The sequence below is a fragment of the Flavobacterium sp. YO12 genome, assembly GCF_004119495.1.
In the GTDB taxonomy this organism is placed as follows: domain Bacteria; phylum Bacteroidota; class Bacteroidia; order Flavobacteriales; family Flavobacteriaceae; genus Flavobacterium.
Genome location: NZ_NRQU01000012.1, coordinates 1 through 89185 on the forward strand (window position 1 = coordinate 1; position 89185 = coordinate 89185).

The window sequence follows — 89185 nt, forward strand, 5'->3', positions numbered from 1 at the left end:
TTTTTTATTTTATCTGATCACTAAAAACTGACCACTGAATACTTAATCCAAAGACTCCGTTAATTTCTTAAATACAGATTTTGCATCTTTTCCTTCGTATAAAACAGCATAAACAGCGTCTATAATAGGTGTTTTTGCTCCGTAACCTTGATTTAGTTTGTAAGCGCTTTTTGTAGCGTAATAACCTTCGGCAACCATGCTCATTTCCATCATGGCGCTTTTTACGGTATATCCTTTTCCAATCATATTTCCGAACATCCTATTTCTTGAAAAAATAGAATATCCTGTAACTAATAAATCGCCCAAATAAGCAGAATCATTAATGTTACGTTTCATTTTATGCACTTTACGAATGAATTTTTTCATTTCGCGAATTCCGTTACTCATCATAACCGATTGGAAATTGTCGCCATAACCTAAACCATGTGCAATTCCGGCAGCAATTGCGTAAATGTTTTTAAGCATTGCTGCGTATTCAGTTCCGATAATGTCGTCTGAAATTTTAGCTTTAATATAATTTCCTGAAAGAGATTTTGCTACAGTAGAAGCTTTTTCGGGATCACCGCAAGCAATTGTCAGATAAGAAAGCCTTTCTAATGCCACTTCTTCAGCATGACAAGGACCTGTAATAACTCCTATGTTGTAATATGGAATATCGTATTGAATATGAAAATGCTCGCCAACAATTAAACTTGTTTCAGGAACGATACCTTTAATTGCTGAAAAAATAATTTTATCAGATAAAGAAACCGTCATGTTTTTTAATTCGGCATCTAAAAAAGCAGATGGGATAGCAAAAATGATGTAATCTGCATATTCGATCGCTTCATTTATATTGCTGGTTAGTTTAAGCTTGTTAGTGTCAAACTCAACAGAGCTTAGGTAATTTGGATTGTGTTTGTATTTCTGAATATGTTCGATCGCAGATTCATTACGCATATACCACGCAATTTCTGAAAGATTAACGCACAACATTTTTGCAATTGCCGTTGCCCAGCTTCCTCCTCCAATTACTGCAAATTTTAACTTTTCACTCATTATTTTAATAATTTAAAACAAAAGTACTTAATAAAGTAGTAATAATACAAAATCTGATTTAAGAAATTTATTTGCTTGTATATAATAGCAATGGTTTTCAGCAGTTTTCAATTAAAGTAAAAAATATTTTTTGAGAAACACAATAAAAATAAAATCCTTACGTTGTAACTGTTTATAAATTAGAATTTAATGAGTTTAGCAAGAATTGAGTTAGTTAGTTTTGTTTTAGTATTTTAAAAAGGCGCTCTTAAACTAGTTAAGAACGCCTTTTTTTATTAGTTGTCAGTACTCATTTTTTAGCACTTACAGTTGATTTTTACTGATTAGTTAATAACTAAGTTCAACAATAGATTTTACTTTGTCTAAAGTTATTAATTGATTTTCTCCTAGACCTTTCCAACCTCTTTCGTCAAAACGATTTACTATGAAATCGGCAGTATTACTATAATTTTCTGTGTATTGAGATAGTTTTGTGTCCATTCCCATTGTATGGAAAAATTCTACCGTTTTATTAATTGCTTCTTTTGCCACTTCATCATCAGATCCTGAAAGATTAAAAATACGTCGGCCATATTGTGCCAGTTTGCCTTTTTTAGTCTCAAACATTACGTTGTATAAACTTGGGCCAATAATAGCTAAAGTTCTTGCATGATCAATTCCGTAAAGTGCAGTTAATTCATGCCCTATCATATGAGTTGCCCAATCTTGAGGAACGCCTTTTTGAATTAATCCGTTCAACGCCATAGTACAACTCCACATAAAGTTTGAAGCTAATGCATAATCAGTTGGATTTTCAACCACTTTTGGACCTATTTCAATTAAAGTCTGTAAAATTCCCTCAGCAATTCGGTCTTGTAAAAAACCTTCATGCGGATAGGTCAGGTATTGTTCCATTACATGCGTGTAAGCATCAACAACACCGTTTTGAATTTGTCTTTTTGGTAAAGAAGCAATAACCGTTGGGTCGCAAATAGAGAATTTTGGGAACATTGCGCTTCCGCCAAAAGCAAGTTTTTCCTGAGTAGATTCGATAGTTACAACAGAACCTGAATTCATTTCGCTTCCAGTCGCTGGCAGCGTTAAAACAGTTCCAAAAGGCATCGCATTTTCTGTAATTAAGATTCTTTTTTGCAGAATGTCAATCGGATTTCCATCAAAATTTACAGCTGCCGAGATAAATTTCACACCATCAATTACTGATCCTCCGCCAACGGCAAGAATAAAATTAATTTTTTCAGTTTTAATAACGTCAACTGCCTTCATTAAAGTTTCGAATCTTGGATTTGGTTCGATTCCGCCAAATTCCACAATTTCAAAACCCTTTAAGTTTGCGATTACTTGATCGTAAACACCATTTTTAAAAATACTTCCACCTCCGTAAGCCAAAAGAATTTTAGCCTCTTTTGGAACTAGAGTTGATAGTTTTTCAATTTGTCCTTTTCCGAAAATTAAATTCGTCGGATTGTATAATTCAAAGTTTAGCATTTTTTTTAAGGTTCTAAGATGCTAAGATTTTGAGGTTCTAAGGTTTTTTCTTAGTGGATTCAAGATCTTAACATCTTGGTTAATTTTTTTATTTGTCAATTTGCTTATGAGACGTTAACTTTTTTTAGTTCCTAAGAGCAGAACCTTAGAATCTTAGCATCTCAGTCCCTCAGCATCTTATTTATTTAATTTTTTGTAATAATTTGCCAGCTACTAGCTTAGACGATGCTGGATTTTGACCTGTAATTAAAAGTCCATCTTCAACAGCATATGGCTGCCAGTTTGGTCCTTTTGAAAAAATACCTCCGTTTGATGATAAAGCATCTTCTAATAAAAACGGAACGACTTTAGTTAAGCCAACAGCTTCTTCTTCGTCATTAGTAAATCCAGTTATTTTTTTGCCTTTTACTAAATATTCGCCTTTTACTTTTACGTTTTTCAAAACAGCTGGCGCATGACATACAAAAGCAACAGGTTTGTTGTGTGTATAAAACGACTCGATTAAGGAGATAGAATTTCTATCTTCAACTAAATCCCAAAGTGGGCCATGACCTCCAGGATAAAAAACGGCATCATAATCCTTTTGATTAATAGTCGAAAGTTTTAAAGTGTTTTTTAGCTTTTCTTGTAAAACCTTATCAGCATCAAAACGTTTTGTGTCTTCTGTTGCTGATGACGGATCGGCACTTTTAGGATCAATTGGAGGTTGTCCGCCAAGAGGAGAAGCAATTGTGATTTCGACTCCCTGATCTAATAACTCATAATATGGTGCAGCAAATTCTTCTGACCAAAATCCAGTTTTTTCTCCTGTATTGCCCAGCTTATCATTACTGGTAACAACAAATAATACTTTTTTCATCTCTTTTTTATTTGATTTTTGAGCAACAGCCGAAATGCTTACAGCTGTAAATGCAATTATTGCGAGTAAAGTTATTTTCTTCATAATATTAAATTTTGAACAAATTTACAGCTTAAGTGATATTAGTAAAAATAAAATAAACTATGTTTGTTATAAATAAATTTATGTCATGGTAAATCTAGAATGGTACAGAACTTTTAAGGCGGTTTATAAAAACGGCAATTTTTCGGTGGCTGCAAAGGAATTATTTATGAGTCAGCCGGCCGTTAGTCAGCAAATTTCTATGCTCGAAGCTCATGTTGGGAATAAATTATTTAATCGAAAATCAAAAGGAGTAGAGCCAACGGAATATGCTAAGTTACTGAATAATTTGATTATAGATGCGCTGGACAGGCTCGAAAGTGTCGAGGCTGGTTTTAGAGCTAAAGCTGAAGATGCTAACCGATTAATTTCTGTTGGAATTTCAAAACACCTTTTTGAATGTATAGGGAATCTTTTAATTTCAAAATTTGATTTAATCGATTTTACCTTTGCCGAAAACGATGAACTTTTTGCATTAGTCGATTCTAAAAAACTTGATTTTGCAATAACCACAAAAAGGTTTGACACTTTTGATACCACTTATGAAATTGTTGGAAAAATTAAATTAATAGTGGTTGCGCCAACAACTTTAGATATAACAGAATTTCGTCAGAGATTAAAAGCAGATAATTTTGTTGAGATAGAACAATGGTTGAATGGTCAAAAATGGTACAGCCATGATGCCCGAATTCCGCATATAAAATTATTTTGGCTTCATGCTTTTAATAAAAAAAGACCCTCAATGGTTCCTAATTATATTATTCCTTCAGAATCTGAAATGCTGCGACTTTTGTCTAAAAATGAAGGAGTGGCGGTAACGTGGAATTGTAACGCAAGAAGTTTTATTAAAGAGAATAAACTACAGTTAGTGTGGAATAGTTTTCACGTTCCAGAAGAATATGTGTATTTACTAGCACCCAAAAACAATAATTTAAATGCGCTTTTTGAGATTATTTCAAAAGAACTAAAATTGTTTTTTGGTAACAGATTATGATTTAAATCATTTGTTTTTGTTGTTTAAAACAATAATTTTGATGCATAAACCACTAAAATTTTCAAAAATGAAAAAGTTTGTATCAGCGTTAGTTCTTATTGCAGCTGTTTTTATGAGTAATTCTTGCAGTAAGAGTGATAGCGAGGCGATAGTAGATTGCTTGGCAGAGTCAATTTTTGTTAAATTACATAATTCGACAGATGCTAATAATCCTAAGATAATGAATTATTCAGTTGGTTACAGCGGAACAGGAACTTTGGTTTCTGTAAAATGGACATTTGGCGATGGTAGTACAGCAACTGGAAAAGATGTTTCTCATATTTATGCTGCTGCTGGAACGTATGAAGCTAAGGCAGAGGTTACGGTTAAAAAAGATGGTCAAGAATGTACATCTATTCCAAAGAGAAGTGTAACGGTTAACTAGGAACTGACAAATAAAAAGAAAGCCTGAATTTTAAATTCAGGCTTTTTTTTTGTGTTCTATTTGTTATTTTGACCTAAAAATCACACACGAAATTTCATTCCTAAAGTTGCTATACTTTGTGGATTTTCGAGTGTGATTTCTCGTTCCTCGAAATGACAAGATCGTATGTAAAATGATTTTTTATTTTTTATATAAATTATTGTGATCGATATATTCCCAAACTTTTGGAGGCAGTAAAGGCTGAATGTTTTTGCCTTCTTTAATGTTGTTTCGAATAAAAGTTGATGAAATTTCTACAATAGGAGCATCAATTACATGAATTTTTGGATGTGATTTTAATTCGGTGTTTTCTGGCTCATCAGAGATGCGCGGGTAAACATAAATATCATGGTTTTCGAGAATCACCTCGTAGTTTCTCCATTTATGAAGCGTTTTTAGATTGTCTTCGCCCATAATCAAAGAGAATTCATGACTTGGGTATTTTTCTTGTAAATGCGCTAACGTAACGATTGTATAATTAGGCTGCGGCAGTTTAAACTCAATATCTGAAGGTTTGATTTTCGGATACTTTTCCGTTGCTAGAAAGACCATTTGCAAACGGTGATGATCATCGAGTAGGGTTGCTTTCTTTTTTAGCGGATTATGAGGGGTAACAACCATCCAAATCTGATCTAAATCTGCAAACTCAGCCATGTGATTGGCAATGATCAAATGACCAACATGAATGGGGTTATACGTTCCGAAGTAAAGTCCTATTTTCATAGTTGAAGTAACTAGTAATTAGTAAAAAGTGATTAGTCTTTTAATGTTTTAGAAAAAGCGTTAATCATTTTTGATTCTTCTTCAATTTGATTTAAAATTTCTTTGTAAAGAGTTTGACTAGTTATAAAACCAAGGTCATTGGCAATTAGTAATTGAGTTTCAATTTCGAACAATGAACCTCTGGAAATATTTAAAAAATGACTAAAAGATTTATCTGTATTTCTGCCGTAACCTTCTGCTATATTTGACGGAATCGATACAGAAGCTCTTTTTAATTGACTAGTTAAAGCAAACAATTCTTCTTTTGGGAATGATTTTACTAATTGATAAATCAGAGAGACAATTTTAATTCCTTTCTGCCAAATCAATAAATCTTTATAAGATCTTATTTCATTCATTTTTAGACTATTTACTAATTACTCCTTACTAATTACTTAGAAATGAATTCTTTTACCAATTGATAAGCTTCTTCTTTTGCAGTATCTAAATCGTAGTTTTTTATAATAGTGTCAAATTGAGGTGCTGTCGCTAATTCGACAGATGCTTTTGCAATTCGCATATTAATTTTATCGTCACTTTCAGTAGAACGTTGTTTTAATCGGCGTTTTAGTTCATCGACACTTGGAGGTTTTACGAAAACGGCTAAAGTTTGTTCTGGAAATTTATGTTTGATGCGTAATCCGCCCGCAACATCAATGTCAAATATTACATTTTTTCCTAAAGCCCAAATACGCTCAATTTCCGACTTTAATGTGCCGTAAAAATTATCGCGATAAACTTCTTCCCATTCCAGGAATTCTTCGGCCTTAATATGTTTTTTGAATTGTTCTAACGAAATAAAATAATAATCTTTTCCGTGTTCTTCTTCTCCGCGTGGGTCGCGAGAAGCTGCCGAGATCGAAAATTCTAAGTTTAAATCTTCTTTCCCTAGTAAATGTTTTACTATAGTTGTTTTTCCCGATCCTGAAGGTGCTGAAAAAACAATTAATTTTCCTTTGTTCATTTTTATTTATATGTAATCAATCTTCCCAAAGATTAAACTCTTTTTTTATGATTGATAGTAATTCATTATATGAAATTAATTCATCAACTGTTGGGTAATATTTTAAATAGAAAGCTGGATTGTCAAAGGAAAAATTATTTTCATTATTTCCATTTTTAACGAATACTCTGTAAGATTCACCATCTAATACATGCTTTTTATTTTGGGAGATTCCAAATTCTCCGTCTTCTGCTATTATTTTAGCAACTTTCAGTTTGTAATCAATATTTTTTAAATTTGGTAAAAACTCAACATTACAAAGAAGAATATTCAGCCAAATCAAATTTGGATTAACAGGATTTAATTTTCCAGTACTTTCTTTTGGAAATTGTATTGCATTTATTTTAGTTACAGCTTTAGATGCTTTATCAAACGAAAAGATATATACTTTCCAATTGTCCTTTCCTTCATCATACATTCTAAAAATTTCCATTCCATTTGTTACAGAATAATCCTTATAAATGCGAATTTCTTGAAATTCTAATGTATCTGGGATTTCTAAAACCTTATTTATTTCAGAAATATCTTGCCCAAAACATTTCAATATTGTAAAAAACAAAAAGATGAAATAATATTTCATAATTGATTTTTACAAAACATTCAAAACCTGTTCTTTAATCTTTTCTAATTCATCTTTCATCATCACAACCAGCTTTTGCATTTGTGCGTGATTTGATTTTGAACCCATAGTGTTGATTTCACGACCCATTTCTTGAGTAATAAAGCCTAGTTTTCGACCGTTGGCTTCATTTCCATTTAAAGTTTCTAAGAAATAGTCTAAATGGTTCGTTAAACGCACTTTCTCTTCGGTTATATCCAACTTTTCTAAGTAGTAGATTAATTCCTGCTCAAAACGATTTTCATCAACATTAACTTGTAATTCTGAAATTGCAGTTTGTAAACGATCTTTAATGGCTTGAACACGTTCTGGATCTAATGCCAAAGCGTCATTCATATATTGACGAATATTACCAATTCTTAAGTTGAATTCCTTTTCAAGAGATTCTCCTTCATCTTTTCTAAAACCAAGAATGTTTTGAAGCGCTTCGTCAATAATAACTTGAATTTGTTCCCAGTCGTTTTCGTCGATTTCTTCGCGTTCTGTTTTTAATGTATCTGGCATACGAACAGCCATTTTCATTAACTCAGTTTCATCTGCATCAGGATAAACCTCTTTTAATTGGGCAATGTAGTTTTTTACGACAGGTACATTTACTTTTGTTGAAGTTTGTTCAGAGGTGCTTTCGATATAAATTCCGAAATCAATTTTACCTCTTTCCAGTTTTGCTGCGATTTGAGTTCTTAAACCTAGTTCCATTTCGCGATAAAGCGACGGCATTCTTACGTTTAAATCTAAACCTTTGCTATTTAAGGACTTTACTTCAACGGTAATTTTTTTTGTAGGCAATTGCAAAGAAGCTTTGCCAAACCCTGTCATAGATTGTATCATATAATTGAGTATAAAGGCGCAAAGATAACTAAAAGTTTGAAGTCTTGCGCTGTAATTCAATAATCTGTGTAATTGTATAAACGAGGAAAAAATCCTAGCTCAAAACTTTTATAACTTCTGCTATATTTTTTTGGCTGTTGCCGATGTAAATTTTTCCGTCAATAATAAAAACGGGACGACTTAAGAAAGTGTAGTGCTCTAAAATGTACTTTTTGAAATCGGCTTCAGTCAACGATTTGTTTTTTAAATCCATTGACTTGTACAATTGTGCTTTTTTACTGAATAATGCTTCATAGCTTCCAGAAAGCGTATACATTTCCTCAAGTTCCGTTTCGGTAATCGGGTTTTGTCTGATGTCTTGAAAAACTAAATTATGGTTTTCTGGTAAACTTTTAATGATTTTTCGGCAAGTGTCGCAAGAAGCTAAATAATATATTTTGTTCATTTTTTTTACAAGTTTGTTAGACTGCAAAGAAAAATCATTTAAAACTTAAAAATGATTAATTTTATAAAAAAAAATATTTATGAAATCAGTTTTTAATGTACAGAAAACCATTAGGGAAGTTATTTTGAAGATTTTAGATAATTATACATTAGAACAATTAAACAAAATTCCAGAAGGATTTAGTAATAATTTAATTTGGAATGCGGGGCATTGTTTATCTGTTCAACAAGCTTTAGTTTATAAATTGTCAGGTTTACCGGGAAATATTTCTGAAGAGTTTATGGCAAAGTATAAAAAAGGAACTAAGCCAGAAGGTGATGTTTCTCAAGATGAGGTTGATGAGATTAAAAGGCTTCTTTTGTCAACTTTAAAACAAGTTGAAAGCGATTTTGAGAAAGGTATTTTTGTTAACTACATGGAATACAGTACAAGTATAGGTTACACTTTAAAGGATATTGAAGGTGCTTTGGATTTTAATAATTATCATGAAGGACTCCACACGGGAGTTATGATGAGTATTAAGAAGTTTGTATAATAAAAAATCCCGCTCACGGCGGGATTTTTTTATTCTATTATTGTTTCGATTGTAACTTTCATCGCGCCGGCACCTTTATTTTTGGTGATTTCCATAAAGGCTCGTTTTGAAAGGTCAATTTCACGAGTTTTTACGAATGGACCGCGGTCAGTGATTTTTACAATTACAAATTTTCCGTTGGCTTCATTAGTTACTTTAACTCTTGTTCCAAAAGGAAGTTTTTTATGTGCTGCGGTATATTTACTGTTGCTGAATCTACTTCCGTCAGCTGTTTTTCTACCATTAAAACGATCTGCATAGTAGGATGCGTGAGCTGTTTTTTTGTATAGTTTTAATTTCAAGCCTTTGTCTGTAAAAACAGAGTCGGTTGGCATAGCAATTATGCTCGGTCTGTTATTCTTTACAGTGTCTTGAGTTGATTTTTGTTCAATTACTGGTTTTGTTTGGCTTATAATGTAGGTAAAGCAACTTAAAAAAGTTATTGCAAATGTGGTAAGTATGATATTTTTTTTACTCATGATTTATTTTTTTTCAGACTTGGGGGAGTTTGTACAAATAATATGCCGAGATAAAAAAAGCCCTATTTTTCTAGGGCTTTAATTGGTGTTTTTAGAACCAAAGGTTCCATGGAATTCTACTTAAAATAAGTAATAATCCTAATCCGTAAAATATAGCAAATGTTTTAAATTTTGCTTCGCTGTTGATTAGCTTTTTATGTTTTGACCATCCAATAGTAATTAAAACAATGGCGATAATATTGATAAGCGGATGCTCTAAAGAAGTTAATCTAAGTTCAGCATTAGACATTTGTCCAAAAGCTGCTTTTCCTAACGGAGACACAAAATAAAGGATTAAACCAATCAACAATTGTGTATGAGTTCCGATTAAAGCAAATAAAGAAATCTTGCGATCTTTTGCTGTAAATTCTTTTTTAGAAGAGAAGCCGATAATAGCATTTATTACTGCAATTGCTAAAAGCAATAGTGCTAAATAGGCCCAACCTGAGTGAAATTTTTGTAAAAAATGGTACATAAATTAAATTTTAATTGAAACAAATATAACAAAAATGGGCAATAAAAAACGGCATTAAACTTAAAAGTCAATGCCGTTTTTTCTTATTTAGTTTGGTTCTTTATTAGAAATTGTAGCGTAAGCTAAAGTTCCAAGTTCTTCCTAAACCAAAGTATCCTGTGTTTGCAACGTTAATTCCTTTGTAGTTGTTTGAAGTTGGAGTTACAGCTGTAGCTGTAGTCAATTCAGACAAATAAACTTCATCAAATACATTGTTAACATTTACTCTGAATCCGATAGAATCGTGTTTTCCTTTTCCAATAAACAATTTGTATGAGATACCTGAGTCAACTAAATCGTAGCTTGGTAATTCTAAGTTGTTTTTGACAGCCCCAACATTTGAGTATAATTTGTCATAATATCTCCAGTCAGCATCGATAGAAAGGTTTTTAACGAATTCATATCTGAAACCTAAACCGTATGTTACTTGAGCACCATCTCCAACTTTTCCACCGTCAACATCTTGTTGAACTTTGTCTAAAGTAGATAAGCTTTCGTCTCTAGTTGTAGTTACTGTATTACCTTTGTATTGCCAGTCTCCAACTGATAAGAATCCTGTTAAGTTAAGATTGTGAGTTGGTTTTGCAACGAAATCTAACTCTACACCAGTGTGAACCTGCTCAACACCTTCGTTAGTTTTGTAAATTAAATCACCTAATTGTAAAGATGGATATTTAATAATATCAGCAGCAGTAGCAGTAGTAGATGTAGTTGTAACTCTGTCTTTCCAAGAAGTTCTGTAAGCATTAACACTTGCAGTTACTATTTTTGAAGCGAAAGTATATCCAGCTTCAAGACCAAATATTTTTTCGTTTTTAGTTAATGGGTTTACCGCATTTGTAAAGTTCAAATAGATGTTATCGTGGTAAGGTTGACGGCTGTAGTAACCAGCATTTGCATAAATTGTATGTTGTTCAGCAATTTTGTAGCTAGTTCCTCCTTTTACGTTGTAACCTACGTTGTTAACTTTTTTAGAATCTTGGTATTGTGGTAAGTAATCGAATCTATCAACTCTACTGTGAGATTGGTTTGAAAGCGATCCTTGGAAGAATGCAGAAAAGTTATCTTTTGAATATTCTAACTGGCTAAATACACCACCGTAAGAAATAGTTTCTCCGTAATCGTAATCAATTCTTTGGTCTTCTGCAATTGTGTTGAAAGTTGCAGGCCAAGGCAATGCTCTTCCAGATTCTGTAACATAGTTACTTTTCATAGTACCGCTTGGGTTACTATTACCATCTTTAAGGTTTCTTGTATCAGTCCAGCTTGACAATCCCATGAAGTCAGAAACTTGTCTGAAGTGAGTTCCTTTGTAAGTTCTTAAGTCAAGACCAACATTTAAAGCTAAATTGTCAGTAAGTTGGTTTTTTAAGTTAGATACTAAACCGTACCAAGCGTGGTTATTAACACTAGCTCTAATTACGTAAGCACCATTTGTACTTCTACCGTCAGCATTTCCTTTACCATTAATAATAGCTTGATTGCTTGCAAAGATACCGTCAAAATTTATTTGACCTCCTGCAGCAGTAGCAGGTTTAGTACCGTAGCTTCCAGTTCCTCCACCTCTTCCCCAAGATCCGTATAATACGGTAGAAAGTTGTGTTTTGTCACTAATATCATAATCCCAGTTTATGTTAGCAACTGGTTTGTGGTAGTAGTTTGTTCTTTCAGATTTGTATTCTCCGTTTTGAGTACCCCAGTTATTGTTGTACTTTCTTCCGTATTTTAAATAGCTGTCAATAGACTTTGTAAAGTTTTGATCGTGCCATTGTGGAGCACCAGTTAACAAGAAGTTGAAACTGTGTTTGTCATTAGCTTTATATCCAACAGAAATAAAGTAAGTTTGTCCTTCACCTTTTGTTCCGTCATTGTATCCATCACCTTGCCAGTGAGATAACATTACACTTGTTCCCCATCCGCTTTTGCTCATACCTGTGTTGTAAGCAGCAGTAGTTTTGAAGTAATTATCATTTGCAACTCCTAAAGAAACAAAACCACCTTCATTTTTTTCAGTAGCTTTTGTAATAAAGTTTACAGTACCTCCTACAGAAGAGATTGCTAATTTTGAAGATCCTAAACCTCTTTGGATTTGTACAGCATTTGCGATATCAGATAAACCAGACCAGTTAGACCAGTATACTTTACCGTCTTCCATACCGTTGATTGGTTGACCGTTTAATAAGAAAGCGGTGTTATCTTGAGCAAATCCACGAACACTGATTCTTGAATCTCCGTAACCTCCAGATTGACCAGCAACATAAACAGATGGAGTGTTTACCATTGTTTGTGTAATGTCTGCAGTACCTATTTTAGCTTGAATTTCAGCAGCTTTAATAGTAGAAACTGCGATAGGAGTTTTTCTATCTTTAGCTAAATCGATAATTCCTTTACCCATTACTACAATTTCTTCTAATTGATTAGAATCAGATTCTAAAACAATTTTTCCTAAGTTAGTTGTAGCTCCTTTAGAAACTGTGAATTTTACTGTTAAGTTGTTGTAACCTAAGTAAGTGATGTATAATTCTCCAGCAGCTGTAGGCGAATCAATAGTAAATTTTCCATCAAAATCAGTAGATGTTGATGTTGTAGAACCTTTGATAACTACATTAGCTCCTGGTAATGAAACTATACCATCAGTAATAGTACCAGTAATTTTTCCCTGAGAGAATACAGTTGAAACTACCATAAAAAATAGTCCTGTAAGTAACCAATTTTTCATTTTCTTCATTTGTTGTTTTTGTTATTTGTTTTTGGCAAAATTATAACAATTAAATCAGATAGTGTTATCAAAATGTTAAGAAAAGTAAGTTTTATAAAATTTGTTGCGTATTAAAATGATTTTTTCTTTTTTGTTTGCATAAAACAACGTTTTTTTGATTTTACATGCCTGTTTTTTGTTAAAATCGTAAGAATGTGTTGGGTTGTGTAGTGTTAAACTTGCAAATTTTTACGGTGAACTGCGGTTTTGCTGGTTGTTTATGCGAAAAAACGCCTTAAATTTTGTTAATTTAAGGCGTTTCAGGAGGTTATAAAACTCTATTTTTTAAGGTTTTATTTATTCTTCAAAAAGTGGTTCAATAAAAATGTAGTTGAACTGTCGTGATTTTTTACTGTTTTAGAGTTAATTTCATCTAAAATAGAGTTTGCCAGTTGTTTTCCTAATTCAACTCCCCATTGGTCAAAGCTGAAAATATTCCAGATAACACCTTGAACAAAAATCTTATGTTCATATAAAGCAATTAATGATCCTAAGCTTTTAGGAGTTAATTTTTGAATTAAGATTGTATTGGTTGGTTTGTTTCCTGTAAAAACTTTAAATGGCAATAAGTAAGCCGCTTTTTCTGCAGGAAGTTCTTGTTTGTCAAATTCAGCTTGAACTTGTGTAGGAGTTTTTCCGTTCATTAAAGCTTCTGTTTGGGCAAAAAAGTTTGACATTAATTTATCATGATGATCTTCATTTCCGTAAAGTGGCTTTACGAATCCAATAAAATCCGTTGGGATTAATTTTGTTCCTTGGTGAATTAATTGAAAGAAAGCATGCTGCGAATTTGTTCCTGGTTCTCCCCAAATAATTGTTCCAGTTTGGTAGTTAACAGGTTTTCCGTCACGACCAACACTTTTTCCGTTACTTTCCATAGTTGCCTGCTGTAAGTAAGGAGCTAGTTTTGATAAATATTGTGTATATGGAATCAAAGCTTCACTTTCGGCTCCAAAGAAGTTGTTGTACCAAACACTCAATAAACCTAAAATTACAGGAATGTTCTCGTCAAATTCTGTCGATTTGAAATGCTCGTCCATTTCGTTTGCACCAACTAATAATTGGTTGTAGTTATCAAAACCAATTGCTAAGGCAATACTCAAACCAACAGCACTCCATAAAGAAAATCTTCCTCCAACCCAATCCCACATTGGGAAAATATTGTCAGGATTAATTCCAAATTCTGTTACCTTTTGAATATTCGTTGAAACTGCCACGAAGTGTTTTGCAATATCTTCTTGTGAAGCTGATTTTAAAAACCATTCTTTGATAGTTTCAGAATTTGATAAAGTTTCTTGAGTGGTAAAAGTTTTAGAAACGATTAAGAAAAGTGTAGTTTCTGGGTTTAATTTTTTGATTATCTCGTTTACGTGATCGCCGTCAACATTTGAAACGAAATGTGTTTTTAGGTGATTTTTGTAAAATTGTAAAGCTTCAACAGCCATAACAGGTCCAAGATCTGAACCTCCAATTCCAATATTTACAATATCAGTAAAAGCTTTTCCAGTAAAACCTTTTCTTTGTCCAGAAATTACTTCCTCTGTAAAGTTTTTGATTTTGTTTTTTACTTCGTAAACTTCAGGAATTACATTTTCTCCATCAACTTTTATAACTGCCGATTCTGGAGCACGCAAAGCAGTATGTAACACAGCTCGGTTTTCAGTTTGATTAATGATTGCTCCGCCAAAATATTGTGCGATTGCATCTTTTAATCCAATAGAATTTGCTAATTCTAATAATAATGAAATAGTTTCTTGACTGATATTGTTTTTAGAATAATCAACTAAAAAGTCATTCCATTGTAAGTTAAATTTTGCAGCACGAGCATTATCTTGTTGAAATAATTCTTGTATTGTAGTTTCGTGAATTGCGTTATAGTGGTTTTGCAGATTTTTCCACGCTTCAGTCCCGGTTGGGTTTGTTGTGTTTAAAGCCATTTGTATTTTTATTGAAGTTTAGTTTTTTTTAGAAACACAAAAATACTGAAATAACTTTTAAAAGGGTAGTGGTTCGGGATTATATAACAAATAGTTACGAAAACGATTTATGAGATTAGTGCTTTTAATTTTTAATTTTTGCCGTTATTATGACTGCGCCATCATTTTCTTTTTCGTTATATATTATACGACTGCTATTCTTGTTTAAAAAATCCAAATTTATGATCTCTGATTTTTTCAACGGTAATAAAATGGTGTCTTGCTGTTTGTTGTATTTAAATGGAATTCCGTTTATTACGATTAGAGGAGATTCATCAATTTGATCATTTTTAAAAGCATTATTGATTAATTCTGATGCGTAATATTTGTTTTCATTTGTGTCCTTTAAAATGAAAATCTTTGGATTGGAACATCCGAGTATTATTGTCGACGAGAATGCAAATAGTATTCTTTTCATTAATTAATCTTGTGATTTGATAAAAAGAGATGTTTTTGAATTAAAGTTTTACCAAATCTTCCACCAAGGTTTTTTGTTAATAGTAATAGTTTTCTCGGCGGTATTAATTTCTATTCTTTTTAAAGGTTCTGTTTTAATCTTAGAATCATCAAAGAATAATTCGCCATTGTCGCTCATTCCAATTGGAGACTTTGTTCTTTCTTTCCAGTTTTCGGTTTGTAATTCAGGAATTAAAGGTGAATTGATTTTGGTGCTGAATTTTTTTCTTGCCTTTTCGATAATTTGTTCTTCAAGATTTGATGAAGAATTTTTAAAAAGTGAAATTGAAGTATCAGGAATATTTAAAAGAAAAACCTGTGTTTTGTCATCGATTTTCTGAATGTCCAAAACTTTAAAATAAGCAATCGAATCTAGTAGAAAATGTCCGATTTTTGCTGAATCAGGATTGAATTTTGATAAATCTTTAGGATGAGCGCTGGCAATTAAATATCTAAAATTTCCAAAAAGACCACCGCCAATTGAAGTCATATCAGTAAAACCTTTTTCTTGAATGATCTGTCCGATCTTGTAATTCGAAATTAAGTTCTCGGGTAAATTTGTATCTCTGTAAAACAGTTTTAAACCTGAAAAAGTTTCATTGTAAATTGCTTTAATCCGAGCGTTTTTCATATTTGCTATTTGATAGATTTACAAATTCCCAATACTGTCCAATTCTCTTTTCAAAGGTTCGATTTGTTTCATGAAACGCGTTCTGTCATTTCCAGTCAAAGATTCGCCAGTTGGCAGATTAAGTCGAAGTGCATCTACCTGAACGCCATTCTTCCAGAATCGGTAACAAACGTGAGGTCCAGTTGCAAGTCCTGTACTTCCTACTAATCCAATGGTTTGTCCTTGTGTAACACGCTGTCCGCGTCGAACTAAAATTCGCGACATGTGTAGGTATTGAGTAGAGTAGGTTCCGTTGTGTTTTACTTTTACAAAGTTTCCATTTCCTGCAGTATATCCTGTCGCTTCGACAACTCCTGATGCAGTTGTTGAAATTGGAGTTCCAGTTGGCGCTGCATAATCTGTTCCTTTATGTGCTTTCCAAGTATGTTGTACAGGATGGAATCTATTCGCAGTAAAGCGAGAAGTGATTCGGCTGAATTTGATTGGTGTTTTTAAGAAAAAGTTTTTTAACGTTTTTCCCTCGTCATCATAATATTCAATTTTTCCTGAAGTGGTATCTCTTTCAAATGGAAATGCATAAACGATTTTGCCTTTATATTCAAAAAAAGCAGCTTCTAGTTCTTCGACACCATCATAAGTTTTGCCATTGATAAAACGTTCTGTGAAAATTAGTCCGTAACGATCTCCTTTTTTTAGTTTAAAGAAGTCAATAGACCAAGAGAACACTTTTGTAATTCTGCTGGCAAGTGCAGTTTCTACACTCTCATTTCCAAGAGTTTCAGATAAAGAGCTTTTTAAAACACCACCAATAATTTTACGTTTTAAAGTAACGGGTTTTACTTTTTTATATGCTTTTGCGATACTGTCTCTTAAGTCAATTACATAATAAGACAATGCATCCGGCTGGTAGATAAATACTTGTAATTTGTTCGTTTTGTTTTTAGCTCTAAGTAAGGTAAAGGGTTTGTTGTAGCGAATTGACCTTACATTAAAAGAATCTTTTACTTGTTCGACAATATTGTGAACTTGTTTGTCGCCAATATTTTGGCCTTGAATTATTGAACCAAAAGAATCTCCTTTTTCGATAGTGTCATTAACAACATTGAAGTCAGCATAATTAAAACCAAATTCTACTTTTTTAGTTTTTGGTTTAATAGTTTTTGTTTCAACCTTTTCGGCGGTTTTATTGCATGAAAATATTGAAAATAATACTATTATAATTACGAATGCTTTTTTCAAACTTTTAATTTTTTTGGGAAACTAAAGTAGTTTATTCGTTCCCCCAGTTAGACAATTCATCTTCGGTCCACAATTTAGGAAAAAAGATGCGTCGTTGGTATTTTGGGTGCATATATTTTTGCCAGTCGCTTCCGCCTGTTGCTTCTCCCGTTCCTTTTCCGCTTTCTAAGATGTATTTTCTTGCAGTATTTAAATGCTGCATTACCCAAGTAATATTTACGGTTTTGTCGTAGTGGCGCATTGCTGCAATTAAATCACTATTTTGTTGATCTTCGACAGGTAGTTGAGAGAATTTCTGCCAAATGTTTTTCGTTTTAAACGAAGTCATTTGTCTTAAAAACTGATCTTTATATTTTTTTTCAAACTCATTTAGTAAATAAGATTTTTCGCCAGTTTGATAATCTTTTCCTGCCGCCTGCCAATACAAATGCTCAAAACTTGTTTCAAGATCAGTGTTTTCGTCAAAATTTGCTTTGTATCTGCGGTCTGTTAAATTAATAACATCTGTAGATGCAAATTCGATCATTCTATATTGTGCACTTTGAAAACCGCTGGCAGGAGTAAGCGTATTTCTAAATTTCATGTATTGATCGACTTCCATACCGTTCTCCATAATACTGAACGAATTCGTAAGCATGTCAAAATATCGTGTAATTCTTGAAAGTCTTTCGTTGAAAAAATCGGCTTGAATGTTTTCTGTATCAGCGATTTGGTCAATTTCCCACAAGATCATTTTAAAGATTAATTCGTTTACCTGATGATACATGATGAAAACCATTTCGTCAGGAAGTGTGGTGCGTTGTATTTGTAAATTTAAAAGAGCATCAGTTTGTATATAATCCCAATATGTAATTGGTTTTGACCAAAGCAAACCTTCTAACTGAACATCAGTTTTTTGATTTATGGCTTGAAATTTAAGGTCAATTTCTTTTAAAATTGATTCTGAATGATCAGTTAGGTTCATTTCTTTTTAACTTTAAGCGGATTTTTTAATCCTTTATATTCATCAAGATCTGCTTTTAGAGATCCAACGGCAAGATCTGCTTTGATTCTGATTGGCACTTTGTTGTCGTCGTCTGTTATCCAGAGTGTTAAGCTTTCCTTTTCTTTAAAGACTCTTCCAGTTTGTACGAGAGGTTTGAAAACCATTGTTGAAACGGTTCCAAATTTAGTCGTAATATCTTGACGGCCTACATATTTTAACTTAAATTTTGTGATTTCATCATCAAAAAACATATCAATTGTAATGGATTCTCCTGATTTTAGTTTATCGATATTTGGATGGTTTCTTAAATAATAAAAAGACGAAACAATATCTTGCACATTATCAGTAACTACAATTGTTTTTTCGGTTTTTCGTTTGTAATCTTTTACTAAAACTTTGTTCTCGGGCAGATTAAAAAAACCTTCTTGATTTTTAGTGTAACCGCCTTCGTCAATTTTGCGAACATAGCGATATGGGCTTCCAGTTTCTTTGTCAAAGTAGCTTTCGTATAAGTCTTCGACTTTAAAAAAGAATTTTGACATTCCGGTTGTGTAGCCTTTTCCTACGGCGTGATGCACTTTTTTATTGTTTATTGTAGCATCTTTAATCTCAAGAGTCGCGTATCCGGCATTTACAATTCCGTAATGAATTCTGAATTTGAAGTATTCTCCAGTATCAAAAGCGTCTTCTTTTTGAGTGTCAAAACTAAATGACGTTATAATCAATATAATGAGGACGAACTTTTTCATAGTACAATTTTTACATTTCATAATAAAGGTAAATAAATGCAAATTCTATTCCAAATGTACCAAAACAAAAAAACTCAGTCAAGGAATGACTGAGTTTTTATGCTATTAACTAACCAAAAAACTATAAATTATGAAATTTATATCAAATTAGAAGGAAACCACCCCTTCTTGATTTGCGAGTGCAAAGATAGATACAAAGTGTATAAAAAAAATAGCAAATAGTAAGTTTAACATAACATTTGCATAAAAATCATCATTTTGCAGAGATTTTTTTTGCATAATGTAAAAATAATGCAATTTTACAAAGTTCCTCTCAATTCTTGCTCTCTCTCAATTGACTCAAACAGAGCCTTAAAGTTACCTGCGCCAAACCCTTTTGCACCCATTCTTTGAATAATTTCGAAGAAAAGCGTCGGTCTGTCTTGAACTGGCTTCGTAAATATCTGTAAAAGGTAACCATCTTCGTCGGCATCGACCATGATCGCTAACTTTTCAATTTCATTGATATCTTCTTTCATCATATCCATATGAACTCCTAATCTTTCAGGAATTGCTTCATAGTATGTATGCGGAGGAGCTGATAAAAATTCAACCCCGCGTGCTCTTAGTTGTGATACTGTTTTGATGATGTCATCTGTAGCAATAGCGATATGCTGAATTCCAGGTCCGCCATAAAAATCTAAATATTCTTCAATTTGAGATTTTTTCTTTCCTTCAGCTGGCTCGTTGATAGGGAATTTAATTCTTCCGTTTCCGTTTGACATTACTTTACTCATCAATGCAGAATATTCTGTGGTAATTTGTTTGTCGTCAAATGATAAGAAATTCACAAATCCCATAACGTCTTCATAGAATTTTACCCAAGTATTCATTTCATTCCATCCCACATTTCCAACCATGTGATCAATATATTTTAATCCCGTTGGTTCTGGGTTGTAATCTGATTTCCATTCTTTATAACCTGGCAAGAAAACACCGTTGTAGTTTTTTCTTTCTACAAAAATGTGAACAGTTTCTCCGTAAGTATAAATTCCAGAACGGACAACTTGACCAAATTCATCTTCTTCTACGGTTGGTTCCATAAAAGAACGTGCGCCGCGTTTCATTGTTTCTTCGTAAGATTTTGTAGCGTCTTCAACCCAAAGTGCTGCCACTTTTACGCCGTCACCATGTTTTTTAAGATGTTCGTTTATTGGAGAATCTGCCGTTAATGGCGTAGTTAAAACAATTCTGATTTTATCTTGTTTTAGAACATAAGATGCTCTGTCTTTTACTCCAGTTTCTAATCCGGCATAAGCTAATGACTGATATCCGAAAGCGGTTTTATAATAATGTGCAGATTGTTTTGCATTCCCTACATAAAATTCTACATAATCTGTTCCTAATAATGGAAGGAAATCTTGTGCTCCTTCAAATATTTTCTCTAATCCGTATTCTACTGATTTTACTTCTTTTGACATGATGTTTATTTGTTTAATCGGTTAATCGGTTAATTGATTTTTCCGAAATGTTGTGTTTAGATTAATTTTTTACCGCAAAGACGCTAAGTAAAACGCAAGGTTCGCAAAGTTTTTTGTAGCGATCTTTGCGCAAAATCCTTGCGAACTTTGCGGTTAGATCAAGACTATAATTACTCAGTCCATGACTTATAGTACTGTCCATCATCTAGTCCCATAGCTTCTTCAGTAACCATTAAAGGTCTGAAAGTATCAACCATAACGGCTAATTCCTGAGTTTCTTTATGACCAATACTGCGTTCCATTGCACCTGGTGCTGGACCGTGTGGAATTCCTTTTGGGTGTAAAGTGATATGTCCTTGCTCAATATTGTTACGGCTCATAAAATCGCCATCAACATAATATAGTACTTCATCAGAATCTATATTGCTGTGATTGTATGGCGCTGGAATGGCTTTTGGGTGATAATCGTAAAGTCTTGGGCAGAATGAACAAACAACAAAAGTTGCTGTTTCAAAAGTTTGATGTACCGGAGGCGGTTGGTGAACACGCCCGGTTATAGGTTCGAAATTGTGAATTGAAAATCCGTAAGGGAAGTTGTATCCGTCCCAGCCCACAACATCAAATGGATGTGTAGCATAAACCACTTCGTGAATCATGCCTTCTTTTTTAATCTTAATTAAAAAATCTCCTTTTTCGTCGTAGGTTTCCAATTCGTTTGGCAAAATAAAATCACGCTCACAAAATGGAGAGTGCTCTAAATGCTGACCTGATTGGTTTTTATATCGTTTTGGAGTATAGAATGGAGAATAAGATTCTACATAAAATAGTCGGTTGTCTTCTGTTTCAAAATCAATTTGATAAATAATACCACGCGGAATAATCAAATAATCGCCATATTCAAACGGAATATTTCCTAACATGGTTCTTAATTTTCCTTTTCCTCTATGAATGAAAAGCATTTCATCGGCATCGGCATTTTTATAGAAATAATTTCGAAGTGATTCTTTCGGCGCAGCCAAACCAATGATACAGTCTTTGTTGACTAACATTGCTTTTCGGCTGTCTAAAAAGTCATTTTCAGGTTTTAATTCAAAACCTTTAAAAAGAAGTGATTTTATGTTTTTTCCGATTGCAATTTTTGGTTCAACCGAATAGGAATTTAAAATTTCTTTTACCTGCGTTGGTCTGTGAACATGATAAGATAGTGACGAATGTCCGTGAAAACCTTCGGTTCCAAATAATTGTTCATAGTAAAAACCTCCGTTTGGTTTTTCGAATTGGGTGTGTCTCTTTTGAGGAAAATCTCCAAGTTTATGGTATAATGGCATGGCTTTTCAATTAGATAATTTTAAAATTAATTAGATAATTCGAAAATTGTGAATTGTGTGAACAGATAATCAAGTCAACATTAGTATTGACTAATTATCTCAATTCGATAGCTTCATTCAGGATTTCTCTTGATGAGGAATTGAAGATACTCTAATAAACCTGTCCATTTAGTTTTCATTATAACAAATGTCGTAATTTTTATTGATCAAAATTACATATTATATTATTTATAACATAAAATATTTCGAAAAAATCGAAATTAAAATAAAAAACCTATACTAAACCAAGTGAAACTTTTTGACATTTCGGGCGACCATGATTGTTTAATTTCGATTGGGCCAATAATGGTTTCTAGTCCGTAACCTACTGCATAACCAGAATATTTTGGCATTGAAATCCAGTCGACTGTACTAAATATATCATCGCCCAAATTGGCATAATTGGCCGAAAGATTTACGTGGTTTTTCTTGAAAATCTCGTAATCGAGTGTAATTCCGGTTTTTATAAAGCTGTTTCCTGCAATACTTAGAAAATCATAGCCGTAAAAATAATTGAAATTATTTATTTTGTTATATCCATATCCTCCTAAAATATAATCGAAAAATGGAACGCTGTCATTTCCAAATGTTAAACCAGCATCGGCATCTATTTTAAATGTCAGCTTTTTGAAGATCGTATTTACGTACGAAACCTGAGCTTTTGCCATCGAAAATGGTTTAAACAAATTAGTATAATTTGAAGATGCTAAATAAGTTTGGAGATCTGTCGAGAAATACAATCCTGAATTTGGGTAATATTTGTCATCAAATGAATCGTATTTTAGATAGGCGAAAGCACTTAGATAACTGCTTTTGTCAATTACGTTGTCGATGTTTGCCAGAGTTGGAGAGCTTATTTTAAGATATTTATATTCAAGTCCGCCGCCCATTAAAAATTTCTGTACAAAAATGGTTTGAAAATAAGCTTGATTACTTAAATCCATAAAATCGACATTAATAAGATTTACATTCGGATTTTGTGCTGTTAGAGTACTTATGTTTGTCGTTACATTTCGGTTAAATTGATTTAATCTAGAGCGAAATCCAAAACTTATATTAAATCCATTTTCGACATAATAGTTGAAATCGTATCTAAAATTATCTCCTAAAATGACATCGAGAGAAGTAACATCATTTTTTAAGAATGTTTTTTTATGAGTTAGATTTAATAATATACCGCTCTTGTACAAACCATCATAATGAAGACCAAGTTTTAAATAAGTCTGTGTTGGGTTTTCTTTTAATACAAGATCTAAATTGTCATTTTTTTCTCCATTGGGCTCTAAACAATAGGATATGGTGCTAAAGTTTTGAGTAGCATTTAAATTGTTGATCCCAGTTTTAAGATCAGCATAGGTGATCGTACTTCCTGGTTTGAAGCGTAATTTACCACGAATATATTCCTTTGTGTAATTCTCGAGATTGTCACTGTTTATCTCGGCGATTTCAAGTGTATCTGAGGCAAGTTTTAGTTTTGGTTTTTTATAAAAATTATCTTCGTTTACCAGCGATTTAATTTTTTCGTAAACCGCAAAAGAAGCTTCTTCTCCTTTTCGGATAATTTCTTCTCCCTTGTCAAATGAGATTACACCATAATCACGAATATCAGGTTTGATATAAATGTCAGTATCTTTTACTTTACTTTTCATTTTTTCAATTGATTGCAGATTGGTAATCTGAACCAAGATTCGAGTTGCGTTTTTTAGGTTTTTTCTATTCAATAAATCATCCTGAACATCGACACCAATAATAATGTCGGCGCCAAGATTACGAACTTCTTTTATAGGGTAATTGTTTACAACACCTCCGTCGACTAATAAATTTCCGTCGATTTCGACAGGTGTAAATAACGATGGAAAAGCAGCACTTGCCATCATGGCTTGAACTAAATTTCCTTTGTTAAGCAATACTTCTTCGCCGGTTTCAATATTAGTTCCAATACATAAAAACGGAGTTGGAAGTTTGTTGAAATCGCGAACATGACGAACATTACGTGTTAGACTGCTCAGTAAATTGTAATTGTACATTCCCTTTGAAAGTGCTTCAGGAATACCAATTTTAAAATTACTGAATGGTAAAACAATAGCATACAATTCGTCGTTTTTCTTGCCGTAGAAGTTTTTTGAAGAACGCGGAATATAATCGTTTATTAATTCGTCGAAATTTGTTTTCTTGAAAATAGAGTCAATTTGCGAAGCATTGTAACCAGAAGCATAAAGTCCGCCAATTACAGATCCCATACTGGTTCCGCCAATATAATCAATTTTGATTCCGGCTTCTTCCAGTACTTTTAAAACTCCAATATGTGCAAAACCTTTGGCGCCGCCGCCGCTTAATACTAATCCAATTTTTGGTTTTTTAATACTGTCTCTTTTATTTTCTTGTGAAATAGATTTTTGTGGAGTCAGTAATAAAAGTGAAAAAACTAATGCTGTACTCCAGAAGGAAATAGAAAACTGCGAAAACGAAAAGATTGTTTTTTCCTGCCAAAAAAGAGCGGCCCAAGAAGCTCCCTTGTTGGGATCGGAAAAAAAACCTTTTAACCGAGTATTTAAAATTGACAGCTGGTTTGGGCGCATATGAATTTACTAGTTCGTTTTGTAAAAGTCGACAATTTTTTTGGCTTTAGAAACCCCTACAACGGCAGATATTTCTTTTTCTGATGCTAATTTCAATCTTTTAACACTTTTAAAATGTTGTATTAACGTAAGCATGGTTTTTTCGCCAATACCTGGAATACTTTCGACTGAGGAATTAAGAGCTGCTTTGCTGCGTTTGTCTCTGTGAAAAGTGATTCCAAATCGGTGCGCTTCGTTTCGTAATTGCTGAATCACTTTGAGTGTTTCTGATTTTTTATCGAGATATAATGGAATTGAATCTCCGGGATAAAATAGTTCTTCTAAACGTTTTGCAATCCCGATAATAGCAACTTTTCCGCGTAAACCCAATTCGTCAATGCTTTTTAAAGCGGCAGATAACTGACCTTTTCCACCGTCAATAATAATTAATTGCGGCATTGGCTCATTTTCCTCTAATACTCTTTTGTAACGACGATATACAATTTCGGTCATTGAGGCAAAATCATCTGGGCCTTCAACTGTTTTTACATTAAAATGGCGATAATCCTTTTTACTTGGTTTTCCATCTTTAAAAACTACACAGGCAGCAACAGGATTTGTTCCCTGAATATTCGAGTTATCAAAACATTCGATATGGCGCGGCTCTGAGGGAAGACGTAAATCTTTCTGCATTTGCGCCATGATTCGATTTGTATGTCGGTCAGGATCTACAATTTGTAATTGTTTTAATTGTTCAATTCGGTAAAATTTGGCATTTCGAATCGATAAATCTAAAATCTGTTTTTTATCGCCAAGCTGCGGAACTGTTGTTTTGATGTTTTCGCCTAAATCTATTTCAAACGGAACAATTACTTCTTTTGATAAAAGCTGAAAACGTTCGCGAAGTTCAACAATAGCAAGTTCTAAAAGCTCTTCGTCGCTTTCGTCAAGCTTCTTTTTCATTTCTAAAGTGTGCGAACGAATAATCGATCCGTGCGAAATTTGCAGAAAGTTCACAAAAGCGGCACTTTCATCAGACACAATCGAAAATACATCGATGTTGGTAATCTTTGGATTTACAATTGTCGATTTTGATTGATAGTTTTCTAGAACTTCTATTTTCTCTTTGATTTTTTGTGCTTCTTCAAAACGCAATTCTTGCGCATATTCGACCATTAATCTTTTAAAACCTTTGATGCTTTCTTTGAAATTTCCTTTTAGAATTTCGCGAATTGCGTCGACTTGTTTTTGATATTCTTCTAATGATTCTAAACCTTCACAAGGTCCTTTGCAATTGCCAATATGATATTCAAGGCAGACTTTAAATTTACCAGAATCAATATTAGATTTACTTAAGTCGTAATTGCAGGTTCGGAGCGGATATAATTCTTTGATAAGATCAAGAATAGTGTGTACTGTTTTGAAACTGGTATAAGGACCAAAATATTCTGAGCCGTCTTTGACCATTCTTCTGGTCGAAAATATTCTCGAAAAAGGTTCTTTTTTTATACAAATCCAAGGATAACTTTTATCATCACGAAGCAAAACATTATATCTTGGCTGTAATGTTTTTATCAGATTATTTTCTAATAAAAGAGCATCCGTTTCAGTAGGAACCACAATGTGTTTTATGGTAACGATTTTTTTTACTAAAACATTTGTTTTGGCTGTATCGTGAATTTTATTGAAATAAGATGAAACTCTTTTTTTTAAGTTTTTGGCTTTGCCAACATATAAAATCTTTCCGTCCTTATCATAGTATTGATAAACGCCCGGATTATCTGGTAAAGTTAGAATTTGAAGTTCGAGAGGAGTCTGCATAGAACAAATTTAAACTTTTGCGCTCAAATTAAATAATTCTTTTAGTTTTCTTAAAGAAAAAACGCCCGTTTTCTTTAAGAAACGGACGCTTTTTTAGGGTGGTACTATTACTTAATTGTAAAGTATTCTGTTTGCAGTAAATGTGTTCTTTCATCAAATGAGAAATCTACATATTTTGCATCATCTTTTTTTATAGAAACTTCTAATTTGCTTCTGCCGATTTCTTTTTTATCAGCATCAAAAGCTTTTAGTAAAACATCGCCTTTAAAGTCTTTTTTAGCAATCAGATAAATCGTTACTTTCTTTTGTTTGTCACTGTCAGCACCGTAAATTTTCTCTGCTTTACATTCTTCAAAATTGGTTTTAAAAGCAGGATCAGAAATTACTTTTGAGGTATTGATGCTTTCGCTCATTCCTGAATTGATGCCTTTTATTACATCGCCAATTCCTTTTGATGCACTTTTAGCGGCTTCTTTTCCTTCTTCTTGAAGTGCTTTTCCTGCACCTTCTATTAATTTTGATTTAACAGCAACAGCTTCGTTTCCATCCGCTTCTGCTTCTTTCATTTTCTCTTCTTTACTTTGGCAGGAAACCAATATGGCTAATGCACTAAATAAAACTAATACTTTTTTCATTTCTTTTTTAGGTTTTGAATAGATTGTATGTTAAGAATTTAAGTGTTAAAAATCAAAGATATAAATTTAAAATATAATTTCTATATTTAGCTTTTATTATTAAATATGAAAAATAGTAAGCCTTTGGTGATTTTTGGAGAAGCAATTCTACCCGGAGAAAGCAGAACCATAAATGTTGAGATTGCTCGATTACATACTACCACAAAACTTAATATTCCAGTTATTGTTCGTCGTTCAAAACATGAAGGGCCTGTTGTTTTATTCTCGGCAGGAATCCATGGTGATGAAATAAATGGAGTTGAAGTTGTTCGCCAGATTATCAGTAAAAAAATTAATCGTCCAGCAAGAGGTACCATTATTTGTATTCCGATTATCAATATGTATGGTTTTGTAAATAAATCTCGTGAGTTTCCTGACGGGAGAGATTTAAACAGGGTTTTTCCCGGAAGTAAAAAGGGATCGCTCGCAAGCCGATTTGCTTATCATATTGTAGCTGAAATTTTGCCTATTATTGATTATGCTGTCGATTTTCATGCGGGCGGAGCCAGTCGTTTTAATGCACCTCAAATTAGAGTTACAGAGAATAATCCCGAGTTGAAAATTCTGGCAGATGTTTTTAATGCTCCTTTTACTTTATATTCTAAAAATATCAACGGTTCTTTTAGAAATACCTGTGAAAAAGCCAATATTAAAATGCTGCTTTTTGAAGGCGGAAAATCGCTGGATATAAATGATGCTATTGCAAATGAAGGTGTAATGGGAGTGAAACGTCTTTTGCATTACTTAAAAATGCTTGATCCTAAACACATCGTTGAAAAAGCCGAAGAGCCATCCATTTATATTAAAAATTCAGTTTGGCTTAGGGCCAAATGCTCTGGTTTGCTTCATGATTATAACCTGATTGGAAAGTTTGTGACTAAGGGAACTATTTTGGCGATAATTACAGATCCGTTTGGTAAATTTGAACAAAAGGTAAAAGCTCCTCACGAAGGATTTGTTATAAACGCAAATCATTCGCCAATTGTATATGAGGGTGATGCTATTTATCATATGTCTAAAACTTTACCTGAAAATGTCGACGAATAAAAAGGAATTACGTATACATTATAAAAATCTTCGAAAAGAACTTTCGGCAGATGATATTGAAGAAAAAAGTCTGGCTATTGCCAATAATTTGATCCAATTGCCTATTTGGGATAAAACATATTATCATGTTTTTCTTCCAATTGTAGAACATAAAGAAGTCGATACTGAATTTATTCTGCATTTGCTTTCTGGAAAAGACAAGGAAATCGTGATTTCTAAAAGCGATTTTGAAACCCGTGGAATGACTCATTTTTTATTGACGGATAATACCAAAATCAAAAAAAACGAATATAATATTCCTGAGCCTGTAAATGGACTTGAGGTTCCAACTAAAACTATTGATGTGGTTTTTGTACCGCTTTTAGCTTTTGATCATTTTGGAAACCGAATAGGTTATGGAAAAGGTTTTTATGATAAATTCCTTGCCGATTGTAAACCTGATACGATTAAGATTGGACTTTCGTTTTTTGAAGCAGCAGATCAGATTGATGATGTTTTTGAATCTGATGTAAGATTGGATTACTGCGTTACGCCTGAGAAAGTTTATACTTTTTGATTGTAAACCATATAAGTGATATAAGAAAATTTAAGACTATATGTTTGAATAAGCTAATGTTTACTTATATCACTTATAAGGTGGAATAAAACTCCAATTCTTCATCTTGGAATTTGGGATTTTTTATTTTAGTAAAAGTTATTGCAATTTAAAGTATTCTATTTTTGTATTGCCGCAAATTATTTCTGAAATACCAGTATCATGCTCTTGTCCGATGAAATACGCAATCAATCCTCCAGAAGTTTTATCTATGTAATAAGACCAAACATCTTTGTTTGAATAAGATATGTATAGAGGATCAGAAGACATGTTTGGTTTGTCTGTAAAAACTAGTTTTTCGGTTTTAATCAAACTCCACTTTTTAGTTTTGGGATATAGTTCATAAAACAGTATTTGATCAAGATTTATAGTAATCATTTTTGCAACTACGCTGTCTGAAGGTTCTCTCATGGCCCATGATTCGGCAGTTATCAGTTTCCAATTACCAGTAATTTCTTTGGTTAAATTTGTTCGTAAAATAACTTTTAACGAATCTGATTTTTTTAAAGAAAGATCCTTTATCTCTTTATTAGAACCGAAATTTTGGGCTAAAGAAAAAAAGGCATACGCTCGGTTGAGTTCTTGATCTTTTAAAGCTGTCTCAGCGTTTAAAAACACTTCTTTTTGACGACTATCTATATCAAATATTTCTTCTTTTTCTTCTTGGGCAAAGAGGTTAAGAGAGAAAGTAAGTAATAGCGTTAAAACAAGTTTTTTGAGCATTCGAATGTAATTTAAAATGAGATTATAATTTGCATTCTGTTGAGAGTCTACTTCACTTCCTTGATAGTCGAAGCATCAATCCAGCCTTCTTGACCGTCAGTTAATTCGATTTTTTTCCATTTTCCAACAGTTTCTATTACATAAACTTTTGCTCCTTCATGCAGCAAAATTACTGGAGAACCTGCTTTTTGAGGTTCGCTTCGAACTTCGCTTAATTCTGCAAAAACAATTGCAGGACGATCGTTATCAAAGTGATTCTTCTCAGACATTCCAGCCGAAACACATAGAAGTAATGCAACTAAAAAAATAAACATTCCGATAAAATAAATTCTTTTGCTAATTGTAAGCTGCGAAAAGTAGTATCCAATAAAACATAGTAGAAACACAAATGAAATGGCAACAGAGATTTTAGCCCAAGTGTCATAATCAAAAATTCCAGTAAAGTTTTGAATTAGTTTTGCGAAACCTACTTTTGGCACTTCTTTAATTTCATCAATTGTTCTTTTTTTAGCGAATTTTAAGTTGTTTAAAGCTTCTGGATGATGAGGATTTAAAACTAATGCCTTTTCGTAATTATAGATAGAAGGCGCTACTTTGTTAAGTTTGTAATAACAGTTAGCAAGATTATAATAAACCTCTGCCGATTCTTGTTTGTCTTCTTTAACGATGTTTTCGAAAACGTCAGCTGCTTGCTGATACTGTCCTTTTTGATACAAAGCGTTTCCTTTATCAAAGGCGCTTTGAGCAAAAAAGACCTGCGTGATTAATAAAAATAGATATACTATACTTTTCATTTTTATTTTCTTTGAACCTGAATTGGTTTTAAAACCTTTCGAGTTTGATGTTATATTTAAACAATCTGTTTTTCTAGTGCCGAAATAATTAAAACAGCCTTATCATAATCTTGCTGAATAGAAGCGCTTGATGCTGGCGCATAACGAGCAAATTCACAGTTTTCGGTCAAGTTAATGAAATCTTGAACGGCTTCTGGGTTTGCATTTCTAGACAACAGCAATTCTTGAATATTGGCTTTGCTCATTTCTGAGGTTTCAATATGCAGTTTCGCCTTTAAGAAATTATGCATTGCTTTTTCTAATGCGATATAGAAAGCTTCTTTATTGTTAAGCTGTTTTTTGGCTTGCGATAAGTATTTTTTAGCAAGCTTATTGTTCATTCTAATTCTGTTTCCTGTTACGTCGCCATCTATTGCTTCTTTTCTTTTCTTAGCAAGAATAATAATTGGTATAATGGCAAAAGGAAGGAATAACAAAGTATAATACAAGTTTGAACCGTAAAAATCATTTTTAGCAATTGGTACTAATATGGTTTTTGTTTTGTTGTATTTAAACTGCTCTTTTTCTGCAATAACATTTTTAGAAGCCGTAGATGGATTTGCTTCGGCTAATGTTGGACCGTCTAAAACATCAATCATAATCTCTTTTGTCGTTATTGTTCTATACGAACCAGAACTAAGATCAAAATAAGAGAATGACATTGGTTTAATAGCATATTTTCCTTTGTATTGAGGAACTATGGTGTATTTGTCGGATATTTTTCCAGACATGCCAGATAATGATGTTGTAACTTTTTCATCATGAACCGGGTCGTACATTTCTAACGCATTTGGTACAACTGGTTTAGGTAAAGTAAACAATTTCATATTTCCGTTTCCGGTTGCGCTTACCATTAAATCAAGACTTTCGCCACTTTTCAAAGTTGTTTTTGTTGGAGTAACTGTAAAATTAAATTTACCTACTGCTCCAGTAAAACTTTCAGGTTTACCAGTTTCTGGAAGTGGTTTTACATTTATAGTTCTTGCTCCCGCAGAGACAATTTTATTATCTTCAGTTATAATCATCTGACCAAACATATCACGACGATTTGTTGGTAATTGCACGCCAATGTCTAGAGAGAAAGGTTCGATCGTTAATTTTCCAGATTTTTGAGGATATAAAATGGTTTTCTTTAAAACAACAAAATAGCATCTTTGTCCTTGAAAATTACCTTCTTCAATTGCTAATTGTTTAACTTCTATATTCTGATTCCAGAAATCATTGTATTTAGGTTTTGCAACTTCTTTAAAACCAGTAACACCAATTCCGTTAAAGTACAATTTGTAAACCACTGTAATAGGTTCATTTAAGTACGGATTTGTTTTAGAAACTTCTGCTACTAATTGCAATAATTCATTTCCAGAACCTTGAGGTCTGTCGTTAGGATCTCTTTCTTGTGCAACTGCATTGGTTACAGTAACTTTTATGGGATTAGTTTTGTAAATCTGCCCATTGTATTCGATCGCAGCCTGCTTGATTATAACAGATCCTTTTTGAGCCGGCTGTAAAATGTAAGAGTATATTTTTTGAAAAGAACTTCGTCCATTTACCCACGATTGGCTTATTTGCTGACTAGGTCCCGCAACAAGTTTAAAACCGTCAAAAGAAGGCTGGTCGAAATTATCTCCGTCAACATTCATGATGAAATCAACGCGAAGTCTTTCGTTTAGTCCAAGTGTATTTTTGCTTACTCTGGCTTCAAATTGAACTTGAGCCAAAAGCCCTTGAAAAGTGAATAGTAATAGAATTAAATATCTTTTCATTTAATTTTTTAATCGTTGTTGGTTTAACTGTTAAATCGTTTATTCGTTTGCTCGTTTTATTATTAAACGATTCGACGATTAAACGATTGAACTAAAAATTCTACCAGTCTTTCTCTGGTTTTTTAGGATTAGATTTTACCTTTTGTGCGTTAACTTTATCTTGAATTTTCTTCTCTTCATTGTTTACAGCATCTAATAAGTTTTGAACACGTTCTTTTGAGATTCCGCCTGGCATTGGTTTTGGCTCTCCGTTATTGTCGGACTTGTCGTCTTTCTTCGGATCGTTTTTACCGTCTTTTTTATCCTTGTCTTTATCTCCTTTGTCGTCTTTTTTCTGATCGTCTTTACCGTCTTTTTTATCTTTATTATCGCCGTCTTTCTTTTGATCGTCTTTCTTGTCGTTCTTTTTATCCTTATCCTTGTCTTTGTTCTTGTCGTTTTTAGGCGGATTTTCTTTTAATTTTTGCTTCGCCAATGCATAATTATAACGCGTTTCATCATCTGTAGGATCGTTGCGTAAAGCTTCTTTGTAAGCTTCAACTGCCTGCGTATAATTTTTCTCTTTCATGAAAACGTTTCCAAGATTATGAAAAGCTTTATGTTTTTCTGGTCTTGTTTTGGCATTTTTTATAGCATTTGCAAAAGCATATTTAGCTTCAGAAACTTGATTTTGTTTGTAAATCGAGTTTCCAAGATTATAAGGAGCTGCTGCGCGCTTAGGAAATTTTGAGGCAGAGATTCTGTAATTAGCTTCGGCATCAACAAATTTATTCTGCTTATATTCCTCATTGGCACTAGGCAATGTCTTATCTTTTTCCTGTGCAGAAACTGCCAAAGAAAACGTTAGTAAAATATAAAGAAGTAAATTTTTCATTCTAATGTTTTTATTTTTTATTCCGAGTTTTAAGCGGAATCTTTATTTTTTCTCGTTAAATAAATTCAACTCTTTAATCCAATTGGTTTTTCTTTCTAAAAGGAAAATGTCTACGAACAACAGTAAGAAAGCAAATCCGATGAACCATTGAAACTGTGATTGAAAATCCGCCATTTGTGTAGATTCAAACTCTGTTTTTTGAATGTTATTTAAAGCATTTTTGATATATTCTAAAACCTCTTTTGTATTACCGCCGTAAACATAGCCTCCTTTTGTTGCTTTTGCAATAGTTTTTAAGCCTTCTTGATTAAGTTTAGTAATAACAGTTTCTCCGTTTTGATCTTTTTGATAGCTGCGAACTACGCCGTTTTCTTTTAACGGAATTGTTCCTCCTTTTTCTGTTCCAACACCAACAGTAATAATTTTCATTCCTATTTTGTTGGCTTCTTCAGCAGCAAGTGAAGCTCCTTCTGAATGATCTTCACCATCAGAAATTAAAATCAAAAGCTTACTGGTTTTGCTCTTTTCATCAAAATATTTAGCTGATAATCGAATTGCTTCGTCAAGAGATGTCCCTTGTGATGAAACCATATCCGGACTCATGCTTTGCAAGAACATTTTTGCAACACTGTAATCAGATGTGATTGGTAAAACTGGAAAGGCACTTCCGGCATAAGCAACAATACCGATTCTGTCGTTTCCTAGAGAATTAATAATCTGCGAAACGAGTTGTTTACTTTTGTCTAAACGATTAGGCGCAACGTCTTCTGCAAGCATACTTTTAGAAACGTCAACAGCAAAAACAATATCAATACCTTCGCGTTTTACGGTTTCCATTTTGGTTCCTATTTTTGGATTTACCAAACCGATAATTAAAAACGCTAATGCCAAAAGCAAGATCGATATTTTTAATACAGGTTTAAAAACAGATCGCTCCGGGCTTAATTTTTTTACCATTTCTAAATCACCAAACTCGAGTTGTTTTTTTCTTTTCCAATACATATTGAAAAGAAATATACACGCCACAATTGGGAGTAGTAATAAGAGATATAAATATTTTTTTTCGTCTAATTCCATATAATTTTTAAAATTCCAATCCCTGTATTATCGAGATTTTTATTCGAATTTCTTTAAATAAAGCTTCTATAAACCGTGTTTCTTAAACCAACTTCTAACAATAGTAAAAAGGCAGCTAGTAAAACAAAACCTCTATATTTTTCGTCGTAATCATAGAATTTTAATTCTTGGATTTCTGTTGTTTCTAGTTTGTTAATTGCATTGTATATTTCGGCTAACTTGTCGTTGCTTGTTGCTCTAAAATAAGTTCCATCTGTTTTTCGAGCGATATTTTTCATTAATCTTTCGTCGATTTCAACCTTTTGCATTTTGAATAAAAAACCTCCGTTTGGTGCGTATGCATAAGGGGATTCTGCCATTCCGTTTGTTCCAATACCAATCGTGTATACTTTTATGCCATATTGTTTGGCAATATCAGCAGCAGTTTCTGGTTCAATAAAACCTGCATTATTAACACCATCAGTCATTAAAATAACAACTCTGCTTTTTGCTTTACTATCTTTAAGACGATTTACGGCAGTTGCTAAACCCATTCCAATTCCAGTTCCGTCTTGCAGAACAGTGTCATATCGAATTCCTTTTATTGCTTCAAGAATAATTGGTTTGTCGCTTGTAACAGGTGTTTTAGTATACGCTTCAGAAGCATATAAAACTAAACCGATTCTGTCGTTTGGTCTTTCTTCAACAAAATCTGCAGCAACTCTTTTTAAAGCTTCCATACGGTTTGGCTTTAAATCTTTTGCAAGCATACTTCCAGATACGTCAATTGCCATTACAATATCAATTCCTTTTGTCGTTTTTGTTTGATTGCTGATATCTACCGTTCTTGGTCTTGCAAGAGCAATAATTAAAGAACATAAAGCAATGATTCTAAAAACGTATAGAAAAGGTTTTAATTTTGTTAATAACGATTCGCTGTTTTTAAAACCTGCTGTCGAGCTCATTTTTAATGTAGCCGACTGCTGATTTCTTTTCCAAAAAAACCAAGCAATAGCGATTGGAATTAATAGAAACAACCAAAAAAATTCTGGATTTAAAAAAGTGATCTTATTGTTCATTAGTTACTTGCCTTTTTAAGTTCAACAGAATTTAAAATTCGGGTTGTGATGTCGTTAGCATACGTATCGCCCTCCTCGTGTAAAATAACTATCTGCTGTAATCCTTGATCTTGTTTAAACAACAAGATTTCGTAATATGCTTTTGTACTAGTTTTAGTCGTCGGATTTAAAATGCTCATTGTTCCGTAACCTTTTACGCCTTGAATTCCTTGATTGGTTTGGAAATCTTCTTGCTTAACGATTATGTTTTGACCTCCTTGAAGTTCGATTACTTTTAGACTTCCTTCTAAAGCTTTTGATAAATCGATTTCAGTTGGCGTTTTAAATTGTGTGGTAGAAACAGCAACATAAAAATTATCAATCATACTGCCATACGCAAAAAGCTGCATTTCCTTTATCAAAGCCATAGTTTCCTTCGGAAGTGCTTTTAAAGCATCCATACGTTTTAAAACCTTTGGAGTTTCAATAATAACGCCCGGATTTCCGTATTCACTTTTTACCCATTCTCCTTCTAATAATTCTTTAGACGGATGCCCAATAATATTGTCTTTTACGTATGCAAAACCTTTTGTAGCAATAAAGAAAGTTGTTGTTGCGAATAGTAAAAAAACAACTGAACCAGCTGCAATTGCAATACGTTTGTTTCTTTGTTTTTTTAATTGAAGCTGAATTTGTTTTTGCTTTTGAGCTTCATTCAATAATTGATCTTCTTCTTCAGCTGGAACTTCTGTTGGAATAGCATTGTCCAGTGTTAGAATTACTTTTTGAATTTTATTTCTGTCATCAGTAATTTCAAAATCCAATGGTTTAGATTTTGCAAATTTTACTAAATCAGCCTGACGCAATACACGTTCTAGATTTTCAACGGTTTCTGGCGTTAAAGCCATTTTCTTTTTAGTTGAAGCAGTTCTAATTGCTTGAATTAATTCAGAAGTTGTGCTTTCCATTGCAGGAATATGAATGGCTTCTTCAATGTAATTACGAGCAATATCAGTTAGTTCACTATAATATTCTTTAATTTCTCCTTTTTGAACCAGTTCTTTTTGTTCTAGATTGTTTAATAAACTAGTCGCTTTTTCAATTGGAGTTTTATAAACTTCTTCTTCGATTTTCTTTTTCTGATGTTTTTTAACATACCAGTATACAAAAGCACCAATTCCTAAAATGATAATCAATGCTAAAACATATTTCCACCAATCGCCAATACCGTTGTCAACAGTCGAAATGTCTTTGATGTCATACATTTTTTGCTGCAGCGTATCCACTTTTACATTGGCAACTTCTACTTTAATAGAATCTGATAAATAAGGTTTTTTGTCGATTAGAATCTGAACACTAGGAATTACATACTTTCCTGAATCAAATTGTGTTAAGCCATATTTTTTGATTAACTCGTAAGTGTCATTTTTCTTAACAGTATCAATTGGGTACGATTGAATTACTTCTAGAGCACCAATTTTTTTTAGCTTAGGGAAAACTACTTTCGAACTCGAATTAACAGTTGTTTTAAGAGTCAGCTTAAATTCAGCTCCAATTTTATTTTTTGTAGTATCAATGCTTGTTTCAACTTGTTTTTGCTGAGCGAAAATAGTCGAAGTAAGTAAAAATAAAAATATGTAAAACTTTAATTTCATTTGATTTTTGATTTCAGATTTTAGTCTAAAACGAAAGCTTAAACATGGTATACAGATGACGCAGATTTAAGCGGATTTTTGTTGATGTTTTTATTCTTCAATCTTGTTTGAAATCTAATATTCTAACAATCTAAGAAGTCTAATAATCTAAATTATCTTGATTTAAAATAACCTAATAATTTGGTTACATAATTTTCGTCAACTCTTGTGTTTACAACACCAGCACCAGATTTGCTAAAGATTTCTTTAAAATAATTAACTCTTTCAAGGTAATGTTTCTCGTAATTTATTCTCACGGTTTTTGAACCGGTATCGACCAATTGAATTTTACCAGTTTCGGCATCAAGCATTGTGACCATTCCTAAATTTGGAATTTTTTCTTCACGCAGGTCATATACTCTAACTCCCGTAATGTCATGTTTTTTAGAAGCAATTTTTAAAGTCTGCTCATAATTTTCAGACATGAAATCAGAAATCATAAAAACAATTGCTTTCTTTTTCTGAGTTCCCGATAAAAATTTTAAAGCTTGAGCAATATCAGTTTTTTGACTTTTTGGTTCAAACTCGATCAATTCACGAATGATTCTCAATACGTGTGAGCGTCCTTTTTTTGGCGGAATATACAATTCTACATTGTCAGAAAAAAGGATTAAACCAATTTTGTCATTATTTTGTGTAGCCGAAAAAGCCATCGTTGCCGCAATTTCGGTGACGATGTCTTTTTTAAACTGACTTTTAGATCCAAAACCTTCAGAGCCCGAAATATCAACCATTAAAACCATGGTTAATTCGCGTTCTTCTTCAAAAACTTTTACGTGGGCTTCATTATAGCGTGCGGTAACATTCCAATCTATATTACGAATATCATCGCCATATTGGTATTGGCGCACCTCGCTAAAAGTCATTCCGCGCCCTTTAAATGAAGAATGGTACTCTCCCGAAAAGATATGATTACTCAGTCTTTTAGTTTTGATTTCTATTTTCCGTACTTTTTTTAAAAGCTCTTTTGTATCCATTTTTTATTAGTGTTCAGTGATCAGTTAGAAAGTGTTCAGTTAAGTTCAAATTCTAAAAGGTCTTTCTTTATTTTAGTGTTCAAGGATTAAAGTATCAGTTGTAACTGAATACTAAAAACCTGAACACTGAGCACTTTTTTTAAGGTACTTCAATCTCGTTTACGATTTTGTTGATAATGTCTACAGAAGTAATGTTTTCAGCTTCAGCTTCATAAGTTATTCCAACTCTATGACGTAAAACATCATGTACAACTGCACGAACATCTTCTGGAATTACATATCCGCGACGTTTGATGAAAGCGTAACATTTTGCTGCATTAGCTAAATTGATACTTCCACGCGGAGACGCTCCAAAACTGATAAGAGGTTTTAAATCGGCAAGTTTGTATTTCTCTGGATAACGAGTAGCAAAGATGATATCTAAGATGTATTTTTCGATTTTTTCATCCATATAAACTTCGCGAACTGCTTCTTGCGCACGTAAAATTTGTTCTACAGAAACTACAGGATTTACTTTTTCGTAAGATCCTTTTAAGTTTTGACGAATTACAAAACGCTCTTCGTCGATTTTTGGATAATCAATTACTGTTTTAAGCATAAAACGGTCAACCTGTGCTTCAGGAAGCTGATAAGTTCCTTCTTGCTCAACAGGGTTTTGAGTCGCTAATACTAAAAATGGACGGTCTAGTTTGAAAGTGGTGTCACCAATAGTAACTTGCTTTTCCTGCATCGCCTCTAAAAGAGCTGATTGTACTTTTGCAGGAGCACGGTTAATCTCATCGGCAAGTACGAAATTAGCAAAGATTGGTCCTTTTTTAATAGAAAATTCGTTTGCTTTAATGTTGTAAATCATCGTTCCGATAACATCGGCAGGCAATAAGTCAGGGGTAAACTGGATACGGCTGAAAGATCCTTGAACTGCTTGCGACAAAGTATTTATTGCCAATGTCTTTGCTAATCCAGGTACTCCTTCAAGCAAAATATGTCCTTGACCTAAAAGACCAATCAACAAACGCTCGACCATATGTTTCTGACCCACAATAACTTTGTTCATTTCCATTGTAAGAAGGTCTATAAAAGCGCTTTCTCTCTCAATTTTTTCATTTATCGCTCTAATGTCTAAAGTCGTTGTATTTTCTTCCATATAAATATTTTTAAAACCTTGATTTTTATGCCTGAATTTTGAGAGTGCAAATTGACTATTTTTTGAGAAGTAAGATGTTAAAGAATGGTTAAAACTTCGACCAAAGTTCTAATTTTAAGGACGAATTGTGAATCTATTTTTATATTTTTAAGAACTTTGATGATTATGCTTTTAAAAAGCATACATATTAGCAAAAATAATACAATAAAACCATGAGTAAAACAGCATTATCGCCTATTATTTCGGGCACTATGAATTGGGGAGTTTGGGATAAAAACCTAACAACTAAAGAGATGGAGAATATGATACAAATTTGTGTCGAAAATAAAATCACCACTTTTGATCATGCCGATATTTATGGAGGCTACACTACTGAAGCCGATTTTGGAAAGGCTTTTAAAGCCAGCAAAATTTCGCGTGAAAAACTACAATTAATTACTAAATGCGGTATTCAGATGATTGCTGAAAGCCGTACTAACAAAATCAAACATTACGATTATTCTAAAGAATATATTATTTGGTCTGTCGAAGAATCTCTTAAAAAATTAAAAACAGATTTCGTTGATGTGTTTTTATTGCACAGACCAAGTCCATTGATGCAGGCTGACGAAATTGCGGAAGCTGTTGAAAAATTAAAATCAGAAGGAAAAATTGTTGATTTTGGACTTTCAAATTTCACCAGCTCTCAAACAGAATTGATTCGTCAGAAAACAGAAGTGAGCTACAATCAGGTTCAATTTTCGGCAACTCATTATGAAGCAATGGTTGATGGAAGTTTAGATTATATGCAAACACACGGAATCCGTCCGTTATCATGGAATCCGCTTGGTACCGTATTTAGAGAAGACACGAAAAAAACGCGTCGTTTGAAAAAATTATTGGCAGATTTAGTTCAGAAATATGGTTTTGGTTCTGATACACTTTTACTAGCTTGGATTTTAAAACATCCATCAGGAGTTATTCCAATTGCTGGAACAGTAAACATTGCTAGAATTCAAGCATTAATGAAAGCTGTTGAACTGCAAATGGATAAAGAAGACTGGTTTGCAATTTGGACTGAAAGTATGGGTGATGATGTGCCTTAATCGATATATTCTGAAATGATTCGACTAGAAAAGTTTACTAAAGAGTTTTATCCAGAATTGATCAATTCTATTAAAAATGCAAAAGAATTAATGCAATTTGGCGGACCAGAATTTACTTTTCCGTTAACGGAAGAGCAAATTGATAAAACGCTTTCTGATGAAAACAGAATTGCTTTTAGAGTTGTAAATACTTCTGAGGATACTACGATAGGACATTCTGAAATTTATTTTAAAGATGATTCTGCAAAACTGGGACGAATTCTTGTCATTGATAAAAATCAAAGAGGAAGAGGTGTTGGTGGGCAAATGTTGATTTTATTGTTGAAGTTCATTTTTGAAAACCGAAAAGAGCGACATATCGAATTGAATGTTTTTGATTTTAATATTGGCGCTATAAAATGTTACGAAAAAGTAGGATTCAGTATAAATCCAGATAAAAAGCTAATAAGAGAAGTAGAAGGTGAAACTTGGACGGCGCTTAATATGGTTTTGAATTTGGAGATTTGGAAAAATAAAAATGGACAAAATTAGCTGAATCGTTGGCTTATAAAATAAACACATAGAAACATAGAATTTTATTGTTTTTAAGAAGGTAAAAATAAATGACAAGCATTTACACATAGCTATGTTTGTTAATGCAAGTGAAACGCCTTTTTTGAATTTTTAAAACTATGTCTCTATGTGTTAAAAACAAAATTTAATAATGAAAAAAACAGTTTTAATTACTGGTGCGACAAGCGGAATAGGAAAAGCAACCGCTCAAATTCTAGCAAAAAATAGCTATAAAATTATTCTTTGCGGCAGACGTAAAGAACGTTTAGAAGAATTAGAAAAAGAACTTTCTGCTTTTACCGAAGTGCATTCGCTTTCTTTTGATGTTCGTGATAAAAATGATGTTCTTGAAAAAATAGAATCTCTTCCTGCAGATTTTTCAGATATTGATGTGTTGATTAACAATGCAGGAAACGCACACGGTTTAGATCCAATTCAAACAGGAGATTTAGACGATTGGGATGCTATGATTGATATAAATGTAAAAGGACTTTTGTATGTTTCAAAAGCGGTAATTCCGAAAATGACAGCAAAACAATCGGGTCATATCATTAATATTGGTTCAACCGCTGCAAAAGAAGTTTATCCGAATGGGAATGTGTATTGCGGAACCAAACACGCTGTTGATGCAATTACTGCTGGAATGCGAATTGACTTAAATCCGTTTGGAATTAGAGTGGGAGCTATTCATCCCGGAATGGTAGAAACAGAATTTAGTGAAGTACGTTTTAAAGGAGATGCCGAAAGAGCTTCAAACGTTTACAAAGGTTTTGATCCGCTGCAGGCAGAAGATATCGCAGATATTATTCATTTTGTAGTTTCAAGACCATATCATGTAAATATTGCCGATTTAGTTGTGATGAGTACAGCACAGGCCTCTTCTACTATTGTTAAAAGAGACTAATTTAGATTTTTTAGACTAACTTAGACTTCTTAGATTTGAAGTTTATTACGGTAAAAATCTAAGAAGTCTAAATGTCTAAGCTAGTCTAATAATCTAAAAAGAATGATCAATAAACGCCTTTTAATAAAAAACCTACTTGCTCACAATGACGAGAGCAGTTTTTATGATAAAAAGAGGCAGTTAAATTTACATTCGAGAGAAGGAAAGGGCAAGTTTTTGAAGCATATTTGTGCTTTGTCAAATTCAAATCCAACCAATAATTCTTATATTGTTGTTGGTGTCGAAGATCATGATAATGAGATTGTAGGAGACGACTTTTTTGATGACAGCCGTATTCAAAACCTTGTAAATGCTTTCCTTGAAAACCCTCCTAAAATACAGTACGAAAACGTGCCGTTTCCAAATCTTCCAAAAGATAAAGTAGTTGGATTGGTTACGATTAAACCTAAAAGCAAAATTTCGTATTTTAAAAAAGGAATTCACACCATTCTTGCTAACAGTATTTTTGTGAGGCGTGGTAGTAATTCGATTCCTTTAGAAATTAGTGAAGAAGTTGAAAAAAATTATCAAAATACAGAAACCGTAATTGGTATAGAAAATAGTTCTCGAAACAGTATTCAATATACGCTGGATGGCGTAATTGATTTTATGAATTTCAGGCACAAAGACATGTCGCCTAAATATTACGTTTTTAAAGAATTATTTGTGATTTGCTGGGCTGGTGTTCCTAAAAAATCTCGTGATAAAACATTCTTGTCTCGAGTTGATATTGAATTAATAAACGAACAAATTAAGCTGTTCTACTCAGCGCAAGATGTTGTTACGATTGTTTACGACGATGATAGTTTTACAATAACAGAGTATGTGCCGCTTGGGTTAAACGATAAAACGAGTTATTATCCTTTGGAGAAACAAACTATCCATTTTTTTGATAATGGCTACTATAAAATTGATCGTGAAATACTTTTTCAGCCTCCAGAATTCAACAGGAAAATGCTTTACCATATTTATAACTCGAATATGGCATTACTTCAAAAATTGCAAAAAGGCATTGCTTTATCAGAGCGGGAATTAAAAGATCTGGAGAATCTTCCTTCGACTTTTATGATTTGTTATTTGAATGGTTTCGAAGAAGCCAAGCAAAAACTGATAGATGCTAAGTTGTTGTTGAAACCTTTTGGGCAAGTGTATTTGTCTTTTAAAGAAGCTTTACGTGTTTTGCGCAAAATGAAATATGATGTTCAGTAGATAAGGTGCTAAGGTACTGAGATGCTGAGGTTCTTAGGTTTTTTCTGTAGAGACGCACTGCAGTGCGTCTAAATTATTGAAATTTCAAATATTTACTGACTTTATCATAAGGGAATAAAATCTTTTTTGGACCATCGGCATAAGATGCGGCTTCGTATGAATTATAGTAAAGAAGCAAGCCTTTGTCTGTATAGAAAATGTTCTGAGGCAAATGAAATTTATCGTTTTCAAACATTAATCCTGTTGCGTTTATATTTGATTTTTGCGGAATGTTATATTGAGTTCTGAATTCCTTTTCGGCGAAAGCCAGAAATGCTGCTTCATTTTTAAAAAGCTGATTGTTAAAAATGGTTTTGCCCGTTTTTAAATTAAAAAGTAAAGATCGAAATCCTTGATAACCATGTGCGCCTCCAGTAAAAGTATAATGGTCTATTTTAATGTTTAAAATTTGATCTGATTCAAATTCTATATTTCCAGTTATTTTTCCTTCCCAGCCAAAAGTGTCGTTTGGGAATTTTTGATGCATTTCTTCATAGGATGTAATAAAAGATTTAGACAATGATTTATAGTCATTCACTTTTATAGAGTCTTCTCCAAAATAAATGATTTCTTTTACCACCGCAAAAACTTTTTTGTTGATGCTATCAGCTGCAAGCGAACTATTTTTTGCTATCGGAATATCGATGCTGATTTTTGGGCAGTCATTTTTGCACGGAATAGTTGATTTTTCTTCAAACGTTTCATTTTCAAATGAAAGTCCTTTATTGCAGCTTATAAAAATCAAACACAAAAAGATTAAAAAAGAACAATGTTTCATATCAATAAGTGTTAATTAAATACAAAGGTAAGAAGTTGTGTCACGATAAAATAAATTAAACGGTAAATTTGTGCTGTAAATAAAGATCTAAAATTTATAACGATATGAAATTCAATACTAAGGTAATACACGGTGGTCAGCATCATGATCCAAGTACGGGAGCTGTTATGCCTCCGGTGTATCAAACTTCAACTTTTATTCAAACAAGCCCAGGAAAACCTTTGGCTGATTACGAATATAGCCGAGCGTCAAACCCAACTCGAAGCGCTTTAGAAAATGCATTAGCAAGTATTGAAAACGGTACTCGCGGATTAGCTTTTTCATCAGGTTTAGCAGCGACAGATTGTATTTTAAGATCGTTTAAAGCGGGAGATGAAATTATAGCAATGGATGATTTATATGGAGGAACATACAGGATGTTTTCTCGTATTTATAAAGATTCTGGAATTAAATTTCATTTTGTAGATATGACAGATATTGAAAAATTGAAGTCATTAATTAATGAAAACACAAAACTGGTTTGGGTAGAAACACCTACAAATCCGTTGATGAAATTGGCAGATATTGAGGAAGTAGCCAAAATCACAAAAGAGAATAAAATTTTGTTTGCTGTAGATAATACTTTTGCAACGCCTTATCTGCAAAAACCTCTTGATTTAGGAGCGGATATCGTTATGCATTCTGCTACAAAATATTTAGGCGGACATTCTGATGTTATTGCCGGCGCTTTAATTGTAAAAGATGAGGCTTTGGGAGATCAATTGCATTTTCAACAATTTGCAACTGGTGCTACACTTGGACCAATGGATAGTTTTTTAGTTTTAAGAGGAATTAAAACACTTTCATTAAGAGTGCAGAGACATTGTGAAAATGGAGAAAAAGTGGTGGAGTTTTTAAGCAATCATCCAAAAATTGATACTGTTTATTATCCGGGATTAAAAAGCCATCCGTTTCACGAAATCGCTAAGAAACAAATGAAGGCTTTTGGCGGAATGGTTTCTTTTACTTTTAAATCAGGTAAAAAAGAAGATTCTATTGCATTTCTAGAAAAATTAAAAGTTTTCACTCTTGCAGAATCTTTGGGAGGAGTAGAGTCTTTGGCGAATCATCCAGCTTTAATGACACACGCTTCTATTCCAGCTGATAAAAGAGCCGAAGTTGGTATTACAGATGATTTAGTTCGATTAAGTGTAGGTATTGAAGATGCCGAAGATTTAATTGCCGATCTAGAACAAGCTTTAGCATAAAGGTTAAATCTTCAAATAAAAAATCCCAAAATAATTAAGATTGGAATTTGGGATTTTTTTTATTCCTGTTTTTTTAGAAATCCAGATAATAAATGTATCCTGCATTAAACCAGACTTGCCAATCGTTTGATTTGTTTTCTTTGTAAATGTCTTTGTTTGGATTTAAACCATCGACCCAGTCAGAATTAAAGGCTTGAAAACGTGCTTCAAGCATTAAATCGCTCATTCTGGTTAATTTGTAATGAATGCCTGCAGCAGCAGTTGCTGATAAGACTAAATTACTTTCGCTTGAATAGCCATGTTCACGACCATCAGAAGGAGTTAAGTATTTTAAGGGTGTAGTTTCAATAGTTCCTAATTCGCCGAAACCAGATTTTGTTTTGGTTGAGTAATAGCTGACAAGAAAACCTAAACTTACATAAGGGCTTAAACTTCCAGGACTATTTTCGTAATCGTGAACTTTCATAAAAGGAGAAAACTCTAATTGCGGTCCAAGATTAATCGTGCTTGTACTTCCGCTCATGGCTTTAAGTCTTTGGACTCCTAATGTTGGAGGATTTTTACTAACCCATTTGCCAAAATGATGAAGATTGGTTTTAGTGAATGAAAACTCAGTGCGCACTTTGAAGTGTTCTGAAAAAAAATGCTCTTTGTTATTATTTGATGAAAAGTTGAGAAAGTGAATGATTCCTACGCCAAAACCTGTATTACCAGCGTTTGTGTCAAAGTTGTTTCGCTCACCATAATCTGATTGAAAAGTTACGGGGCCAAACATAATTCCTATTTCATGTGCAAGAGATGACTGCGCATTTATTGTTGAAATTCCAAACAAGGCGAAAATAATGAAATATAGGCGTTTACACATTTTTAAGGCTTTCAAATATTGGGTAAATATATAAAAAACGTGATCTATTCAAAATATTATGATCTTCTATTAGAAAATTGGTAACAAAACACTTAATTTTCTAACTTTAAGTACTGCAATTGGATGTAAATTCGAAAGGGAAAAATTGTATTTGATTGTTTGTTTAGAAATAACACAATTCTTCTTCAAAAACGAAAAAAATAACAATGCATGATCATTTTGATGTATCTTTGTCAGTTGTAACGAAAACGTTTTCTTAAAACGTATTTTCTTATTTTAAAGGGTTAAAAGTTAAACTATTATTTGAATAATTTATTTAAAAAAATGGAACAAAAAATAAATGAATTTATGGCTCAAGTTGAGTCAAAAAATCCAAATGAGCCAGAATTTCTTCAAGCGGTTAGAGAATTTGCAGAAACCGTAATCCCATTTATCGCAGAACGCAAGAAGTATGACGGAAAAAATTTACTTCTTAGAATTGCTGAGCCGGAAAGATCTATAATTTTTAGAGTTCCGTGGGTTGACGACAAAGGAGAAATAATTGTAAATAGAGGTTTTAGAATTCAAATGAATTCTGCAATTGGACCTTACAAAGGAGGAATTAGATTTCATCACACAGTAAACTTATCTGTTTTGAAATTCTTGGCCTTCGAACAGGTTTTTAAAAATAGTTTGACAACACTGCCAATGGGTGGTGGAAAAGGAGGTTCTGATTTTGATCCTGAAGGAAAATCTGATGGAGAGATCATGCGTTTCTGTCAATCATTTATGACTGAGTTATGCCGTCATATTGGTCCAGACTTAGATGTCCCTGCTGGTGATATTGGTGTTGGAGCAAGAGAAATTGGTTACCTTTTTGGTCAATACAAAAGAATTAGAAATGAGTTTACTGGAGTTTTAACTGGAAAAGGAATTGCTTACGGTGGTTCTTTGATTAGACCAGAAGCTACAGGTTATGGAGTTGTTTACTTTACAGATCAGATGCTTAGAACTATTGGGCATGATATTAAAGGTAAAAGAGTTGCTATTTCTGGATTTGGAAACGTAGCTTGGGGAGTTGCCTTAAAAATAAACGAATTAGGAGGTAAACTAGTTACTATTTCTGGTCCTGATGGTTATATTTATGATGAAGAAGGAATCTCTGGAGAGAAAATCGATCATATGGTCGAAATGAGAGCAAGTGGAGATAATAGAGCCGAAAGATATTTAGAGAAATATCCAAATGCTGTTTTCCATAAAGGAAAAAGCCCTTGGGAAGTAAAAGTGGATATCGCTATTCCTTGTGCTACTCAAAATGAATTGAATGGAGAAGATGCTCAGAAACTTATCGATAACGGTGTTTTATGTGTAACTGAAGCGGCAAACATGCCTTCGACTTTAGATGCTATTAAATTGTTCTTAGATAATAAAGTACTTTTTGCTCCAGGAAAAGCAGCGAATGCTGGTGGAGTTGCAGCGTCTGGATTAGAAATGACACAAAACTCAATTCGTTTGAACTGGACAAGTGAAGAAGTAGATTTGAGATTGAAAGATATCATGGTTGGAATTCACAACCAATGTAAAAAATACGGTGCAGAAGAAGATGGTTATGTAAACTATGTAAAAGGAGCTAACATTGCCGGATTTGTTAAAGTTGCCGATGCTATGCTTGCTCAAGGTGTAGTGTAAGATTAATTACAATTGAAAAATGCTCTCATTTGTCTTTCAGGATGAATCGAGAGCATTTTTTTTGTGCAGTAACAAAAATTAAATGTACTTGTTTATAGTATATTTGTCTATCTGAATATAGTAATAATGACAAGAAAGGCGCTTTGTATTTTGTTTTTGACTTTGTTTCAATTTGGTTTTGCGCAAAGTCAATTGTCATGGCAGGGTTATTTTTCCTTCAATGAAATTAAAGATATTTCAGAGTCTTCAAATACAGTTTTTGCCGCATCAGAAAATGCATTGTTTTTTAAAAACACCGCTTCAAATGTATTGAAGACGAAAACAACCGTAGATGGTCTTTCTGGGCAAACAATTTCTGCGGTTTATTATAGTGAAGCTTTTAAAAAAACAATCATTGGTTACGAAAATGGTTTAATGCTTATTATTAATGAAACTGACGGAAGTATAACCAAGAAAGTCGATATTATAAACAAACAGCTTCCTTCAAATCTAAAAAAAATCAATCATATAATGGAGCATAACGGATTGCTCTATGTTGCGTGCGATTTTGGAATTGTACAGTTCAATTTGGCGACATTGCAGTTTGGAGATACTTATTTTATAGGAGACAATGGTGCTGAAATAAGCGTAAAGCAAACTACTTTTTTTAACGGTTTTATTTTTGCTGCCACTTCCTCAGGAATTAGAAAAGCAGATGCAGCAAGTGCTAATTTAAATGATTTTAATCAATGGACTGTTGTGAATACCGGCGATTGGTCAAGTGTTGAAGCTTTAGATTTAGAGCTGATAGCAATTAACGCTTCGGGTTATATTCATCGCTATAATTCGATTAGTTTTATTGGTTTTTTACAACTTCCTCAGTCTTCTTCTGATATGCGCGCAGTAAACCAAAATTTATTTATTACAATCCCTAACACAGTATATGTTTATAATAATCAGATGATTTTAAGTCGTCAGATTTCAAATGCTCAGGTTTTAGATAGTAGTTTGGTTTTTACATGTGCTACAGCAGTTGGAGATTTATTATATATTGGAACAAAAGATAAAGGATTGATGACTTCTTCGCTTAGTAGTGCTGGAGTTTTTATAAACAGTACTCCGGCAGGACCTTTTAGAAATAATATTTTTTCATTAGATGTTACGCCAAATGTACTTTGGGCAGTTTATGGAGATTATGATACTTATTACAATCCGTACGATTTAGATAGTTACGGAATTAGTAAATACGCATCTTCTAACTGGCTGAATATTCCGTATTCTCAAGTATATGATGCAAAATCTATAACAAGAATTATTGTAAATCCTAAAAATGAAAAACAAGTTTATGCAAGTTCTTTTTTCTCGGGTTTGCTTCGGGTAGAAGATGATGTTCCTAATTTTTTATATAACGAAAAAAACAGCGGCCTGGAAAGTATAACTTATGAAGGGCCAAATTATAAAGATGTTCGTATAAATGGAACTGCATTTGATAAAACCGGAAACCTCTGGATAACAAACAGCAGGATTAAAAATGGACTGAAAGTTTTGAAAGCCAACGGTCAATGGCAGAGTTACGCAACCAGCTCAATTTTGAATAATGCCGAAACAACCAGTTATGCTAATATTGTTATTGATAGAAATAATACCAAATGGATTTCGACAAGTAACGAAGGTGTGATTGCTTTCAATGAGAGTACAAATGCATTCAAGAAAATGACATTTGGTGTTGATGCAGGAAATTTGCCGTCTGCAGATGTGAGATCTGTGATAATAGATACTAAAAATCAACTTTGGATAGGAACTACAAAAGGATTAAGAGTTTTGTCGAACGTGGGAAGTTTTCAATCTGATAGTCAGTTAAAGGCAAATCCGATTATTATCATGGAGGATAATTTGGCTCAGGAACTAATGTATGAACAGTTTATTACTTCTATAGCAGTAGATGGATCAAATAATAAATGGATTGGAACGGCTGATTCTGGAGTTTTTATGGTTTCGCCTAACGGGCAGGAAACAAAATATCATTTTACTATTAATAATTCGCCAATGCCAAGTAATATGGTGAATGATATTAAGATTAATAGCGTAACCGGAGAAGTTTTTATAGCGACAAACAAAGGAATGATTTCATTTAAAGGAGTTGCAACTGGAGCTAATGATGATTTGAGTAATGTTTATGTGTATCCAAATCCAGTTCGTCCAACCTATTCAGGAACCATAAAAGTGGCTGGATTGTTAGATAAAGCCAATGTTAAAATTACTGATATTGAAGGGAATCTTGTTTTCGAAACCACTTCAGAAGGCGGTACAATAGAATGGGATACAACTGCTTTTGGTAAATATAAAGTAGCCTCTGGTGTGTATATGGTTTTTATCTCGGCGCAAGACGGAGGAGAAACAAAAGTTAAAAAAGTGATGATAATTAGATAATGTGAAAATTGAGATAATTAGATAATTGCTAAATAACTAAGAAGTCTCATAATCTAAAAATATAAAAGTGCTCGTTAAAACAAAAGCCATAGTAATCTCCTCTTTAAAATTTCAGGAAAAAAGCCTGATCGTAAAATGCTTTACGCTTTCAAGCGGCTTGAAGTCTTATTTTGTGCGTGATGCATTTTCCAGTCGAAAAGCGAGTCAGAAAATTGCTTATTTTCAACCGTTGTCGATTTTAGAGATTGAAGCCGTACATAAAAACAAAGGCACTTTAGAAAATTTTAAAGAAATAAAAACCGCAGTTCCTTTTCAAAGTATTCATACCGATCTTGTAAAAAGCACTATGGTAATGTTTCTTTCGGAAATGCTTCATTATTCTATTCAAGAAGAAGAAAAAAACGAATCGCTTTTTGTGTTTTTAGAAACCGCATTGACTTGGCTGGATCATCATGAAGAAATTTCAAATTTTCATTTAATTTTACTTTTAGAAATTACAAAATATCTCGGCTTTTATCCAGATGTTTCGGAAATTGATCTGCCTCATTTTGAGATGAATGATGGCGTTTTTACACTTTTTTCAGGCGGAAATACACTTTCTGAGCACGAAACCAATTTGCTTAGAAAATTACTCGATTTAAAATTTGATAACGATCAAAAAGTTTTTCATGTTGTAGAAAGACAAATGCTGCTAAAAATTATTATTGATTACTATAGTTTTCATTTAGACGGATTCAAAAAGCCGAAATCTTTAGAGATTTTAAAAGAAATTTTCTCTTAAATCAGCCAAAAGGCTGTTTTTTTTTGCGGAATCCACGTGAAATTACCTGTTATTGGTCTTTTTTCCGTCATCTTTTCTCTATTTCCCTCAAAATTCCTTACTTTCGCACCTCGTTTAAGAAAAGGATAAAATGAGCACAAAATTTACTGAATACAAAGGACTTGACTTACCAACTGTAGCGTCTGAAGTTCTTGATTTTTGGAAGAAAGAAAATATATTTGAAAAGAGTGTAACTACTCGCGAAGGTGCAGAACCTTACGTATTTTTTGAAGGTCCGCCTTCGGCAAATGGATTACCGGGAATTCACCACGTAATGGCGCGTGCGATTAAAGATATTTTTTGCAGATATAAAACTCAAAAAGGTTTTCAGGTAAAAAGAAAAGCCGGATGGGATACTCACGGTTTGCCTGTAGAATTAGGTACTGAGAAAGAATTAGGAATTACAAAAGAAGATATCGGCAAAACGATTTCGATCGAAGAATATAACGAAGCGTGTAAAAAAACCGTTATGCGTTATACTGACGTATGGAATGATTTGACCGAAAAAATGGGTTATTGGGTAGATATGGAAGATCCATATGTAACTTATAAACCAAAATATATGGAATCTGTTTGGTGGCTTTTAAAACAAATCTACGATAAAGGTTTGTTGTACAAAGGATACACGATTCAGCCATATTCTCCAAAAGCAGGAACAGGATTATCTTCTCACGAAGTAAATCAGCCTGGAGCTTACCGTGATGTTACCGATACTACGATTGTAGCACAGTTCAAGACATTGCCAGAAACTTTGCCAAGCTTTTTACAAGGTTTTGGAGATATTCACATTTTGGCTTGGACGACAACGCCTTGGACGCTTCCGTCAAATACAGCTTTGACAGTTGGACCAAAAATCGATTATGTTTTAGTAAAAACATTCAATCAATACACTTTTGAGCCAATCAATGTTGTTTTAGCTAAAAACTTAGTTGGAAAACAATTCGGAAAAGGATTTTTCTTAAGTGAAGACGATGCTGATTTTGATAATGTTAAAAACGGCGATAAAAAACTTCCATACAAAATCTTAACCGAAGCAAAAGGAGCTGATTTAGTAGAAATTCGTTACGAACAATTATTGCCTTACGTATTGCCATATCAAAATGCAGAAAATGCATTTAGAGTAATCGCAGGAGATTTCGTTACTACCGAAGACGGAACAGGAGTTGTGCATACCGCTCCAACTTTTGGTGCAGATGATGCTAAAGTTGCCAAAGAAGCAAAGCCGGAAGTTCCGCCAATGTTGGTTTTAGACGAAAATGGAACAGCTGTTCCTTTGGTGGATTTACAAGGAAAATTCACTTCACATGTAGGTGAACTTGCTGGTAAATATGTGAAAAACGAATATTATGATGCAGGTCAGGCGCCAGAGCGTTCTGTTGATGTTGAAATTGCTATTCGATTAAAAGAAGAAAATAAAGCCTTTAAGGTTGAAAAATACGTGCACAGTTATCCACACAGCTGGAGAACAGATGAGCCGTTATTATACTATCCTCTAGATTCATGGTTCATCAAAGTAACCGATGTAAAAGATAGAATGTTCGACCTGAACGAAACTATCAATTGGAAACCTAAGTCTACTGGTGAAGGACGTTTTGGAAATTGGCTTAAAAATGCCAACGACTGGAACTTATCTCGTTCTAGATATTGGGGAATTCCGTTGCCAATTTGGAGAACTGAAGACAAAAAAGAAGAAGTTCTTATTGGTTCTGTAGAAGAATTGTACAATGCGATCGAGAAATCTATCGAAGCAGGTTTTCAAAAAGAAAACCCATTCAAAGGTTTTGAAATCGGAAATATGTCTGAATCTAATTATGATTTAATTGACTTGCATAAAAATGTAGTTGATCAAATTACGTTGGTTTCAGCTTCAGGACAGCCAATGAAGCGCGAAAGCGATTTAATTGATGTTTGGTTCGATTCTGGAGCAATGCCTTATGCACAATGGCATTATCCTTTTGAAAACAAAGATAAAATTGACGATAATAAAGATTTTCCAGCGAATTTTATTGCAGAAGGAGTTGATCAAACTCGTGGATGGTTTTATACTTTACACGCTATTGGAACTTTGGTTTTTGATAAAGTTGCCTATAAAAATGTAGTTTCGAATGGTTTGGTTTTGGATAAAAACGGACAAAAAATGTCGAAACGTTTAGGAAACGCAACAGATCCTTTTGAAACAATTGCAGAATATGGTCCAGATGCTACGCGTTGGTACATGATTTCAAATGCAAATCCTTGGGATAACTTGAAATTTGATATCGAAGGAATCGCTGAGGTTCGCCGTAAATTCTTCGGAACTTTATATAACACGTATTCATTCTTCTCATTATATGCCAATATCGATGGATTTAAATACGCTGAAGCGGAAATTCCATTAAATGAAAGACCAGAAATCGATCAGTGGATTATATCTGAACTGAATACTTTAGTGAAGTTTGTTGATGAATGTTACGAAGATTATGAGCCAACAAAAGCTACAAGAGCTATTTCTGAATTCGTTCAGGAGAATTTGAGTAACTGGTACGTTCGTTTATGTCGTCGTCGTTTCTGGAAAGGAGAATATGCTCATGATAAAATCGCAGCTTACCAAACGCTTTACACTTGTTTATTAACGATAAGCAAATTAAGTGCTCCGGTCGCTCCTTTTTTCATGGATAAATTATACCGAGATTTGACCGCTTCGACTGGAACTGAGGATTTTGCTAGTGTTCACTTGGCTGAATTCCCAAAATTTGTCGAAAACTTTGTTAATAAAACGTTAGAAAGCAAAATGCAGAAGGCGCAGACAATCTCTTCTTTAGTTTTATCCCTTCGTAAAAAGGAGATGATTAAAGTACGTCAACCGCTGCAAAAGGTAATGATACCAATACTTGACGAGAATCAGAGAGCAGAAATTGAAGCTATTTCTGAGCTTGTAAAAGCCGAAGTAAACGTGAAAGAAATCGTACTTTTAGATGATGACTCAGGTATTTTAGTGAAACAAATTAAGCCTAATTTTAAGGCGTTAGGACCACGTTTTGGAAAAGATATGGGTCTGATTTCCAAAGAAATACAAGCTTTTTCGGCTGAGCAAATTAATCAGTTAGATAAGCAGGGAACGTTGGATATTGTTATTTCTGGAAATAATGTAACTTTATCACTAGAAGACGTCGAAATAACATCGCAAGATATCGAAGGATGGCTGGTTGCAAATTCAAATGGAATTACAGTTGCGCTTGACATTACAATATCTGAAGAATTGAAAAATGAAGGAATCGCGAGAGAATTAGTAAACAGAATTCAGAATATCCGTAAAGATTCAGGATTTGAAGTTACTGATAAGATCAAAGTTCAAATTAAACGAAATGGACTTTTAGAAGAAGCTATTTTGAAAAATGAAGACTATATTAAGTCTGAGACATTAACAGACGACTTGGTTTTTGTAGACGCTTTAGAAAACGGCACAGAAATTGAGTTTGATGATATTAAAACAGTGATATTAATTTCAAAATAAGATAAATACCATGATAGATGAAATTACAAGATACTCTGACGCTGATTTGGCAGAGTTCAAAGAAATAATACAAAGCAAAATTAAAAAAGCACAAGAAGATCTTGATTTGATCAAAAGTGCCTATATGAATGATTTGAATAACGGAACAGACGATACTTCTCCAACTTTTAAAGCTTTTGAAGAAGGAAGTGAAACAATGTCTAAAGAAGCAAACTCTCAGTTGGCTATCAGACAAGAAAAGTTTATTCGCGATTTAAAAAACGCGCTATTCCGTGTTGAAAATAAAACATATGGTATTTGCAAAGTAACAGGTAAATTAATCAGCAAAGAAAGGCTTAAAATCGTTCCTCATGCAACAATGAGTATCGAAGCTAAAAATTTGCAGAGATAATAAATATATCTATCCAAAAAATAACGCTCCTTTTAGGGGCGTTTTTTTTTGTTTAATGTTTTTGAGGAATAGTAGTACTAGTGTTTAAATCTATTTGAAAGAATTTATTTTCAAAGTAAGAGATCATTATTGTTTTTGGGTTTTCCTTTTTGTAGGAATCGTAATTGCAGAGATAAAAGTATGTTTAAATTAGAACTGCCCAACTTAAGACAGTTCTAATTTTAAGAATAATGAAAATTAAGCAAGATTTTTTTCTAAGTCTGCTTTGTGTTTTCTTAAAACCGCTCTTGTCATTCCAAGATTTGCTTTTTGTGCATCAGCAGCCAAATAAATCATGAATTTTTTGTTAGGAGAAATGTCGATAACGTGAATTTGATTTGAAAGCGTAATTAAAATATCCTCAATGTCTTGATTCAAGTTTAAAGCTTTTACAGCATTTAGTTTAGCCTTTACTACTTCAAGGTTATAAGCTGCGGCTAATTCTGGGTCAAAAGCGGGATCAATAGTTAAATTGCCAAAGCTTAATCCTGATTCAATTTCAGTTACAGATACTGCAATAAAGCCATTTACATTAGTTTTCATTTCATTTAAAAACACGTTTAAAAAATCGTTGCTCATAGTTTTTGGGTTTGTGGTTAATAGATTTATGTTATTTCAATAGGGAATTTTTACTAAGTTCTGATGATAGTTCGTCAGTTGAACGCATTAATAAGGCAAGATTGCTTCCTTCTTTCGAAAACACAATGACGAAATTTGTGCCGCTGATTTTGTTTCCAATGACTACACCTTCAGAGGTTTTTAGATAAAGTTGTTTAAGAAGGCCTTTTTCTAGATCAAGAAGAAACTTTTCGCTCATTGATAAAATTGCTGCACTCATAGCGGCAACACTGTCTCCATAATCTAAATTCAGGGAGGTGATGAGTTTTCCTTTTCCGTTTAAAATTAAAGCCGCAGTTGCTTTGGTGCTGGTTAAAAAGTCATTTAATGCAGAAGTGATTTCGTTCATATTTTTGTAGGATTAGGGATGTTGTTAAAAATAGGTGGTATTTCACATTGGTTCGGCAATTTTTTTAATGTAATAACTAAACAATTGTTAATTTTATTAACAAATATAAATTAAAATATGTATCATTGTAATATCAAATCGTTATTATTTTATTTTTTTTACTTATAAAACTTACATTATGGCTAAAGCATTGAAATTCAAGGATGTAAATTCTGACGTCGAGAGCAGAATGAAGGAATTTGAGAAGTTAAGAACAAAATTTAAATCTGATTTGAGCAAAGCTGCGGCGAAAAAAAGTACCGCAGGAGCAGAAGGAAAAGGGCTGCTAAAATCTATTTCTAATTTTTTTGCTGATAGTCCTGCAACAGCAAAAAAGTAGATTTTCGAACTGTGTTTAATGAAAACTGATGAGGTTTAGATTTACTGCAAAGAATTAACGTTCCTTTAGGGACGTTTTTTTTGATTTAATTACTATTTTTGCCCATCAAAATTTCTTAAAATGTCATTACGAAAAGCGTATTTCCTTATATTTTTAGTTTTAATTGTCGATCAGCTTTCAAAAATCTATGTAAAAACAAACTTTGTTTTAGGCGAAGAAGTTGTGATTTTTGATTGGTTTAGAATTCATTTTATAGAAAATGAAGGAATGGCATGGGGAACAAAAATACCAGGAGAATACGGAAAATTAATCTTAACCGTTTTTAGAATTTTTGCCGTATTCGGAATTGGATGGTGGCTTTCGGATGCTATTAAAAAACGTCATTCTACTTATTTGATTGTTTCTATCGCATTAATATTTGCTGGAGCAGCTGGTAATATTATTGATTCTGTTTTTTATGGAGTAATTTTTGACGACAGCACGCATAGTTTAGCAACAATTTTCTCGCCTGAACCATACGGAACATGGTTTCATGGTTTAGTAGTTGATATGTTTTATTTCCCAATTTGGGAGGGTAATCTGCCTTCTTGGATCCCTGTTTTTGGCGGAAAACATTTTATGTTTTTTAATGCCATTTTTAATGTTGCCGATATGGCTATCTCTACAGGAGTTGGAATATTATTAGTTTTTAATAAAAGAGCATTCCCAAAACACGCATAAATATTTCAAAATAGTAAAATTCCAAATTCCAATATTTGAGGCATTCATTGCAGGTAAATATTGGAATTTGGAATTTTTCATTATTGGGATTTAATAATATTGTGCTATTTTTACCATACAAAAGCTTAAACTTATGCAAAGTCCGTCTTTCTCTATTTATGATGCCTCTGCAGGATCAGGGAAGACGTATACTTTAGTTAAAGAATATCTTAAAATTATTCTTTCATCCCCAAAAAATGATGCTTATCGAAATATTCTTGCAATAACATTTACCAACAAAGCGGTTCATGAAATGAAAAGCCGTATTGTTGGGAGTTTGTCTGAATTTGAAAAAGAAGAACCTTCTGCAAAAGCAGTTGATTTAATGGAAGATTTGTCTCGAGAAACGGGGCTTTCAATTATTCAAATTAAAGTAAAATCTCAAAATATTATAAAGCACTTAATTCATAATTATGCGGCTTTTGATATTTCTACCATAGATAAATTTACTCATAAAGTGATTAGGGCTTTTGCTCATGATCTAAATCTGCCAATGACTTTTGAAGTTACGCTCGATACAGAGAATTTATTGGTTGAGGCAGTCGATGCAATTATTGCTCAAGCTGGTCAAGATGAAACGCTGACCAAATTACTGATCGACTTCACGATGGAGAAGACAGATGATGATAAAAGCTGGGATGTTTCTCGTGAAATTCTAGAAACAGGACGTTTGGTTTTGAATGAGAATAATCGAAATGAGATTTTGCACTTTAATGACAAAACAATAGAAGAGTTTGTTGAGATAAAAAAGAAAATGCTTGCTTTGTGCAAGGATTTAGAGTCGGAAAATGAACAATTTGCTATAGAAGCACTTTCGTTATTGGATGGGAATAGTATTGATCTGAAATCTTTTTCAAGAGGAACATTTCCAAATCATCTTGAAAGTATTCGTGATGGAAAGTTTAATCCAAGAAATAAAACTTTTCATGAGTTTGATGATATTGCAATCAATAAAACGGCAAAAGATAAAGCGGTAATAGAAAACTTGATTCCAGAATTACTGAATATTTTAAAGAAGATTTATAAGAACTTTGAGAAAAGAGATTTTTATAAAGCGTTCTTGAAAAATATTACACCTTTATCATTGCTTAATACAGTTAGTAATGAATTGGCGAAAATTCAGGCAGAACAAAATATTTTGTCCATTTCTGAATTTAATGCTATTATCCATCGAGAAATTCAGAATCAGCCCGCACCTTTTATATATGAACGATTAGGAGAACGTTATCGTCATTTTTTTATTGATGAGTTTCAGGATACCTCAGAAATGCAATGGCAAAATTTAATTCCATTAATTGATAATGCGCTTTCTGGTCAAGATGATTTAGGGAATAAAGGAACTTTGATGATTGTTGGCGATCCAAAACAGTCAATCTATAGATGGAGAGGCGGGAAGGCAGAACAGTTTATTGAATTAAGCAAAGATTCAAATCCTTTTAATAATCCAGATAAGGAAATTAAACACTTAAATACAAACTATAGAAGTTATAGCGAGGTTATTGAGTTTAATAATACTTTTTTTAAACTCATCTCGAGTGAGTTTTCAAACTTAGATTATAAAGATTTGTATGAAAATCATAGTTTTCAAAATACAAATTCAAAAAAAGGCGGATATGTAAATATTTCTTTTCTGCCAATAATTGAAAAAAATGAAGCGGAGGAAGAAGATGCTGTTGAAAAATCTGATTTGTATGTTTTGGAAACATTAAATACAATTCGAAAAGTTGTACAAGAAGGATTTGAATATAAAGATATTGTTATTTTAACTCGAAAAAGAGGTCAGGGAGTAGCAATTGCAAATTATCTAACAGAACAGCGAATTCCGCTTTTGTCATCAGAAACCTTGATGATTCAAAATGCAACAGAAGTTAGATTGATTGTTCATTTATTGAAGTATTTGAACAATAGCAGAGATTTGGAATCAAAAGCACATTTTCTTCATTTCTTAGGGAATACTTTGAGTGTTGAAATGCCAATACATGATTTTATTGCTCAAGGAATGGCTCATAAAAGTGAATCTGATTTTGAGAAATGGCTTTTGACTTTTGATGTTTCACTTTCTTTTGAAAATATTCGCAAAAAATCACTTTACGAAGCTGTAGAGATAATTATCTCAAAATTTATTCTTCCATCTGAGGGAAATGCTTATGTGCAGTTTTTTCTTGATATTGTTCTAGAAAGAGATATTAGAAATCAGGCTGGAATTGCTGATTTTTTAAATTACTGGGAAAAGAATTCTGAGAAATTTAGTATTCCCTCTCCAGAAGGAAATAATGCAGTTCGTATTATGACGATTCATAAATCTAAAGGTTTAGAGTTTCCGGTTGTAATTATGCCATTTGCGGAAGAAGATTATAATCGAAAACCAAAAGATAAATTATGGCTTGATACTGAAGCAGAAGATTTGGGAGTTCCAAGAGCTTTGGTTGATAATAGTAGTGCGGTTGAAGGTTTTGGAGAGAGTGCTTCGGTTGTTTTTAATGAAAAGAAGCAAGAAGAATTATTAGATAATATAAATGTCTTGTATGTTGCATTAACACGTGCAGAAGAACAATTGTATGTTATTTCGCAATCTTTAAAAGAAAGAAAAGATGGAGAGTGGCCTAATAATATGGCTTCCTATTTTATAAAATACCTAATCCATGAAGGAGTTTATGAGTCTGAGAAATTGGAATATGAATTTGGAAGCAAAACAAAACTTTCGATATCGTCAAAAGCTGCCGATTTGGTAAAAACAATTCCGATTGTAAAAGAGGTTTTGAATCCTAAAAATATTAAGATTGCTCAGAGAGAAGCGCTCATGTGGGGAACTCATCAGCAGGAAGCAATATCGTATGGGAATATTGTGCACGAAATCTTGGCTTTTGTAAAAGACAGGTCAGGTATTGATTTAGCAGTCACAAAATCAATTGAAAATGGATTAATTACAATTGAGCAGCGGGAAGCAGTTTTGAAAACGCTTTTAGAAATTGTTAATCATCCAGAATTAAGTGTTTGCTTTGATGGTGAAAATCATATTTTAAACGAGCAGACGATTGTCCAGAAAGAGGGGAAAATATTGAAACCAGATCGAATCGTGTTGACAAAAGATAAAAAGGCATTTTTACTGGATTATAAAACAGGAGCGGTTAATTCAAAGTATAAGCTTCAAATTCAGGAGTATCAGGACGCAGTAGAAGATTTAGGATATAAAGTGTTAAAAAAGGCTTTGGTGTATATAGGAACCGAAATCGATGTAGTAAATTTGTGAAAATATTAATCAGATGTTAAAGAATTATACGGTCAAAAATGGCTTATAGTGTTAATTTTTAACGTTTTAAATAAATTGAAATGTACGGTAAAATTAAAGAACACCTGCAAAAAGAATTGCAGGTAATTGAAGAAAACGGAATTTTTAAGAAGGAACGTATTATAACTTCTGCGCAAGATGCAGAAATAACTATTTCGACAGGAGAGAAAGTTTTGAACTTCTGCGCGAATAATTATTTAGGGCTTTCTTCGCATCCAGAGGTGGTTCAAGCGGCGAAAGACGCTATGGATACTCATGGTTTCGGAATGTCATCAGTTCGTTTTATTTGTGGGACGCAAGATATTCATAAAACATTAGAAAAAAAGATTGCTGATTTTTATGGTACAGAAGATACTATATTATATGCTGCAGCCTTTGATGCTAATGGTGGTGTTTTCGAACCTTTATTAGGAGAAAACGATGCGATTATTTCTGATAGTTTAAATCACGCTTCTATTATTGATGGAGTTCGTTTGTGTAAAGCAGCGCGCTACCGCTATGAGAACAATAATATGAATGACTTGGAGCAGCAGTTAATTAAAGCAAACGAAGCAGGTGCTCGTTTTAAATTAATCGTTACGGATGGAGTCTTTTCTATGGATGGTTTAGTGGCGCCGCTAGATAAAATCTGTGATTTAGCTGATAAATATGATGCAATGGTTATGGTAGATGAATGCCATGCTGCAGGTTTTATTGGGGCAACTGGAAAAGGAACTCTTGAAGCAAAAGGAGTAATGGGGCGTGTAGATATTATTACAGGAACCCTTGGAAAAGCTCTTGGTGGCGCTATGGGAGGATATACTACAGCTAAAAAAGAAATTATTGAATTGCTACGTCAGCGTTCAAGACCATATTTGTTTTCAAATTCGCTTGCGCCTGCAATTGTAGGGGCTTCTATTAAGGTTTTCGAACTATTAGAAAAAGATACTTCTTTAAGAGATAAATTAGAATGGAATACAAATTACTTTAAGGAAGGTATGAAAAATGCCGGTTTTGATATAATTGATGGTGATTCAGCAATTGTGCCAGTAATGTTGTATGATGCGAAATTGTCGCAGACTATGGCAGACGAGCTTTTAAAAGAAGGTATATATGTAATAGGTTTCTTTTTCCCAGTAGTGCCAAAAGAAAAAGCAAGAATCAGAGTGCAGCTTTCTGCGGCTCATACAAAAGAGCATTTAGACAAGGCTGTAAGTGCCTTTATATCAGTTGGAAAAATGTTAAAAGTTATATAATTACCACATTCGGGAAATTTTTGTAGGTTTTTTTTAACATTTGATTTTGTATTTAAAAAATTTGGTGTTACTTTTGCTTGTAATTAACTAAATTGTAATTAAAAAAATTAAGTATGAAACATCTTAACAAACTTTTAGTTGCTGTGATGATGGCGATGGGTTTAAGTTCTCACGCACAAGACAGTAACAATCCATGGGCGATCTCATTTGGAGTTAATGCAGTTGATACAAGAACTAGTTCTGGTGCAGGACACGGTTTCTTTGATCAGCACTTTTCTCAGCCATTCGCTGTAAAAGACAACTGGAACATTCTTCCTTCATTATCTTACATTGGTGTAAATAGATATGTAGGTAAAGGTTTCTCTGTTGGTTTACAAGGGTCTGTAAACAAAATTGATAAATATGTAACTTTCGCTCCAAATGCAGTAGGACACGATGGAAGAGGAAATGTTGTAACTAATCCTGGTGACTTAATGTACTACGGAATTGATGCTACTATCAAATACAGCTTCCAAGAATTAATCAAATCTAAAGTGATTGATCCTTCGTTATCTGTAGGTGGTGGTTACACTTTCTTTGGAGATAGCAGCTACGGAACTGTAAACCCAGGTGCTGGTGTTACTTTCTGGTTTACAGATGCTATTGGTCTTGAACTTGCTACAAGATACAAATGGTCAGTTAGTGGTGATAGACAAGATGCTACTGGTACTCCAGATGCTCCATCTCATTTCCAACACACTGCAGGTCTAGTTTTCAAATTCGGAGGTAAAGATACTGACGGAGACGGAATCTATGATAAAGATGATGCTTGTCCAGATGTTGCTGGTTTAAAACAATTCAACGGATGTCCTGATACTGACGGAGACGGAATCGTTGATGCTTCTGACGCTTGTCCAGATGTATTTGGTTTAGCTGCATTAAACGGATGTCCTGATACAGACGGAGACGGTATTGCTGATAAAGATGATGCTTGTCCAGATGTTGCTGGTTTAGCTGCTTTAAAAGGTTGTCCTGATACAGATGGAGACGGTATTGCTGATAAAGATGACAAATGTCCTACAGTTGCTGGTCCAAAAGAAAACGGTGGTTGTCCTTTCTTAGACGCTGACAAAGATGGTGTTGCTGATAAAGATGACGATTGTCCTACAGTATACGGTCCTGCTTCAAACAGAGGATGTCCTGAAGTTACAACTGAAGCTTTAGAAGATCTTAAAGTTCAAGCAAGAGCAGTTTACTTCAACTCAGGTAAAGCTACTTTCAAAACAGGAGACAAAGAAACTCCAGCTAGATTAGATGCAATTAAAGAAATCCTTAAAAACTATCCAAACGCGAAATTCTCTATTGAAGGACACACAGATAGTACAGGTTCTGCTAAATTGAATCAAAAACTTTCTGAAGAAAGAGCAAAAGCTGTATTAGATGCTTTAGTTCAAAGAGGTGTCAATCCAGAAAACTTAGAGTCTAAAGGATTTGGAGCTTCTCAGCCAGTTGCAAGTAACAAAACTGCTGCAGGTAAAGCACAAAACAGAAGAACAGAAATTAGACACATTGGTTCTAAATACCAAGGTAAAATTTAATTTACTTTCTAAATAAATATGAAAAGCCATTCTTAATTGAATGGCTTTTTTTATTTTTATCAAATGATAAATACTTCTTTTCTAGAAAAAATAGCGGCGGTTGTAATTCAAGATTATTCTGATAAACTTGCGGAAACTACTATTATTTTACCCAACAAGAGAGCTAAGGTTTTTTTAATCGAAGCGCTTAAAAAAGAAACTCAAAAAACAATTCTTTCTCCCAATATTATTAGTATTGAAGATTTTGTTCAAGACGTTGCGTCAATCCGTTCTATAGATGCAATAGAGCTATTGTTTGAGTTTTATGAAGTCTATTTGTCTATTACAGAAAAGCAAAATCAACAGTCTTTTGAGCTTTTTGCAAATTGGGCTAAAACGCTTCTACAGGATTTTAATGAAATTGATCGCTATTTATTAGATCCTTCATATGTTTTGTCTTATTTGAAAGACATCGAGGATATTAAAAAATGGGGAATTGAAGTTGAAAATAAAACAAAACTGCTAGAGAATTATATTGACTTCTGGAAACTTCTTCCATTGTATTATGAATCGCTTTATAGTCATTTGTTGAATAAAGCGATTGGTTATCAGGGCTTAATTTATCGAGAAGCAGTAAATAATCTGAATCATTTTTCTAATACAATTTCGAATCATAATTTTATTTTTGCAGGGTTCAATGCTTTGAATGCAGCAGAAGAAAGAATTGTACAACATCTTTTGGCTTTAGATCAAGCGAGAATTTACTGGGATGTTGACCAGACATTTCTAAATGATCCATTTCATGATGCCGGACTTTTTGTTCGTCGTTTTAAACAGAATTGGAAGCATTACAAATCACATCCTTTTGAATGGATTGTAGATGATTTTTCTCAAACTAAAAATATTCAAGTTATTGGCACTCCAAAAACAATTGGACAGGCTAAATTGGCTGGTAGTATAATTGAGGATTTAATTACTGCTAATCCCGCAGCAAGCCTTGATAAAGTTGCAGTTGTGCTGGGTGAAGAAAATCTGTTAATTCCAATTTTGTATGCACTTCCTTCGTCGGTTGGAGCATTAAATATTACGATGGGATATTCTGGAAAGAATAATCCGTCACAGATATTGGTGGCAAAATTTTTCAAAATGCATACTAATGCACTTTCTCGTGCAGGCGGCAGTTATGTTTTTTATTATAAAGATGTTCTGGATATTTTAACCCATCCGTTAGTTGAGCCATATGCTGATAGTGACCATTTGGTGAAAATCATTAAAGAGAATAATTATACTTTTATTACTTTAAACAAGATTTTAGAGCTAAACCCAAATCCGAGTAAGTTGTTTTCTTTACTGTTTCAGAAATGGGAGAATGGATCTATTGCGGTTTTGGAAAATATCTCGGCTATTTTGCTGCTGATTAAAGAAAATTTCAGCAATGATAATGAAGAAGAAAAAATTGCTAAGACTTTTGTGTATGCTGTTTTTAAAGTGATTAATAAACTGATTAATTATTATTCGCAGCATAAACACATTGATAATATTGATACACTTCATGCAATTTATAAGCAGATTATTGATGTGGCGGAGGTTTCTTTTGAAGGTGAACCTTTACGTGGTTTGCAGCTTATGGGAGTTCTTGAAAGTCGTGTTTTAGATTTTGAGACTGTTATTGTAACCTCGATGAATGAAGGGAAATTTCCTGCCGGAAAATCTCAAAATTCCTTTATTCCTTACGATGTTAAAAAAGAACTTGGATTGCCGACTTTTAAAGAGAAAGATGCGATTTATACCTATCACTTTTATCATTTATTGCAAAGGGCAAAAAATATTTATCTGATTTATAATACCGAAAATGATGGTTTAGATGCTGGGGAACGAAGTCGTTTTATTACGCAATTAGAAGTTGAAAAACAGTCTAAGCACAATTTGACTTTTGATATATATAATCCTGTTTTGCCAGATACGGCGTATCAACCAATGGTGGTTCCAAAATCAGAAGCGGTATTAGAACGTTTGAAAGAAATCGGTGCTGCAGGCTTTTCACCTTCGGCTTTGACAAGTTATATTAGAAATCCAATTGATTTTTATTTTCAAAAGATACTTCGTATTAGAGAAGTTGAAGAGGTAGAAGAGAATATTGCTTTAAATACGCTTGGAACTATTATTCATGAAACTTTAAAAGCGTTGTACGATCCTTTTGTAGATAAGTTTATTTCGGAGACGGATATTAAAAATTGCTTCAATTTGCTGGATGATGAAGTTTTAAAGCAGTTTAAATTAGTTTATAAAGAAGGTGAAATAAAAAAAGGCCGTAATCTTTTGGCTTTTGAAGTAGCTAAACGAAATGTCTCTAATTTTTTGAAAATGGAACTGGATTCTATAAAAAATGGAGATGCGGTTAAGATTATAGCTTTAGAGAAAACATTCGAGCGTGAATTAAATCACCCGAATCTTCCGTTCCCGGTTTTAATTAAAGGAAATGTGGATCGTATTGAACTTCGAAACGGAAGAATACGAATTATTGATTATAAGACAGGAAAAGTTGAAAAGGCTAATGTTGTGCTTAAATCATGGAACGGCTTAACACAAGAGCTTAAAAATGATAAAATTATTCAAGTTTTAGCTTATGCTTTCATGTTTGAAAATGAAGCAGGAGATATTCCTATGGAAGTTGGGATTATTTCGTTTAAAAACCTAAAATCAGGCTTTTTGCCATTTAGTTTCAAAGAAGATAAAGAATTGAATTTGACAGTGACTAACGAAATTTTAAAAAATTACCTAGAGGAAATTGTTTTGCTTTTAAAGGAAATCTTGGACGTTACTATTCCTTTTGAAGAAAAGATAAGTTAAGCAATCGTAAAATTGTTTGAAAATTTTATTCGGTAATAATAAGTGAATTTGTTTTTTTTAATTGAAAAAATTAAGCAGGATTGTTTTTAATTCTTCTTTGTTTTCGATGTGGCTCATATGTCCGTCTTCAAACGAAACTAATTCAACGGTCGTGTCATTAATTTGAGAAAGACTTTCTTCATAATTTAAAACGGGATCTTTTTTGCCTAAAACTAATAAAACAGGAAAACGATTTTCGTGTAAAAGTGCTTCTCTGTCTTTTCGTATTTTCATTCCTTCCAAAGAAGCTATAATTCCTTGTAACGGCGTTTTTAGAGCTTGTTCTTTTGCGTTTTCAATTTCATTTACTAATCGAGCGCGATTGTTTTCGCTGAATAAGTTAGCTATGGCTAAACTTACAAAGTTGACGTAGTTTTGTTTTACCGCTTTTATAGCGCGAGTTCTGTTTATTTTTTTTTCAGCGCTGTCTTCTTTAGAAGTTGAATTTAGTAAAACTAGTTTTTTAATGTTGTCTGGAAATAATTCGGCGAAAGCCAAACCAACGTAACCGCCCATAGAATGTCCAAGAATAGTTGCTTTTTCAATTTTTAAATGTTGTAAAACTTCATGAACAACATTCGCATTATCTTCCATTTCGTGAACATAACCTAGCGAATCAGATTCGCCGTGACCTAATAAATCGATTGTTATTACGCGATATTTTTCTGAGAAAATAGCAATATAATCTTTCCACATTTTTTTGTTTTCTAGAAAACCGTGAAGTAAAACAATTGTATTTCCTTTTCCAGTATCGGAGTAAGATATTTTTGTGTTTTTGTATAAAGTGTAATTCAAAATGTAAATTTTATATAGCAAAAATAAGTTATTTTATAAGCCATACGAAATATAGGATGAATTTTAAGTTCGAAGTGTTTTGAGATTCTCTTAAAGAGGCATATGCTCTTTTCATTTGTGTTTTTACCGTATTTATTGAGATGTTCTGATCTTCGGCAATTTCTGCGTAACTCAATCCTTCGACTACATGCGATATAAGAATTTCTCTTCTCGACTGCGGAATCTTGTCGATTAATGTTTGAATTTTAGGTTTTTTGTTTTCTTCTGTATTTTCAAATGCAAGTTCTTCTTCAGATTTTGGAAGGGCAATTTTTGCGTTTTTTAGACTGATAGTTTTGTTTTTTTCTAAATGCTGCAGACTTAAGTTTTTGATTGCTTTTGTGCCATAAGCCTTAAATGAAATAGTGAAGTTTAATGTTTCCTCTTTTTCCCATAGGTACATAAAAAAATCTTGTACCAGATCTTTTGCTACATCTTTATCCTTAACTATGCTAAAAGAGACTAAGGAAAAAAAAGCAAAATGTTCTTTGTACAAGGCTTCAAATACTTTTAAATCCTTAAAATTAAACATCTGAGAATTGCATTTATTCGTTCTGTAATGGATTACACGGTGTCAAATGTAAAATAAAAAGTTATTTATTTTCAACAAAGTGTAAAAAAAATCAAAATTTTTTGATTAGTTGTCACCCTAAAAAGCTTTTTTTCTAACCTATACAAATAACCACTTATATAAAACAATGAACAGAAACTCACAATTGCTTGATATCCTTAGGGAAATAGTGACGAAAAAGAACTTTGATACGTCTAAAATTGAATTACTGCCCTTAGAAGATCAGGAATTGATAAAAAATCTTCAGAGTAATGGTTTGCTTGAAGAGGCGCTGTTGTATTTGGAATCTATTGACGCGGATAAAAATTGGGAAGAATTACAATTGAAATTAAATCTGGAGAAAAAATCAGTTGTAATCAACTGGAGGAATATTTTTCAATATGCGGCAATGTTTTTTTGCTTATTAGGTTTAGTGTATGTTTTTCAATACAAAGCGGGTCAACAAAATAAAGCAGCAGTTTCTCCTAATGCTATTCAATTGGTTTTAGAAAATGGAGATATTCAGGTTTTAAATCCGAATGGAGAACAACAGATTATCAAGAAAAATGGAGAAGTAGTGGCTTCTCAAAAAGAAAATGAGATTAATTATAAATCAGCTAAATCAATGAACAAATTGGTTTACAACGAAATTAAAATTCCGTACGGTAAGACTTTTAAAATAACATTATCAGATGGAACATTGGTCAATATGAACGCTGGTTCTTCTTTGAAGTATCCGGTTCAATTTATTAAAGGTCATAATAGAGAAGTTGCTTTAGACGGAGAAGCTTTTTTTGATGTTGCAAAAGATAAAGCACATCCATTTATTGTTAAAACAAGAGGTGTAAATGTGAAAGTTTTAGGTACAAAATTTAATGTGAGTTCTTATAAAGAAGATACAGATATCAATACAGTTTTAGTCGAAGGTTCGGTGAGTTTGTCTGATGTCGCTAATGCAAATACAAAAACAACGCTGATTCCAGGTGAAAAAGGATCTTGGAATAGTAAAAATACAGACATAGCGATAGAGAAAGTAGATACCCGTTTTTATACCGAATGGATAAATGGAGAAATTGTTTTCAGAAAAACGGCTTTTAAAGATATTATAATAAAACTAGAAAGGACTTACAATGTTACTATTGAAAATAACAGGAAAGATATTTTAGATAAAAAATTCAATGCCAGTTTCAATAAGAATATTGAAAGTATAGAAAAGGTATTAGAAACAATGAGTAAAATTCAAGGCTTTACTTATAAAATAGAAGGAAAGCTTATAAAAATAAACTAACTATTTACTAACCAACCAAAAAAAAAAGAAATTATGAAGAGGATGTAATTTTTTGAGAAACATAAGAAGTAAAATCGGAAAATAGTACCAGTATTTCCCGATTTAAGTGTTTCAAACGACGTATCGAAATTAAATCATTTAAAATCAATCCAAAATTATGAAAAAAATAATTAAGAGGAATTGGCTTAGTCCTTATTTGCCTAAAATTAGTCTAAGAATGAAACTAACCACATTATTACTGATACTTTCTTTGATGAAAATTCAAGCAAGTGTCTATTCGCAAAATACAAAGCTTACATTTAATATAAAGAATGCACCAGTCGAAAAGCTGTTTAACAAAGTAGAATCTGTTTCAGAATACAGATTTCTTTTTGAAAGCAGTATCATTGACCTGAACAGAAAGGTGACAGTTAATGTAAAGAAAAAGGGGATAACCGAAATATTAGAAGAGGTTTTTAAAGGAACCGATATTTCTTATACGATAAATGATCGCCAGATTATTTTGGTAAAGAAAAAACAGCAAGTACATCTTCAGGAAAAGAATACAGTTCAGAAAGTTGTAATCGAACAAGGTATTGAAGTTACAGGAGTTGTAACCGACTCGAAGAATATGCCCATACCAGGAGCGAATGTTATTGAAAAAGGAACTAAAAATGGAGTACAAACCGACTTAGACGGAAAGTTTATAATTCGTATAAATGGAGCCAATAGTGTTTTAGTTTTTTCTTTTATAGGATTTGAGAATAAAGAAGTAACAGTTGGTCAAAGTAAGTCTTTGAGCGTGATTTTAAACGAGCAAAATGCAGCTTTAAATGAAGTTGTAATTGTTGGTTACGGCGCGGTAAAGAAAAAAGATTTAACAGGAGCTGTAGCAACAGTGAAATCAACGGATATTGCTTTAAGTCCAGTTTTAAGTCCGATGGAAGCACTTCAAGGGAGAGTTTCGGGCCTGGATATTCAACGTGGATCTGGAAAAGCAGGAACATCTCCAAAAGTTTTATTAAGAGGAAATAGATCTTTGACAGCAAGTCAGGATCCGTTGTATATTGTTGACGGACTTCCTTCAAGCATCGATAATTTGAATCCGAATGATATTGAAAGTATTGATGTTTTAAAAGATGCTTCGTCTACTGCAATTTACGGTTCTTCGGGTGCAAATGGAGTTATTATTGTTACCACTAAAAAAGCAAAAGCAGGAAAAACGCAAATTGACTTTAACAGCTATTTTGGACTAAATGGATTTTCTTCTTTTCCTGCCCCCCTTACAGGAGAGAAATGGTTAAATTATAAAAAAGACCGATTTTACTTAGACAATGGTTACCAAGCAACAAATTTAACAGATTTAGGGTTAAACGCATCTGCAGTTGCCGCGATTGAAAAAGGACAATATGTAAACTGGATCGATAAAACTTTACAAGTAGGAACGCAGCAAAACCATAATCTTTTTATGAGAGGCGGATCTGAAAAAGTACAAGGGTATTTTTCTTTAGGATATATAGGTGAAGAAGGAATTTATGAAAATGATAAAGTAAACAGCTTTAATTCCAGAGGAGGAGTTGATATTAAATTTAGTAATAAATTTAAAACAGGTTTCCAATTGATTTTAAACTATCGTAAAAACAGCACAACCAACAGTAGAATTAATAAAGCATACAGCGTTTATCCTTTAGGAGTTCCGTTTGATGAAAATGGTGTTGTGAATCTTTATCCAATCGAAGGAGATCAAAACAACATTAGTATTTTGGCAAATAATTATCCAGGAGCTTTTGCTAATGAATCATTAAGTTATAATGTACAATTCAATCCTTATCTGGAGTTTGAATTTGCTAAAAATTTTAAGTTAAGATCTAATTTAGGAACTCGATTTTCAGGAAGCAGAGCAGGGACTTTTCAAAACAAAAATTCATACAATCTGTTAACGGAAGGTAGAACTGCTAGCGAAGCTACTTATAATAATGAACTGGCTTATAGTTATATATGGGAAAATATTTTGAGCTATAACTTTAAAATTGGTAAAGATCATGATTTTGGTTTAACAGGAATTACTTCTTGGGCAGACAGCAGATCAGAAGGAGCTTATTTAGGCGGTAATGGTATAGATTACGATGACTTTAAGTTTTATAATATGGGGGCGGTAAAAAATCTAACTACCAGAATGAATGCTTACAGCCAGTTTAACAGAATGTCATTTGCGGGTCGTTTTAATTACAGCTTTAAAGGAAGATACTTATTTCAATTAACCAATCGCTGGGATGGAGTTTCTCCGTTGGCGGAAGGCAATAAATGGGCATCTTTTCCATCTGCATCATTGGCTTGGCGTATCAGCGATGAAAGTTTTATGGAAGGAACGAGTTCATGGCTGAATAATTTAAAACTGAGACTAGGTTATGGTGTTTCGGGATCGGCAAATATTGATCCTTATTCTAGTTTGACTCGTACCTCTACTAAAACAAGCAGTCTTTCTCTTGGCGGCGGTACAGCTTTACCAATGTATGTTCCTACTGAGCATATTTCAAATTCAGATTTAACTTGGGAACGTTCTACAAATACTAATTTAGGTTTAGATGTTTCTGTTTTGAAAAATAGAATTGATCTTGTAGCTGAATATTATTGGACAAATACAGATGGTATTTTATGGGATCGTCGTCTGCCTACAAGTTCAGGAGGTTACGATGCTAAAACACCTTATAAAAAGACTTCTAATATTGCAACTTCTCAAAACAGAGGTTTTGAACTTTCTATAAATACTAAAAATATTGATACGGAAAATTTTAAATGGAATACTTCATTCACCTTTACACATGCCACAGAAAAGCTGACTAATATTGATTTAGGGAACTTAACCGTGAATGAATTAATTTCTGAAGGTCTTTTCATTGGGCAGACTCCAGCATCAGGTGGTGTGTTTTATGATTATAAAAAAATAGGAATCTGGCAATTGGGTCAAGAAACCGAAGCTGCTTTGTATGGTGCCAAACCTGGAGACATAAAATTGCAGACAGTGCCGCAAGTTGATGCTAATGGAGTTTCTGATAATGGAGTACACGTTTATTCTACAAAAGACAGAATGATTGTAGGAAACAATGTTCCAGATTATTTCTTTGGTTTCCAAAACACATTTAAGTACAAGAATTTTGATCTTACAATATTTGTAAACGGAAGACAAGGCGGTATGATGCGTGCTCAGGTTTTAGGTTATTGGAACAAAGAAGCACAGCCGGAAACGTATAGTTACTGGACGCAAGATAATCCAACAAATGATTTTCCTAGACCGGGAGGTAGTTTTAATACACAATTTCAATCGTCATTAGAGCTTGTAGATGCATCATATATAAAAATCAAGAATATTACACTTGGTTATTCTATGCCGGAAGATTTTCTTAAAAAAACGGGTCTAAGTAATATGAGACTTTATATAACATCTTATAATCCTTTTGTTTTTAGCCGTAGTCATTTGTTGAAAAATGTAGATCCAGAAAGTGGAGGATCAGATTCATTCCCATTATTTAAACAAGTTGTTTTCGGTCTTAATTTATCATTGTAGTATCATGAAAAAATATATAAAATTAAAATCAGTAATTGTCTTAATGTTTTTTATGGCTGGATTAACTCAGTCATGCAGTTTAGACGAAAAAAATCTTACAACTGTTTCTTTGGATAAATCCTATAGCGAAAGGCCGGGATTCGAAGGATTAATCAACAGTTGTTACGAGAATTTATATTTCCTGCACGGAAAGGTTGATTACATAGCGCCTACAGAAGCAGGAACTGATTCTTGGGAAAACGTGAGTAATAGTGGAATTGGTTTTACGCAATACGCCAGTCAGTTAAATCCTGATGATGGAAATATTAAAGTAATTTGGGGTACAGCTTACACCACTATTAATCTATGCAATACTGCAATTTATTATTCAAAAGATGTAAAAGGTTATGCTTCTACAGAAGAGTTGAATGCAAAATTGGCAGAAGCTTATTTCTTGAGAGCCTTTAGTAATTTTACATTGGTGGAACAATTTGGAGGTGTAGTTTTAAGAACAAAATCGTCTATTATTGAAGGAGCAGATAACGCCCCAGTGCGTAGTTCCGAGAAAGAGTTTTACGACCTAATTATTGAAGATTTAAAATTTGCCTGTGCAAATCTCCCAGTGCAGCAGACTTTACAAGGGCGAGTGGCTAAGAAAGCGGCTTATGGATTATTGTCAAAAGTATATCTGCAGAGAACAAGATTAGGAGACGCTCCAGAATATGCTAAATTGGCTTTAGAAACTGCTGAAGAATTAATTAATAATGCGACAAAATATCAGACTGCTTTATATTTAAGTGACAATTCTAAATCAGGATTTAAAAAGCTATGGGAAGGCAGCAATAATAAGAAAAATACAGAATTTTTGTTTACTCAGGGAATCGATCCGGGAGGTCTTAATCCAGAAGGTTTCAACAGAGGAAGAACAAGACAGTATTATTTGCCAGATTTAGCAACCAGAGGAGCAGAATGGGGAGCAGGAGCAACTAGTATTTTGTACGGACGAGCCAATAGCCGTTTGCTAAAACCAAGTAAATATTTGCTGACAGAAGTGTTTACGCCAGTACCATCACCAGCAGATACACGTTTTGCAGAAACATTTACGTACAAGTTTTATGCGGCAGCAAATAAAACAATTACGCAAACCATGGCGACCGCTTATAAAAAAGATCCTTCGGTAGTTGGTTATACCATTAAAAATACATTAGCTCAGGCACTTCCGGCAGTTAATTTTTATTCGCAAAGAATAGAGGAGCAAATTAATATGAATAATGATGAAGGTTTAGCTGTGTTCACTCCAAATTGGAATATCGATCCAGTTGCGAAAAGCAAAATGCCAATGCTTGTAGCTGACCCAAGCGATATTTTTGAACCGGGAACCAATAAGTATAAGGATCCTGCAATGTATCCAAACGATCCAAATCTTATTAATATTTTTCCAGCCATGCGAAAATTTTCTGCAGCACTGTATTGTCAAAGCAACCAGTATTGGTTAGGAGATATTCCTATTATTCGTTTGGGAGAAGTGTATTTGATAGCGGCAGAAGCAGCTATTTTAACAGATAATCAGGCTAAGGCATTGATCTATGTAAATACTCTTAGAAAAAGAGCCGCGTTAACATCAAGAGAAAGCGAAATGTTGGTTTCAGGTGCTCAAATGAATATCGATTTTATTTTAAAAGAAAGAGCAAGAGAGTTATCTGGCGAACATACAAGATGGATTGATCTAAAACGTACAGGAAAGTTAACTAAAACTTATTTAGATCAGACAAATCCAATCGCAGGAACAAATTTTGTTGAAAGTAAACATACTGTTAGACCAATTCCGAGATCATTTTTGGATGCAATTTCAAATGCCAAAGAATTTGGTACTAATGGGTATTAAGTGCACTTTTGGTTAGGTGCTTTGGGCAGTTCGAAAGAGCTGCCCTTCTTTTTTTATAAATTAAAATGACTTCCATTTCTGAAAGTCATTCTATAAAATTAAAAACGATTATCGCCATCCAAAAGATTTCCTAATCCGCCAAGTAAGCTTCCTTCATCACGACTGTTTCCTCCAGATTTTGGTGCCGATGCAATAATGCGGTCAGCCAGTCTCGAGAAAGGCAGCGACTGTATGTAAACCGTTCCCGGACCTTTTAAAGTAGCATAAAATAATCCTTCACCGCCAAAAATAGAATTCTTGATTCCGCCAATAAACTCAATATCATAATCTACATCTTTGGTAAAACCAATAATACAGCCTGTATCTACTTTTAAAACCTCACCGTGACCCAATACTTTTTTGGCCATTGTTCCGCCAGAATGTACAAATGCCATTCCGTCTCCTTCAATTTTTTGCATGATAAAACCTTCGCCTCCAAATAAACCGCGTCCTAATTTCTGAGAAAATTCTATTCCAACAGAAACACCTTTGGCAGCGCATAAAAAGGAACTTTTTTGACAGATAAATTTACCTTGAAATTCGGTTAAATCAATCGGAAGGATTTTTCCCGGATAAGGCGATGCAAATGATACTTTACTTTTAGTATTTCCTTGGTTTAAAAATGCCGTCATAAACAAGCTTTCGCCAGTAAGAACTCTTTTACCAGCATTTAAAAGTTTGCCAAACAAACCAGATCCCTGTTGCTGAGAACCATCTCCAAATATCGTTTCCATCTGAATATTGTTTTCCATCATCATAAAACTGCCAGCTTCGGCAATTACAATTTCCTGCGGGTCTAGTTCTATTTCAACATACTGCATTTCTTCTCCAAAAATCTGATAATCTATTTCGTGTGCTTGCATAATTTCTAGGTTTTTTGTTTTTTAAAATTAGACAAAAAATATCGTAGAATGTTACAGTCTTTAACGCACTTCGGCTGTTTTTAAGAACATTATATGATTTTGTTATTTTAAATTAGTCTTAATTATGTTTTTTATTGCTTTAAATTCTATATTTTTGCACCGTTATTATATTTTATCAGAATGGCATTAGTTAGTGATTTGACCACCAAAGTATTATTTGAAACCGAAAAAGGATACAGTTATCAATGTGATTTGACCAATAGTATAATCATCAATTTTGTTGATACAGTGTCAAGTTATAGAATTCAGGATTTTTTGATTTTTCAAAGAAAGGTTAACAGCGTTGACATTCTTAACATGCTTTATGACTTATCTGATCAGTCAGACGCTCAGTTGATTGAAACTACCAAAAGAAATTTTTCTAGAAATCTTACCATCTGCGAAATAGTGCAGTTGAGAGATTTATTAAACGGAACAAAATTTACCCTTACTTTACATTCTATGCTTTGCAATATTGTTAATGTAGAGCTTATTTAGATTCTTACTTAGATTAAATCCAAATTTTCAGGTGTTTAGAGCTGCCGTCTTTAATTTTTGTAATTTTACACGTATAAAAATTAAAGGTTATGAAAGATTTACTAAGAACAAGTACTTCATTAGTTGAAGGAATCGAAAATATATTGAACTTACAAGCAAAATTAGAAAGTGATGCTTCTAATAAATATTTAGCTATGGCTGCATGGTTAGATAGAAACGGTTATGCAAATACAGCATCTTATATGTACAAGCAAGCCGAAGAAGAAAGAGAACATTTTCTAAAAGTTTTCAAATATATTACAGATATGGGAGGGATTGCAGTTACGCCATCTGTTCCAGAAGTGCAGCAAGAATTTGCTTCTTTTAAAGAAGTATTTGAAATTGCTTTGCAAAACGAAATTGCAGTAACTCAGGCAGTCAATAAAGTAATCGCAAAATGCAGAGCTGAAAATGACTATGCTACAGAAGATTTTATGATGTGGTATGTGGCTGAGCAAAGAGAAGAAGAGAAAAATGCAAGAAGAGCTTTAGAGCTTTTTGAATTGATCAACGAAAACGCAGCTGACGGCAAATTTCAATTAGACATACAAATAGCTAAAATTGGATAAGTAAAACCAATTTATAAAATTAAAAAAGCCCTTAATGATTTGAAATTATTAAGGGCTTTGTTTATTTATTCATTCATCAAGCTTTCAATCTCATCAGCTTCAATTGGAATGTTGCGCATTAAGTTAAATGGTTCTCCTTTTTCTTGAACGACAACATTGTCTTCTAAACGAATTCCGAAACCTTCAGCAGGAATATAAATTCCTGGCTCAACCGTAAAAACCATATTAGCTTTCATAGGTTCGTGAAGCAAACCGTAATCGTGTGTGTCAAGTCCCATGTGGTGAGACGTTCCGTGCATGAAATATTTTTTGTAAGCAGGCCATTCTGGATTTTCGTTCTGAACATCAGCCTTATCAATTAAGCCTAAACCAAGTAATTCAGAAGTCATAATTTTACCAACTTCAATATGATATTGTTTCCAAAGCGTTCCTGGAGTAAGCATTTTTGTTGCTTCGTTTTTAACTCTTAAAACAGCATTGTAAACGGCTTTTTGACGATCAGAAAAACGTCCTGAAACTGGAATTGTTCTCGACATATCGCTTGAATAATTTGCATATTCAGCCGCAACATCCAACAAAATTAAATCTCCAGCTTTACATTGTTGATTGTTTTCGATATAATGCAAAACATTTGCATTGTTTCCAGAAGCGATAATTGGTGTGTAAGCAAAACCTTTAGAGCGGTTACGGATAAATTCGTGAGCCAATTCAGCTTCGATTTCGTATTCAGTAACATTTGGTTTTACAAATGATAATAATCTACGGAAACCTTTCTCCGTAATGTCACATGCCTGCTGAATCAAATCGATTTCTTCGCTTTCTTTTACAGAACGAATTCGTTGTAAAATTGGGTTGCTTTTGGCAACATTATGTGCTGGGTAACGTTCTTTCCACCATTTTACAAAACGTGCTTCGCGAGTTTCTGTTTCAACAGACGCGCGGTAATGCTCGTTTGTATTGATGTACATCGTGTCAGCATACGTCATCATTTCGTTTAAGACTTTATGAAAATCCTGCAGCCAATAAACCGTTCTAATTCCCGAAACCTGAAAAGCACGTTCTTTAGTTAGTTTTTCACCTTCCCAAACAGCGATGTGATCGTTAGTTTCTTTCAGGAAAAGAATCTCTTTTTGATTTTCATAAGGTGCATCTGGAAATAAAAGTAAAATACTTTCTTCTTGATCTACGCCGCTTAGATAAAAAATATCTCTGTGCTGTGCAAACGGAAGAGTACTGTCCGCACTAACTGGGTAAATGTCATTAGAATTGAAAACGGCAACAGAGTTTGGTTTCATTTCTGCCGTGAATTTTTTGCGGTTTTTTACAAAAAGAGCGCTGTTTATTTGATGATATTTCATAATAACTTAGTTTTTGAACTTCGAATTTCAAAATTACATTTTTTTACAAAGTAGTGTATGATAGATTTATTAAAGTTTTCTTATTTGTTTTGAGTTTGCCGCAAAGGCGCTAAGACGCAAAGTTTTTTAACCGTAATGAGCATAAAGATTTCCTTAGTATTGTCATCCTGAGCGAAGTCGAAGGATCGCGAGTAACTCTACAAAGATTGGAAGTTTTACTTCACGCAGATTTAGCAGATTTAACGGATTTTTTTTCTTTTAAAAGTCGCAGTGCACGACAATCTTGTCATTTCGATCCCGAGGCTTTGGGAGAGAAATTCTCGCAAGTAACTCGAAAAAGATTGGTGATCTATCTCTCAGGCTTCCGTGAGTTTTATAATACATTCTCGGTTTTAATTGTTTCTAATAATGAAAAAAAAAGTTATTTTAGCTTAACTACATTGTAGTTTTTAAGGTGTTGATCATTTAGGGAAATAAGTATTAATAAAAGTGGAAGAGGAGAAAATAATTCAAATGCTGATTTTTTGTCACGCACTATTTGGCGGCATTGCATTGCTTTCAGGTTTTGTTTCTTTAATTGTAGAAAAAGGAAAAATAATCCATGAAAAATCGGGGAAACTATTTTATTTTTCCATGCTTTTGTCAGCGTTTACCGCGTTAATAATTTCTGTTTTGCCAAGACATGAAAATCCTTTTTTATTTTCAATAGGAGTTTTCAGTTCTTATTTTATTCTAACAGGTTACAGAGCTTTGAGATTTAAAACTAAAAATTATAATCTAAAAACAGATAAAATAATTTCGTGGATTATGGTTATTACAGCCATTTTGATGATTTTGTATAATCCTTTGGTAAATCAAAAAATCAATATAGTTCTAATTGTTTTTGGAATTGTAGGTTTGAGTTTTTCAATGAGAGATTTAGTGCTGTTTAATAAAACGGATAAATTAACAAAGGATTGGTTAAAACTGCATTTAGGTAAAATGATTGGCGGATATATTTGCGCTGTAACAGCTTTTGTAGTAGTAAACGAATTCTTTTCAAGTTTTTATGGCTGGTTTATTCCAGGAATTATAGGAGGATTTTATATCGCGTATTGGATTCGTAAATTGAATAAAAAGCAGAGAGTTAGTATTGCTGTAGAAAAAGAATAAAAACCAAAGAAACAAAACTTCTATTAATAAGATAAAATGCAGACTTCTAATCTTAAATTAATTACAATAGCCGAAATCAAAACCAAATATCCTTTTCTAATTGAAGATGAAAAGTTCGATTATTTTGATGAATGGGAAGACGAAGATTTTTTTCTTACCGCAGAAGAAGATGTAAATTTTGAAGGAAATTTTTACTTGGATCTTTATGAAGATAAAGAGAAAAAATGGCTTGCCAACTTGTTAAATCTTCCAGTAAAAAAGACTCAAGAAATAAGAATTGAAGGTGTTTTGATAAATGGAAATTTCTCTGTAATCGGTTCAATTATTAATGCCGAAGGCGATTACGGACCTTATGTTTTTATAAACGGTAATGTTGTTTGTCAAAGTCTGTTATTAGGCGGAGCCAATGTTGAAATAAAAGGAAATATTGAAACAAAAGAAGTGGTTATGACTTATTATAATCATGGTAGTTTTAACTGTACAGGTCTAATTGATTCTCCAGTTTTTATTGTTAATGATCATAATACAACATTTGGAGAAAGAAAAAACAATCTCTTTTATTATAATGACAGAGCAGATGATGTCGATCCAAAAAATCAATGTGAATATGATGATGAAACCGGCGATGAAATTATCTCGAATGAACTTCGAAAGTTATTGGATAATCCGTTAATTGAAACTTTTGAAGAGTTAGAACGAGATTTGGCAAGAGGTGAATTGGTTTTAAAACAAAATAATCCGCCAGCGAAAACTTATGAATATTGGCGGGATCGTGTTTTGGCAAATTATAGAGATCTTAAACTGGTTCCAAAACAATTTAAAACCGAAGAACTTTGTAATCTGGCATTGAATATTACATTTCATGCTTTGCCATTTATCAATCAGGATTTAATAACATACAAACTTTGCGAGAAATTAGTGAGTAAAGATGGTTTTGCAATTCAAGTAATTCCGGATCAGTTTATAACAAAAGAACTTTCTTTTAAAGCGGCTGAAAATGGTACAATACTGCGATTGATTCCGGAAGAATACTTTTCTGAAGACTTGATATTATTAGTTTTCAAAAACGGAAAACATGAACCTGATATCAACGATGTTCCTTCTCGATTTATTACAGAGAATCTTCTAGCAGAATATGTAAAAATTGGAAAAGGATTGTGGTTGGATAAAGCGTGCAAGCAAAACGGAATTGATAAATTACAGGTTTTAAAGCAAGTAATCGATTCAGGAATTGAATATTTGGATAACATTTTTGGAAATCATTTCAGTAAAGAAACAGTTGATTACGCTTTTTCGGTTTATAAAAATCAAGAGGATTGGAATAAATATGTTCAAAAATACAAACCGAAGTTTGAGCGCATTGGTTTGAATGAATACTTGTAAAACGGTAAAATAAATTATAGTGTTACATATTAATATCAGAAAAATAGAAAAACAAGATCTAGATTTTGTTTACAAAGCAATCTGCGAACTGGAAAGTGAAATTTTAGATTTCGATGTTTTCGAAAGTATATTCTATGAGAATATTTCTAATCCAAGAAATGTATATCTAATTGCCGAAAACGAAAGTGAAGGTCTAGGATTTATTAGTTTTCATACCCAAAATCTTTTACATCATTGCGGATTAGTGGGTGAAATTCAGGAATTTTTTATTCATCAAAAACATAGAGGTAAAGGCGTTGGACGTTTGTTAATAAATGAAATCAAGAATTTTGCAGAGCAGCATAATTTAAAAAGTATCGAGGTAACGACCAATAAAAGACGAGTAGAGAATGTTGCAGTTTATGAGAATCTCGGATTTAATTTGAGTCATAATATGTTTACGATTTATAAGTAAGAGGAATATTTTTTAACCGCAAAGTTCGCCAAGGTTTACACAAGGCTCGCAAGGTTTTGTGTTTAAAGCTTTGCGACCTTAGCGCTTATTCAGTATAACTTTTGATGAAAATTCTTTTGCGGACTTTGCGGTTAAATTTTAAAGAGGAATAAAAACTAATTTTCAAACGAATGAAAATAGAAAAAGCCAATATAACCGACAATGAAATCCTAACTTCAATAACCAAAAAATCCAAAGCCTATTGGGGATATTCGGCAGAGCAAATTCAGGAATGGGATAAAAACTTAACGATTTCTCTGGATTATATTAAGGAGCATAATGTGTATAAATTGACAGTTAATAATTTAATTATTGGCTATTATTCCTATTTTTTTAGAGATGAAAAAGAAATTGAGCTTGATAATTTATTTATCTTGCCAGAATATATTGGTAAAGGATTGGGTAAATATTTAGTACTTGATTTTTTAAACCGAATTAAAGACCAAAAAGCAGAAAGAATAATACTCGATTCAGAACCAAATGCTGAGGATTTTTATGCTAAAATGGGATTTGTAAAAATTGGAGAATTCGAAACTTCTATAAAAAATCGTTTCATGCCTATTATGGAAATGAAACTGTAAATTTAATTCAAGTGAAACAGCTAAACATTTCCATAAAACATAATTTTCTAGTTGGTTTGTTTATTGCGTTATGGCTTTTTGTTTTTGCTTTTATCATAAAACCTTTTGATGATGGCACTATAAATTTTAAAGCTTGGTTTTTAATTAGTTTTGGTTTTAGTATTATAGCGTTTTTGTGTTACAGTCTTTTAACGATTGTTCAAAAAAGCTTTTACGAAAGAATAACTAAGTGGAATGTCGGTTTAGAAATGGCAAGTGTCATTTTCTTCTATTTGGTTTATTTATTTGGGGTTTATACATATTATAAAAGCCCAATTTTAAATGGAGGATATAGTTTTTACGAATTCTTTTCGATAATATTTATAAAAGTAGCGTTGATTTTGACTCCAGTAATTATTCTGGCAAGAAGATATTTGATAAAATTAATTCCCGTAAAAGATGATGTTCTGACATTTAAGGGAGAAAATAAATTAGACATTTTAAAAATCCAGAGAACAGATCTGGTTTGCGTATCAAACGCACAGAATTATGTTGAAGTTTTTTATATAGAAAATGGAAAACTAACTTCAAAACTATTGCGAAGTTCACTCAAAAACATTCAAAAAGATTTTAGTTTTTTAATGCAAATACATCGTTCGCATTTAATAAATCCGTCTCATTTTAAATCTTGGAGGAACTCAAATACAATTATTCTGACTCAAATAGAACTTCCTGTTTCTAAAAATTATAAAGAGACACTTTTGGCTTTGTAATTTCGTACCAAAAACAATATGTTTTGTACCTAAGTCAATAAAAATGGGCATTAAGCTAGTTTTTCATTTTAGTTTTGCTTCATCAATTTAAAAAATAAATTATGAAAACAAAACATCTTTGCCTTCTCGGATTATTATTTTTCCTGATTAGTTATTTATTCTTTTCTAAAATTTTACCCAATTTTCAAAAACCAATTGATTTTGCTCATTGGTTTAATTTAATTGGAGCTTGTTTGTTATTGTCGTTTAATGATGCCTTTCCTAAAAACAGATTAAATTCAGCGGCTTCTGTGCTGACAAGTTTGGGTGTTATTGCGCATATCGGACTTTGCACCATCGATTTTATCATGTCAAGCTTTGGTAATGACGAAACTGCAAAAGCGGCATTAAGCAATCAAATTAGTAATTCTCCAAGTATTTTGTATCCTTTTGTTGTCGTTGGACCATCTTTGCTTTTTATTGGTTTAGCAGTACATGCTTTTGCTTTTGTTAAAACGGATACGATTAAATCTTTGATGGTTGTTTTTGCTTCGGCTGCTATTGGGTTTTCCTTTTTTGTGTTGAAAAATGGAATTTGTATGTTTTTGAGTTGTTTGGTTTTTGTTTTAGGATTGGGTTTGCTGCTTTGTAAGAATGATATTAAAAAAGTGAAAGGAAATCTATATATTTGAATGGATTTTATAATTTTGAGCCAATCAAATTTAAATATGAATAAGATTTTTACCTTACTAGTTTTACTTTTTGTATTCAATATTTCTGCACAGAGCACACTTCAATTTGATAAAAAGTTTGTTCAAAGTGAAGATAGATGGGTAGTATTTCCTTCGGACAGTACTGGTTCTTATAATTTTGGATTTATTTATATAGACGCTCAAGCTGGATTAACTTTTGACTACGAAGGAAGTTTTAAGGTTGATGAAAGAGGAATGTTTCTGCCAAATAAAAGAGAAAAGACAAGTTCTATGAAATATAGATTACAGCCAAATAATACATTAGTAGCATTTATTCCTGAATCTAAATATGCAGAATTACAAATTCCAAAAGAGCCAGATTGGCTTAAAAACTACAAAACAGGCGAAGGCTCTGTAGAAAGACTTTATCGATGGGGTTTTATGTACAATGGTTGGAATGAATGCGAAAAGGCTTTGGGATACCTAGAAAAGGCTCAAAAAATTAACCCTGAATACAAAGGTCTTCGAGTAGAGTTAGCGTTTTCTTATAATTGTCTTAAACAGTATCAAAAAGCTGTTGATATTTTGAAAATTGCGATAAAAAAAGAACCTCTTGATGCTTATACAAATAAGGAGTTAATTTACGCAGAGACAAAAAACGGCAATCTGCAAGATGCTGAAAATCTTTGTCGTAAAGTTTTTAAAGAATGCCCAGATAAGACTTATAATTCTGAAAATGCTTATAATATCTTGCAAGCTTATTACATTAAAAAAGACATTAAAAATTTCAATAGTTGGTTAGCAGAAGCTAATTCATATTTAATGGGCAACCAAAGATTTAAGCCTTTAGCAGAACAAATGAAAAAGGAACTACAACAATAATTTTAAAACCGAAAATTGAAAAAACATATAAAATATCTAATCGCACTCTTTCTGGCTTTTGTCGTGATTGCGAGCGATGGTATTTTGTATTCTCAATCTAAATCGGCAGAATATTACGAATCTTCCTTTGTAGTTTTAAGAAGGGAATTAAATCTTAAAAGTTCTCGTTTATATAAATTTGGACAAGCTGCTTCTTGTTGTAAAACAAGATTTTCAATTGTTTTGAATTTTCTTGAAACCGAAAATGTTTTTACTTTTCAAATTAAGAAACTGCTGAAATTGCAAAATCTGCTTCATCAAAAACTAACGTCATTTATAAATCAGTCTGTTTTTATAAATGAAATAATCATTTCAAATCATTTCGGTAAAAGTTTATACAACGCTTAAGAAAATTTATTTCTGAGGCTTTATGCAATCTCAAAGCATAAGATGATACAATAATGTCTAATCATTTATCATTTTCAAAATGTATAAACAAAATAAAAAATCTCGCTTGGAGCAATCTAAGCGACCAGTTCTTCATTGGATAAAAAGAAAATTTATAATTATAATAACCGCTTTTATGCTCGGAATGTCAAACGGAATGAATGCCGAAGATCGTTCCATTAACGGAAGTTTTGTTCAGACAGAACAACAGGATAAAAAGGATTGATTTTTCTAATTAGAGAATATGTCAATGAGATAATTAGAGAATGCTTTCTATTTGTCGTGACCTTTGTCAAAGTTTTAAACTTTGACAAAGGTTTTTGTACACGATCTTGTCATTTCGACTGAAAGGAGAAATCACACAAGTAATTCGACATGCAAAATCGCCAATCTTTGTGGAGTTTCTTGTGTGATTTCTCCTTTCAGTCGAAATGACAAACTGTATGGATATAAAACAAAAAACCGAAGCAATTTGCTTCGGTTTTCTATTTATTGAAATTTAATTAATCAATCCATTTATAATATCTCGCCCCAATCAAAACTGGAATCTCTTTTTCAATTCGATCTAAAACCCATTCGTTTTTTGGAGTTCTAACACTTTGTTTTTGTTCTTTTTTGTGAAGGCTTTCATAAGTATTGAAATCAATTTCTACACTTTCGGCTAAATTTTCAAAAAGGTTTACATTTTCTAGAACAGATTTCCATTCTGGTTGAATTGTTCCTTCAAAAACTTTAGATTTCGATCCGCTTCCATAAGCTAGGAAACCGAATTTAGTTCCTGAAATTGCTGCATTAGTATCATAAAAATGAGCCAAAGTCGATAATAATCCCATGAAAATGGAACCTGTGTAAAGGTTTCCAATTAATGAAGAAGCCAATTCGGCAGGTTGTAATTTATCAGTCACAAAGCTTCTGTAATCTTCAGATTTTGCCACTTCTTTAATTTTTGTCTGATAATCTGCTGGTGCAATATCATCGGCAATAATTTTTTCAGCGCTGTCTAAAGCATAAATTTCAGATAACATTCTTCTTCCCTGGAAAGAATACGGCAAATGCATTACGATGCTATGCCAAGTGTTATATAATGTTTCGGTAGTGTTTTTTAATTTTTTGAATGAAAAGTAAGCATTTCGCGTACGATCCATATAACATTGATTTGAATATTGTCCGTCGAAAACAGGCTGATCTTTATGGATTTCGATTTCTGCTTCTAAATTATCAAACCAAGAATCGTTGTTTGTGTTTTTTGTGATTTCGTTTTTAGAGATAGTTCTGTACGGTTTGAAGAAATCAAAAACACCTTTTGTACTTGTTGCCCAATTGTCATCAAAAGCAATAATTTTTGGATCTGCAGTAATTAACATTGCAACAGCTCCAGCTCCTTGTGTATATTCTCCGCCTGAATTTAAATCGTATTTTGCAAAATCAGCTGCTACTACAATTGCTTTTTTTGCTGGATTTAATTTTACAAAGTCAAGACAGTTTTGCAAGGCATCAACAGCGCCGATACAAGCAAAAGTAAAATCGACTACATCACATTCGGCTAAGGTATCTTCGCCAAATTTTTGCTCCATTAAATTAATTAAATAAGAGGCAATTGGTTTTGAACTGTCGATTCCGCTTTCGGTACCAACATAAATTCGGCTGATTTCTTTTAGATCAATAGTATTGTCGGTAATAAGTTTGGTTAAAGCATTTGCGCCAAACACAACCGCATCTTGATGAACGTCTGGGAAAGTCATTTTAAGTAATCCAAGACCTTTTTCTAATTTTTCTGGTTCAATATTTCTGGCAGTTGCCAAAGTTTTTATGGGTAAGTGTATGTTTGCTACATCAAAAGAAATAGCGTCAATTCCTGTTTTCATTCTCATTTTTTTTGAAGCCGATAAAGGTAAAATTATGTTACGGAATGGCAATTTTTTAGATTGATTAAATTTAGCTCCAGCTGCACTTTTGAAGAAAACAGATTAAAACTTTAAATAAAATATCAATATCATAAATTTTTGACAATATACGTAGAAGTGATTTTTGGGTTTAAGCCTTTGTGAGTAGGTTTTTGGAATCTTCTATAGGGAATTATTTTTTAGCAGCTTCTTTTTTGTACGTAAAAATACGTACTCAGGCTCTATTTTAAAATCATTATAAATAAGAACGAAATGGTTGTAGTTCTTTTGTATTTGAGTTATTTTTGTATAATTTTTTAAAACAAACTACTTAAACACTTATGGCACAATCTGCACTATTGAATGCTTCCATCTTAAAGAAAGTAGCTATGGCTCTTTCGGGAATATTCTTAATCACGTTTTTAGCGCTGCATGTTTCCTTAAATTTTATTTCTATTATTAGTGAAGACGTTTTCAACGAGGCTTCTCACTTTATGGGATACAATCCGCTGATTCAATATGTAATGCAGCCAGTTTTGGCGATCGGGGTAATTTTCCATTTTGTAATGGGATTTATTTTAACCGCGCAAAATAAGGCAGCAAGACCAATTGCGTATGCAAAATACAATGGAGCAGCAAATGCTTCTTGGACTTCAAGAAATATGATTATTTCTGGAGCGGTTATTTTAGCTTTCTTAGTATTGCATTTTTATGATTTTTGGTTTCCAGAAGTAACCTACAAGTATATTGCAGGAACAGCTCCAGATGCTACAAGATATTATGGAGAATTGGTGCATAAATTTCATGACCCAATTCGTACAGGATTGTACTGTATCGCGTTTGTATTGCTAGGGTTTCACCTTTGGCACGGATTCAGTTCATCTCTTCAATCAGTTGGGATGCACAATAAGTATTCTAGATTTTTAAGTAAAGTAGGTTATTGGTTTGCTGTAATAGTACCGGCACTTTTCGTAATTATCGCATTATTTCATCATTTCAATAATTAATATCAATTATAATGGCATTAGATTCAAAAATTCCAAATGGTCCTATAGCGGACAAATGGACAAATTATAAAGATCATATTAATTTAGTAAACCCTGCTAACAAACGTAATTTAGATATTATCGTTGTTGGTACAGGTTTGGCTGGAGGTTCTGCAGCAGCTACTTTGGCTGAGTTAGGATATAACGTAAAAGCATTTTGTTTTCAAGATTCACCTCGTCGTGCGCACTCTATTGCAGCACAAGGAGGTATCAACGCGGCAAAAAACTATAAAGGTGACGGTGACTCAGTTTACAGATTGTTCTATGATACTGTAAAAGGTGGTGATTACCGTGCACGTGAGGCAAACGTTCACCGTTTGGCTGAAGTTTCGGCAAATATTATTGACCAATGTGTGGCTCAAGGGGTGCCATTGGCTCGTGAATATGGCGGACTTTTAGATAACCGTTCTTTTGGAGGAACTTTGGTTTCTCGTACATTTTATGCACAAGGACAAACTGGACAGCAATTATTGTTAGGAGCTTATTCTGCAATGAACCGTCAAATTGGTCGTGGTAAAGTAAAAATGTACAACCGTCACGAAATGTTAGACATTGTAATCGTGAACGGAAAAGCGAGAGGTATTATCGCTCGTAACTTAATCACTGGAGAAATCGAAAGACATTCTGCTCACGCGGTAGTAATTGGTTCTGGAGGATACGGAAACGTATTTTTCCTTTCAACAAATGCTATGGGAAGTAACGCAACAGCAGCTTGGAAAATACATAAAAAAGGAGCGTTTTTCGCAAATCCTTGTTACACACAAATTCACCCAACATGTATTCCGGTTTCAGGAGATCACCAGTCAAAACTGACTTTGATGTCTGAATCGTTACGTAATGACGGTCGTATTTGGGTTCCTGCAAAATTAGAAGATGCTCAGGCAATTCGTGAAGGAAAGAAAAAAGCAACAGATTTATCTGAAGCTGAAAGAGATTATTTCTTAGAAAGAAGATATCCTGCTTTTGGTAACTTAGTTCCTCGTGACGTTGCGTCTCGTGCAGCTAAAGAAAGATGTGATGCTGGTTTTGGAGTTAACAAAACTGGAGAAGCTGTTTACTTAGATTTCGCAGCAGCAATTAAGCGTTACGGAACTGAAGATGCTTACGTAAAAGGATTAGATGATAAAGATGCTGCTTTGGTAACTAAATTAGGAGCTGCAATCGTGAAAAGTAAATACGGAAACTTATTCCAGATGTACTACAAAATCGTTGACGAGGATCCTTACACAACGCCAATGATGATTTACCCAGCGGTTCACTACACAATGGGTGGAACTTGGGTTGATTATAACTTAATGACTACAATTCCTGGATGTTTCTCAATTGGAGAATCTAACTTCTCTGATCACGGAGCAAACAGACTTGGAGCTTCTGCTTTAATGCAAGGTTTAGCTGATGGATATTTCGTATTGCCATATACTATTGGAGATTATTTAGCTCCGGATATTAAAATGGGAGAAATTTCTACAGACTTACCAGAATTCGTTGAAGCTGAGAAAGCAGTTGTAGATCAAATTAACAAATTCATCAATAACAACGGTAAACATTCTGTAGATTATTTCCACAAGAAATTAGGAAAAATCATGTGGGATAAAGTAGGTATGGCTCGTAATGCTAAAGGTTTAACTGAAGCTATCGAAGAAATTGCTGCTTTACGTGAAGAGTTTTATAAAGATGTAAAAGTTCCAGGAAGCGCTAACGAATTTAATCAAGAATTAGAAAAAGCAACTCGTGTTGCCGATTTCTTAGAATTAGGAGAGTTGTTCGCGAAAGATGCTTTACACCGTAACGAATCTTGTGGTGGTCACTTCCGTGAGGAATACCAAACAGAAGAAGGAGAAGCACTTCGTGACGATGAGAACTTTGCATATGTTGCAGCTTGGGAATACAAAGGAAAACCAAGTGATGCAGTATTACACAAAGAAGCTCTTAATTACGAAAACATTAAATTAGTTCAAAGAAGCTATAAATAGTATTTGAAAAAGTCTTGATACTTATTTCATATTACTTAAAACTTATACAAAATGAAACTTACATTAAAAATATGGCGTCAAAAAAACGCCCAAGATAAAGGAGGGATTGTAGAATATCCTATTGATGGAATCGAACCAGATATGTCTTTCCTTGAAATGCTTGATGTTCTTAACGAACAATTAATCAACAAAGGAGATGAGCCAGTTGCATTTGATCACGATTGTCGTGAGGGAATTTGTGGAATGTGTTCTTTATTCATCAACGGAGAAGCGCACGGACCAGACAGAGGTGTTACAACTTGTCAGTTACACATGCGTATGTTTAAAGATGGCGATACAATTTTTATCGAGCCATTTAGAGCAAAAGCTTTTCCAGTAATTAAAGATTTAGTTGTTGACAGAAGTTCTTTTGACAGAATTCAACACGCAGGAGGATTTATTTCTGTAAATACTTCAGGAAATACTATTGACGCAAATACAATTCCAATTAACAAACACGACGCAGATAAATCATTTGATGCTGCAGCGTGTATTGGTTGTGGAGCTTGTGTTGCAACTTGTAAAAACTCTTCAGCAATGTTGTTCGTTTCTGCAAAAGTATCTCAATATGCTTTATTACCGCAAGGTAAAGTTGAGGCGGTTGACCGTGTATTAAACATGGTTCACCAAATGGATTTAGAAGGTTTTGGTAACTGTACAAATACAGGAGCTTGTGAAATCGAATGTCCAAAAGGAATTTCACTTGAGAATATTGCACGTATGAACCGTGAGTATTTAGCAGCAAGTTTGAAAGGATAATTTAGAACGCAATTTTAGTTTATATTGAAAACGCATCCGCTTAGGCGGATGCGTTTTTTTGTGGTCTATTCTAATGGTTAGTTCTGTAGAATTGATCCAATGAAGATGTTGTTTTTTTTGAATTTATAATACTATGTTAATATATGTTTATTGCTGTTAGTCATTTATTGAAGTGATATAAATATCACATTATAAGTGTTGAATTTTGTTTGCCATAGGTTATTTCTTTTTTCTTAATGTTTTTTATTTGTATGTTCGTAATAGACATAATTTATAAACAGGATGAAAAAAAATATTTGCCTGTTAGTATTTCTAACAATTAATCTAATAAGCGGACAAGCAAAATCTAGTGATTATTTTACTTTATATAAAGGTGGAGATAAGTTTTTAAAACCTGTTAAGTATGTAATGTTTGATTCGACTT

79 protein-coding genes are annotated in these 89185 nt (G+C 33.1%); 38 read left to right on the forward strand and 41 right to left on the reverse strand.

Translation table 11 applies throughout. The annotated features are described in order from the left end of the window. Positions 1-42: 42 nt before the first annotated feature. The 3 genes from BOW55_RS05630 to BOW55_RS05640 all read right to left on the reverse strand — a co-directional run bounded on the left by BOW55_RS05630 (position 43) and on the right by BOW55_RS05640 (position 3466). Positions 43-1038 carry an NAD(P)H-dependent glycerol-3-phosphate dehydrogenase gene (locus tag BOW55_RS05630; RefSeq protein ID WP_089053330.1) on the reverse strand — a complete coding sequence of 332 codons (996 nt, stop codon included), beginning with the start codon at positions 1036-1038 and terminating at the stop codon, positions 43-45. A gap of 327 nt (positions 1039-1365) precedes the next feature. After that, positions 1366-2523, reverse strand: coding sequence for an iron-containing alcohol dehydrogenase (locus tag BOW55_RS05635; protein ID WP_129023343.1), 1158 nt, complete (start codon positions 2521-2523; stop codon positions 1366-1368). A 181-nt stretch (positions 2524-2704) separates the two neighbouring features. Continuing rightward, positions 2705-3466, reverse strand: coding sequence for a type 1 glutamine amidotransferase domain-containing protein (locus BOW55_RS05640; protein ID WP_164975005.1), 762 nt, complete (start codon positions 3464-3466; stop codon positions 2705-2707). Positions 3467-3551: 85 nt separating this feature from the next. Between BOW55_RS05640 and BOW55_RS05645 the strand changes: the two genes are divergently transcribed. Then, positions 3552-4457, forward strand: coding sequence for a LysR family transcriptional regulator (locus tag BOW55_RS05645; protein WP_129023344.1), 906 nt, complete (start codon positions 3552-3554; stop codon positions 4455-4457). A gap of 67 nt (positions 4458-4524) precedes the next feature. Continuing rightward, on the forward strand, positions 4525-4881 hold the full coding sequence (locus BOW55_RS05650) for a PKD domain-containing protein (protein WP_129023345.1): 357 nt from the start codon (positions 4525-4527) through the stop codon (positions 4879-4881). A gap of 180 nt (positions 4882-5061) precedes the next feature. Here BOW55_RS05650 and nadD read toward each other — a convergent pair whose 3' ends face one another. The 6 genes from nadD to BOW55_RS05680 all read right to left on the reverse strand — a co-directional run bounded on the left by nadD (position 5062) and on the right by BOW55_RS05680 (position 8580). Further along, a complete protein-coding gene (gene nadD / locus BOW55_RS05655; RefSeq protein ID WP_129023346.1) occupies positions 5062-5643 on the reverse strand; it encodes a nicotinate (nicotinamide) nucleotide adenylyltransferase in 582 nt (193 codons plus the stop codon). Between the two features lie 32 nt (positions 5644-5675). Continuing rightward, positions 5676-6041: a four helix bundle protein gene (locus BOW55_RS05660; protein ID WP_129023347.1), complete on the reverse strand. Its 366-nt coding sequence runs from the start codon at positions 6039-6041 to the stop codon at positions 5676-5678. A 32-nt stretch (positions 6042-6073) separates the two neighbouring features. Further along, positions 6074-6646 carry a guanylate kinase gene (gmk, locus tag BOW55_RS05665; RefSeq protein ID WP_129023348.1) on the reverse strand — a complete coding sequence of 191 codons (573 nt, stop codon included), beginning with the start codon at positions 6644-6646 and terminating at the stop codon, positions 6074-6076. Positions 6647-6662: 16 nt separating this feature from the next. Further along, positions 6663-7265 carry a hypothetical protein gene (locus tag BOW55_RS05670; RefSeq protein WP_129023349.1) on the reverse strand — a complete coding sequence of 201 codons (603 nt, stop codon included), beginning with the start codon at positions 7263-7265 and terminating at the stop codon, positions 6663-6665. A 9-nt stretch (positions 7266-7274) separates the two neighbouring features. After that, the gene (locus BOW55_RS05675) at positions 7275-8135 is read right to left on the reverse strand and encodes a YicC/YloC family endoribonuclease (RefSeq protein WP_089053324.1); all 861 of its coding nucleotides are present in this window, start codon (positions 8133-8135) and stop codon (positions 7275-7277) included. A 94-nt stretch (positions 8136-8229) separates the two neighbouring features. Further along, positions 8230-8580, reverse strand: a complete 351-nt coding sequence (locus tag BOW55_RS05680) for an arsenate reductase family protein (protein WP_129023350.1) — start codon at positions 8578-8580, stop codon at positions 8230-8232. A 79-nt stretch (positions 8581-8659) separates the two neighbouring features. On the opposite strand from BOW55_RS05680, the gene BOW55_RS05685 reads away from it, so the two are divergent. Next, complete coding sequence (locus tag BOW55_RS05685) at positions 8660-9115, forward strand: DinB family protein (RefSeq protein WP_129023351.1); 456 nt, start codon at positions 8660-8662, stop codon at positions 9113-9115. Positions 9116-9144: 29 nt separating this feature from the next. On the opposite strand, the gene BOW55_RS05690 is transcribed toward BOW55_RS05685, so the two are convergent. The 14 genes from BOW55_RS05690 to BOW55_RS05755 form a co-directional block, all read right to left on the reverse strand. Beyond that, positions 9145-9633, reverse strand: a complete 489-nt coding sequence (locus BOW55_RS05690; protein ID WP_099717978.1) for a septal ring lytic transglycosylase RlpA family protein — start codon at positions 9631-9633, stop codon at positions 9145-9147. Between the two features lie 91 nt (positions 9634-9724). Beyond that, positions 9725-10147: a hypothetical protein gene (locus tag BOW55_RS05695; RefSeq protein ID WP_089057133.1), complete on the reverse strand. Its 423-nt coding sequence runs from the start codon at positions 10145-10147 to the stop codon at positions 9725-9727. A 103-nt stretch (positions 10148-10250) separates the two neighbouring features. Further along, positions 10251-12905, reverse strand: coding sequence for a TonB-dependent receptor (locus BOW55_RS05700; RefSeq protein ID WP_371414511.1), 2655 nt, complete (start codon positions 12903-12905; stop codon positions 10251-10253). A gap of 332 nt (positions 12906-13237) precedes the next feature. Then, positions 13238-14881, reverse strand: coding sequence for a glucose-6-phosphate isomerase (gene pgi, locus BOW55_RS05705; protein WP_129023353.1), 1644 nt, complete (start codon positions 14879-14881; stop codon positions 13238-13240). A gap of 124 nt (positions 14882-15005) precedes the next feature. Further along, a complete protein-coding gene (locus BOW55_RS05710) occupies positions 15006-15338 on the reverse strand; it encodes a hypothetical protein (RefSeq protein WP_129023354.1) in 333 nt (110 codons plus the stop codon). A 48-nt stretch (positions 15339-15386) separates the two neighbouring features. After that, positions 15387-16007 carry a hypothetical protein gene (locus BOW55_RS05715; protein WP_129023355.1) on the reverse strand — a complete coding sequence of 207 codons (621 nt, stop codon included), beginning with the start codon at positions 16005-16007 and terminating at the stop codon, positions 15387-15389. A gap of 18 nt (positions 16008-16025) precedes the next feature. Further along, a complete protein-coding gene (locus BOW55_RS05720; protein WP_089053315.1) occupies positions 16026-17246 on the reverse strand; it encodes a peptidoglycan DD-metalloendopeptidase family protein in 1221 nt (406 codons plus the stop codon). 31 nt (positions 17247-17277) lie between these two features. After that, positions 17278-18210 carry a tryptophan 2,3-dioxygenase family protein gene (locus tag BOW55_RS05725; RefSeq protein WP_129023356.1) on the reverse strand — a complete coding sequence of 311 codons (933 nt, stop codon included), beginning with the start codon at positions 18208-18210 and terminating at the stop codon, positions 17278-17280. Continuing rightward, entirely contained in the window at positions 18207-18980 is a 774-nt protein-coding gene (locus BOW55_RS05730) for a DUF3108 domain-containing protein (RefSeq protein WP_129023357.1), read from the reverse strand. Before BOW55_RS05730 ends, BOW55_RS05725 begins: the two co-directional genes overlap by 4 nt. A gap of 299 nt (positions 18981-19279) precedes the next feature. Beyond that, positions 19280-20440 (reverse strand): 4-hydroxyphenylpyruvate dioxygenase, encoded by a 1161-nt coding sequence (gene hppD, locus BOW55_RS05735; protein ID WP_129023358.1) that lies wholly within the window; start codon positions 20438-20440, stop codon positions 19280-19282. A gap of 170 nt (positions 20441-20610) precedes the next feature. After that, the gene (locus tag BOW55_RS05740) at positions 20611-21768 is read right to left on the reverse strand and encodes a homogentisate 1,2-dioxygenase (RefSeq protein ID WP_129023359.1); all 1158 of its coding nucleotides are present in this window, start codon (positions 21766-21768) and stop codon (positions 20611-20613) included. 260 nt (positions 21769-22028) lie between these two features. Next, on the reverse strand, positions 22029-24386 hold the full coding sequence (locus tag BOW55_RS05745; protein ID WP_129023360.1) for a patatin-like phospholipase family protein: 2358 nt from the start codon (positions 24384-24386) through the stop codon (positions 22029-22031). 9 nt (positions 24387-24395) lie between these two features. Further along, entirely contained in the window at positions 24396-26186 is a 1791-nt protein-coding gene (gene uvrC / locus BOW55_RS05750; RefSeq protein WP_129023361.1) for an excinuclease ABC subunit UvrC, read from the reverse strand. A gap of 107 nt (positions 26187-26293) precedes the next feature. After that, entirely contained in the window at positions 26294-26821 is a 528-nt protein-coding gene (locus BOW55_RS05755) for a hypothetical protein (RefSeq protein ID WP_129023362.1), read from the reverse strand. 105 nt (positions 26822-26926) lie between these two features. Between BOW55_RS05755 and BOW55_RS05760 the strand changes: the two genes are divergently transcribed. After that, entirely contained in the window at positions 26927-27907 is a 981-nt protein-coding gene (locus tag BOW55_RS05760) for a succinylglutamate desuccinylase/aspartoacylase family protein (protein WP_129023363.1), read from the forward strand. Further along, a complete protein-coding gene (locus BOW55_RS05765) occupies positions 27894-28463 on the forward strand; it encodes a 5-formyltetrahydrofolate cyclo-ligase (protein WP_129023364.1) in 570 nt (189 codons plus the stop codon). Before BOW55_RS05760 ends, BOW55_RS05765 begins: the two co-directional genes overlap by 14 nt. Before the next feature lie 138 nt (positions 28464-28601). Here the strand turns inward: BOW55_RS05765 and BOW55_RS05770 are convergent, their stop codons facing one another. From BOW55_RS05770 to BOW55_RS05810, 9 genes are all read right to left on the reverse strand, one after another. Then, entirely contained in the window at positions 28602-29225 is a 624-nt protein-coding gene (locus BOW55_RS05770; protein WP_129023365.1) for a hypothetical protein, read from the reverse strand. A 47-nt stretch (positions 29226-29272) separates the two neighbouring features. Then, positions 29273-30019 carry a tetratricopeptide repeat protein gene (locus tag BOW55_RS05775; protein ID WP_129023366.1) on the reverse strand — a complete coding sequence of 249 codons (747 nt, stop codon included), beginning with the start codon at positions 30017-30019 and terminating at the stop codon, positions 29273-29275. Between the two features lie 56 nt (positions 30020-30075). Further along, complete coding sequence (locus tag BOW55_RS05780) at positions 30076-31821, reverse strand: BatD family protein (RefSeq protein WP_129023367.1); 1746 nt, start codon at positions 31819-31821, stop codon at positions 30076-30078. A 100-nt stretch (positions 31822-31921) separates the two neighbouring features. After that, positions 31922-32695, reverse strand: coding sequence for a tetratricopeptide repeat protein (locus BOW55_RS05785; protein ID WP_089053303.1), 774 nt, complete (start codon positions 32693-32695; stop codon positions 31922-31924). Between the two features lie 42 nt (positions 32696-32737). Then, complete coding sequence (locus BOW55_RS05790; RefSeq protein ID WP_089053302.1) at positions 32738-33772, reverse strand: VWA domain-containing protein; 1035 nt, start codon at positions 33770-33772, stop codon at positions 32738-32740. Positions 33773-33825: 53 nt separating this feature from the next. Beyond that, entirely contained in the window at positions 33826-34830 is a 1005-nt protein-coding gene (locus BOW55_RS05795) for a VWA domain-containing protein (RefSeq protein ID WP_089053301.1), read from the reverse strand. Continuing rightward, the gene (locus BOW55_RS05800; RefSeq protein ID WP_129023368.1) at positions 34830-36464 is read right to left on the reverse strand and encodes a hypothetical protein; all 1635 of its coding nucleotides are present in this window, start codon (positions 36462-36464) and stop codon (positions 34830-34832) included. The genes BOW55_RS05795 and BOW55_RS05800 overlap by 1 nt, the downstream gene beginning before the upstream one ends. Before the next feature lie 152 nt (positions 36465-36616). Further along, entirely contained in the window at positions 36617-37480 is an 864-nt protein-coding gene (locus tag BOW55_RS05805) for a DUF58 domain-containing protein (RefSeq protein WP_129023369.1), read from the reverse strand. Between the two features lie 139 nt (positions 37481-37619). Beyond that, positions 37620-38624: a MoxR family ATPase gene (locus BOW55_RS05810; RefSeq protein ID WP_017497457.1), complete on the reverse strand. Its 1005-nt coding sequence runs from the start codon at positions 38622-38624 to the stop codon at positions 37620-37622. A 212-nt stretch (positions 38625-38836) separates the two neighbouring features. Here BOW55_RS05810 and BOW55_RS05815 point away from each other — a divergent pair, with 212 nt between their 5' ends. The 4 genes from BOW55_RS05815 to BOW55_RS05830 all read left to right on the forward strand — a co-directional run bounded on the left by BOW55_RS05815 (position 38837) and on the right by BOW55_RS05830 (position 42413). After that, the gene (locus tag BOW55_RS05815) at positions 38837-39709 is read left to right on the forward strand and encodes an aldo/keto reductase family oxidoreductase (RefSeq protein WP_129023370.1); all 873 of its coding nucleotides are present in this window, start codon (positions 38837-38839) and stop codon (positions 39707-39709) included. A gap of 15 nt (positions 39710-39724) precedes the next feature. Beyond that, a complete protein-coding gene (locus BOW55_RS05820; protein ID WP_129023371.1) occupies positions 39725-40240 on the forward strand; it encodes a GNAT family N-acetyltransferase in 516 nt (171 codons plus the stop codon). Between the two features lie 172 nt (positions 40241-40412). Then, positions 40413-41165: an SDR family NAD(P)-dependent oxidoreductase gene (locus tag BOW55_RS05825; protein ID WP_129023372.1), complete on the forward strand. Its 753-nt coding sequence runs from the start codon at positions 40413-40415 to the stop codon at positions 41163-41165. Between the two features lie 102 nt (positions 41166-41267). Further along, on the forward strand, positions 41268-42413 hold the full coding sequence (locus BOW55_RS05830) for an ATP-binding protein (RefSeq protein WP_089053295.1): 1146 nt from the start codon (positions 41268-41270) through the stop codon (positions 42411-42413). A 73-nt stretch (positions 42414-42486) separates the two neighbouring features. Here BOW55_RS05830 and BOW55_RS05835 read toward each other — a convergent pair whose 3' ends face one another. Beyond that, positions 42487-43230 (reverse strand): DUF3298 and DUF4163 domain-containing protein, encoded by a 744-nt coding sequence (locus BOW55_RS05835; RefSeq protein WP_129023373.1) that lies wholly within the window; start codon positions 43228-43230, stop codon positions 42487-42489. 104 nt (positions 43231-43334) lie between these two features. Between BOW55_RS05835 and BOW55_RS05840 the strand changes: the two genes are divergently transcribed. Then, positions 43335-44477: a cystathionine gamma-synthase gene (locus tag BOW55_RS05840; RefSeq protein WP_089053293.1), complete on the forward strand. Its 1143-nt coding sequence runs from the start codon at positions 43335-43337 to the stop codon at positions 44475-44477. 73 nt (positions 44478-44550) lie between these two features. Here BOW55_RS05840 and BOW55_RS05845 read toward each other — a convergent pair whose 3' ends face one another. Then, entirely contained in the window at positions 44551-45342 is a 792-nt protein-coding gene (locus BOW55_RS05845; protein ID WP_129023374.1) for a glutamate dehydrogenase, read from the reverse strand. A gap of 324 nt (positions 45343-45666) precedes the next feature. Here BOW55_RS05845 and gdhA point away from each other — a divergent pair, with 324 nt between their 5' ends. From gdhA to BOW55_RS05870, 5 genes are all read left to right on the forward strand, one after another. Further along, positions 45667-47010 (forward strand): NADP-specific glutamate dehydrogenase, encoded by a 1344-nt coding sequence (gene gdhA, locus BOW55_RS05850; protein ID WP_129023375.1) that lies wholly within the window; start codon positions 45667-45669, stop codon positions 47008-47010. Between the two features lie 126 nt (positions 47011-47136). Continuing rightward, entirely contained in the window at positions 47137-49419 is a 2283-nt protein-coding gene (locus tag BOW55_RS05855) for a T9SS type A sorting domain-containing protein (protein WP_129023376.1), read from the forward strand. A gap of 67 nt (positions 49420-49486) precedes the next feature. Next, positions 49487-50200 carry a DNA repair protein RecO gene (gene recO, locus BOW55_RS05860; protein WP_129023377.1) on the forward strand — a complete coding sequence of 238 codons (714 nt, stop codon included), beginning with the start codon at positions 49487-49489 and terminating at the stop codon, positions 50198-50200. A 130-nt stretch (positions 50201-50330) separates the two neighbouring features. Further along, the gene (gene ileS / locus BOW55_RS05865) at positions 50331-53732 is read left to right on the forward strand and encodes an isoleucine--tRNA ligase (RefSeq protein ID WP_129023378.1); all 3402 of its coding nucleotides are present in this window, start codon (positions 50331-50333) and stop codon (positions 53730-53732) included. A 10-nt stretch (positions 53733-53742) separates the two neighbouring features. Beyond that, the gene (locus BOW55_RS05870; RefSeq protein ID WP_089053287.1) at positions 53743-54123 is read left to right on the forward strand and encodes a TraR/DksA C4-type zinc finger protein; all 381 of its coding nucleotides are present in this window, start codon (positions 53743-53745) and stop codon (positions 54121-54123) included. Between the two features lie 237 nt (positions 54124-54360). Here the strand turns inward: BOW55_RS05870 and BOW55_RS05875 are convergent, their stop codons facing one another. Next, positions 54361-54741, reverse strand: a complete 381-nt coding sequence (locus BOW55_RS05875; RefSeq protein WP_089053286.1) for a hypothetical protein — start codon at positions 54739-54741, stop codon at positions 54361-54363. Positions 54742-54772: 31 nt separating this feature from the next. Further along, complete coding sequence (locus BOW55_RS05880) at positions 54773-55129, reverse strand: roadblock/LC7 domain-containing protein (RefSeq protein ID WP_089057101.1); 357 nt, start codon at positions 55127-55129, stop codon at positions 54773-54775. A gap of 178 nt (positions 55130-55307) precedes the next feature. Between BOW55_RS05880 and BOW55_RS05885 the strand changes: the two genes are divergently transcribed. From BOW55_RS05885 to BOW55_RS05910, 6 genes are all read left to right on the forward strand, one after another. Then, positions 55308-55508 carry a hypothetical protein gene (locus BOW55_RS05885; RefSeq protein ID WP_129023379.1) on the forward strand — a complete coding sequence of 67 codons (201 nt, stop codon included), beginning with the start codon at positions 55308-55310 and terminating at the stop codon, positions 55506-55508. Between the two features lie 120 nt (positions 55509-55628). Then, positions 55629-56228 (forward strand): lipoprotein signal peptidase, encoded by a 600-nt coding sequence (locus tag BOW55_RS05890; RefSeq protein WP_089053283.1) that lies wholly within the window; start codon positions 55629-55631, stop codon positions 56226-56228. A 133-nt stretch (positions 56229-56361) separates the two neighbouring features. Beyond that, positions 56362-59517, forward strand: a complete 3156-nt coding sequence (locus tag BOW55_RS05895; RefSeq protein WP_129023380.1) for an exodeoxyribonuclease V subunit beta — start codon at positions 56362-56364, stop codon at positions 59515-59517. An 80-nt stretch (positions 59518-59597) separates the two neighbouring features. Then, on the forward strand, positions 59598-60791 hold the full coding sequence (kbl, locus tag BOW55_RS05900) for a glycine C-acetyltransferase (RefSeq protein WP_129023381.1): 1194 nt from the start codon (positions 59598-59600) through the stop codon (positions 60789-60791). Positions 60792-60904: 113 nt separating this feature from the next. After that, positions 60905-62368 (forward strand): OmpA family protein, encoded by a 1464-nt coding sequence (locus BOW55_RS05905; protein WP_129023382.1) that lies wholly within the window; start codon positions 60905-60907, stop codon positions 62366-62368. A 63-nt stretch (positions 62369-62431) separates the two neighbouring features. Further along, entirely contained in the window at positions 62432-65197 is a 2766-nt protein-coding gene (locus tag BOW55_RS05910; RefSeq protein ID WP_129023383.1) for a PD-(D/E)XK nuclease family protein, read from the forward strand. Positions 65198-65254: 57 nt separating this feature from the next. Here the strand turns inward: BOW55_RS05910 and BOW55_RS05915 are convergent, their stop codons facing one another. After that, positions 65255-66031, reverse strand: a complete 777-nt coding sequence (locus tag BOW55_RS05915) for an alpha/beta fold hydrolase (RefSeq protein WP_129023384.1) — start codon at positions 66029-66031, stop codon at positions 65255-65257. A gap of 28 nt (positions 66032-66059) precedes the next feature. After that, a complete protein-coding gene (locus BOW55_RS05920) occupies positions 66060-66602 on the reverse strand; it encodes an RNA polymerase sigma factor (RefSeq protein ID WP_129023385.1) in 543 nt (180 codons plus the stop codon). A 166-nt stretch (positions 66603-66768) separates the two neighbouring features. On the opposite strand from BOW55_RS05920, the gene BOW55_RS05925 reads away from it, so the two are divergent. The 3 genes from BOW55_RS05925 (at position 66769) to BOW55_RS05935 (ending at position 73316) form a co-directional block, all read left to right on the forward strand. Further along, on the forward strand, positions 66769-67908 hold the full coding sequence (locus BOW55_RS05925; RefSeq protein WP_129023386.1) for a FecR family protein: 1140 nt from the start codon (positions 66769-66771) through the stop codon (positions 67906-67908). A 217-nt stretch (positions 67909-68125) separates the two neighbouring features. Continuing rightward, positions 68126-71452, forward strand: coding sequence for a TonB-dependent receptor (locus BOW55_RS05930; RefSeq protein ID WP_164975006.1), 3327 nt, complete (start codon positions 68126-68128; stop codon positions 71450-71452). A 4-nt stretch (positions 71453-71456) separates the two neighbouring features. Further along, positions 71457-73316: a RagB/SusD family nutrient uptake outer membrane protein gene (locus BOW55_RS05935; RefSeq protein ID WP_129023388.1), complete on the forward strand. Its 1860-nt coding sequence runs from the start codon at positions 71457-71459 to the stop codon at positions 73314-73316. A gap of 98 nt (positions 73317-73414) precedes the next feature. Here the strand turns inward: BOW55_RS05935 and BOW55_RS05940 are convergent, their stop codons facing one another. Beyond that, entirely contained in the window at positions 73415-74218 is an 804-nt protein-coding gene (locus BOW55_RS05940; protein ID WP_089054662.1) for a TIGR00266 family protein, read from the reverse strand. A gap of 180 nt (positions 74219-74398) precedes the next feature. Between BOW55_RS05940 and BOW55_RS05945 the strand changes: the two genes are divergently transcribed. Next, positions 74399-74755 (forward strand): hypothetical protein, encoded by a 357-nt coding sequence (locus tag BOW55_RS05945; RefSeq protein WP_129023389.1) that lies wholly within the window; start codon positions 74399-74401, stop codon positions 74753-74755. Between the two features lie 89 nt (positions 74756-74844). Continuing rightward, positions 74845-75363: a ferritin gene (locus tag BOW55_RS05950; protein WP_129023390.1), complete on the forward strand. Its 519-nt coding sequence runs from the start codon at positions 74845-74847 to the stop codon at positions 75361-75363. Positions 75364-75428: 65 nt separating this feature from the next. Here the strand turns inward: BOW55_RS05950 and BOW55_RS05955 are convergent, their stop codons facing one another. Continuing rightward, positions 75429-76721, reverse strand: coding sequence for an aminopeptidase P family protein (locus BOW55_RS05955; RefSeq protein WP_089057083.1), 1293 nt, complete (start codon positions 76719-76721; stop codon positions 75429-75431). Positions 76722-77234: 513 nt separating this feature from the next. Here BOW55_RS05955 and BOW55_RS05960 point away from each other — a divergent pair. The 9 genes from BOW55_RS05960 (at position 77235) to BOW55_RS06000 (ending at position 83287) form a co-directional block, all read left to right on the forward strand. Continuing rightward, positions 77235-77873: a DUF2306 domain-containing protein gene (locus BOW55_RS05960; protein WP_241686490.1), complete on the forward strand. Its 639-nt coding sequence runs from the start codon at positions 77235-77237 to the stop codon at positions 77871-77873. 36 nt (positions 77874-77909) lie between these two features. Beyond that, positions 77910-79256, forward strand: a complete 1347-nt coding sequence (locus BOW55_RS05965; protein ID WP_129023392.1) for a polymer-forming cytoskeletal protein — start codon at positions 77910-77912, stop codon at positions 79254-79256. A gap of 19 nt (positions 79257-79275) precedes the next feature. After that, positions 79276-79710: a GNAT family N-acetyltransferase gene (locus tag BOW55_RS05970; RefSeq protein WP_241686491.1), complete on the forward strand. Its 435-nt coding sequence runs from the start codon at positions 79276-79278 to the stop codon at positions 79708-79710. A 170-nt stretch (positions 79711-79880) separates the two neighbouring features. Beyond that, positions 79881-80330: a GNAT family N-acetyltransferase gene (locus BOW55_RS05975; RefSeq protein ID WP_129023394.1), complete on the forward strand. Its 450-nt coding sequence runs from the start codon at positions 79881-79883 to the stop codon at positions 80328-80330. A gap of 11 nt (positions 80331-80341) precedes the next feature. Beyond that, positions 80342-81082 carry a LytTR family DNA-binding domain-containing protein gene (locus BOW55_RS05980; protein WP_129023395.1) on the forward strand — a complete coding sequence of 247 codons (741 nt, stop codon included), beginning with the start codon at positions 80342-80344 and terminating at the stop codon, positions 81080-81082. 101 nt (positions 81083-81183) lie between these two features. Beyond that, positions 81184-81753, forward strand: a complete 570-nt coding sequence (locus BOW55_RS05985) for a hypothetical protein (RefSeq protein ID WP_129023396.1) — start codon at positions 81184-81186, stop codon at positions 81751-81753. A 36-nt stretch (positions 81754-81789) separates the two neighbouring features. Next, positions 81790-82635, forward strand: coding sequence for a lipopolysaccharide assembly protein LapB (locus BOW55_RS05990; RefSeq protein ID WP_129023397.1), 846 nt, complete (start codon positions 81790-81792; stop codon positions 82633-82635). Positions 82636-82650: 15 nt separating this feature from the next. After that, entirely contained in the window at positions 82651-83022 is a 372-nt protein-coding gene (locus tag BOW55_RS05995; RefSeq protein ID WP_129023398.1) for a hypothetical protein, read from the forward strand. A 79-nt stretch (positions 83023-83101) separates the two neighbouring features. After that, the gene (locus BOW55_RS06000) at positions 83102-83287 is read left to right on the forward strand and encodes a hypothetical protein (protein ID WP_129023399.1); all 186 of its coding nucleotides are present in this window, start codon (positions 83102-83104) and stop codon (positions 83285-83287) included. Between the two features lie 277 nt (positions 83288-83564). On the opposite strand, the gene BOW55_RS06005 is transcribed toward BOW55_RS06000, so the two are convergent. Beyond that, positions 83565-84926, reverse strand: a complete 1362-nt coding sequence (locus BOW55_RS06005) for a hydroxymethylglutaryl-CoA synthase family protein (protein ID WP_129023400.1) — start codon at positions 84924-84926, stop codon at positions 83565-83567. Between the two features lie 359 nt (positions 84927-85285). Between BOW55_RS06005 and BOW55_RS06010 the strand changes: the two genes are divergently transcribed. Genes BOW55_RS06010 through BOW55_RS06020 form a run of 3 tightly spaced genes read left to right on the forward strand, consistent with a single transcriptional unit; the run spans position 85286 to position 88761 of the window. Next, a complete protein-coding gene (locus BOW55_RS06010; RefSeq protein WP_089054676.1) occupies positions 85286-85951 on the forward strand; it encodes a succinate dehydrogenase cytochrome b subunit in 666 nt (221 codons plus the stop codon). Between the two features lie 11 nt (positions 85952-85962). Further along, complete coding sequence (locus BOW55_RS06015; protein ID WP_129023401.1) at positions 85963-87963, forward strand: fumarate reductase/succinate dehydrogenase flavoprotein subunit; 2001 nt, start codon at positions 85963-85965, stop codon at positions 87961-87963. Between the two features lie 51 nt (positions 87964-88014). Next, the gene (locus tag BOW55_RS06020) at positions 88015-88761 is read left to right on the forward strand and encodes a succinate dehydrogenase/fumarate reductase iron-sulfur subunit (RefSeq protein WP_129023402.1); all 747 of its coding nucleotides are present in this window, start codon (positions 88015-88017) and stop codon (positions 88759-88761) included. The last annotated feature ends 424 nt before the right edge of the window (positions 88762-89185 follow it).

Coding starts and splice junctions, on each gene's coding strand:
- BOW55_RS05660 (WP_129023347.1), bottom strand. CDS start 6,041: ATGAATGAAATAAGATCTTATAAAGATTTATTGATTTGGCAGAAAGGA.
- uvrC (WP_129023361.1), bottom strand. CDS start 26,186: ATGCAGACTCCTCTCGAACTTCAAATTCTAACTTTACCAGATAATCCG.
- BOW55_RS05800 (WP_129023368.1), bottom strand. CDS start 36,464: ATGAAATTAAAGTTTTACATATTTTTATTTTTACTTACTTCGACTATT.
- nadD (WP_129023346.1), bottom strand. CDS start 5,643: ATGAAAATAGGACTTTACTTCGGAACGTATAACCCCATTCATGTTGGT.
- kbl (WP_129023381.1), top strand. CDS start 59,598: ATGTACGGTAAAATTAAAGAACACCTGCAAAAAGAATTGCAGGTAATT.
- BOW55_RS05920 (WP_129023385.1), bottom strand. CDS start 66,602: ATGTTTAATTTTAAGGATTTAAAAGTATTTGAAGCCTTGTACAAAGAA.
- BOW55_RS05975 (WP_129023394.1), top strand. CDS start 79,881: ATGAAAATAGAAAAAGCCAATATAACCGACAATGAAATCCTAACTTCA.
- BOW55_RS06005 (WP_129023400.1), bottom strand. CDS start 84,926: ATGAAAACAGGAATTGACGCTATTTCTTTTGATGTAGCAAACATACAC.
- BOW55_RS05905 (WP_129023382.1), top strand. CDS start 60,905: ATGAAACATCTTAACAAACTTTTAGTTGCTGTGATGATGGCGATGGGT.
- BOW55_RS06020 (WP_129023402.1), top strand. CDS start 88,015: ATGAAACTTACATTAAAAATATGGCGTCAAAAAAACGCCCAAGATAAA.
- BOW55_RS05730 (WP_129023357.1), bottom strand. CDS start 18,980: ATGAAAAAGTTCGTCCTCATTATATTGATTATAACGTCATTTAGTTTT.
- BOW55_RS05630 (WP_089053330.1), bottom strand. CDS start 1,038: ATGAGTGAAAAGTTAAAATTTGCAGTAATTGGAGGAGGAAGCTGGGCA.
- BOW55_RS05690 (WP_099717978.1), bottom strand. CDS start 9,633: ATGAGTAAAAAAAATATCATACTTACCACATTTGCAATAACTTTTTTA.
- BOW55_RS05830 (WP_089053295.1), top strand. CDS start 41,268: ATGATCAATAAACGCCTTTTAATAAAAAACCTACTTGCTCACAATGAC.
- BOW55_RS05955 (WP_089057083.1), bottom strand. CDS start 76,721: ATGAAATATCATCAAATAAACAGCGCTCTTTTTGTAAAAAACCGCAAA.
- BOW55_RS06010 (WP_089054676.1), top strand. CDS start 85,286: ATGGCACAATCTGCACTATTGAATGCTTCCATCTTAAAGAAAGTAGCT.
- BOW55_RS05780 (WP_129023367.1), bottom strand. CDS start 31,821: ATGAAAAGATATTTAATTCTATTACTATTCACTTTTCAAGGGCTTTTG.
- BOW55_RS05870 (WP_089053287.1), top strand. CDS start 53,743: ATGATAGATGAAATTACAAGATACTCTGACGCTGATTTGGCAGAGTTC.
- BOW55_RS05880 (WP_089057101.1), bottom strand. CDS start 55,129: ATGAACGAAATCACTTCTGCATTAAATGACTTTTTAACCAGCACCAAA.
- BOW55_RS05895 (WP_129023380.1), top strand. CDS start 56,362: ATGCAAAGTCCGTCTTTCTCTATTTATGATGCCTCTGCAGGATCAGGG.
- BOW55_RS05940 (WP_089054662.1), bottom strand. CDS start 74,218: ATGCAAGCACACGAAATAGATTATCAGATTTTTGGAGAAGAAATGCAG.
- BOW55_RS05685 (WP_129023351.1), top strand. CDS start 8,660: ATGAAATCAGTTTTTAATGTACAGAAAACCATTAGGGAAGTTATTTTG.
- BOW55_RS05945 (WP_129023389.1), top strand. CDS start 74,399: ATGGCATTAGTTAGTGATTTGACCACCAAAGTATTATTTGAAACCGAA.
- BOW55_RS05645 (WP_129023344.1), top strand. CDS start 3,552: ATGGTAAATCTAGAATGGTACAGAACTTTTAAGGCGGTTTATAAAAAC.
- BOW55_RS05725 (WP_129023356.1), bottom strand. CDS start 18,210: ATGAACCTAACTGATCATTCAGAATCAATTTTAAAAGAAATTGACCTT.
- BOW55_RS05775 (WP_129023366.1), bottom strand. CDS start 30,019: ATGAAAAGTATAGTATATCTATTTTTATTAATCACGCAGGTCTTTTTT.
- BOW55_RS05950 (WP_129023390.1), top strand. CDS start 74,845: ATGAAAGATTTACTAAGAACAAGTACTTCATTAGTTGAAGGAATCGAA.
- BOW55_RS05960 (WP_241686490.1), top strand. CDS start 77,235: ATGCTGATTTTTTGTCACGCACTATTTGGCGGCATTGCATTGCTTTCA.
- BOW55_RS05815 (WP_129023370.1), top strand. CDS start 38,837: ATGAGTAAAACAGCATTATCGCCTATTATTTCGGGCACTATGAATTGG.
- BOW55_RS05700 (WP_371414511.1), bottom strand. CDS start 12,905: ATGAAAAATTGGTTACTTACAGGACTATTTTTTATGGTAGTTTCAACT.
- BOW55_RS05635 (WP_129023343.1), bottom strand. CDS start 2,523: ATGCTAAACTTTGAATTATACAATCCGACGAATTTAATTTTCGGAAAA.
- BOW55_RS05770 (WP_129023365.1), bottom strand. CDS start 29,225: ATGCTCAAAAAACTTGTTTTAACGCTATTACTTACTTTCTCTCTTAAC.
- BOW55_RS05810 (WP_017497457.1), bottom strand. CDS start 38,624: ATGGAAGAAAATACAACGACTTTAGACATTAGAGCGATAAATGAAAAA.
- BOW55_RS05840 (WP_089053293.1), top strand. CDS start 43,335: ATGAAATTCAATACTAAGGTAATACACGGTGGTCAGCATCATGATCCA.
- BOW55_RS05765 (WP_129023364.1), top strand. CDS start 27,894: ATGTCGACGAATAAAAAGGAATTACGTATACATTATAAAAATCTTCGA.
- BOW55_RS05875 (WP_089053286.1), bottom strand. CDS start 54,741: ATGAGCAACGATTTTTTAAACGTGTTTTTAAATGAAATGAAAACTAAT.
- hppD (WP_129023358.1), bottom strand. CDS start 20,440: ATGTCAAAAGAAGTAAAATCAGTAGAATACGGATTAGAGAAAATATTT.
- BOW55_RS05930 (WP_164975006.1), top strand. CDS start 68,126: ATGAAACTAACCACATTATTACTGATACTTTCTTTGATGAAAATTCAA.
- BOW55_RS05695 (WP_089057133.1), bottom strand. CDS start 10,147: ATGTACCATTTTTTACAAAAATTTCACTCAGGTTGGGCCTATTTAGCA.
- BOW55_RS05760 (WP_129023363.1), top strand. CDS start 26,927: ATGAAAAATAGTAAGCCTTTGGTGATTTTTGGAGAAGCAATTCTACCC.
- BOW55_RS05965 (WP_129023392.1), top strand. CDS start 77,910: ATGCAGACTTCTAATCTTAAATTAATTACAATAGCCGAAATCAAAACC.
- BOW55_RS05650 (WP_129023345.1), top strand. CDS start 4,525: ATGAAAAAGTTTGTATCAGCGTTAGTTCTTATTGCAGCTGTTTTTATG.
- BOW55_RS05990 (WP_129023397.1), top strand. CDS start 81,790: ATGAATAAGATTTTTACCTTACTAGTTTTACTTTTTGTATTCAATATT.
- BOW55_RS05835 (WP_129023373.1), bottom strand. CDS start 43,230: ATGAAACATTGTTCTTTTTTAATCTTTTTGTGTTTGATTTTTATAAGC.
- BOW55_RS05890 (WP_089053283.1), top strand. CDS start 55,629: ATGTCATTACGAAAAGCGTATTTCCTTATATTTTTAGTTTTAATTGTC.
- BOW55_RS05825 (WP_129023372.1), top strand. CDS start 40,413: ATGAAAAAAACAGTTTTAATTACTGGTGCGACAAGCGGAATAGGAAAA.
- gdhA (WP_129023375.1), top strand. CDS start 45,667: ATGGAACAAAAAATAAATGAATTTATGGCTCAAGTTGAGTCAAAAAAT.
- BOW55_RS05755 (WP_129023362.1), bottom strand. CDS start 26,821: ATGAAAAAAGTATTAGTTTTATTTAGTGCATTAGCCATATTGGTTTCC.
- BOW55_RS05855 (WP_129023376.1), top strand. CDS start 47,137: ATGACAAGAAAGGCGCTTTGTATTTTGTTTTTGACTTTGTTTCAATTT.
- BOW55_RS05805 (WP_129023369.1), bottom strand. CDS start 37,480: ATGGATACAAAAGAGCTTTTAAAAAAAGTACGGAAAATAGAAATCAAA.
- BOW55_RS05640 (WP_164975005.1), bottom strand. CDS start 3,466: ATGAAGAAAATAACTTTACTCGCAATAATTGCATTTACAGCTGTAAGC.
- BOW55_RS05670 (WP_129023349.1), bottom strand. CDS start 7,265: ATGAAATATTATTTCATCTTTTTGTTTTTTACAATATTGAAATGTTTT.
- BOW55_RS05715 (WP_129023355.1), bottom strand. CDS start 16,007: ATGAAAAACGCTCGGATTAAAGCAATTTACAATGAAACTTTTTCAGGT.
- gmk (WP_129023348.1), bottom strand. CDS start 6,646: ATGAACAAAGGAAAATTAATTGTTTTTTCAGCACCTTCAGGATCGGGA.
- BOW55_RS05985 (WP_129023396.1), top strand. CDS start 81,184: ATGAAAACAAAACATCTTTGCCTTCTCGGATTATTATTTTTCCTGATT.
- BOW55_RS05795 (WP_089053301.1), bottom strand. CDS start 34,830: ATGAACAATAAGATCACTTTTTTAAATCCAGAATTTTTTTGGTTGTTT.
- BOW55_RS05790 (WP_089053302.1), bottom strand. CDS start 33,772: ATGGAATTAGACGAAAAAAAATATTTATATCTCTTATTACTACTCCCA.
- BOW55_RS05820 (WP_129023371.1), top strand. CDS start 39,725: ATGATTCGACTAGAAAAGTTTACTAAAGAGTTTTATCCAGAATTGATC.
- ileS (WP_129023378.1), top strand. CDS start 50,331: ATGAGCACAAAATTTACTGAATACAAAGGACTTGACTTACCAACTGTA.
- BOW55_RS05925 (WP_129023386.1), top strand. CDS start 66,769: ATGAACAGAAACTCACAATTGCTTGATATCCTTAGGGAAATAGTGACG.
- BOW55_RS05885 (WP_129023379.1), top strand. CDS start 55,308: ATGGCTAAAGCATTGAAATTCAAGGATGTAAATTCTGACGTCGAGAGC.
- BOW55_RS05845 (WP_129023374.1), bottom strand. CDS start 45,342: ATGTGTAAACGCCTATATTTCATTATTTTCGCCTTGTTTGGAATTTCA.
- BOW55_RS05710 (WP_129023354.1), bottom strand. CDS start 15,338: ATGAAAAGAATACTATTTGCATTCTCGTCGACAATAATACTCGGATGT.
- BOW55_RS05785 (WP_089053303.1), bottom strand. CDS start 32,695: ATGAAAAATTTACTTCTTTATATTTTACTAACGTTTTCTTTGGCAGTT.
- BOW55_RS06015 (WP_129023401.1), top strand. CDS start 85,963: ATGGCATTAGATTCAAAAATTCCAAATGGTCCTATAGCGGACAAATGG.
- pgi (WP_129023353.1), bottom strand. CDS start 14,881: ATGGCTTTAAACACAACAAACCCAACCGGGACTGAAGCGTGGAAAAAT.
- BOW55_RS06000 (WP_129023399.1), top strand. CDS start 83,102: ATGTATAAACAAAATAAAAAATCTCGCTTGGAGCAATCTAAGCGACCA.
- BOW55_RS05745 (WP_129023360.1), bottom strand. CDS start 24,386: ATGCGCCCAAACCAGCTGTCAATTTTAAATACTCGGTTAAAAGGTTTT.
- BOW55_RS05680 (WP_129023350.1), bottom strand. CDS start 8,580: ATGAACAAAATATATTATTTAGCTTCTTGCGACACTTGCCGAAAAATC.
- BOW55_RS05675 (WP_089053324.1), bottom strand. CDS start 8,135: ATGATACAATCTATGACAGGGTTTGGCAAAGCTTCTTTGCAATTGCCT.
- BOW55_RS05740 (WP_129023359.1), bottom strand. CDS start 21,768: ATGCCATTATACCATAAACTTGGAGATTTTCCTCAAAAGAGACACACC.
- BOW55_RS05910 (WP_129023383.1), top strand. CDS start 62,432: ATGATAAATACTTCTTTTCTAGAAAAAATAGCGGCGGTTGTAATTCAA.
- BOW55_RS05935 (WP_129023388.1), top strand. CDS start 71,457: ATGAAAAAATATATAAAATTAAAATCAGTAATTGTCTTAATGTTTTTT.